General features: G+C 62.6%; 100 protein-coding genes. 21 read left to right on the forward strand and 79 right to left on the reverse strand.

From position 1 onward, the window contains the following. Positions 1–561 precede the first annotated feature (561 nt). The 8 genes from ald to ACFPB1_RS14815 all read right to left on the reverse strand — a co-directional run bounded on the left by ald (position 562) and on the right by ACFPB1_RS14815 (position 16,316). Positions 562–1,677 (reverse strand): alanine dehydrogenase, encoded by a 1,116-nt coding sequence (ald, locus tag ACFPB1_RS14780; protein ID WP_379226563.1) that lies wholly within the window; start codon positions 1,675–1,677, stop codon positions 562–564. A gap of 109 nt (positions 1,678–1,786) precedes the next feature. Then, positions 1,787–3,463 carry a PucR family transcriptional regulator gene (locus ACFPB1_RS14785; protein WP_379226565.1) on the reverse strand — a complete coding sequence of 559 codons (1,677 nt, stop codon included), beginning with the start codon at positions 3,461–3,463 and terminating at the stop codon, positions 1,787–1,789. Between the two features lie 562 nt (positions 3,464–4,025). Beyond that, complete coding sequence (locus tag ACFPB1_RS14790; RefSeq protein WP_379226567.1) at positions 4,026–5,687, reverse strand: DUF4091 domain-containing protein; 1,662 nt, start codon at positions 5,685–5,687, stop codon at positions 4,026–4,028. A gap of 6 nt (positions 5,688–5,693) precedes the next feature. Further along, complete coding sequence (locus ACFPB1_RS14795; RefSeq protein WP_379226569.1) at positions 5,694–6,341, reverse strand: carbohydrate-binding family 9-like protein; 648 nt, start codon at positions 6,339–6,341, stop codon at positions 5,694–5,696. Positions 6,342–6,669: 328 nt separating this feature from the next. Beyond that, positions 6,670–11,046: a S8 family serine peptidase gene (locus ACFPB1_RS14800; protein ID WP_379226571.1), complete on the reverse strand. Its 4,377-nt coding sequence runs from the start codon at positions 11,044–11,046 to the stop codon at positions 6,670–6,672. A gap of 33 nt (positions 11,047–11,079) precedes the next feature. Then, positions 11,080–14,460: a S8 family serine peptidase gene (locus ACFPB1_RS14805; RefSeq protein ID WP_379226573.1), complete on the reverse strand. Its 3,381-nt coding sequence runs from the start codon at positions 14,458–14,460 to the stop codon at positions 11,080–11,082. 695 nt (positions 14,461–15,155) lie between these two features. Beyond that, complete coding sequence (locus ACFPB1_RS14810; RefSeq protein ID WP_379226575.1) at positions 15,156–15,320, reverse strand: hypothetical protein; 165 nt, start codon at positions 15,318–15,320, stop codon at positions 15,156–15,158. A 123-nt stretch (positions 15,321–15,443) separates the two neighbouring features. Next, positions 15,444–16,316, reverse strand: a complete 873-nt coding sequence (locus ACFPB1_RS14815) for a sugar phosphate isomerase/epimerase family protein (protein WP_379226577.1) — start codon at positions 16,314–16,316, stop codon at positions 15,444–15,446. A gap of 234 nt (positions 16,317–16,550) precedes the next feature. Between ACFPB1_RS14815 and ACFPB1_RS14820 the strand changes: the two genes are divergently transcribed. Next, positions 16,551–17,936, forward strand: coding sequence for a mandelate racemase/muconate lactonizing enzyme family protein (locus ACFPB1_RS14820; RefSeq protein WP_379226579.1), 1,386 nt, complete (start codon positions 16,551–16,553; stop codon positions 17,934–17,936). Between the two features lie 263 nt (positions 17,937–18,199). Beyond that, complete coding sequence (locus ACFPB1_RS14825) at positions 18,200–18,490, forward strand: hypothetical protein (protein WP_379226581.1); 291 nt, start codon at positions 18,200–18,202, stop codon at positions 18,488–18,490. A 160-nt stretch (positions 18,491–18,650) separates the two neighbouring features. Here ACFPB1_RS14825 and ACFPB1_RS14830 read toward each other — a convergent pair whose 3' ends face one another. The 4 genes from ACFPB1_RS14830 to ACFPB1_RS14845 all read right to left on the reverse strand — a co-directional run bounded on the left by ACFPB1_RS14830 (position 18,651) and on the right by ACFPB1_RS14845 (position 22,802). Continuing rightward, positions 18,651–19,613: a mannonate dehydratase gene (locus tag ACFPB1_RS14830; RefSeq protein WP_379226583.1), complete on the reverse strand. Its 963-nt coding sequence runs from the start codon at positions 19,611–19,613 to the stop codon at positions 18,651–18,653. A gap of 72 nt (positions 19,614–19,685) precedes the next feature. Then, positions 19,686–21,017 (reverse strand): ABC transporter substrate-binding protein, encoded by a 1,332-nt coding sequence (locus ACFPB1_RS14835; RefSeq protein ID WP_379226585.1) that lies wholly within the window; start codon positions 21,015–21,017, stop codon positions 19,686–19,688. A 37-nt stretch (positions 21,018–21,054) separates the two neighbouring features. After that, positions 21,055–21,882, reverse strand: a complete 828-nt coding sequence (locus ACFPB1_RS14840) for a carbohydrate ABC transporter permease (protein ID WP_379226587.1) — start codon at positions 21,880–21,882, stop codon at positions 21,055–21,057. Then, positions 21,879–22,802, reverse strand: a complete 924-nt coding sequence (locus tag ACFPB1_RS14845; protein ID WP_379226752.1) for a carbohydrate ABC transporter permease — start codon at positions 22,800–22,802, stop codon at positions 21,879–21,881. Before ACFPB1_RS14845 ends, ACFPB1_RS14840 begins: the two co-directional genes overlap by 4 nt. 359 nt (positions 22,803–23,161) lie before the next feature. Between ACFPB1_RS14845 and ACFPB1_RS14850 the strand changes: the two genes are divergently transcribed. Then, positions 23,162–24,070, forward strand: coding sequence for an RraA family protein (locus ACFPB1_RS14850; protein WP_379226589.1), 909 nt, complete (start codon positions 23,162–23,164; stop codon positions 24,068–24,070). A gap of 104 nt (positions 24,071–24,174) precedes the next feature. Here ACFPB1_RS14850 and ACFPB1_RS14855 read toward each other — a convergent pair whose 3' ends face one another. The 11 genes from ACFPB1_RS14855 to ACFPB1_RS14905 all read right to left on the reverse strand — a co-directional run bounded on the left by ACFPB1_RS14855 (position 24,175) and on the right by ACFPB1_RS14905 (position 35,557). Further along, a complete protein-coding gene (locus ACFPB1_RS14855) occupies positions 24,175–25,350 on the reverse strand; it encodes a helix-turn-helix domain-containing protein (protein WP_379226591.1) in 1,176 nt (391 codons plus the stop codon). Between the two features lie 69 nt (positions 25,351–25,419). Beyond that, complete coding sequence (locus ACFPB1_RS14860; RefSeq protein WP_379226593.1) at positions 25,420–26,076, reverse strand: GntR family transcriptional regulator; 657 nt, start codon at positions 26,074–26,076, stop codon at positions 25,420–25,422. A gap of 317 nt (positions 26,077–26,393) precedes the next feature. Continuing rightward, on the reverse strand, positions 26,394–26,909 hold the full coding sequence (locus ACFPB1_RS14865) for a DinB family protein (protein WP_379226595.1): 516 nt from the start codon (positions 26,907–26,909) through the stop codon (positions 26,394–26,396). A gap of 90 nt (positions 26,910–26,999) precedes the next feature. Next, positions 27,000–28,334 (reverse strand): ABC transporter permease, encoded by a 1,335-nt coding sequence (locus ACFPB1_RS14870; protein WP_379226597.1) that lies wholly within the window; start codon positions 28,332–28,334, stop codon positions 27,000–27,002. After that, positions 28,327–29,229, reverse strand: a complete 903-nt coding sequence (locus ACFPB1_RS14875; protein WP_379226599.1) for an ABC transporter ATP-binding protein — start codon at positions 29,227–29,229, stop codon at positions 28,327–28,329. Before ACFPB1_RS14875 ends, ACFPB1_RS14870 begins: the two co-directional genes overlap by 8 nt. Beyond that, the gene (locus tag ACFPB1_RS14880; RefSeq protein ID WP_379226601.1) at positions 29,230–30,129 is read right to left on the reverse strand and encodes an ABC transporter ATP-binding protein; all 900 of its coding nucleotides are present in this window, start codon (positions 30,127–30,129) and stop codon (positions 29,230–29,232) included. It lies immediately after the preceding gene. Then, positions 30,126–30,566, reverse strand: a complete 441-nt coding sequence (locus ACFPB1_RS14885; RefSeq protein ID WP_379226603.1) for a GntR family transcriptional regulator — start codon at positions 30,564–30,566, stop codon at positions 30,126–30,128. Before ACFPB1_RS14885 ends, ACFPB1_RS14880 begins: the two co-directional genes overlap by 4 nt. Positions 30,567–30,590: 24 nt before the next feature. Beyond that, complete coding sequence (locus tag ACFPB1_RS14890; protein WP_379226605.1) at positions 30,591–31,313, reverse strand: hypothetical protein; 723 nt, start codon at positions 31,311–31,313, stop codon at positions 30,591–30,593. 569 nt (positions 31,314–31,882) lie between these two features. Continuing rightward, complete coding sequence (locus ACFPB1_RS14895) at positions 31,883–32,473, reverse strand: hypothetical protein (RefSeq protein WP_379226607.1); 591 nt, start codon at positions 32,471–32,473, stop codon at positions 31,883–31,885. Positions 32,474–32,646: 173 nt separating this feature from the next. Further along, on the reverse strand, positions 32,647–34,149 hold the full coding sequence (locus ACFPB1_RS14900) for a (Fe-S)-binding protein (protein ID WP_379226609.1): 1,503 nt from the start codon (positions 34,147–34,149) through the stop codon (positions 32,647–32,649). Then, positions 34,142–35,557, reverse strand: coding sequence for an FAD-linked oxidase C-terminal domain-containing protein (locus tag ACFPB1_RS14905; protein ID WP_379226611.1), 1,416 nt, complete (start codon positions 35,555–35,557; stop codon positions 34,142–34,144). Before ACFPB1_RS14905 ends, ACFPB1_RS14900 begins: the two co-directional genes overlap by 8 nt. A gap of 166 nt (positions 35,558–35,723) precedes the next feature. On the opposite strand from ACFPB1_RS14905, the gene ACFPB1_RS14910 reads away from it, so the two are divergent. Further along, complete coding sequence (locus ACFPB1_RS14910) at positions 35,724–36,431, forward strand: FadR/GntR family transcriptional regulator (protein ID WP_379226613.1); 708 nt, start codon at positions 35,724–35,726, stop codon at positions 36,429–36,431. Positions 36,432–36,473: 42 nt separating this feature from the next. Here ACFPB1_RS14910 and ACFPB1_RS14915 read toward each other — a convergent pair whose 3' ends face one another. From ACFPB1_RS14915 to coxB, 12 genes are all read right to left on the reverse strand, one after another. Beyond that, the gene (locus ACFPB1_RS14915; RefSeq protein ID WP_379226615.1) at positions 36,474–37,019 is read right to left on the reverse strand and encodes a D-lyxose/D-mannose family sugar isomerase; all 546 of its coding nucleotides are present in this window, start codon (positions 37,017–37,019) and stop codon (positions 36,474–36,476) included. Between the two features lie 45 nt (positions 37,020–37,064). Next, positions 37,065–38,288 (reverse strand): carbohydrate kinase family protein, encoded by a 1,224-nt coding sequence (locus ACFPB1_RS14920; RefSeq protein WP_379226617.1) that lies wholly within the window; start codon positions 38,286–38,288, stop codon positions 37,065–37,067. Further along, positions 38,285–39,451, reverse strand: coding sequence for a Gfo/Idh/MocA family protein (locus ACFPB1_RS14925; RefSeq protein WP_379226618.1), 1,167 nt, complete (start codon positions 39,449–39,451; stop codon positions 38,285–38,287). Before ACFPB1_RS14925 ends, ACFPB1_RS14920 begins: the two co-directional genes overlap by 4 nt. A 1-nt stretch (position 39,452) precedes the next feature. Then, positions 39,453–40,298, reverse strand: coding sequence for a class I fructose-bisphosphate aldolase (locus ACFPB1_RS14930; protein WP_379226620.1), 846 nt, complete (start codon positions 40,296–40,298; stop codon positions 39,453–39,455). 98 nt (positions 40,299–40,396) lie between these two features. Further along, complete coding sequence (locus tag ACFPB1_RS14935; RefSeq protein WP_379226622.1) at positions 40,397–41,158, reverse strand: DeoR/GlpR family DNA-binding transcription regulator; 762 nt, start codon at positions 41,156–41,158, stop codon at positions 40,397–40,399. A 22-nt stretch (positions 41,159–41,180) separates the two neighbouring features. Beyond that, the gene (locus tag ACFPB1_RS14940) at positions 41,181–42,218 is read right to left on the reverse strand and encodes an aldose 1-epimerase family protein (protein WP_379226624.1); all 1,038 of its coding nucleotides are present in this window, start codon (positions 42,216–42,218) and stop codon (positions 41,181–41,183) included. Positions 42,219–42,337: 119 nt separating this feature from the next. Beyond that, positions 42,338–42,802, reverse strand: a complete 465-nt coding sequence (locus ACFPB1_RS14945; RefSeq protein WP_379226626.1) for a DUF420 domain-containing protein — start codon at positions 42,800–42,802, stop codon at positions 42,338–42,340. A gap of 34 nt (positions 42,803–42,836) precedes the next feature. After that, on the reverse strand, positions 42,837–43,739 hold the full coding sequence (ctaG, locus tag ACFPB1_RS14950) for a cytochrome c oxidase assembly factor CtaG (protein WP_379226628.1): 903 nt from the start codon (positions 43,737–43,739) through the stop codon (positions 42,837–42,839). Between the two features lie 84 nt (positions 43,740–43,823). Further along, positions 43,824–44,141, reverse strand: coding sequence for a cytochrome C oxidase subunit IV family protein (locus ACFPB1_RS14955; protein WP_379226630.1), 318 nt, complete (start codon positions 44,139–44,141; stop codon positions 43,824–43,826). 3 nt (positions 44,142–44,144) lie between these two features. After that, positions 44,145–44,765 (reverse strand): cytochrome c oxidase subunit 3, encoded by a 621-nt coding sequence (locus tag ACFPB1_RS14960; RefSeq protein WP_379226632.1) that lies wholly within the window; start codon positions 44,763–44,765, stop codon positions 44,145–44,147. Beyond that, positions 44,762–46,615, reverse strand: coding sequence for a cytochrome c oxidase subunit I (ctaD, locus tag ACFPB1_RS14965; RefSeq protein ID WP_379226754.1), 1,854 nt, complete (start codon positions 46,613–46,615; stop codon positions 44,762–44,764). Before ctaD ends, ACFPB1_RS14960 begins: the two co-directional genes overlap by 4 nt. 68 nt (positions 46,616–46,683) lie before the next feature. Continuing rightward, positions 46,684–47,727 (reverse strand): cytochrome c oxidase subunit II, encoded by a 1,044-nt coding sequence (coxB, locus tag ACFPB1_RS14970; protein ID WP_379226634.1) that lies wholly within the window; start codon positions 47,725–47,727, stop codon positions 46,684–46,686. Between the two features lie 349 nt (positions 47,728–48,076). Here coxB and ACFPB1_RS14975 point away from each other — a divergent pair, with 349 nt between their 5' ends. The 4 genes from ACFPB1_RS14975 to ACFPB1_RS14990 all read left to right on the forward strand — a co-directional run bounded on the left by ACFPB1_RS14975 (position 48,077) and on the right by ACFPB1_RS14990 (position 50,951). Beyond that, the gene (locus ACFPB1_RS14975; protein WP_379226636.1) at positions 48,077–48,802 is read left to right on the forward strand and encodes a hypothetical protein; all 726 of its coding nucleotides are present in this window, start codon (positions 48,077–48,079) and stop codon (positions 48,800–48,802) included. Between the two features lie 392 nt (positions 48,803–49,194). Further along, positions 49,195–49,641 carry a MarR family winged helix-turn-helix transcriptional regulator gene (locus tag ACFPB1_RS14980; protein ID WP_379226638.1) on the forward strand — a complete coding sequence of 149 codons (447 nt, stop codon included), beginning with the start codon at positions 49,195–49,197 and terminating at the stop codon, positions 49,639–49,641. Positions 49,642–49,759: 118 nt separating this feature from the next. Then, positions 49,760–50,128: a DoxX family protein gene (locus tag ACFPB1_RS14985; protein ID WP_379226640.1), complete on the forward strand. Its 369-nt coding sequence runs from the start codon at positions 49,760–49,762 to the stop codon at positions 50,126–50,128. A gap of 58 nt (positions 50,129–50,186) precedes the next feature. Next, positions 50,187–50,951, forward strand: coding sequence for a pirin family protein (locus ACFPB1_RS14990; RefSeq protein WP_379226642.1), 765 nt, complete (start codon positions 50,187–50,189; stop codon positions 50,949–50,951). A 106-nt stretch (positions 50,952–51,057) separates the two neighbouring features. Here the strand turns inward: ACFPB1_RS14990 and ACFPB1_RS14995 are convergent, their stop codons facing one another. From ACFPB1_RS14995 to ACFPB1_RS15065, 15 genes are all read right to left on the reverse strand, one after another. Next, positions 51,058–52,566 (reverse strand): alpha-glucosidase/alpha-galactosidase, encoded by a 1,509-nt coding sequence (locus ACFPB1_RS14995; protein ID WP_379226644.1) that lies wholly within the window; start codon positions 52,564–52,566, stop codon positions 51,058–51,060. Between the two features lie 136 nt (positions 52,567–52,702). Further along, the gene (locus tag ACFPB1_RS15000; RefSeq protein ID WP_379226645.1) at positions 52,703–53,626 is read right to left on the reverse strand and encodes an AraC family transcriptional regulator; all 924 of its coding nucleotides are present in this window, start codon (positions 53,624–53,626) and stop codon (positions 52,703–52,705) included. Between the two features lie 2 nt (positions 53,627–53,628). Next, on the reverse strand, positions 53,629–54,822 hold the full coding sequence (locus tag ACFPB1_RS15005; protein WP_379226647.1) for a SulP family inorganic anion transporter: 1,194 nt from the start codon (positions 54,820–54,822) through the stop codon (positions 53,629–53,631). 248 nt (positions 54,823–55,070) lie between these two features. Continuing rightward, complete coding sequence (locus ACFPB1_RS15010) at positions 55,071–55,811, reverse strand: ABC transporter permease (RefSeq protein WP_379226650.1); 741 nt, start codon at positions 55,809–55,811, stop codon at positions 55,071–55,073. Then, positions 55,804–56,730: an ABC transporter ATP-binding protein gene (locus ACFPB1_RS15015; RefSeq protein ID WP_379226652.1), complete on the reverse strand. Its 927-nt coding sequence runs from the start codon at positions 56,728–56,730 to the stop codon at positions 55,804–55,806. The genes ACFPB1_RS15010 and ACFPB1_RS15015 overlap by 8 nt, the downstream gene beginning before the upstream one ends. 39 nt (positions 56,731–56,769) lie before the next feature. Beyond that, positions 56,770–57,621, reverse strand: a complete 852-nt coding sequence (locus tag ACFPB1_RS15020; RefSeq protein ID WP_379226654.1) for an ABC transporter permease — start codon at positions 57,619–57,621, stop codon at positions 56,770–56,772. Next, positions 57,618–58,622, reverse strand: a complete 1,005-nt coding sequence (locus ACFPB1_RS15025; RefSeq protein ID WP_379226656.1) for an ABC transporter ATP-binding protein — start codon at positions 58,620–58,622, stop codon at positions 57,618–57,620. The genes ACFPB1_RS15020 and ACFPB1_RS15025 overlap by 4 nt, the downstream gene beginning before the upstream one ends. Further along, positions 58,619–59,830: a hypothetical protein gene (locus tag ACFPB1_RS15030; RefSeq protein WP_379226659.1), complete on the reverse strand. Its 1,212-nt coding sequence runs from the start codon at positions 59,828–59,830 to the stop codon at positions 58,619–58,621. Before ACFPB1_RS15030 ends, ACFPB1_RS15025 begins: the two co-directional genes overlap by 4 nt. Further along, the gene (locus ACFPB1_RS15035) at positions 59,827–60,345 is read right to left on the reverse strand and encodes a sigma-70 family RNA polymerase sigma factor (RefSeq protein WP_379226661.1); all 519 of its coding nucleotides are present in this window, start codon (positions 60,343–60,345) and stop codon (positions 59,827–59,829) included. The genes ACFPB1_RS15030 and ACFPB1_RS15035 overlap by 4 nt, the downstream gene beginning before the upstream one ends. A 243-nt stretch (positions 60,346–60,588) precedes the next feature. After that, the gene (locus ACFPB1_RS15040) at positions 60,589–62,184 is read right to left on the reverse strand and encodes an ABC transporter substrate-binding protein (RefSeq protein WP_379226663.1); all 1,596 of its coding nucleotides are present in this window, start codon (positions 62,182–62,184) and stop codon (positions 60,589–60,591) included. A 142-nt stretch (positions 62,185–62,326) separates the two neighbouring features. Then, a complete protein-coding gene (locus ACFPB1_RS15045; RefSeq protein ID WP_379226666.1) occupies positions 62,327–63,238 on the reverse strand; it encodes a carbohydrate ABC transporter permease in 912 nt (303 codons plus the stop codon). A gap of 11 nt (positions 63,239–63,249) precedes the next feature. Beyond that, positions 63,250–64,236, reverse strand: a complete 987-nt coding sequence (locus tag ACFPB1_RS15050; protein ID WP_379226668.1) for an ABC transporter permease — start codon at positions 64,234–64,236, stop codon at positions 63,250–63,252. A gap of 3 nt (positions 64,237–64,239) precedes the next feature. Then, complete coding sequence (locus ACFPB1_RS15055) at positions 64,240–67,212, reverse strand: beta-galactosidase (RefSeq protein ID WP_379226669.1); 2,973 nt, start codon at positions 67,210–67,212, stop codon at positions 64,240–64,242. Positions 67,213–67,692: 480 nt separating this feature from the next. Further along, positions 67,693–68,748 (reverse strand): LacI family DNA-binding transcriptional regulator, encoded by a 1,056-nt coding sequence (locus tag ACFPB1_RS15060; RefSeq protein ID WP_379226756.1) that lies wholly within the window; start codon positions 68,746–68,748, stop codon positions 67,693–67,695. A 191-nt stretch (positions 68,749–68,939) separates the two neighbouring features. Next, on the reverse strand, positions 68,940–69,473 hold the full coding sequence (locus tag ACFPB1_RS15065; protein ID WP_379226671.1) for a general stress protein: 534 nt from the start codon (positions 69,471–69,473) through the stop codon (positions 68,940–68,942). A 172-nt stretch (positions 69,474–69,645) separates the two neighbouring features. Here ACFPB1_RS15065 and ACFPB1_RS15070 point away from each other — a divergent pair, with 172 nt between their 5' ends. The 4 genes from ACFPB1_RS15070 to ACFPB1_RS15085 all read left to right on the forward strand — a co-directional run bounded on the left by ACFPB1_RS15070 (position 69,646) and on the right by ACFPB1_RS15085 (position 72,648). Then, complete coding sequence (locus tag ACFPB1_RS15070; protein WP_379226673.1) at positions 69,646–69,969, forward strand: STAS domain-containing protein; 324 nt, start codon at positions 69,646–69,648, stop codon at positions 69,967–69,969. 42 nt (positions 69,970–70,011) lie between these two features. Beyond that, positions 70,012–70,488: an anti-sigma B factor RsbW gene (gene rsbW, locus ACFPB1_RS15075; RefSeq protein WP_379226676.1), complete on the forward strand. Its 477-nt coding sequence runs from the start codon at positions 70,012–70,014 to the stop codon at positions 70,486–70,488. Then, positions 70,488–71,258, forward strand: coding sequence for a sigma-70 family RNA polymerase sigma factor (locus tag ACFPB1_RS15080; protein ID WP_379226758.1), 771 nt, complete (start codon positions 70,488–70,490; stop codon positions 71,256–71,258). Before rsbW ends, ACFPB1_RS15080 begins: the two co-directional genes overlap by 1 nt. Positions 71,259–71,451: 193 nt before the next feature. Further along, complete coding sequence (locus ACFPB1_RS15085) at positions 71,452–72,648, forward strand: magnesium transporter CorA family protein (RefSeq protein ID WP_379226678.1); 1,197 nt, start codon at positions 71,452–71,454, stop codon at positions 72,646–72,648. A gap of 298 nt (positions 72,649–72,946) precedes the next feature. Here the strand turns inward: ACFPB1_RS15085 and ACFPB1_RS15090 are convergent, their stop codons facing one another. Further along, positions 72,947–74,116 carry a PP2C family protein-serine/threonine phosphatase gene (locus ACFPB1_RS15090; protein ID WP_379226760.1) on the reverse strand — a complete coding sequence of 390 codons (1,170 nt, stop codon included), beginning with the start codon at positions 74,114–74,116 and terminating at the stop codon, positions 72,947–72,949. 236 nt (positions 74,117–74,352) lie between these two features. Here ACFPB1_RS15090 and ACFPB1_RS15095 point away from each other — a divergent pair, with 236 nt between their 5' ends. Beyond that, the gene (locus ACFPB1_RS15095; protein ID WP_379226680.1) at positions 74,353–75,138 is read left to right on the forward strand and encodes a lipase family protein; all 786 of its coding nucleotides are present in this window, start codon (positions 74,353–74,355) and stop codon (positions 75,136–75,138) included. A 170-nt stretch (positions 75,139–75,308) separates the two neighbouring features. Here ACFPB1_RS15095 and ACFPB1_RS15100 read toward each other — a convergent pair whose 3' ends face one another. The 4 genes from ACFPB1_RS15100 to ACFPB1_RS15115 form a co-directional block, all read right to left on the reverse strand. After that, on the reverse strand, positions 75,309–75,659 hold the full coding sequence (locus ACFPB1_RS15100; protein WP_379226682.1) for an MmcQ/YjbR family DNA-binding protein: 351 nt from the start codon (positions 75,657–75,659) through the stop codon (positions 75,309–75,311). Between the two features lie 13 nt (positions 75,660–75,672). Continuing rightward, positions 75,673–75,870 (reverse strand): hypothetical protein, encoded by a 198-nt coding sequence (locus tag ACFPB1_RS15105; RefSeq protein ID WP_379226684.1) that lies wholly within the window; start codon positions 75,868–75,870, stop codon positions 75,673–75,675. 65 nt (positions 75,871–75,935) lie between these two features. Continuing rightward, complete coding sequence (locus tag ACFPB1_RS15110; protein ID WP_379226686.1) at positions 75,936–76,154, reverse strand: hypothetical protein; 219 nt, start codon at positions 76,152–76,154, stop codon at positions 75,936–75,938. 106 nt (positions 76,155–76,260) lie between these two features. Then, a complete protein-coding gene (locus tag ACFPB1_RS15115; RefSeq protein WP_379226688.1) occupies positions 76,261–76,455 on the reverse strand; it encodes a hypothetical protein in 195 nt (64 codons plus the stop codon). Between the two features lie 374 nt (positions 76,456–76,829). Between ACFPB1_RS15115 and ACFPB1_RS15120 the strand changes: the two genes are divergently transcribed. Continuing rightward, positions 76,830–77,720 (forward strand): M15 family metallopeptidase, encoded by an 891-nt coding sequence (locus ACFPB1_RS15120; protein ID WP_379226690.1) that lies wholly within the window; start codon positions 76,830–76,832, stop codon positions 77,718–77,720. Between the two features lie 211 nt (positions 77,721–77,931). Here the strand turns inward: ACFPB1_RS15120 and ACFPB1_RS15125 are convergent, their stop codons facing one another. The 4 genes from ACFPB1_RS15125 to ACFPB1_RS15140 all read right to left on the reverse strand — a co-directional run bounded on the left by ACFPB1_RS15125 (position 77,932) and on the right by ACFPB1_RS15140 (position 82,020). After that, a complete protein-coding gene (locus ACFPB1_RS15125) occupies positions 77,932–79,107 on the reverse strand; it encodes an MFS transporter (protein ID WP_379226761.1) in 1,176 nt (391 codons plus the stop codon). Positions 79,108–79,296: 189 nt separating this feature from the next. Further along, a complete protein-coding gene (locus ACFPB1_RS15130) occupies positions 79,297–79,824 on the reverse strand; it encodes an NAD(P)H-dependent oxidoreductase (RefSeq protein WP_379226692.1) in 528 nt (175 codons plus the stop codon). Between the two features lie 314 nt (positions 79,825–80,138). Further along, on the reverse strand, positions 80,139–80,708 hold the full coding sequence (locus tag ACFPB1_RS15135; protein WP_379226694.1) for a TetR/AcrR family transcriptional regulator: 570 nt from the start codon (positions 80,706–80,708) through the stop codon (positions 80,139–80,141). Positions 80,709–81,078: 370 nt separating this feature from the next. Continuing rightward, positions 81,079–82,020 carry a hypothetical protein gene (locus ACFPB1_RS15140; protein WP_379226696.1) on the reverse strand — a complete coding sequence of 314 codons (942 nt, stop codon included), beginning with the start codon at positions 82,018–82,020 and terminating at the stop codon, positions 81,079–81,081. A 170-nt stretch (positions 82,021–82,190) separates the two neighbouring features. Between ACFPB1_RS15140 and ACFPB1_RS15145 the strand changes: the two genes are divergently transcribed. From ACFPB1_RS15145 to ACFPB1_RS15160, 4 genes are all read left to right on the forward strand, one after another. After that, on the forward strand, positions 82,191–83,108 hold the full coding sequence (locus ACFPB1_RS15145; protein WP_379226698.1) for an AraC family transcriptional regulator: 918 nt from the start codon (positions 82,191–82,193) through the stop codon (positions 83,106–83,108). A gap of 209 nt (positions 83,109–83,317) precedes the next feature. Then, on the forward strand, positions 83,318–84,286 hold the full coding sequence (locus tag ACFPB1_RS15150) for an ABC transporter permease (RefSeq protein ID WP_379226700.1): 969 nt from the start codon (positions 83,318–83,320) through the stop codon (positions 84,284–84,286). Between the two features lie 25 nt (positions 84,287–84,311). Then, the gene (locus ACFPB1_RS15155) at positions 84,312–85,205 is read left to right on the forward strand and encodes a carbohydrate ABC transporter permease (protein WP_379226702.1); all 894 of its coding nucleotides are present in this window, start codon (positions 84,312–84,314) and stop codon (positions 85,203–85,205) included. A 101-nt stretch (positions 85,206–85,306) separates the two neighbouring features. Continuing rightward, positions 85,307–86,938, forward strand: coding sequence for an ABC transporter substrate-binding protein (locus ACFPB1_RS15160; protein WP_379226704.1), 1,632 nt, complete (start codon positions 85,307–85,309; stop codon positions 86,936–86,938). 235 nt (positions 86,939–87,173) lie between these two features. On the opposite strand, the gene ACFPB1_RS15165 is transcribed toward ACFPB1_RS15160, so the two are convergent. Then, complete coding sequence (locus ACFPB1_RS15165) at positions 87,174–88,091, reverse strand: nucleoside hydrolase (RefSeq protein WP_379226706.1); 918 nt, start codon at positions 88,089–88,091, stop codon at positions 87,174–87,176. A gap of 203 nt (positions 88,092–88,294) precedes the next feature. Between ACFPB1_RS15165 and ACFPB1_RS15170 the strand changes: the two genes are divergently transcribed. Next, positions 88,295–89,065 carry an AraC family transcriptional regulator gene (locus ACFPB1_RS15170; RefSeq protein WP_379226708.1) on the forward strand — a complete coding sequence of 257 codons (771 nt, stop codon included), beginning with the start codon at positions 88,295–88,297 and terminating at the stop codon, positions 89,063–89,065. Here ACFPB1_RS15170 and ACFPB1_RS15175 read toward each other — a convergent pair. The 6 genes from ACFPB1_RS15175 to hisJ form a co-directional block, all read right to left on the reverse strand. Next, entirely contained in the window at positions 89,037–89,393 is a 357-nt protein-coding gene (locus tag ACFPB1_RS15175) for a DUF1904 family protein (RefSeq protein WP_379226710.1), read from the reverse strand. The two genes, ACFPB1_RS15170 and ACFPB1_RS15175, sit on opposite strands and share 29 nt — an antisense overlap. A gap of 14 nt (positions 89,394–89,407) precedes the next feature. Beyond that, a complete protein-coding gene (locus ACFPB1_RS15180) occupies positions 89,408–89,965 on the reverse strand; it encodes a DUF1273 domain-containing protein (protein ID WP_379226712.1) in 558 nt (185 codons plus the stop codon). A 257-nt stretch (positions 89,966–90,222) separates the two neighbouring features. Continuing rightward, positions 90,223–90,726 carry a hypothetical protein gene (locus tag ACFPB1_RS15185; RefSeq protein ID WP_379226714.1) on the reverse strand — a complete coding sequence of 168 codons (504 nt, stop codon included), beginning with the start codon at positions 90,724–90,726 and terminating at the stop codon, positions 90,223–90,225. Between the two features lie 184 nt (positions 90,727–90,910). Next, positions 90,911–91,852, reverse strand: coding sequence for a metallophosphoesterase family protein (locus ACFPB1_RS15190; protein WP_379226716.1), 942 nt, complete (start codon positions 91,850–91,852; stop codon positions 90,911–90,913). 40 nt (positions 91,853–91,892) lie between these two features. After that, positions 91,893–92,633, reverse strand: a complete 741-nt coding sequence (locus tag ACFPB1_RS15195; RefSeq protein WP_379226718.1) for an MgtC/SapB family protein — start codon at positions 92,631–92,633, stop codon at positions 91,893–91,895. Positions 92,634–92,793: 160 nt separating this feature from the next. Continuing rightward, positions 92,794–93,627 carry a histidinol-phosphatase HisJ gene (gene hisJ / locus ACFPB1_RS15200; RefSeq protein ID WP_379226720.1) on the reverse strand — a complete coding sequence of 278 codons (834 nt, stop codon included), beginning with the start codon at positions 93,625–93,627 and terminating at the stop codon, positions 92,794–92,796. Positions 93,628–93,853: 226 nt separating this feature from the next. Here hisJ and ACFPB1_RS15205 point away from each other — a divergent pair, with 226 nt between their 5' ends. Beyond that, positions 93,854–95,671, forward strand: a complete 1,818-nt coding sequence (locus tag ACFPB1_RS15205; protein ID WP_379226722.1) for an APC family permease — start codon at positions 93,854–93,856, stop codon at positions 95,669–95,671. A 1,401-nt stretch (positions 95,672–97,072) separates the two neighbouring features. Here ACFPB1_RS15205 and def read toward each other — a convergent pair. Both def and ACFPB1_RS15215 read right to left on the reverse strand, forming a co-directional pair. Then, positions 97,073–97,585: a peptide deformylase gene (def, locus tag ACFPB1_RS15210; protein WP_379226724.1), complete on the reverse strand. Its 513-nt coding sequence runs from the start codon at positions 97,583–97,585 to the stop codon at positions 97,073–97,075. Between the two features lie 175 nt (positions 97,586–97,760). Beyond that, on the reverse strand, positions 97,761–98,000 hold the full coding sequence (locus tag ACFPB1_RS15215; RefSeq protein WP_379226726.1) for a helix-turn-helix domain-containing protein: 240 nt from the start codon (positions 97,998–98,000) through the stop codon (positions 97,761–97,763). 170 nt (positions 98,001–98,170) lie between these two features. On the opposite strand from ACFPB1_RS15215, the gene ACFPB1_RS15220 reads away from it, so the two are divergent. Further along, positions 98,171–98,554 carry a RidA family protein gene (locus ACFPB1_RS15220; RefSeq protein ID WP_379226728.1) on the forward strand — a complete coding sequence of 128 codons (384 nt, stop codon included), beginning with the start codon at positions 98,171–98,173 and terminating at the stop codon, positions 98,552–98,554. Between the two features lie 384 nt (positions 98,555–98,938). Here ACFPB1_RS15220 and ACFPB1_RS15225 read toward each other — a convergent pair whose 3' ends face one another. The 11 genes from ACFPB1_RS15225 to prpB all read right to left on the reverse strand — a co-directional run. Further along, on the reverse strand, positions 98,939–99,784 hold the full coding sequence (locus ACFPB1_RS15225) for a hypothetical protein (protein WP_379226730.1): 846 nt from the start codon (positions 99,782–99,784) through the stop codon (positions 98,939–98,941). 11 nt (positions 99,785–99,795) lie between these two features. Then, the gene (locus tag ACFPB1_RS15230) at positions 99,796–100,857 is read right to left on the reverse strand and encodes a Gfo/Idh/MocA family protein (protein ID WP_379226732.1); all 1,062 of its coding nucleotides are present in this window, start codon (positions 100,855–100,857) and stop codon (positions 99,796–99,798) included. Between the two features lie 38 nt (positions 100,858–100,895). Further along, on the reverse strand, positions 100,896–102,470 hold the full coding sequence (locus ACFPB1_RS15235) for an FAD-dependent oxidoreductase (protein ID WP_379226734.1): 1,575 nt from the start codon (positions 102,468–102,470) through the stop codon (positions 100,896–100,898). An 18-nt stretch (positions 102,471–102,488) separates the two neighbouring features. Further along, a complete protein-coding gene (locus ACFPB1_RS15240; RefSeq protein ID WP_379226736.1) occupies positions 102,489–103,556 on the reverse strand; it encodes a hypothetical protein in 1,068 nt (355 codons plus the stop codon). A gap of 32 nt (positions 103,557–103,588) precedes the next feature. Further along, complete coding sequence (locus tag ACFPB1_RS15245; RefSeq protein WP_379226738.1) at positions 103,589–104,473, reverse strand: carbohydrate ABC transporter permease; 885 nt, start codon at positions 104,471–104,473, stop codon at positions 103,589–103,591. Then, positions 104,466–105,368, reverse strand: a complete 903-nt coding sequence (locus ACFPB1_RS15250; RefSeq protein ID WP_379226740.1) for a carbohydrate ABC transporter permease — start codon at positions 105,366–105,368, stop codon at positions 104,466–104,468. The genes ACFPB1_RS15245 and ACFPB1_RS15250 overlap by 8 nt, the downstream gene beginning before the upstream one ends. A 66-nt stretch (positions 105,369–105,434) precedes the next feature. Further along, positions 105,435–106,778: an ABC transporter substrate-binding protein gene (locus ACFPB1_RS15255; protein ID WP_379226742.1), complete on the reverse strand. Its 1,344-nt coding sequence runs from the start codon at positions 106,776–106,778 to the stop codon at positions 105,435–105,437. 188 nt (positions 106,779–106,966) lie between these two features. Further along, a complete protein-coding gene (locus tag ACFPB1_RS15260; protein WP_379226744.1) occupies positions 106,967–107,884 on the reverse strand; it encodes an AraC family transcriptional regulator in 918 nt (305 codons plus the stop codon). Between the two features lie 286 nt (positions 107,885–108,170). Beyond that, positions 108,171–109,610, reverse strand: a complete 1,440-nt coding sequence (locus ACFPB1_RS15265) for a bifunctional 2-methylcitrate dehydratase/aconitate hydratase (RefSeq protein ID WP_379226746.1) — start codon at positions 109,608–109,610, stop codon at positions 108,171–108,173. Positions 109,611–109,643: 33 nt separating this feature from the next. Continuing rightward, positions 109,644–110,951, reverse strand: a complete 1,308-nt coding sequence (locus tag ACFPB1_RS15270; RefSeq protein WP_379226748.1) for a citrate/2-methylcitrate synthase — start codon at positions 110,949–110,951, stop codon at positions 109,644–109,646. A 3-nt stretch (positions 110,952–110,954) separates the two neighbouring features. Further along, the coding region (gene prpB / locus ACFPB1_RS15275) for a methylisocitrate lyase (RefSeq protein ID WP_379226750.1) at positions 110,955–111,878 on the reverse strand (924 nt) is incomplete at its 5' end.

The following is a 111,878-nucleotide window of genomic DNA, read 5'->3' on the forward strand; positions in this document are numbered from 1 at the left end:
TTTGCCGTAAGCTTCCTTCAGATTCCGCCTCGCGGCGGACACCCTTGCTTTTGGCTAACGGTAGGCGTTCGCCAGCCCCCGTTCGGGACTTTCACCCTAGAGATGACGCCCATGCTGGGCGTACACGTCAAAAAGCCTCCGACTCCATCATTGTGGAATCGGAGGCTTTTTCGGCTTGCAAGCCGCGACCGCCGCAAGCTGCATCCCGCACCGGCCCCTGGCTGCTCCGGCCGTTCCGCGCGCAACGCAGGCTGCCTCGCCTCGCCTCGCCTCACGCGAGCCAGCCGCTCCGCGAGCCGGCCTGGCGCGCTTGTTCGGCGCAGCCCTCGCATCGCAACCGCTCGGCGCGACCCTCGCGCCGCACCAGCCCCGGCCGTTCCGCGCGCAACGCAGGCTGCCTCGCCTCGCCTCACGCGAGCCAGCCGCTCCGCGAGCCGGCCTGGCGCGCTTGTTCGGCGCAGCCCTCGCATCGCGACCGTTCGGCGCGACCCTCGCGCCGCACCGGCCCCGGCCGCCCCGCGCGGCCCGCTCCGTCGCGCCTCACGCTTCGCTCGCGGCAAGCTACCGCAGCAGCGCGTACACGTCCGTGTGCGCGAGTCCGTGCGCGTCGGCCACGGCCTTATACGTCACGCGTCCGGCGGCGACGTTGACGCCGCGCGCGATCGCTTTGTCGTCCAAGGCGGCTTGCGCCCAGCCTTTGCCGGCGATCCGCAGCCCGTACGGCGTCGTCGCGTTGGCCAGCGCCAGCGTGGACGTGCGCGCCACGGCGCCCGGCATGTTCGCGACGGCGTAATGGACGACGCCGTGCTTCACGTAGGTCGGCTCGTCATGCGTCGTGATGCGGTCGATCGTTGCGATGGAGCCGCCTTGGTCGATCGCCACGTCGACGATGACGCTGCCGGGGCTCATCGCCCGGACCATCTCTTCCGTCACGAGCCGCGGCGCCCGCGCGCCGGGGATGAGCACGGCGCCGACGACGAGGTCCGCGCGGCGGACGGCTTCGGCGATGTTGTACGGATTCGACATGAGCGTCTTCACTCGGCCCTGGAACCGGTCGTCGAGCTGGCGCAGCCGGTCCGGGTTCAAGTCGAGAATCGTCACGTCGGCTCCCAGCCCGACGGCCATCTGCGCCGCGTTGGACCCGACAATGCCGCCGCCGATGATCGTCACCTTGCCCGGCTCAACGCCCGGGACGCCGCCGAGCAGCACGCCTTTGCCGCCGTTTGCCTTCTCCAGAAAACGGGCGCCGATCTGCACCGACATGCGGCCCGCCACTTCGCTCATCGGCGTCAGGAGCGGCAGGGTGCCGTTGTCCGGCTGGATCGTCTCGTAGGCGATCGCGGTCACGCCCCGTTCGACGAGCGCCTGCGTCAGGCCGGCTTCCGGCGCCAGATGCAAGTAGGTGTACAGGATCAGCCCTTCCCGGAAAAAGCCGTATTCCTCCGGCAGCGGCTCCTTCACCTTCACGACCATGTCGGCCGCCCACGCTTCCGCCGCGTCCGCCGCGATCGTCGCGCCGGCCGCGACGTAATCCTCGTCTGCGAAGCCGATGCCCGCGCCGGCCCCCGTTTCTACCTGCACTTCGTGCCCGGCCTTCACATAAGACAGCACGGCTCCCGGCGTCATGCCGACGCGGAACTCGTTATTTTTGGTTTCTTTAGGTACGCCGATCAACATGCGGCATCCGCCTCTCTCTCGTCATCGTTTCGATGCTTCCACTATAAGCCGGCGGGAGAGAGGTTCCATTAGACAAAATGTCCAACGTTTGGACCGTGATTTTTACAGCTTACACCGGCGCGTCCGGTTTCAGAAGCTGGTACGCCCGGATGCCGGCCTGCAGGGCGAGCCGTTTCTCCGGCTCCATGTAGTCCGCGCCGAGCAGCTCCTCGATCTTGTCCAGCCGGTAGTACAGCGACTGCCGGACGATGAACAGCCGCTCCGCCGCGATCCGCTTCGAGCCGTCGCAATCCAGATAGACCTTCAGCGTGCGCAGCAGGTCGCTGCCCTTCGCCTCGTCGTGGTCGAGAATCGGCCCCAGGTACGTCCGCACGAACGAAGCCAGTACACCCTTGTCCGCGATATGGAACAGCAGATGGAACACCCCGATCTCATCGAAAAACACCGGGTCCGTCCGCAAAATCGGCGCGAGCGACAGCGCCTGCAGCGCCTCCTGATAGCTCGTGTGGGCCTGCAGGAGGCCGCGGCCGTGACGGCCGACGCCCGCCGAGATCCGCACGTCCCCCGCTGCCTTCAACTGCCCGAGCGAACCGAGCGCCTGACGCAGCCGCTCTTTGACCGGCTTCTTCGGCGCCTTGTCGAACGCGATGACGACGAGCCGGCCGTTCTTCAGCGTCATGAGCGGATGGAACGTCTGCCCCTCAAACACGGTGCGCACGGCGAGCGAGAGGTGAATGCCCGCCGACTCCGTCCCGTCGTCCCCGAAGCCGGAAGCGGCGGCGGCAGGCCCGTCGCCGAACTCGATCACGACGACCCGGTACGGCAGCTCGTTCAGCTGCCGGTAGGCGCCGCCGGCGAGCAGCTTGACCTGCTCCTCGTCGCGGAGCCGGAAATGCAGCAGATCATCGACCCACAGCGTCTCCGAATAGAGCCGGCGCTCCTCGACGTAGCGCGTGCGCAGCAGGTCCTGCGCGATGGACAGCGACGCCGAATCGAGGATCAGAAATTCGTATTCCTGCGGCTTCCGGCCGAATGCGAGCAGCAAATGCGCCCACGTCTTCCCCATGGCGCCGACGGGCTGGATGACGACGCTCCGCCCGGCATGCTCCGCCACCGCCGGCGCCTCCGCGGCCTCCCCGCCGCCGATCGAGTCCGCGGCGCGGCTTCGCCAGCCGGCGAGAAAGGCGAGCCATGCCTCCGCCTCCCGCTCCGGGACGGGCGGCACGAACCTCGGCGGGCCGTCCTCCGGCACGTAGATGACCGACGCCCGCGCGCTGTCGCGCAGCAGCTCGAGCACCCGGTTCACGCCCTGCGACGCCAGCGTCATGCGGTGAAAGGCGCGGGACGTCTTCTCCAGCTCCTGCAGCGCGCGATGATGCTGATGGATGCGGTACGTATGAATGTCTTGCGTAATATCGATAAACCGCACGCTCCGCGGAAAGACGATGACCGGCAAGCCGACCGCCTCCGCCGCGCGCAGCCATTCGTCCGGCACGCTGCTGACGTGATGGCCCAATTCGATGCACAGGCAGGCCGCCTCGCACCGGACGAGCTGGTCCAAATACGTCAGGAACGCCGCGGTGTCGTTCTTGAACGCGGCTCCCGTCGTCAGAATCATCTCGCCGCCCTGCAGCAGCTGGTCGAACCGGATCACTTCGATGATATGCACCCAGCGAACGGCACGGCCGAGGCCCGCCGCGCCCGCCGCGAGGTATGCGTGCCGGAACGCCGGCCTCGCCAGCACGTCCCGCACGGTCAATTGTTCGTCTTGCTCCACGCGCGTCACTTCACTTTCTCCCAGTCATGACAATAAACATCCGTTCGCGAGGAACGGCACGGTTCTATTGTACCATTCGGCTAGCCCGGCGGCGAAGGCTTGCCGGCACGCGGCGAGCTCCGGCGCCGTTCCGGTGCCGGCGCGGGCGCCGCGCACGCTTTAAGCAAACGCGGCGCAGAATAGACGTATTCCAATCCGGTCATTCTAAAGGGAAATTAAGCCAAGGGAATCGAAGCGGGCGACGCAAGGCTGGCGGGGCAGCCCGGATGCGAACGGCGCAGGCGGCGCAAGGCTCGCCAGGTCAGCGGCCGCGAACCGCACGGGCGGCGCAAGGCTCGCCGGGCCAGCCGGACGCGAATGGCATCGGCGGCGCGCGGCTCGCCGGGCCAGCCAGACGCGAATGGCACTGGCGGCGCAAGGCTCGCCGGGCCAACACGGCCGCAAACGGCACGGCGGACGCGCGCCGCAGCCGGCCGCGGCCCCGGCGCGGCACCCGAGCCGTCCGAACCATACAACAAGCCTTGACGGCATTGGCCGCCAAGGCTTGTTTGGTCTTTCCGATCGAACGCGGCTACGGCCGCTCCTTCAGCTTCGCGTTCACCCATTCCCGTTTGGCCAGCAGCCAGGCGGCGTCCCGCGGATACCGGCTGAACGTGATGGGCTCGCCGAGCCCTTCCTCCAAGCCCGCGATGACGTAATCCCGGCCGTATGTCTCCTCCAGCAGCCCGAGCGCCCTCATATCCTGCAGCGCCTCGCGAAGCACCTCCAGCCGGATCGACTCGACCGGCCGGCCGTCGGCGCCCGGGTAGACGAGGAAGGCGTCGCCCGACGGAAACGCGAGGCTCGCGTCCGTGACCCGGTACGGGTCGATCGGGCCGACAGAATATTGCGCGTACCAGAAGTTGTAGCCCCAGTGCAGGAAGCCGGCGAGGCCGAATTTGTACAGCTGGATGCCTAAAATCCGGTTGCGCGCCGACGGCATGCTGAAGAAGCGGTTCGCGACCTCCTTGTACTGCCCGCAGCAGTAATACGTCCACAAGCCGCCGACGCCGGCCGCGAGAAACGGCTCGATATGGTTGCTCGCCGGGACCGGGTTCTTGACCAGCCCTTTCTCGTAGAACGCGAAATCCGACAGCGCGTCGATGACCGGATAACCTTCCAGCAGCTCGCCGATCAGCCGGCTCGCGCGGGCGTACGCCTCGATATCCCGGAGCGAAGGCTCGTCCGAGACGTGGAACAGGCAGCGGTCCCGCAGCCCGTTCGCTTCGATCCAAGTCCGCAGCGCGGGCACGAACTGCCGGAGGAACGCTTCGTACGCTTCGCCGCCCGCGTCCGTCTCCCAGCCGAAGATCCGCCGCTCCGTCCCGCCGGCGTCCGCGACGATCTTGGGCGCGTGCTTCGCCCCCCACTGCGTGAACAGGTGCGAGAATTCGAACCGCTCGATCCCTTCGCGCCGGCACAGCGCCACCCACTGCTCCAGTTTGGCGAAGCCGAACCGGTAGCTCCCGTCCGCTTCGGCGCGGACGTCGACGAGCTGGACGGTCGGCCGTTCCCCGCCGACCCGCGTATCGAGCGGCGGCGTGAAGATCGGCGTCAGGATCACGTTCACGCCGTGCTTGGCCGCGGTGCGCACGTACGCCGCGATGATCTCCCAATGCCGCTCGCCGAACACGTCGACGCCGTAATGGGTCGCCAGGCAATCCGCATGGAACCATTCCGTGTGCAGCAGCCGCTGCTCCGGCAGCCGCAGCGGGACGATGTCGAGCTCGAAGTCCGTCTCCCCGAGCGGTTCGCCCGCCGCCGAAGCGAAAGCCACCGCGATCGTATGCGCGCCGGGCCGCACGCCGGCGCGCGGCTCGACCGTCACCCAGACGGAGCGCCATTGGCCGGGAAGCGCCGCCGCGCCCGCCCCGCCCGGCAGCTCGAACAGCGGATCGGGATACAGGCCCGGCGCCGTTCGCAGAACGCCGTCGTCGTGATCCGCGTACGCCGGCAGCTCGGACGGAGCCAGGCCGACCGCCCGGAGCGTAATGTCGGCCTCGATGTCCGAGCGGACGGACACCCGCATGTCTTTAATCAGCGCGTCCGCGCGGTACGCGACCTGGAAGGACGCGATTTCGTTCTCGAGCGCGCTCGCCCGCCGGTAGGGCGCTTCGCGCAGGGGCTCGTCCGCGAATACTTTTGCGAGCGAGCTGATGCACCGCAGCTCGAGCTTCGATTGGGTCTCGTTCATCTTGCGTCAGGCCTCCTCATTCATGTCCGGACCGCCCGTGAACAGCAGCGTGCCGAAGCGCTCCGGAATATGGTAGTTCACGGCCCCCGTCGGGCGCCAGGCCCAATAGCGGCGCTCGCCGCTCCGGTCTTCGTCGATCCGGTAGGCGTTCCATCGCCAGGCCGTGCCGTCCGCCGGCAGGCGGCCGAAGTTCGCGAGCGGCAGCCGGATCTCGTAGATCCGTAGCGGTCCGTCTTCGCGGACGTCCGTCGTCATTCCGGCGGCATGCCATTCCAGCTCGATCATCTTCGAGCCCGCCAAATCGTTGCGGATCCGCGCGTCGAACACGACGTTCCGCGGGCTGACCTCGAGCTCGTAATACGTCGTCCCGTCGCCATCCTCATCCAGAAAGAGTTCCACGACATCCTCTTCGTAGAGCGGATCGTCATGGCCGGTCATCGTCGCGACGACATGGTCGTCCTCGCATTCGAACCGGAACCATAGGTCGCTCCCGGTCCAACAGGCCTGCACGGCCGTCCGCAGCGCCGGGGCGGCCCCCGTCGAGACGTCCGTCAGCAAGACGGACGCGATCTCTGCCCACTGAACGGAGCCGTCGGCCGAAAGCGCGGCATACCGGCAGCGATAGACGCCGTGCTCCGCATCGCTGCGGCTCATCGCCGCACCGCCTCTTTCGCCGGGCACGCCGTCCGAGCCCCGATCCCCCGCATTCGCGTTCCGGTCCGCGCTATCGGCCGGACGCCGCTTCGTGTCGTCATGGCGTTCACTCTCCCTCGCGGTAATCTTGCATCCTATCTCCTCTATTATAGAAGCCGGGAAGCGAAGGAGATATAGCAAGTCGGCCGGATTTTTTGCGCTGCGGGGACCGGCGCCGCGAACCGCCCGCCATCCCCGGGTCCAGCCGCGGCCGCGGCGCCGATACGGCAAGAAGCCCTCTATCCGCATCCCGGATAGAGGGCTTTTGCTTGGTACCTTTACGTTCCGATTAGATCAGCTTCGCAGCCGAAAGCAATTCGTACAGCACTTTCGCGGCCGCTTCGCGCGTGGTCGGCTGCGCCGGGTCGAAGAAGACGCGGCCCTGCCGTTCGCTGCCTTGCATCAAGCCTGCGGCGGTCACCGCGTCGATGCTGACTCGCGCATAAGCGCCGAACGACGCTGCGTCCGCGTACGGACGGGACGGGGCTCCGCCCGCCGGCACGACATGAAGCAGCTTCATGGCTCTCGCGAGCATCACGGTGAGGTCTTGGCGCGACACCGGATCGTTCGGACGGAACGCGCCGCCGCTGCCCGTAATCAGCCCGGCTTCATACGCCGCGGCTACATCCCCCGCGAACCATTCCGTGCCCTGGACATCGGAGAACGGCGCCTTCGGCGCTTCCTTGTCCAAGCCGGCCGCGTTGACCAGCATCGAGGCGAGCTGCGCGCGCGTGACGGCGCTCTTCGGCGAGAACGCTGCCGCGGACGTGCCGTTCAGCAGGAACTTGTCCGCGAGCGTCTGAATCGGCTCGGCCGCCCAGGACGTCTTCACATCCACGAACGAGACATGCCGTTCGGCCGCGGCATACGTCGAGAAGCCCGGGCGCGACACCGTCACGATCGTGCGGCCGTCCGCCGTCTTCTTGAACGCCGCCGGTACCGGATTAGCATGGCCGCCGTCCGCGTACAGCGCGCCGGCATGAGCGGCGTCGATGCCCGCATCCAGCGCGAACGCCTTGCGGACCAGCTGGTCCGGAGCCGGCGCCAGCGGCGTCTCCTTGCCGTCCGCGAGCGAGTATGCCGCGAAGGAATACGGTGTGCCGAGGACGGTCGCTTCCGGATAGTCGCCAGCGAACAGCGGCTTGCCGTCCGCGGCAGGCGCGATGTCGACCGCAAGGCCGGCCTCGCCCTTCAGCGCCGCAAGCGGAATCGCAGCCGACGCATCGTTCCAGGCGAACGCGACGGCGCTGCCGGCCGGCGCGGACGCGAGCAGCTTCGTCTGCGCTGCGGTGAGCGTCAGGCGGGCGCCCGTGCCGCGCTCCGATTCCGTCCCGGCGGTGATGCCGAAGACGACCGGCTTGCCTTGCGTTTGGTCCAGCGCTTTCGCGGTGGCATCGTCCGTGACGGTCACGACCGTCTTCCCGCCTTCGGATGCGGCGCTGCCCGTCAAGGCGATAACCTTCTGATCCGCCGCGGCGACTGCCGCGAGCATAAGCGGCGTCAAGGCGCCGTCCGGCTCAGGAGCACCGGTCGAAGGCGCTCCGCCGCCTTGGCCCGGATCGGACGGATTGCCCGGATTCCCTGGGTTGCCCGGGTTCCCTGGATTGCCCGGGTTGCCCGGGTTCCCTGGATTCCCTGGATTGCCCGGGTTATCCGGGTTGCCTGGATTGTCCGGGTTGCCCGGGTTGTCCGCCCCGTCGTCTCCCGCTTCTTCCTGCACGTACACCATCGAACCGATCTTTTGGACCGCGTCCGGTTCGTTTTGTTCGTTAATATGGGCGACCAACATCGAGATCAAGTATTGGCCTTCAGGCAGCTGCTTCACGACGTCGTAGCCGTATTCGTCGACTTCTCCTTCCATGTGGTAGCTGCCGTCGAGCTTCTCGAACTTGATCGGACCTTCCCCGAACGGCACCCGCTTCAGCCCGGCTTCGTCGAGGCTGTTCGTGAAGGCCAGCGTGCCCATGTAGTCTTCATCGAGGTTCAAGACATCGACCTCGGCATAGTTCATGGAACCGTCGAGCAAGGCCGCCGTCGCGTCGATCGGCGCGCCCGGTACGATCCGCTGGCTCGACAGTGCGAAATCCGCCAGCGCGAAATCGTTGTCCCCGGCGTCGTCGCCGACGTGAACGACGAACGGCAGGTGCAGCGTCGGCAGTCCTTTGGCCGTCAGCCGAACTTCGCCTTCGTATACGCCGTGGGCCGCGCCTTCCTTGGCCGTCGCCGATAACGTGAAGGATGCGCTAGCCCCGGCCTCCGCCGTCACGGTATCGCCTTCGCCGAGTCCGCCAAGCGACATGGCGAGATCGCTGACGTCCGGCGTCGGCACCGGATCGTTCGGATCCGACGTGACGCTCGGATGCAGAACGACAGAGGCCGCGTACGTCACCGGCGCGTCCGACAGGTTCTTGACGCGAAGCGGCTTGACGACCGGCTCGGCCGCCGATTCGATCGCGCCGAAGCTGACGCTGCTCGCCTCGCTTTCGATGATCTTCTCGTTCAACTTCTCGTCGTAGACCTTGATCGGGTCCATCGCTTCGACGATTGCCGGCGTCAGGACGGCGTTCGCCATGTTCGCGCGGCCGGCGCCTTGGGAATAGACGTCGTACTGCGTCCCGTCGAGGTCATGCAGCGTATCCGCCGTGTTGGCGAGCGCCGCACGCACGTCGCGCGGTGTCCAATCGGGATGCTCCTGCTTCATGAGCAGCGCGAGGCCCGCGATGTGCGGGGACGCCATGCTCGTGCCGCTGAGCCGGTAATAGGCGGTGTCGTAATCCGGCTGCGGGTCGCTGCCGTAATCGATCTCGCCGTAAGCCGGCACGGTCGAGCGAATATTCACGCCCGGCGCGGTGATGTCCGGCTTGATGCCGTAGTTGCCGTCCGAATTCGGGCCGCGGGAGCTAAACTCCGCAATCGTGTCGCCCGGCACGACGGTTTCCGGGAAGTCCGCTCCGAACGTGATCTGCAGCGGAGCGCCCGCGTTGGCTGGATCGAGTATCCGTCTGGCCAGCGCGCGGCCTTCGGTACCGGACATGTCGAAAGCAGGGATGTAATCGCCGTTCTCGCCGAGGAAGGCGGAGGAGCCGATTTTACCGTCCCGGTCCTCGACATGCTCGGACAGGTCGGCCGTCTCCGGGGCGTCCGTCAGCGCGTTGCCGTTAAAGATGATAATGGCTTTCGCCCCGTGCTTCCTGGCGATGTTGATCTTATCCACGAACGCCAGCGTGCCCCGCGAGACGAGCACGACCTTGCCCTCGGCGTCCGTCTGGTAATCCTGATCCGCCCCGAGGCCGGCATACACGGCGTCCAGCGGCTCCGTGCCCAGCTCGGCGGCAAAGTCGCTGCGGCCGTTCTGCCACGCCATGACGTCGATCGAATAGGCCGGATGCTCCGCCGTCAGCGAGTCGGTGAAGCTGCCGCTGAAATGGCTGCTCTCGCTCGTCGCTGCGGCGACGGAGATCGCCAGCTGCGCGCTTGCCGGCGAGCCCATGGAGTAATAGTACGGTCCCGTATCGGCGGCATTGCCGTTCGCCACGACGGCGGTCACGCCGGCCAGGACGGCGTTATTGACGGCGATGGAGTCCGGCGAAGCCGGGCTCTTCTCGCCATCCGTCCCCAGGGACAGATTAATGACGTCCATATGGTCCTTGACCGCATGTTCGATGCCGTCGATGACCTGCGCGGAGGAGCCGGTGACTTTGATCTCGAACGTCCGCGGGTCCATCTTGGCGCCGAGCACCTTGTACACGTACAGGTCCGCCTCGTATGCGATGCCTTTCTGTACGATCTCGGAGTTCGGGTTGGCCGCGCGGCCGGCGATCGTGCCGGAGACGTGCGTGCCGTGCTCGGAGCCCGCAAAGCCGAAGCTGATGTCCGGCACGTCTTCGTACGGATCATAATCCTTGTTGATGGAGTCGTAGCCGCCTTTGTACGCGTCCTTCAGGTCCGGATGGTCATAATCGATGCCCGTGTCGATGACGCCGACCTTCAGCCCTTTGCCCGTCAGCCCTTTCGCCCAGGCGGTGTCCGCGCCGATCTGGCGGATAGGATCGATGTCGAAACTCGGATCCGCCGCGGTTCCTTCCGCGGAGGCGGACGGCGGCAGCGGGATCGCGTGATACGTCAGGTTCTTGCTGATGGACTTCACGCCGCCCATGGCGGCCAGCTGCGGAATCCGATCCGCGGGGACGGTCACTTCCATGCCGTTCAGTACCGTGTCGTACTTGTAATTCACGTGCAGGTCGATGCCCTTGCGTGCCGCGGCGGACACGAAGGTCGACTGCTCCGCGTTCACGGTGCGCTCGGCCGATTCGGCCGAGAAGGAGGCGCGTGCCAGCTCGGAGGCGTGCCGGGCGGCGGCAACGGGCGGCTCACTCAGCTGCACGATGACGTTGATGTCCTCCTTCGAGGACGTATCGATGCCCGGATCGACGACGACGGGCTCCTCGACGGAGCCGGCCGCCGCGCGGGCGCCGCTGGCGGACGCCAGCGCGAGCAGCTGTGCCGAGTCCGGCTTGCCGGGCGTTGCGGCCGGCTGACCGGCAGGCTTAGGTTCGCCGGCGGCGGTGCCCGCCGCCTCGCCGATGCCGCCGAGCGGCGCCGTCAGCAGCATGGAGGCCGCGAGAACGGCGGCCGTGCGTTGCAGGATAAGAGTGGATTTAGCCAAGTGCGATTCCTCTTTTCGTAAAATGGTCGGCTTCTATTCGGCAGCAATTGCCACGGCATCGAGCGAAACGATCGTTCCGTCCGACTGCGGGTTCTTCTCGCCCAGGTTGACGAGCTTCAGCGTATGCTTGCCCGGAGACAGCGTCTCCGTCTCGAAGATGACGGCGCGGTAGCGGTCTGCGGCTTCGTACAGGTCGATCGCGTCCGGCGTGACCAGCTTGCCGTCGATATACACGTTCGCTTTGCCCCGGTCCTGGCCGACGTTCGCGTAGACCGTCGCCTTCGTGCCTTCGAAGGCCACCGTCGCGCTGTTTCCCGCTTGCGACGAATAAGCGGCTTCGCCGCCGAAATACTTCGCGCCATAGGTCATCGTCCATTTTCCCGTGTAGGCGATATCGTAGTCGATCTCCTGCAGCAGGCGCTTCACGTCGAAGGCGTCGACGTTAATGAACGTCGGGTCGGATTTCTTGGCCTTCGGATCGTGCTTGCCGGTCCAGGCGATCTTAATCGCGTGCCGTCCGTTCGGCAGCTGCTTCTCGAACACGGTCTGCTTGTCGAGCGGCTTCGCGGCGTAGAGGGAAGGCGATGCCGCCAGCTTGCCGTCCACGTACACGTCGGCGATGCCCTGCTTCGGATTCTTCGAGCCGATCCAGGCGAAATAGCTGCCGTCGAACGCGAATTCCACGCTGCCCGCGGCGTCGATCTGCTTCATGCTGCCGCCCGTGTAAGCCCCGCCTGTCAACTGCGTCCAATCGCCGGTGAACGCGAGCGACTTGCTCGTATCCTCGTAACCGCCGATGCCGTTATCCGTCGCGAGCGTCAGCGTATACGCGCCTTTGCCATTAAGGGCATAGACGTCGACGTAATACGTTCCGGTCCGCGTCGCTTTATAGGTGATCGACTCCTTGGACGTTTTCTTGTTCTCCGAATACGCCAGCAGATTCGCGTTCGAATCGACGGTCGCCGCCTCCGGCGCGTAGAGATAGAGGTCAAAATCGGTACCCGCGTCGCCCGTCAGCGCAAGGTTCACGTCCTCGCCCGCATGGAGCTCCACCGCGTACACGTCGTTCCGGTCGGCTTGGTCATCGAGCCGGTTGGACACGCTGCCGCCCGGGAACGGCGTGCCCGGCACGTCGTCGTCGGACAGCGCTTGATACGCGTCGATCAGCCGTCCGCTCGCCGTCTTGCCCGTCAGCGAGCTGAGGCGCGTGCCGCTGTTGACGACCCGCTGCTTCGCCGCGAGCGCGCTCAGCGATTCGTCCTGGCTCAGCACGAGCGCCGCCGCGCCTGCCGCTTGCGCCGCCGCCATGTCCGTGCCCCGCGTGTAGGTGTAGCTGCTGCCTTGGAAGTCCTTCACGACGTTCATCAAGTTGATCTTGGCGATCGCGGGATCCCGGGAAATGATCCAGTTGTAGCTGTCCTTGTCTTCGTCCAGCGGGTATTCCTTGTAGGCGTAAATCGTATCCGGCAAGCCGACCGCTTTACTGTAGAAATACTGGTTCACGAACGCCAAATGCAGCACGTCCTTGACGAACGGCGTGTCGATAATGCTCGACTCCTCTTCGCCGCTTTCTTCCGTCGGGCCGTTCAGCACGTTGGAGCCCGTCAGCATCAGATGGCCGCCGCCTTGGATGAATGCGGTCAAGCTGCTGCGGTCGTTCTCGGTCAGATTGGAGACGTAGTACCGATCGGCCATGCCCGTGAACCAGATGACCGCGTCATAGCCCTTCATCTGCTCCGCCGAAGGGCCGTCCCCGCCGTCCGGCGCCGACTGCACGATATCCACTTGCCCGGCGTAATCCTCCAGCAAGTCCTTGTATTTCGCCAGCTTGCTGGAGCTCGGAATCTCCGTGTAATTGGACAAATCGTCCTGCACGAGCAGGATCTTCTTGCCGGAGTCGTACTTGGACGCGCCGAGGTAATCCATGGCTGCGTCGAACGCGTCCTGGCGGTAATCGTAATCCGCATCCTCGTCGTCCAGGATGTTCTCGAAGGCGATGCCGTTGAAGATCACCTTGGAGCCGTTCGCGGGGTCCGCGATCTCCGCGGCGAGGCCCGGATTCGACACCGGCATGGTCGTCGCGACCGCTTCGCCCGGCGCGGCAACGTCGACGGATTTGTAGCCGATATTGGCGTCGGCCGTGAGGCGTCCTTCGTTGTCGATGCCGGTGACCGACAGGATGTTCGGGCTGTCGAAGGACGCCGGATAGGACGGGATGCCGTCCGTACTGATGCCATAATCGCCGGAGCCGGCGACGAAGAGCATCGACGAGCCGTCGATGGCGTCCTTCAGCGCTTGGCTGTAGACGTACGATTCCGCGTTCAGGTAGGCGATCTGCGCGCCGTTCGCCTCCGCGTAGGCGATCGCCTTGATCAGATCCGATACGTAGCCGCCCACCTTGCTGACGTATTTCACGGGCATGATCGTCACGTCCGGCGCGACGCCCGCCACGCCGATGCCGTTATTCGCGGCGGCCGAGATGAGGCCGGCCACGGCCGTGCCGTGGATGTCCCCGTCGATCTCGCTGTACGTCACATTGCTGCCGTCTACGAAGTTCCAGCCGTGGACGTCGTCGACGAACCCGTTGCCGTCGTCGTCCTTCCCGTTGCCGGCCCGCTCCTTCGGATTAGTCCAGATGCTGCCCGCCAAGTCCGGATGGTCAGCCTGCACGCCGGTATCGATGACGGCGACCGTGACGCGCGGGCTTCCCTTCGTCACGGTCCACGCTTCCGGTGCCTTGACGTCGAGTCCGACCAATCCGGGATGTCCTTCCAGCGCCGGGTCGTTGTAGTTGAACGGCGGGGTTTGCCCCGTGTTGCGGAGCGCCCACTGCTGCGGGAAGTACGTATCGTCGGGCGATTCGACTTCCGCCTCCTTAACCGACTTGGCCGACTTCGCTGCGTTCCCTTCTTTCGCGACCTTGGAAGCAGCCGCTTCCTTCGCCGCCGCGTCGTCCGTACGCAAACGCGAAGTGCCGATTCGAAGATCGGGCTCGGCGTACAGGACGTTCGGGTCCTTGTTCAGCGCGGCGAGCACTTGCTCCGCGTCCGCCGGGTTCGCGAGCTGAACGAGCGAAGCGCCAAGCCCCGGAAGCGAGACGCTGCTCTTCGTCTTGGCGGACGGCAGAATCGACGCCGAAGCCGCGCGGAAGCCGGGCTTGTACTTCACGATGATCCGGCCGCCGGATTCGGCCAGGCCGGCTTTGCCCGGCAGGACGGGCTTAGCGCCGTCCTTCGGTTTGCCGGTTTGCGGCGCAGCCTGCACGACGCGTTCCTTGGGGGCCGTTTCGGCGGTCCAGTCGCTCTTCCTTGCGTCCGTCCCTGCCGCGTGCACAAGCGCGGGCCCAGCCGAACCGACCAGCAGCGAGGAAAAGGCTGCGATCGCGATCGACTTCTTTACCAGTTCTTTTTTCAAGTTGTCACCCTCCAGATAAGCAGAAATTAGACCTATGTAGACATGAGCGGAGCGGTTTTCCGGCTGTGGTCCACCTGCCTCTCGCGGCAAATCTAGCATAACGTAAAATTCGAGAGAATTGTAACATAGTACAAATTCACTGACAATGAATATTTACTACTTATTGTTAAAATGCTTACATAGTGATAAGATTAAAGTACTATTGCAATTTGAAATATTTCATATACATGTAACATACACATGTAAATAGTACGATGAATTTTGCCGATCATTTTCTCTCTTAATTTTCAAAACCTTTATAATTTTAAACATTGTCCTAGTAAAGCGTTAAATTATTAAAGGATTTTCCTCATAATAATGACGTATTATGTAAGATTGTAATAGAGTAAAATCGCGTCCTGACGAAGTTCCGTTCCTTCCTCTTGTATAAATCATCCGAATCCATAGAGAGACTCCCTGTCCGAGTTTCATATAATACTATACAAATAGTGCAAATAAATCCCGTGCTTATCCCTGCCCGTCCGAGTCTCTCCTTCACCGGCGGGGTCTGCCGAAGAACGCAAAAAAGGCCCAAGCCGAGGCGTGGGCCTTCCGCCCGAGATCGGGCGGCTTGACTATGCTATGATCAGGCGACGATGCGTTGCTTCTCTTCCAGTCGGGCGCATCCCGTAAACGTTTGCAAAGGCAATGCGCGGTCAGTCGGAATAGGCGATGACCTGCACCAGTTCGTTGAGCGTATCCAGGCTTCTTCTGGAATCGTCCACGTGGTCGGCCAAGGAATCCAGCCGTTTGCTGATCATGCTCAGCTCGGATTTGATTTCTTTCAGCACGGAAATCAAGCGTTCCTCGAAGTCGGTCATGGTCATCCCCTCTTTCAGGCGGTTATACAGAAGTATATGACCGGCGGCGCGAGAGTTGCCCATAAATTCAATCGGCGCGGACTGCCGTCCGCGCCTCGCGTTCAATCGATTCGGAAACCGGGATCAGGCTTCGTTCCACAGCGCGCGGAGGTTGTCCATCGCGATGCGCGAGGCCCGCTTGCATTCCTCCATGCCCTCGAACTCGACCGTGATATTTCCGTCGTAGCCGGACTGCTTGATCAGCTTGACGATGCGGCGCAGCGGGATCTCGCCATGCCCGACGATCGCGCCGCGCAGGTAATTGCCGTTGCTCGTGCGGAACCAGTCCCCGCCGCCTGGCGGCTCGTCGAACGGCCGGAAGTAAAAATCCTTGAAGTGGACCAGCGACGCGTAAGGGAGATTCTTCATGACGCCGATGACGGGATTCTCGTCCACGCACATGAAATTGCCGACGTCGAGCGTCGTCTTGAAGTTCGGGCGGTCCACCGCCAGCAATACCCGCTGCACGCGGTCGCTCGCCTGCACGCTGAAGCCGTGGTTCTCGATCGTCGTCGTGATGCCGAACTGCGCCGCGTAGTCGGCGATGATCCGGCTGCCCTTGACGATGAGCGGCAGGCTCTCCTCGAACCAGCCGATCGTCATCTGCGCCGGCTCGATCGTGAAGGCCGTCACGTCGTGGCGCATATGCTTCATGCCGAGCCGATGCACGAGATCGACGTGCGCCTTCACGCGGGCCATCTCGGCCTCGAACGCTTCTTCGTCCGGCTGCACGAAGTTCGCCGGCATGGAATAGTTTGACAGTTCAATGCCGGCCGCCTTCGCCCGCTCGCGGACCGCGTCCGCCAATTCGGGGTTGTCGACGAGGGTGAAGCCGTACGGCACCATCTCCATATGCTCCCCGCCATTCTCGGCGATCCAGTCGATCGCGTCCAGCACCGTCATCTCCCCGGCCTTCAGCGCATTCAGGAGGCTGTACGTGCTCAATCCGATTTTCATCTGCGTTCCCGCCTTTCCTCTATCGATTCGCCTCTTATTCTAGCACGCGATCGTCCGCCGTCCCACTGCAAAATGCCGCCGCGCCGCACCGCCTGCCCCGGGCCGAGAAACGAAACGGGAAAATCAAACGAAAAATCAAACGAAATCATAACTTTACGGCATCGCCCCTTTGCCTCCGGTTCACTAAGATGAAGAGGAAAACGGGAATCCAACGACCGAAGGGGGCATCCATGCATGAACGAGCAAACGTACGAGGAAACGCTGGCGCACGTGAGCGGGCATTCGAAGCCGTCGGAGCTCCGCATCACCGATATCCGGTTCGCCGACATCGTCGGCGCGCCGTTTCACAGCAGCCTGATCAAAGTCTACACGAACCAAGGCCTGGTCGGCTTCGGCGAGGTGCGCGACGGCGCGGACAAGGTGTACGCCCAGCTGCTCAAAGGCCGGCTGCTCGGCGAAAATCCGTGCAGCGTCGACAAGCTGTTTCGCCGGATCAAGCAGTTCGGCGGCCATGCGCGCCAAGGCGGCGGCGTGAGCGGCATCGAGATCGCGCTGTGGGATCTCGCGGGCAAAGCCTACGGCGTGCCCGTCTACCAGATGCTCGGCGGCCGGTTCCGCGACCGGATCCGCATGTACTGCGACACGGACGTCGTCGATAAGGCGACGGGCACGGCGATGGGCGTGGCGCTGAAGAAGCGGATGGACGACGGCTTTACGTTTCTGAAGATGGACCTCGGCATCGGCCAGCTGATCCACGAGCCCGGCACGCTGAGCGCGCCGCTCGGCTTCCTCGAGGAGATGCGCGCGAGGTCCCGCGACCGGTACCGGAAGGATGCCGGCGGCCTGACCGACGCCGAACGCCGGCAGATCGTCAACCGCCACTACGACATCTCCAACATTCCGCATCCTTTTACCGGCATCCATGTGACGGAGAAGGGGCTGGACATGCTGGAGCAGTACGTAGCAGACGTGCGCGCGGTCATCGGCGGCCAGGTGCCGCTCGCCATCGACCATTTCGGCCATATCGGCCTGGAGGACTGCATCAAGCTCGGCCGCCGCATCGACAAGTTCAACCTGGCGTGGATGGAAGACATGATTCCGTGGCAGTACACGGAGCAGTACGCGCGACTGGCGCGCGCGGTGACGACGCCGGTCTGCACGGGCGAGGACATCTACCTCAAGGAGAACTTCCGGCCGCTGCTCGAAGCCGGCGGCGTCTCCGTCATCCATCCCGACGTGCTGACGGCGGGCGGCATTCTGGAGACGAAGAAAATCGGCGACATGGCGCAGGACTACGGCGTCGCGATGGCCATTCACATGGCGGAAAGCCCGATCGCCTGCCTCGCGGCGGCGCATGTGGCGGCGGCGACGGAAAATTTCCTCGCCCTCGAGTACCATTCCTGCGAGGTCGACTGGTGGGACGACATCGTCGTCGGGAGCCGGCTGCCGAAGAAGCTGGTGCAGGGCGGCTTCATCGAGGTCAGCGACGCGCCCGGTCTCGGCATCGACGACCTGAACGACGAGGTGCTCGCGGCGCATCTGCATCCCGACGTGCCGGGCTTGTGGGAGTCGACGGACCAGTGGAACAAGTACCATTCCAACGACCGGCTCTGGAGCTGAGCCGGCGCGCGCGCAAGGCAAGCAGGCAAGAGCAGGCAAGGACCCTCTTCCCGTTCGGAAGGGGGTTCTTGCCTTTGCCATTGGCTGCCCGCCCGCGCCGAACCGTACGGCAGCCGAGCCGGAATCCGGCTCTCCGGAGCAGCCAGGCAGCGCATGGAAGCGGCCCATACGGCCGGCGCGGATATCCGGCCATTGACCATGGTAAGTCCCATGCGTTACCATTTACAGGAACTGGAAAACAAGGAGAAAGGAGTGAATGCGTTATGACGGGTTCTCGAGCGTTGAGATGGACGACCGGGGTATGCGAGCTGCTGCTGGCGATTCCCCTATTGAGCGCCGTGATCATCATCGGAACGAGCTATGCGCCGCTCTTCATCATGTTCGTGCTGCATCTGATCGCGCTGGGGCTCTCGATCCAGAACCGCGAAGCCAAGTACGGCTCGGTCATGGGGCTGATCACGTGCGTCCTGGGCTGGATTCCGTTCCTTGGCTGGCTCCTCCATCTGGTCACCGGCATTCTGCTCCTGGTCAGCGCGGCCAAACGCGAAAGGTAGCGCGCGGACCGGGAGCCGGGAGACGATACAGCCGGGGACTCTGCTCCACGCACAGGACGATCCCCGGGTCGAGCGCGCCGTCCGCGCCGATCCGGGGATCGTCCTTCGTTCGTCTATGGCCGCATGCCGCGGCTTCCCTTCCCGCCTGCGGCCCCTCGCTTCAGCCGGCCGAAGCGGCTTCCATCAAGCCGTTGATGTACCCGATGCCGTAGAGCCGGCCGAGCAGCTCGTAGCCCGGATTGCCGTTATCCTCGCCGGCCATCGTCGGGACGTGGTCCGGCCGCGCCGGTCCGCGGTAGCCGACCTCGTAGTACGTCCGCATCGCTTCGAGCATGTTCGTCTTCCCGTTGTCGTGGAACGTCTCCTCGAACTTCTCCGCCGTGCCCTTCACGTCGCGGAAGTGGACGAAGAACAGCTTATCCTGCTTGGCGAACTCGCGGATGACCCGCGGGATGTCGTCGCCGGCCGTCGCCAGCGTGCCCTGGCACAGCGTGATGCCGTTGTACGGGCTCGGCACGAGGTCGATCGCGCGCTGCAGCGCGGCCGCGCTGCGCAAAATGCGCGACACCCCGCGAATCGGCGTGACCGGAGGATCGTCCGGGTGCAGCGCCAGCTTCACCTTCGCCTCCTCGGCGACGGGCACGATCCGCTCCATGAAGTAATGCAGGTTCTCCCACAGCCGCTCCTCCGTCACGATGCCCGCTTCCGTCAGCGGCGCGTTCTGCATCAGGCTGTGATCGTAGCTCGAGACCAGCGCCCCGCCGCGCGACACCGTCGTCGTGGACGTGCGGAACCAGTTGAACTGCGCCATGAAGTTGTAGCAGAGCACCGGGATGCCGGCCGCCCCCATATTGATCAGGAACTTCTGGAAGGTCTCGATCTCTTCGTCGCGGCCCTCCGTGCCGAGCTTGATGCAATTGCTCGGGGGCATCGATTCGATGACGAGCAGCTCCAGGCCGTGATCGGCGTACCGCTGCTTCATCCGCACGAGCGGCATCAGATCCCAAGGCTTCTCCTTCGTCTCCTCCCAGGGCAGGCCTCCGACCGCGTAATTCACGTTCATCTGCTTCGCCAGCTGCCACAGCCGGGACGGCTGCGACGAGAAAAATTCCGCAAGCTGCATAGCACACTAGCTCCCTTCGTTTAGTATCCGCCATCTTCCATCGGCCTGCCGCCGCTTCGGCCGAGGCCCGTCTTACGAGCCGGCCTTCGCCGCCAGCTCCGTGCCCATCTTGTTGATTTTATCGTACGCCGCTTCGATCGACTGCTGCCCGTACGTCACCGCCTGCATTTCCTTGTTATACGTATCCACCCATTCCGAGAAGCCCGCCGCGGCGGAATAGAACGGCAGCGCCTTCTCCACCGAGAGGTCGTAAATTTCCTTGCCGAGCTTGTCTTTCTGCGCGAGCGTCGGCTCGAGCTCCTTGTAGATCTCCGGATTGATCGGAATGCCGCGGGTCAGGCCGAGCGTCTTACCCGCCTCCTTGTCGGTAATGAACCATTTCACAAAACGCTTCGCCTCGTCCTTATTCTTGGAGTTCGCGCTGACGCTCAGGAAGATCGTCGACTGCGCCCAGCCGCCGCCGGAAGGACCCGTCGGCATGTTGACGACGCCGACCTTGCCGGGCATGAGCTGCTCCAGGGCGCTGACCGAGCCGGTCGTGGCGCCGCGGGTCATGACCACGCCGGATGCCATCGGATCGGCCTGCGGGTCGTTCTCGAGGAAGGCGGCCGCCTTCTCCGCCGGCGGCACGATCTTATTCTTGCGGAAGTCCGCGTACGTCTCGTAGAACTGCATGAACAGGTCTTTGTCGAGCGTGAACGTCTTGCCCCCGTCGGCCATGACCGGCGGCTTGCCCATCGACGTCTGGTACATATTGAACCCGTCCCAGGACGTCGTGTCGCCGATCGGGTACTTGCCCTCCGGCAGCTTCGCGCGGGCGTCCCTGGCCCATTGGAAATACTCGTCGTACGTCCAGTTCTGCTGCGGAAGCGGAATGCCGTACTGCTCCAGCTCCGTCTTGTTGAACGCGATGCCGGCGGCATTCTGGCTGAGCGGGATGCCGTACAGCTTGCCGCCGATCTTCAAGTTCTCCACGACCTTCGGATCGACGATGCCGCTTAAGTCGACGTCGGACAGATCCTCCAGCTGCCCGCGCGACACGTATTCCTGAATGTACGCCGCGTCCATCTGCAGCACGTCCGGGATCGACTTGGACGCCGCCAGCGTCGGCAGCTTCTGCCAGTACGCGTCCCAGGCCATGAACTCGGGCTTGAAGCTCACGTTCGGAAACTGCTTCGCGTACAGCTCGAGCGCGCTCTTGGTCGCCGTATGGCGCTCGTCCGGGCCCCACCACATCATGCCCAGCGTGACTTTGGCCGCGGGCTTCGTCTCCCCGCCGTTATCGTCCGCGCCGGCGTTATCGTTCCCCTCGCCGCTGTTCCCTCCTCCGCTGCCGCACGCCGTCGCCGCAAGCAGCAGCGTCAGCCCCGTTAGTAGCAGTGCCGCCGGCTTTCTTCTTCTCATCACTCGCAATCCCCTCTCTTGATCGTGTATTGGACCGTTAGCCTTTCAGCCCGGTCGTGGCGATGCCTTCGACGAAATACTTCTGCGCGAACAGGAAGATCAGGACGGAAGGCGTAATGGACAACAGCGACATCGCGAGCAGCTGCCCCCATTGAATGTCGAACTGGTCGATGAACATGCGCAGCGCGAGTCCGACGGTGAATTTGTCGACGGAGCTGATGTACAGCACTTGCGCGAAGAAGTCGTCCCAGCTCCAGATGAACGTGAAGATCGCGACCGTCACGAGCGCGGGCTTGATGAGCGGCAGCACGATCCGGAAGAAGATGCCGTACACGGACGTGCCGTCGATCTTCGCCGCCTCGTCCAGATCGCGGGGGATGCCGCGGATGAACTGCACGAGCAGGAAGATGAAGAACGCCCCGCCGCCGAAGAAATGCGGCAGCACGAGCGGCACGTAGCTGTCCACCCAGCCCAGCTTATTGAACAGGATATATTGCGGCACCACGGTCACCTGGCCGGGCAGCATCATGGTGAGCAGCAATATCGAGAACCAGAAGCCCCGCAGCTTGAACCGCAGCCGGCTGAAGCCGTAGGCGACGAGCGCGGCGGTGAAGACGCCGCCGGTGACGTTGCCGAGCTCCATCAGCAGCGTGTTGCCGAAGAAGTGCGCGAACGTGTAGTCCCCGGAGAAGTGCCAGCCCTTGCTGTAGTTCTCCCACATCGGCGTTGCCGGCCAGAGCGTCGGCAGGCTGAGCTCCGCCGTCTTCTTCAGCGACGCCCCGACCCACCAGATGACCGGATACAGCATCAGGAGGGAGAAGAGCGCCAGGAACAGATGATTGAGCTTGCTGCGAGACGCGTTCATCCGCTCTTCCCTCCCGTTCCGTCCGACTCGTAGAACACCCAATAACGCGAAGCCAAAAAATTCAGCGCCGTCAGCGCGGCCACGATGAAGAGCAGAATCCACGCCAGCGCGGAGGCGTAGCCCATCTGGTAATGCTTGAACGCCTTGTCATAGAGGTACAGCGCGTAGACGTACGTGGAATTGATCGGGCCGCCCTTCGTGATGATGAACGCCGAGGTGAAGGTTTGGAACGAGCCGATGATGCCGAGCACGAGGTTGAAGAACATGACCGGCGACAGCATGGGCAGCGTGATGGCGACGAACTTGCGGAAGCGGCCGGCGCCGTCGACCGCGGCGGACTCGTACAGCTCCTGGGGAATTTGCTTGAGGCCCGCCAGGAAGATGACCATCGTCGAGCCGAACTGCCACGTGTTGAGCAGGATCAGCGTGCCGAGCGACGTGTCGGGGTTCGAGATCCAGCCGACGCCTTGAATGCCGAACCAGGCGAGCACCTGGTTCACGTACCCGTCGAGGCCGAACATGTTGCGCCAGAGCGCGGCCACCGCGATGCTGCCCCCGATCAGCGACGGGAAGTAGATCGCCGTCCGGTAGACGTTCATGCCCCGGATGTTCTTGCTGAGCGCCATCGCCACGAGCAGCGAGAAGAACAGCTTCAGCGGGACCGAGACGAGCACGAACGTGAAGGTCACGCCGAGCGATTGGACGAAGGTCGCGTCGTTCGTGAAGATGTTCTTGTAATTGGCCGTTCCCGTCCATACAGGCGCTTCGAGCAGCGAATATTCCGTGAACGACAAATAGAAGGATTGCGCGATGGGCCAGAGCGTCAGCAGAAAAAAGCCGAGCAGCCACGGGGCTATGAACGTATAACCGGCCAAATTGGTTTCGCCCTTGTTCCTGCGGCGTTTCCCGGGCGCCGTCATCGACTCCGCGCCGGGGGCAAGGGATAACGCGTCAGAAGCCACCCCTGTATCTCCTCCTCCGATATTCGAATGAATCGCCCTGCTCCGGGCGCTCCTTAACTTTAGCGAAAGCGGTTACATTGTAAAAGGCGAAGAAATTATGAATTTGTAGGATTATTTTAGCGATTTTTTTCAACCGGCCTCCGCCTCCGCACGGTTGCCGGTTAGGGGGGAATAATTATGCGTTTCGCGCGAAATGCCGTAAGAATGCCGCATCGACAAACGCCGGGTTGTCCCTAACAATAAAGGCGAGAACCGGCGGCGCCCGCTGGCCGGCATTGCCGCATGCGCCGTCAAATCGAGGGAATGAGGTGCGCCAGATGAAATTCGACAATCCGGAAGACATCGTCCAGCTTACGCCGCTCTGGGAAGGGGAACGGTTTCCGAACGGCCGGCCGAAGGTGCCTGCGGACGTGCTGCGGCGGATGCGGAAGATTACGCTCGAGGAAGCGTGGGGTCCGCTGTGGAACCGGGGCTACGCTTTTCAATTCGAAGGGGATCTCAAAATCGTCCACCCCGATCAAATCATGGTCGGCCGGGCGGTAACGGCCGTCATGGTGCCGCAGCGCCCCGATCTGCACGAGACGCTGCTGCGCTACGGACACGAGCAGGAAGGCCGCAAGGGCTTCTTCAACCAATGGGTCATCGATTCGCTCGTCGAGGACGACGTCGCCGTCGTCGACATGTTCGACAAAGTGCATCTCGGCACGTACGTCGGGGGCAACCTGTCGACCGCGATATCGACCCGGACGAAGCGGGGCGGCGCCGTCATCTGGGGCGGCATCCGGGACAACCAACAGGTGTCCCAGATCGACAACATCAATATCTATTACCGGGGAAGCGATCCGACCGCCATCGCGGAGGTCACGATGACGGGCATGAACGTGCCGGCGCGCATCGGCAAGGCGATCTGCCTGCCCGGCGACGTCGTGCTCGGCACGCCGGCCGGCGTGATATTCATCCCGCCCCACCTGGCGGAGCTGACGGTCGTGCAGGCGGAGAAATCGCAGGTGCGCGACGTCTTCGGCTTCGTCCGGCTCCGGGAAGGCGTCTATACGACCGCCCAGATCGACGCGCCGTGGACGACCGCCTTGATGCGGGACTTCGTGACCTGGTTCGAGAGCGATCCGGCCGCGGAGGCGTACCGGCACCTGACGTGGGAGAAGGAGCTGGAGGACGCGGCGAAGCGGGACGCCGAAGGCGGCAGCCGGCACGACGTGCGCCTGTAGCGCAGCGGCCGGGCTGATCCCGGCGGCCGTGTCGGCACGAGCAAAAAAGGACTTCGGAGTTCGGCCGCCGGCCGTTCCGAAGTCCTTTTCGCCGCTGGCGGCGCTTACGCCTTGCCGGCCGACTCCCGGTACTCCGTCGGGGACAGGCCGACCTTGCGCTTGAAGATCTGGCTGAAGTAGCGCGGATCGTGGTACCCGACCAGCTCGGCGATCTCATAGTTCTTGTAATGCGTGCCGGCCAGCAGGCTCTTGGCCTTCTCGATGCGAATCCGCGTGAGATGCTCGATGAACGTCGTGCCGGTGTTCAGCTTGAACAGCAGGCTGAGGTACGTCGGCGTCATGTACACTTTCTGCGCCATCGTCTGCAGCGACGCGCCCCGGTAATCCTGCTCCATGTGCTGGATCGTCTTCTTAATAATGCTGCGGTGGCTCTCCTTCCGCTCGGACAGCAGCGCGCTTCGGACGCCGGCGAGGAAGCGCGCGACGTACGCCTTGATCTCCCGCAGCGTCCGCAGCTTGACGACGGACATGATTTCGCAGCGATTGCAAGCGCTCTCATAATTGGCGTTGGCAAGCAGCTTCTTCTCGGTGCCGACCAGGAGGCGCGCCGTCAGCTCGTACATGGCCTGGATGTCGATCGGCCCCTCCGCGAGCAGCGCGTCGTAATACGCGTCGACGGCCGCCTCGATGTCCGCGTCGGCGTCCGCCGCCTTCAAGCCCTCGAGCAGCGCCTGTTCCAGCTCCGACGTATCGTCGCGCGGCGCCGCGTACCGGGGCAGCTCGCCGTGCCGGATGACGTGGCCGGTGCCGCGGTAAAACGTGTCCTGCAGCGCCCGCGACGCCTGCCGGTACGAGTGATGCACGTCGCCGAGCAGGGCACACGGCGCGCCGACGCCCACGCTCACCGGCAGGCCGAACCGCTCCGCGACCTGCGCCTGCACGGCCTCCAGCTGGCCCGCGGACTTCCACGAGAACAGCAGCCCGATGCGGTGCCGGCCGTCCATGAACACGGCGCTTCCGCGGAATGCCCGCTGCTGCAGCTCTTCCCGCATGCGCTCCATGCGCTGCGCGTTCTCTTCCTCGTCTTCGCCGGGCGGCGGGCACGGCTCGAACAGCGCGATGGCGGGGTAGGTAAAATACGGATTCAGCCCCAGGCGGGTCAGGCCATCCTTCGCGTTCGCGCTGTTCGGCTTGCGTCCCAGCGCGAGATCCTGCAGAAACCGGTCCCGCATCCACGTCAAAATAACGTCCTCTTCATACAGCAGCCCTTCAGGAAGCATCGTCATGTCCCCTTTTACGAAAGGATGTATGCGCCCGGCCGGCTTGCCGCCGTCCCGTCTAAGATGCCTTTATTCCAATTCGATCTGCTTGTACGCGTGCATATGCTCGACGAACGCCGCCTCCGCCGCGTCCGGATCGCCCGAACGGAGGGCGTCGACGAGCAGCTGATGCCATTCGGCCAGCACGTTGGTCGTGTAATGGCGGTTGGAGAAGGCCATGAAGCGCATGACCTTGGTGCGCATGTGATGCCACAGCTCCAGAATCGCCTGGTTGCCGCACCGGTCGTAGAAGAACCCGTGGAAATCCATGTCCAGCTCGAGGATGCGCAGCAGCTCGTTTTGCCGGTGGGCGGCTTCCATATCATCGATGACGCGTTGAAGATAGCGGTAGTCCTCCTCCGTCAGCGACTTCATCGCCTGCCGGACGGCGAAGCCCTCGATAATCTCGCGCAGGACGAAAATATCCCGGATCTCCTTGGCCGTGATCGTCGAGACGACCGAGCCTTTGTTCGGCACGCCGACGATCAGACCTTCCTGCTTCAGCCGCTCCAGCGCCTCGCGCACCGGCGCCTGGCTGATTCGATGCCTGCCCGCAATGTCCATGACGATCAGGCGCGCGCCCGGCTGCAGCGTTCCGGAGAGAATGTCCCGCTTCAGGCCGGCATACACGTGCTCGCTGATCGAACTCGTCGGATAGTCCGTCCGGTCGTGGATGATAGCGTTCACGGCTCCTTTATGCATTATCGATTATCGATAATCGATAATACTGATGTAAGCTTTATTATAGGGGTTGTCCACGGGGAGGACAACCCCTAATATTGTCAATAGCTGTCGGATGCAGGCGGTTCTCTTCGCATTCGGGGCCGGATGGCGCACGCGGAAAAGGCCGGCATGCGCGCGATGCCGGCCTGCGCGCGGGTGCTCGCCGCCGGCCGCCGCTCTCTGCGCGGCTTCCCGTTACCGGCTGCCCGGCATGCACGCGGCGCAGGCCTGCGCACGCGGGCGCTCGCCGCCGGCGGCCGGTCTATGCGCGCGGCTGCGCGCTACCGGCCGCCGGTCGGGACCGTTCCCGCTCTTTCCAAATCCGTGTTCGGCGGCTCATACCCGAGCAGCCGCGCCATGGCGGCGATTTGCCCTTTGTGATGGAATTCGTGGGTCTCGGTATGAGTGAGCAGCCATAGCGGCGTCGTGCTCCACTCCGGCTGCCACTTCACCTCGTTCGTGACGCGCTCCAGCATCCGGCCGTCGTACTCGTCCAAAAACCGGTCCACCGCTTCGTCCGCCCGCTTGAACCGGTCACGAACCGCGCGCACGTCGGCTCGCGCGATGTCCTCCTTGGCCGCGAACGCGAAGTCCGCCCGCTTCTGCCCGAAGGCGAACGAGCCGAGCCAATACCGGTAACAATCCGCCACGTGAATATGCGTGCGGAGGATGCTGCCGCTGCCGAAGCCCGGCACGTCGGCCCGCAGCTTCTCGAGCGGCAGCTCCCCGAGGAACGCGAACATCGTTTCCCGCGTGATTCGAATGAGTTCGTATTGCGCTTTCAGCAGTTCCTTCATGCTTCATGCTCCCTTTCGGCCAAGAACAGCCGGGCGCCAGGCCCGGCTGTTTCTTTTAAAATATGGTTTTATGCGGAGCTCCGGCTTCCTTTACCGGTACGCCCGCATCGCCTTGAACAGCTCTTTCATCGACGGCTTCTTGCCGTACATCAGCACGCCCGCGCGGTAAATCTTCGCCGACAGCCAGCCGGACGCCAATATCGTGACGGCCAGAATGGCGATCGACAGCCATACCTGCCAGATCGGCGGGTCGGACAGCCCCAGGCGGACGACCATCGCGTACGGCGAGAAGAACGGAATGTACGACGAGACCTTGATCAGCATCGAGCCCGGCGAATTCATGCCGCCGAACATGCAGATGTAGAAGCCCGCGAGCGACAGCATCGTGATCGGCATCACCGCCTGGCCGAGGTCCTCCGTCCGGCTGACGATGGAGCCGACGGCCGCGAACAGCGTCGCGAACAGGAAGAAGCCGGTCAGGAAGAACAGAATCGCATAGACGAGCAGCACCGGGTCGATCTTGTCGAGCGAGATGCCGAGTTCGCCCAGCTTGTCGGCGTTCTGCGGCAGCGTCATGTTGACGACGATGACGGCGATGTAGATGGCCAGCTGCGCCAGCACGACGAGGAACATGCCGAGAATTTTGCCGAACATCGCCTTCAGCGGCGCCACGCTCGTAATGAGAATCTCCATGACGCGGGAGCTCTTCTCCGCCGTAATCTCGCTCGCGATCATCTGGCCGCTGATTATGATCGCCATGAACAGCATGAAGAGGATGACGTACACGGTGATCATGTCCATGCCCTGCTGCTCCTTCGTCTTGCCGCTGCCGATGGAGCCCGCGCCTTCGGCGGTGGAGATCTGGACGGTGTCGAACTGGATCGAATTGGTCAGCAGCGTCTTCAGCTCGTCGCTCAGCCCGCCGCCGTTAATGACGGCGTCCATCTTGACCGCCTGCAGCGCCGTCGTGAGCGACAGCGACACCTTCGACTCCATCAGGCGTTCCGACTTGTACGTGACGGCCGGGAAGCCGCCGCTCGCCGCATCCGGCGCGAATTCCACGTAGCCGTCGACGACGCCGTCCGCGACCGCCTGCTTCAGCGCCTTCTCGTTCGCCTCCGCCGAACCGGCGTCCGGGATCGGGACGAGCTCCAGCTCCGGCTTCGCCTGCGCCGCGTAATACTTGCCGAGCATATCGGCGATGCGCGTCGGCGTGAACAGCTCCGATTTCGCTTGGTCAGCCGCGCTTGCCGCGTAGCCGACCGCCGTCGGCTTGCCTTCGCCGCTGAACTTGGAAATAATATACGGCAAATTGATGCCGATGCTCATGATGACCGCGATAATGATCGTCGTGATGAGAAATGCCTTGCCCCGAAGCTTGTTTTTGGCCGTGAATCCGACCACCGTCCAGAAGCCGTTATTCATGGTTCTCACCTACCGTCTTAATAAAGATTTCGTTCAGCGTCGGTTCCATGATCTCGAAGCGCTGCACCCCGGTCTGCGCCATCGCCAGCTCCAGGATCTCCCGGCCCGCCGCCTCATCGTCGATGAACAGCTCATAGCCGTACTCGTGGCGCGTGACGCTCCGCACGCCGCCCGCCGCCTCCAGCCCGGTCACCTCGCCGTCCGTCGCCAGAATGACGCGCTCGCGCGGAAACTGCTTCTTAATCGCCTTCAGGTTGCCCTGCAGGACGGGATTGGATCGATGCAAAATCGTGATGTTGCGGCACAATTCCTCGACATGCTCCATCCGGTGCGTCGAGAACAGGATGCACGAGCCGGCTTCGCGCAGCTCCTTGACCGTCGACTTCAGCAGCTCGACGTTGACGGGATCGAGGCCGCTGAACGCTTCGTCCATGATGACGATACGCGGGTTATGGATGACCGCGGCGATAAACTGGATCTTCTGCTGGTTCCCCTTGGAGAGTTCCTCGACCTTCTTGCCATAATACTCCGGCACGCCGAACCGGTCGAGCCAGCGCTTGAGGTTCCGGTCGGCGTCCTGGCGGGACATGCCGCGCAGCTGCGCGAGGTACAGGATCTGATCGCATACCTTCACCTTCGGATAGAGACCGCGCTCCTCGGGCAGGTAGCCGAGCTGCTGCAGCAGCTCCTTGCCGTACGCCTTGCCGTCGTACAGAATCTTGCCGGAATCGGGATAAATGAGGCCGAGAACCATGCGCATCGTCGTCGTTTTGCCCGCGCCGTTCGCGCCGAGCAGGCCGTAAATCTCGCCGGGGGCGACGTCGAAGCTGATGCCGTTCACGGCGGTTTTGCCGCCGTACTGCTTGATGACGTGATTAACCGATAACGCGTTCATTTACATAACCCCTCTCGCATGTTCAGTGAGATGAATCAGAATATCGTCCAGCTCCAGCTTCCGCTTGCTGACGAGCGCCGCGCCGGCTTCGGCCAGCCAGCGCTCCGCCGCCTGCGCCGATTCCGTTACGATCCGGTACGTCGTGCCCCCGGCCGGCTCGCCGCCGCGGAAGCCGGGCAGCGCCTTCCAATCGAGCGCCCGCTCGCCGGCATCGACGTACATCGTTTGCCAGGAATCGAGCAGCGCGTCCTTCTCGTACATCCCCAGCACCCGGCCGTGGACGACGAAGACGATGTAATCCGCCAGCCGCCGGACCTCGTCCACGATGTGGGACGCCATCACGATCGTCCGGTCGCCCTGCTCCATGTAGCGGTGAAGGACGTCGATCATCGTTTTCCATGCGATGGGGTCGAGGCCCGAGGACGGCTCGTCGAGCAGCAGCAGCTCCGGATGATGCGCCAGCGCGAGCGACAGGTCGAACTTGCGCCGCATCCCTTTGGACATCTTGCCGAGCCTAAGCCCCGCGTCGACCTCGAAGCGCCGCAGCAGCTCGCGGTAGTAGTTGACGTCCCAGTCGGGATACCACGGCCGCACGAACGCCGCCTTCGCGTCGCCGGTAATCTTGTCCTCGAGATCGATCGCTTCCTCCGGCACGTACCCGATGCGCGCCTTGTACGCCGTCTCGTCGCCGTCGCCGACCCGCCGCCCGAGCAGGCTGACGCGTCCCGCATCCGGCCGCGCCAAGCCCAGCATCAGCCGGAACAGCGAGCTTTTGCCGGAGCCGTTCGGCCCGACGATCGCCGTCACGTACCCCGCCGGAACGGTCAGCTCGACCGGCCCCAGCTGGAAATGCGCCCGGCGCTGCACCAGCCCCTCAATCGTCACAACCGCTTCCATCATGTCGGTTCCCCCTCTTCGCCCGATGGCGTCTTGTCTAGTCCCGTCTCGTACGCCGCCCGCTTCCGCCGCAGTGCCTCGAGCAGCATCTCCGCCAGCTCGCCGTCGGTAAAGTGCGCCCGGACGCCCGCCTCCGCCGCCGCCTCGACCGCTTCCTGCACCGCGCCGCGCCGCTGGTTGTCCCGAAGCGCGTCGTCGACCTTGGCCACGAACGTGCCCGTTCCTTGGCGGGTGCGCAGCAGGCCTTCGTTCTCGAGGTCCTGGTACACGCGGCGGATCGTGATGACGCTGCATTTCGTCTGCTGCGCCAGCTCGCGGATCGAGGGCAGCAGCGTGCCCTCCGGCATCTGCCCGCTGACGATGAAAGCACGGAGCTGCCCTTCGATTTGGCGGTACAGCGGTTCCGCGCTCTGTTCATTCAGTTGAATCGGTATCCACACCGCTGCCACCCCTTTCCTGATTCCCTAGAGGAACAGATTGCGCTTCGCAATCCGCCTCCGCAACAGCCGCGCGACGAGGAACGTGGCGAGCGCGCCCGCCAGCAGCGCGACGGCCGGCCAGAGCGCCCGATGATCGCGGGCCGCTTCGATCGAGGCGTACATCAGGCTCGTGTCCGTCAGCCACAGCACGATCCCAGCCGCCGCGTAGACCCCCACGTAGCCGAAACAGACCAAGCAGTAGACCTTGCCGTGCAGCGTCTGTTCGAAAAACACGTACGTGGCGCTCGCCGCCATCGCGTAGCCGTACCATGTCAGCGCGTACAGCACGTACGAGCCGGCCGGGAGCAGCCCGCGCAGGCCGCTCATCGCGGCGTACTGCACCGTGAAGAAATACGCGGCCACGAGCGTCAATACGACAACGTGCTGCATCATCCGCGAGAGCACGATCGCATCCCAGCTGATCGGGAGCGTGCGCCAGTAGGCCAGCTTGCGGGAATACGTGTCTCGGCTCCAATAGTGCATCATGCTGCGGTTCATGACGAACGCCATGTTCGGCAGGATGGTCAGGTAGACGAAATCGCCCAGCCAGTCGAAGCGGCTCGCCGCCCCTTTCTCCCACATATCCTGGAACAACGGCATCATGACGATGGCGATATAGGTGAAGAAAACAATCGTGAAAACCAATCCGCCCCAGGAACGCCGCCCCTCGGAACGAAGCAGCGTCATCGCGCCTTGCCAAGTCGTCATTGTCGCTTCAGCTCCTTTGGTCTGTACACTGTATATATTAATATACACAGTATAATCACTGTGGAAGCTGATTGTCAACAGTTGGGAAAGGGAAATTTCGGAAGACGGCGGTTATGGCGGTTGCGGTTGACAGTTGCGCGGGAGAAATGCTGGCGTTCGGCGCCGCGAGCGGGGGCTGGGTACCGCTCGTGCGGCGAGTTCGCCGGCGTTTGGCGGATGTGCGGTACTGGGTACCGCTCTTGCGGCGAATTCGCCGGGATTGGGCGGATGTGCGGTACTGGGTACCGCTCTTGCGGCGATATCGCCGGGATTGGGCGGATGTGCGGTACTGGGTACCGCTCTTGCGGCGAATTCGCCGGGATTGGGCGGATGTGCGGTACCGGGTACCGCTCTTACGGCGAATTCGCCGGAATTGGGCGGATGTGCGGTACTAGGTACCGCTCTTGCGGCAATTCGCCGGCGCCCGGCCTTTGTGCGGTACTACGTTCCTCCCACCGCTCCGGTAGCATGCTTCGCGCCAATATAAAAACCGCCACCCCTGCGCACAGCGCAGGGGTGGCGGTTCAAGCTCAATGGATGCGATTCCGCGGCGACGGCGAGCAGCTCGCACACGTGCAGCCGGCGGCATGCCGGGCGCGAAGCGTCACGCTCGGCCCGGTGCCCGCTCCGGCGCCTGCTCCATGGCCCGCTTCGACATTTGCTCCGAGTCCCGCCCCGGCATCTGCCGCGGCGCCCGGATTGGCGGCGGGCATCCGCCGCCGTCCGCCTCCAGCCTCCGGTCCGCCGTCCATCGCTTTCAGGATGTACAGCAGCTCCTCGTCCTCCTTCATCCGGGCCGCAAGATCGAAGTAGATGTCGCTTAGCTGCGGAGGAGACGTCTCCCGGTCGTCATATTCCCCGGGAAATCGACTCAGCGCCCGGACGGAACGCCGTTTTCGGCCGAACGGACGCAGACGCCCGCGCGGGGCCGGCGGCAGGGCCGCCGCTTCCCGTTTGAGCACGAAGAGCAGCAGCAGCGCCGAGACGAGCATCACGACGCCGGATTTCCAGGAGGACGTAAAGCCGAGCACCAGGAAGGCGAGCAGCATCGCCGGATAAATGAACACGGCGGTGAATAGAAAAATCATCAGTCTGGCCAGGAGCGAAGTGAACGCGTTCATCGTGCGCAACCCCCTTGCACCGGTCGTTACTCATACTTATGCGGCGAAGGGTTATCCGTATTTTGAGCATTCCGCGGCGGGGAGCCCGCGACCGCCCTCATAGCGGCGCCGGCGCTCGCCCGCATGAGCAAAAGCCCGGAACAACGATGTTCCGGGCCGTCCGCCTCTCGCGCTTAAACGTTCCCCGCGCGCATCCGTTCATGCAGGAAATCGACCAAATGAACGGCCTTCATTTGCCCGCTCATGCCGTGCTTCTCGATGCCGTGCTTCATTTGCAGCAGGCAGCCGGGATTGCTCGTCAGCAAATAATGCGCATCGGTCCGCTTCACGTGCTCCATCTTGTGATCGAGAATCTGCCCCGCCATCCGCGGCTCCGTCAGATTGTAAATGCCGGCCGAGCCGCAGCAGCGCTCCGCTTCGAACAGCTCGACGAACTCGGCGTTCGCCACGCCGCGCATCAGCTTCCGCGGCGCCTCCGAGGAGCGCATCACGTTGCGGAGATGGCACGAGTCCTGGTACGTGATGCGAACCTTCTCGTCCGATGCGAAACCGACGCCCCCGCCGCACGAGCCGCCGCAGCCGCCTCCTCCTCCCGCGGCATGACCGCCGCCGGATGCCGATGCCGGCGCCGCTCCCGGCGCTCCGCCGCCGACAACGGAGCCGGCCCCGGCCGCGATGGCCGCCTGCGCCGCCGGCCGCAGCCGCCCGTGCTCGACGAGCAGCTTGCTCACGTCGATCGCGCGCTTCGCGAACCAAGCCGCATCGTTCGCCCACTGCGGATCGTCGTGCAGCAAGTGGCCGTACTCGACGAGCAGCGCCCCGCAGCCGCCCGCGTTGGAGACGATCCACTCCACGCCGGCCGCCTTGAACGCCGCGATGTTGCGCTTCGCGAGCGCCTTCGCGCCGTCCTGCTCGCCGCTGTGCGCGTGCAGCGCGCCACAGCAGTTTTGCGACTCGGGGATGACGACGTCGAAGCCCGCTTCGTTCAGCAGCTCGACCGTGTGCTTGTTCGTCTCCGTGAACAGCACGTCCATGATGCAGCCCCGGAACAAGCCGACCGTCGCGTTCCGCTCGCCCTTCGCCGGGTGGAACGCACCGATCTGCTCCGCGACGCCCTTATACGAGGCGTCCGGCAGGATCGATTCCATCTCCCGCATATGGCGCGGGAACAGCTTCATCAGCCCGGCGCCGCGCGCAAGCTTGCGCAGGCCGGTCCGCTGGTACAGCATCAGCGCGCCGCCGAGCAGGCGCATCCGGTTCTGATGCGGGAACAGCCCGTCGAACGCGGCCCGCCGCGCGGCCTTCACCCACCGGCGATGCGTCGTCGTATGCCGCTCGACGGAGTCGCGCGCCTGCTCCAGCAGCCGGCCGTACTTGACGTCGGCCGGGCACGCCGGCTCGCACGCGCGGCAGCCGAGGCAGTGGTTCATCTGCGTCTCGAACGCCTCGTCCGGATCCAGGATGCCGTCGGCGACCGCCTTCATGAGCGCGATGCGCCCGCGCGGCGATTCCGCCTCGATGCCCGTCTCGCGGAACGTCGGGCAGGCCGGCAGGCAGAAGCCGCAGCGCATGCAGTTCGTCAGCTGGTCGTAATCCAGCGTCCGCGTCAGCGTCGCCGCGAGCTCGCCGCGGCCGTCGGCTTCCGCCGGAATGAGATCGCTCAGCGTCTTAGCCACGTTGCAGCACCACCCTTTTGCGCGCGGACTTGGCGAACATCTTGCCCGGATTCAAAATATGATGCGGGTCGAACGCCTGCTTGATCGCCTGCATGACCTCGATGCCGGCCGAGCCCACCTTCCATTCCAGGTACGGCGCCTTCACGAGCCCGACGCCGTGCTCGCCGGTAATCGTGCCCCCGAGGCGGATGGCCGCCTCGAAGATCTCCGCGAACGCCTCCTCCACGCGGTGGATTTCGTCCGCATCCCGGGCGTCCGTCGTCGCCGTCGGGTGCAAATTGCCGTCGCCGGCGTGGCCGAACGTGCAGATCGTCACGCCGTGGCGCTTCGCGATCTCATTGATCGCGAGCACCATGTCGGCGATCTTGGAGCGGGGCACCGTCGCGTCCTCGAGGATCGTCGTCGGCCGCAGCCGCGCCAGCGCGGTGAACGCGCTGCGGCGCGCCGTCAGCAGCTTCAGCGCCTCCGCTTCGTCGGCGGCGATGCTGACGCGCTCGGCGTTCTCGCCGCGGCAGATCTCCGCGATCCGCGCGATGTCGCGCTCCACCGTCTCCGCCTCGCCGTCCTGCTCGATCAGCAGGATCGCGTCCATGTCGAGCGGCAGGCCCAGCTTCGCGAAATCGTCCACCACGCGGATCGTCGGGTTGTCGAGAAACTCCAGCGTCGCCGGGATGATGCGGCTTTCGATGATTTTGGACACGGTCCGGGCGGCGCCGTACAGATCCTTGTACATCGCGAGCATCGTCTTCTTCGTCTTCGGCGGGGGCACGAGCTTGAGCGTCGCTTCCGTGATGACGGCGAGCGTGCCCTCGGAGCCGACGAGCAGCTTCGTCAGGTCGTAGCCCGCGACGTCCTTCATCAGCTTGCCGCCGGTGCGGATGATCTCGCCATTCGCCAGCACCGCTTCGAGGCCGATGACGTAGTCTTTCGTCGTGCCGTACTTGAGGCCGCGCAGGCCGCCGGAGCATTCGGCGATATTGCCGCCGATCGTGGAGACCGCCATGCTGCCCGGATCCGGCGGGTAGAACAGGCCGAGGCCTTCCACGTGCGTAATGAACGCTTTCGTGTTCAAGCCGGGCTGGACGGTCGCGGTCAAATTCTCGAGATCGACTTCCAGGATGCGGTTCATCCGGTGCATGACCATGACGACGCCGCCCTGCACGGGAACGGTGCCGCCGCACAGGTTCGTGCCGGAGCCGCGGCTAATGAGCGGAATCCGGTGCTCCTGGAGCACCTTGACGATCTCGGACACCTGGGCGGTCGTCTCGGGATAGACGACGCCGTCCGGCAGCGATTGCAGCATCGGCGTGCCGTCGTACGAATGGGTAACGAGCGATTCCGGGTCGTCCTTGAACCACCCCGGGCCGACGATGGCGCGCAGCTTGCCGGCGACTGCTTCATGCAGCATGGATAACTCCCCTTTGAAATAGATATACTAAAAATAGATCAGGTCGTCTGATGACTTTGATTTGACCGTAGTATATCATAAGATGGGAGAATGCTAAACCCTGAAAATGCGGTTTCGACCGCCTTTTCCCCCGTCCTTCACCATCGACGCGCCAAGGAGGCCCGCTATGTCTACTCACGAACGCCCGCTCAAGAGCAACGAGTGGGTCGCCCAGCAGCTGCTGCTCAAGCTGACCTCCGGCGAGCTGTCGCCCGGCGACAAGCTGCCGTCGGTCGTCGACCTCGCCGCCGAATACGGCGTCGGCCGCTCCACGATCCGCGAAGCCCAGAGCGCGCTGAAAGCGAAAGGCCTGCTCGACATCCGCCAGGGCGGCGGCACGTACGTCAAGTCCCCGCCGGAGGAGCCCGCGTTCGCGCAGGAAGCGTGGCTGGACCGCGCGGATTCGCTGCTTCAGCTGCTCGAGGTGCGCAAGGTGCTCGAGACCGGCTGCGCCGGCCTCGCCGCGAAGCACCGCACGGACGACGACCTGGACGCTTTGCGCGCGACGCTGCGGGAGATGGAGGAGCGCCTGGGCGACGAAGCGTTCGGCGAGCAGGCCGACGTGCGGCTGCACGAGCAGCTCGCCAAGGCGACGCATAACCCGATGCTGGCGGAGCTCATGAAGTCGCTGTCGGCGCGGCTGCACGAGAGCATGCGCGACACGCGGTCGCTCTGGTTCTACGCGGAGCACCGGTCCGCGAGCCGGCTGCTCGAGGAGCACCGGTCCATCGTATCCGCCGTCGCGAGCCGCGACGAGGCGCTCGCCGCGTCCCTCATGGAGCGGCATCTCGCCAAGGTCGAGCAAGTGCTCCGCGAAAAAACCGGCATCCGCTAGGGATGCCGGTTTAATTTTTGCGGAACGCGCCTTCCGCGGGCGTCAGTCCTCCGTCACGACGGGGATGCGCACCACGTTCGGATCCGTGAAGATGTCGAATTCGTCCCGGCTCGTGCTCGAGAACTCCGAGACGATCGCGCCCGTATCCCCCGCCTGGAACCAATGCTTCGTGCCCGGCGGAATCGTGTACTGCTGCCCGGGATGCAGCTCGATCTCATGGAACACCGTATAATACGCTTCGCTTCCGGCCGGCACCTCGGCCTGGATCGTGCCGCCGTTGCCGCCTTCGACGTACAGATAGACGACGCCGTGCCGGCAGCGGAACGTTTCCGTTTTGCCGGGATCGTCTCCGACCGGCGGATGCAAATGCTCCGGGCAGGTTTGGTTCGGGAACAGCACGAGCTCCTTCGCGCAATACCGGTCCGTATTGATATACGTGACCAGCTGCAGCCCCTGCAGCGCCAAATTGCCGAGTCCGAACTCCGCCACCTCGACGTGCGCCCTCTCCTGCGGCGTCAAAATAATGCCGATCGCGTCCAACATATCCGCGGCGCGCTGCTGCGCCGCGACGACTTCGCTGCGTTTCATGCCGTCACCCTCCTGGTAGGATAGTATCCGCATAATGATTTCCAGTCATCCCTGCCGAAATCCTTTTTCTGCCGGGCCGTGCCATAGGCCCTGTTCGTCCTCCCGCCAACCCGGCAGCTGCAGCCCAACGCCGCGCCTGCGCCAGCCCGCGGCCATGCGCGCCTGCACGGCCTCCCACGACGGCACGCCGCTCGTCGCGTCCGCCTGCTCCACGTTGCAGGCCCCGACGGCGACCGCACCGCCGATGCACGCCTCCGGCCCGAGTCCCTTCAACAGGCCGGCGAGAAAGCCCGCGATCGTGCAGTCGCCGGCGCCCGTCGTGCCGGCCACGGCGACTTCGAAGCACGGCGCGAGCAGCTCGCGGCCGAGCCACGGTTCGAGCGGCGCCGCCGGCGCCCCCGCGCCCATCGCGGCCAGCCGGGCGGCGTCGTCCGTCGTCCGCAGGTAGAGCCCGTGCTCGCCGAGCTTCAGCGCGACGACGGCGGCTCCGAGCGACAGCAGCTCCTCCGCGAGCTCGCGCAGCAGCGGCCCGTCCGCCAGCGGCAGCAGGCCGCCGCCATGCGCCGCGGCCAGCGCGTCGTAACGCTCCCGCCGCAGCATGTACAGAATCTCTTCGAAGCTCGGCAGGAAGACATCGACGTACGGGAGCGCTTTCATTAAAATGCCGCGCCAGTCGGCTTCTCCCGCCGGCGACGCCGGGTCCGGCTTCGCGAGGTCGAGCGAGACCGTCAGCCCGCGTCCCTTCGCCTTGGCGAGCAGTCCGGCGAGCTCGCCGCCGCCGTCCGCGTACATCCGCCGCATGAGCGGCGGATAGCCGAAATGGAACAGCCGCGCGCCGGCCAGCGCTTCCTCCCGCAGATCGTCCGCCGCGAACGTGTCGTTCGCGCCGGTGCAGTGCAGGAAGATGCGGTCGATGTTCGGCGGGCTTACCACGAGCGTGTAAGACGTCGGCTCGCCCGGCGAGACGATCATGCCGTCCGCGAGTGCCTCCCCGTAATCCCGCAGCACGCGCCCGATCGCGCCGCCGAACAGATCGTCGCCGATCTTGCCCATCAGCTTCGCCGGCACGCCGAGCCGGTGCAGCGCGAGCCCCGTGTTGGAGACGGCGCCGCCGGCCGCGATGCGCGCCGAGCCGATATCGATCAGTTTGCCCGGGGCGAGCACCGTCCCCAGACCCTCCTTCATCTCCGGCATCGCCGGAATGACGTCCAGGCAGATATGCCCCGCGACGACAACTTGGGCCGCCCCGCGCGTACCCGTTCCGCTCACGGTCCATTCCCCCAATCGATCGCCACGGTCGCACCGCTGCGCTCCGAGGCCAGCGCCGCCGTGAAGACGCGGTGGCTGCCGAGCGCTTCCTCCGGCGTCGCGCAGCGAAACGGCTGCGATATGCCGTCCGCGCCGTGAACCAATTCGTCGCAGAACGCCGCCCACATTTGCAGGATGGAGTCGGAGAAGCCGAATTCGAAGATGCCGCCGGTGATGGTGCCGTACGCCGACTCGTACGGCGCATCGACGATGTGCCAAGCCTGCGGCCGGCCCGGCGTATACGGCATGGACGCTACCTGCTTCGGATGCTTCGTGCTGAACTCCGCCGACAGCTCCGTGCCTTGAATGCGGATGAACCACGTGTTGGCATGCCCCGGCGCGATCCGCTTGGTGGAGAGCATCATCGGGAACCGCTGGTCCTTCGTCCGGATGTCGCAGGCGAGGATGGCGTTGTCCCACGTCTCGCACGGCACGGTGCCGCCGCTGCCGTCCGGACGCTCCGGCACGATGTTGCTCAGCAGCGCGCGCACGTTCGCGGGCCGCCAGCCGAAGCGCATCGGCAGATGCAGCACGTGCATGCCGAGGTCGCCCATGCAGCCGTATTCGCCGTTCGTCGCGATGCGGCGCTTCCAATTAATCGGCTTCGCCGGGTCGAGGTCGCTCGAATGCCAGAAACCGGCCTCCACCTCGATGATGCGGCCGAACCGGCCTTCGTTCACCCACCGAATGATCTGCTGCGCGCCGGGGTAAAACGGAAATTCCGACGAGCAGCGCACGACGACGCCGGGATGGGCCGCCAGCGCGTCATTAATGCGCGCGTTCGCGTCCGCGTCGATGCCGAACGGTTTCTCGCCGAGCAGATGCTTGCCGGCCGCGATGATGTCGGCGTAGAGCTGCGCGTGCAAATGATGCGGCACCGCGCAGTAGACCGCCTCGACCGCGTCGTCCGCGAGCAGCTCCTTATAATCGCCGTAAACGCGCTCCACGCTCGGCACCTGGCGCTCGAACCATTCCGTCGCCGCGGGATTCGCGTCGCACACCGCCACGATGCGCGGCTCGAAGTCGACGCCCTCGAGGTGCAGCCACCTGGCGGCGGCGCTTGCGAATTCTTTGCCCATCAGGCCGCAGCCGATAACGCCGAAACGGATCGTCCGTTTGCCCATCCTACCGCGCCTCCCGGCCGGACAGGATCGCCAAGGCCTGCTCCGCCGACGCGCCGTGGTGCACGATCGCCATGAGCGCGTTCGTCATGCCCGCCGGGTTCGGGTGCTGGATGACGTTGCGGCCGTACACGATGCCGGAGGCGCCCTGCCGCATCAGCTCGACCGTGCGGACGGCGATTTCCTCGTCGCTTGCCCGCCCGCCCCCGCGCACGAGCACGGGTACGCCGGAGGCGACCTCGATCACGCGATGGTACTCCGACACGTCGTCGCACGGATCCGCCTTGATGACGTCGGCGCCGAGCTCGACGGCTTGGCGCACGAGCGGCATGATTTTGCGGATGTCGCCGTCAACCATGTAGCCGCCCTTCGCTTCTTTCGGCAGCATGACGAGCGGCTCCACCATGAGCGGCATGCCGTATTTCTCGCATTCGCTCTTCAGCAGCGAGACGTTGCGCACGCATTGGCGATGCAGCTCCGGCTGGTTCGGCAGCAGCAGCAGGTTGACGCACACCGCGACGGCGTCGAGCGCCACCGCCTTCTCGATCGCGCGGTCGATCAGCTCGCTGAACAGGAAGCGCGGCAGCTCCGTGCCGTAGATATTCGCCGCGTCCGTACGCAGCACGAGCCCCGGCTTTCGCTTGCCCGGCACCTCCTGCAGCCATTTCGCCTGGCCGATGGTCAGCTGGACGCAGTCCGGGTTCGCCTCCACGATCGTGCGCACGGCCTGCCGCATGTTTTCGATGCCGTTCAAGAACGTGCTTTCATTAAAAAATCCGTGGTCGACCGCTACGTCGAAGCATTTCCCCTGCTCGCTGAACATCCGGTTCAGCCTTGGTTTGACCGACATCCGCCATCCCTCTCCCTCTGTTCTGTTAGCACAAATAATGTTTGTTTATAACATTATCTTAATGCACAGGTTGGAATCTGTCTAGCGGGATGTTCGATTCAAACACGACCGCCTGCGGCTACAATATCGACGCCTTGGTCCCGGCAAGCCTGCAGCAGCTCCCCGTCCGGCGGCGCGTTCGCGATGATCCGGTTCGCCTCGCCCAGCGCGGCAAACGAGAACAGCTCCTTCGCCCCGTATTTCGTATGGTCGAGAACGACGTTCACCTCCGTCGCATGCGCGATCGCCATCCGCTTGATCTCCGCCTCGTACAGGTTGGAATTGCTGAAGCCGTGCTTGGCCGTCAGTCCCGTCGCGCCCAGAAACACGCGGTCGAACGCCATCTTGCCGATCGTCTCGACCGTTCCCGGCCCGACCAGCGTGGACGTCGCCTCGAGCGCCATGCCTCCGGTCACGACGGTCGTAATTCTCCGCTCCAGCAGCTCCATCGCAATATTGAGCGCGTTCGTCACGACCGTGACGTTCAGCTCGGCCTTCAAGTACCGCGCCATGTAGAGCGTCGTCGTCCCGCCGTCGATGAAGACGGCTTCGTTCTCCTTCACCAGCGACGCGGCGGCGCGGCCGATAGCCTGCTTCTCGCCCGTCATGACGCCCGTCCGGTCGCCGATCGCGACGTCCTTCGACGCCAGGATCGCGCCGCCGAACGTCCGTTTCACGTAGCCGGCCTGCTCCAGCTTCTCGAGGTCCCGGCGGATCGTCATCTCCGTCACGCCGAAATATTCCTTCAACCCGCCGACCTTCACTTCGCCAGCGCTTTCCAGCATGCCGAGCATCTGCTGTTGTCTATCGTTCAAGCTCATTGCGCTTCCTCCTCGCCGACCGTTATTCGATCGACAGCTTCAGTTCATACCGCACGGTTTCTCCCGGCTCCAGCATCCGCAGCGTGCCGCGTTCCCGTTCGGCCGCCATGCCTTCCACGCCGCAGTTCGCCGGCTCGATGCCGAGCGCATGCACGCCCGCCCCCAGCATCTTCCACTGCACGAGACGCGGCAGCGTATCCGTCTTCCACGCGAGCCTGACGGTCACGGGCGCCGAGTGCCCTGCGCCAAGCGGAAAATGCGGCTGATGCAGCGCGACTTCCGCCCGGCCGTCCGGCGTCTTCGGCAGCTCGTGATCGTAGACGCGTTCCTCGTATGCTGCGGAAGGCGCTTCCCACCGGTCGTACCCGTCAAGCGGAACATCCGCCTCCCGTGGCGTAACGCGGCCGCCCGGAAACGCGATCCGCGTCGCCTCCGTCAGCAGCGGATACCCAAAATTAAAATGGTACAGCATCATATGCGGACAAGGCCGGAAGCCGGCGTTCTCCACCTCGTCCCTGATCTCGATCGCGTTCTCGCCGAGACGGCTTCGAATCTCGCGCCGCAGGCGCAGGTGACCGCCGAATATCGACGTCTCCTCCACGACGCCGCGTACGCGAAGCTCTAGCTCGTCGCCGGCCCAGACGGATTCCGCTGCTATCTGCTTCGTCGGCGTATGATGCGCGCGTCCATGCTGTCCGTAGGCGATGCCGTCCACGGTGCTCGGCGATCCGACATTGATCAGGCCGCAGCTCATGAACAGCCCGCCGGCAGCCGTCCGCAGCCACCCAGTCCCCTGATCGTCGTAGTAGGACGGATGCGCGTCGCCGTTCGCCGACTGCCACGTCAAGGACGCGCCCCCGAACGAAGCCGCCGATATGTCCAGCCCCTTATCCGGCGTGACGTCGTACGCCAATCCTGCCCCGGTCCGCACCGCGAGGATGGACGTTCCCGACTCGATCCCCTCCGCCAGCGTATGCCTCCGGATGCCTCCGAGCTGCTCGATCCGTCCGACGCGCGCTTCGATTTCCCTTCTCGTATACCGCTTGCCGTGCAGCAGCATCCGTTCGCCCCTTTCTGTTCGAAATAAACAAGAGATGTTCTTAACTAACATTCATTGTACAAAAAAAACGGTAAACCTCACAAGGAGATTTACCGCTTGATCTGTTATTCTGATGTCGATTAGCCGCCGAATAAGACGTCCAGCACCGGCTTCGTATGGCCGCCCGGGTACATCAGATAGAGCAGCACATAGACGACTACGCCCGTAATGGCCGTGAAAAACCAAACGACCGAGGTTACGCGTCCCCATTTCCGGTGCTTATTGAAGCTCTTGCGGAAGGCGAGCGTTAAGGTCGTAATGCCGAAAATCGCGCCCACCGTCGCGAGGACGATATGAAAGAAGAGGAACGTCAGGTAATACGGCTTCATTTCGTCCGAGCCGCCCCAGTCGGTGTTGCCGACGAACACCGTGCGGGACATATAGATCAAGAAGAACAGCAGCGCGGAGACGGCGCCGGCAAGCATGACCTTCTTATGCGCGTCCAGTTTGCGCTTGATTGCGAGGTTCCAGCCGATCGCGACCAGAATCGCGCTGATGACGATGAAAGAGGTACTGATCGTAGGCAAAATATCGTACTTTGACAAGATTCATCCCGTCCGTTTCTGCACAAATATGCGTTTAATTCAAAGCGCCGTTGTCGGGAATTTCGTCGTCCGCCGAATCTCCGTGCTCTTTTTTATACCAGTGAAAGAAGACATAGGCCAGAATGCAGCCGTACATGACCTCTTGAACGAGCTTCATAATGACGCCGCCGAGCTGCTGATCGTCCTTCGGGGACAATAAATTGAAGAAGCTGGGGCCGGTGAACTTCGATAATAGAATCGTCGGATCGCCCGCCACGCAATAGCCCATGGCTTTCGCCCACACTTCGGGATCGTTGTACGTCGCGTACATGGACTGACCCGAGAAGATGATGAGCGCGCAGGCCGGCGTCAGCAGCAATCCGTTCGCGAAAATGTAAGCCATCTTGCGCACGTCTGTCAAGCGATGCCACTCGGGCACCGGACAAGCGATCTGCCACCACATCATAAACGAAGTGACAAGTAATACCAAATAATAGATTCGATGCACGGCAAAATGCGTCATGACATAATCATGCACCACCGGCACGTGGTAGAGCGAGAACAGCATGTTAAACAGCACAAGCGTAAAAATCGGATTCATCGTCCAGTTCAGCTTGGACCAAAAGGACGCACGGAACGCGCGGCGCCAAATAAACGCTGGAATGCCTAGCAGCAGCAGCGGCGGCGCGATCAAATACGATAACGACATGTTGACCATATGGAACGTAAACATCAAATGGCCGAGCAGCTCGAGCGGTCCGCCCTGTGCCATATAGTAGCACACCATACCCGACACGAACAACGTCTTCTGCAGGCCAGTGACTCTCGGCTCCGACGGCGCATGCTTTTCCTTCCACGGTCCAGCTAAATAGAAATAAAGGATGACTAACGCTGCCATCAAGAAGAAAAACCATGGGCTCCACAACTCTTCAAAGCTGAAATATTGCAATCCGAGCATGCTGGTACCCCTTTCCAAGGCGACACTCATTTACAACAAAAGAGGGGTCGGCAAGGACCTCCCCCTCTTCAATTTATGGACGTTTTACCACCATGCCCAGTACTCGGCCATGATGACAATCGTGAATACGACGAAGACTCCCATCAGGATCCCGATGATCGGGAACGCGTGACCGCGATCCTTCATGTGCATCCAGAACCCCATTTGGATAAACACCTGGATGCACGCCATAAGAACCAAGAACATATAGATGAACGTGGTATTGATTTCGCCTGCTGCAACCATCGCGAACGCGATGATTGTCAGAAGGATGGACATGATGAACGCGATGATGTGTTTCTTGGGACCTTCGTGTTTGTGGTGCTTGCTGTGCTCATCGACTGCGGAATGTTGTTCGGACATTCTTTAGCCCACCTTTCCCATCAAATACACGACGGTGAAGATGAATACCCACACGACGTCGATAAAGTGCCAGTAGATACCGGCTACATATATCTTTGGAGCCGTCACGACGGTCAAGCCTTTTTTGAAGATCTGCAGGATCAGCAGCAGGATCCAGAGAACCCCGAACAGGACGTGCGCGCCGTGGAAGCCGACCAGCGTATAGAAGGACGTACTAAATGCGCTCGTCGAGAACTTGTGGCCTTCTTCCACATAGTTCGCGAACTCATAAATCTCGAGGCCGAGAAACGCCGCGCCGAGCAGAATCGTCACGATTAGCCACGATAGCATCGCCTTGACTTTGTTCAAGTGCATCGCCTGAATCGAGAACACGCTCGTCAAGGAAGACGTAAGAAGGATGAACGTCGCCCAGGCCGTTATCGAAAGCTCGAACAGCTCTTGGCCACTCGGATTGCCGTCGCCGACTTGATGACGCAGGGCCAGGAACGCGGAGAAGAGCGTACCGAACAATACGGTTTCGGCGCCAAGGAACAGCCAGAAGCCAAGCACCTTGTTGCGCGCCTCGAGCGTCGCTTTCTCGGGCTCGTGCGGCAATTTGCCGTCTACGTGCGAATGTGCGCTCATGCTTTTACCCCCTTATCCCCAGTAATTTCATCCGGTTCGATATGGAAGCCATGATCGTCGTACACCGAACGCAGGAACATGCAGGCCAGCGTAATCGCCAAGCCGAGAATCGCTACGATATGGTTGTTGAACAGGAACGCTTTGAAGCCGTCGCCGTAATCGCCTTTGCCGTACATGAAGCCCAGACCGGAGATGAACAGGCCGACTGCCATGATGAGCGGCAGAATCGAAGGCGAAGGCATGTGGATCGAACCGAGCGGCTCGGCCGGCAGCATTTCCTTCTTGCCGTCCATCTTTTCTTTCCAGAATGCGTCGTAACCGCGAACCAGCGGCGTCTGCGCGAAGTTGTATTCCGGAGCCGGGGACGGAATCGACCATTCCAGCGTACGTCCGTCTTCCCACGGATCGTTCACCGCGTTGCGCGGCTTGAACGACGTGATGACGATGTTCAGCAGGAAGAAGATCGTGCCGAGGCCCATCAGGAACGCCCCGATCGTACTAATCAAGTTTAAGTTGTTGAAGCCTTGGCCGTCCAGGTACGTCCATACGCGGCGCGGCATCCCCATCAGACCGAGGAAATGCTGCACGAAGAACGTCAGGTGGAAGCCGATGAAGAAGGTCCAGAAGCAAAGCTTGCCAAGCCCTTCGTTCAGTACGCGGCCGAACATCTTCGGCCACCAGTAGAACAGGCCGGAGAACAAGCCCAGAATCAAGCCGCCCACGATAACATAGTGGAAGTGGGCAACGACGAAGTAGGAGTCGTGGTACTGGAAGTCCGCCGGCGCGGCAGCGAGCATAACGCCGGTAACGCCGCCCATGACGAACGTCGGAACGAAGCCGACGGCGAACAGGTTAGCGGTCGTGAACCGGATGGAACCGCCCCACATCGTGAACAGCCAGTTGAAGATTTTGATCCCCGTCGGTACCGCGATCAGCATCGTCGCGATGGAGAACAGCGCGTTCGCTACCGGTCCGAGACCCGTCGTGAACATATGGTGCGCCCAAACCATGAAGCCCAGGAAGCCGATCAGCACCGTTGCGAAAACCATGGAGCTGTAACCGAACAACCGTTTGCGCGAGAACGTGCTGATGACTTCGGAGATGATGCCGAAGGCCGGAAGGATCAGGATATATACCTCAGGATGTCCGAAAATCCAGAAGATATGCTCCCAGAGAACGGCGTTACCGCCGTTGGTCGGTTCGAAGAAATTGCCGCCGAAGAGCCGGTCGAACATCATCGCGACCAGACCTACCGTCAGCGCAGGGAAAGCGAACAGGATCAGCGCGGAAGTAATGAACGCTGTCCAAGTAAACATCGGCATGCGCATGAAGCTCATGCCCGGCGCGCGCATGTTGATGATCGTAGCCAAGAAGTTGATGCCGCCGACCAGCGTACCGATACCGGCGATTTGAAGACCGATGACATAGTAGTCGACGCCGTGTCCGCCACTGAATGTCGGTGTGGCGAGCGGTGCGTAAGACGTCCAGCCCGCATCCGGCGCTCCGCCGGCGAACCAGCTGACGTTCAGCAGGACGCCGCCCGCGAAGAATGTCCAGAAACCGATGGCGTTGACGAACGGGAACGCGACGTCGCGCGCGCCGATTTGAAGCGGCACGATCGCATTCATTAGCGCGAAGATGATCGGCATCGCCGCAAGGAAGATCATGGTCGTCCCGTGCATTGTCAGCAATTCGTTAAACGTATGCGCCGCAACGAAGTCGTTAAGCGGTTTCCATAATTGAATCCGGATCATCAGCGCTTCCAGACCGCCGACGAGGAAGAAGAAGCCCCCGGCGATCAAGTACAGAATGCCGATTTTTTTATGGTCAACGGTCGTTAGCCAGTCCATCAGGCCGCTATACCGTTTAACCGTATGTGCGTGAGCCAAAGTAGGTACCTCCTTCATTCCGTCACTGTTTAATAGTCTAGTTTCAATCCCGCCAAGTACTTAGCGATGGCTTTCACTTGATCTTGGGTCAAATCGACCTTCGGCATGAGTGTGCCTGGTTTGACCGCTTGCGGATCCGCGATCCATTTCTCGAGGTTCTCTTCGACCGTGCCTTCGTTTTTGTATTTCGGGTCGTCCGTGTTGACCAGGATGCCGGCTACCGTCTGACGGCCGCCGATGCCCGTCAAGTTCGGGAACGCAGGTCCGCCGTTGCCGCCGATAGCGTGGCAGGACAGACATTGTTTATTGAGCAAGTCCGCGACTTCTTGATCCTGCGGAAGCGCAACCGGATTTTTCATTGCCGCTACCCAGCGATCGAACGAAGCTTTGTCCACGACTTTCACTTTGAAATCCATCAGGGAGTGGGAAGGTCCGCAGAGCTCCGCACACTTGCCGAGGAATACGCCGGTATGATCGGCTTTGAAGTACATCGTGTTAACGTTTCCGCCCGGGTTCGTGTCGGTCTTGCCGGCCAGCGACGGAATCCAGAAGGAGTGCAGAACGTCCGCCGTCTTCGCTTCCACGGAGATGATTGTGCCTTCCGGAATCAAGAGCTCTTGGGCGGTTTTGACGCCGAGCTTCGGATATTCGAATTCCCACCAGTATTGATGTGCGGTTACGTTAATTTGAATGGCATTCGGATCTTTCGTGTAGTCTTTTGCAAGACCGAATACGGAGTTGACCGTCGGAATCCCGATAATGATCAGGAGCACAATCGGAATAACCGTCCAGATAATCTCCAGTTTGTGATTGCCTTCCACTTGAACCGGGATCGATTTGTCGCCCGGACGGCGGCGATAACGAAGGATTACGTATCCAGCGATTGCAAATACGACCAGAACGACGATAACCATGATCGTGATCGTAAGTTTCATTAGTCCGAACTGTTCTTCGGCTACCGGCCCTTGCGGTTTCAGCGTCGACAGGTCAGCTCGTCCGCAAGCTGACAGCAGCAACACCATTCCGGCCAGAAGCGGCAATAGCCGTTTTAGAACGTGCCACCGATTCATCATCAATCAACCCCACTTTTTACGTTTTGACAGCAGCCGTAGACGGTGCAAAAAGCGGCTCTGCTGCTTGCAAATCCTGATGTTTAGACAACTTCCGCAATCTAATCACTTTAATAAATATAAAGTTGCAGGTGCTTTTTGTCAATCTTCCCAGAGATGTTCACAAAATGTTCTCATAGCCTGAAAATCCATGATTTTCGGCGTTTTTTCGCTTGCCATTTTTCGGAATTGAGGCTCCATGTCTATCCTTCATTGTGTGCCTAAACCATGGTTCTTTATGTATCGCGCGCCCATGCATATTTGAAGTTTCGGCGCCCATTCTAAGGATAGGCTTACGAAAGGAGCGACCTTGATGAAGAAGCAAGCACGATCCATCACCTTATTGGCCGCCGTGGCGCTATGCCTCGCCGTCATCAGCGGCTGCAATTATCAGCGCTACGTTCAGAACAGCACGTACGACTACGGCAGTCAGAACAAAGGGGATCCGAAAATGCTGGGCAGCCGCATGTACGGCACCATGAGCGGCATGCCGGGCCAGCACGATAACGCCTGGTTCGAATACAGCTCCCTGCTGTCCAACGACGTCTCCAATATCAACGGCGTGGCGGGCGCGCTCGTCATGCTGACGGACAAAAACGCCTACGTCGGCATTACGACCGACTGGACCGCGACGCACACGCACCGTGCCGGAGGCAAGCGCGAACAGGACAATACCGGTTCGACCGAGGGCGTCTACAATAACGAAACGGGAAGTCCTTATTGGAATAATCAGCGCATCGCGACGCCTTATAACTCGTATTTTACCGTCAACGACCATAACCAGCTGTCCGGCGAGCTGAAGCAGACGATCGCAGTCCATGTCCGCCGTCTGGCGCCCAAAGTGCAGGAAGTGCATATCTCGGCGAACAAGGAATTCAACAACCACTTGGTGCAGTACGCCCAGGAAGCGTGGGCCGGCCGTTCGCTGAAGCCATGGCTCGCCTCCTTTAACCAGCTGGTGAAGCATCAATTCGCAGGGGGCAACGAAGTACCGGCTCCTCTGGACGTTCAGCAAGGCCGCGCCGCGCCGCGCAAGTAACTGCCGCGCACGGTTCGATAAAAGGCATAGGGCCGGGGTGCGCGAGAAGGACGCTCCGGTCTTCTTGTTTTACATATATATAATGAAGAAAAAAATTAGATTTCCTGCTTATGTCAGTCTCTTACTGCCGAATGAGCCCCTTCATCCTTCTCCGATTATCTGCGCTGCTGCAATGCCCGTGCATCGCGGGAGCCTTTTTGCCTGCCTCCGAGCGATAATTCCGCACTCCATCATGCTTACTTTTACCCGTTTCTTCATTATATATATCCACATAAGTTGCCCGCGAAGGATGTTGACCTCCGTCGCGTACCCGCTTGACATTTCGACCGAAACGATTTATTTTTAAATAAAGATAATGAATATTGAGAAAACAAGCAAGCGAGGTGGCAGATATGACGGCAACCGGCCGAGACGACGAGCTCCGGCTGTTTATCACGCTTTCCCGGGCGCATCAATGGGTCACCGCCCACGTGCATCAGGATATTCGCAAACGCGGGCTGAACCCGACGGAATTCGCCGTATTGGAGCTATTGTATCATAAAGGCGAGCAGCCGCTGCAGCAGATCGGCGAGAAAATCCTCATGACGAGCGGCAATATTACGTACGTAATCGATAAGCTTGCCGATAAGGGGCTCGCCAAGCGGAAAGCGTGCCCGACCGACCGGCGCGTCACGTTCGCCGAAATCACGGAGGATGGGAAACGGTTCATCGAGGAAGCATTCCCGCCTCATGCCGAGGCGATCGCGAAAGCGGTCCAGGGCTTGACGCCGGAAGAGCAGCGCCAAGCGACCGAACTGTTGAAAAAGTTGGGGATCGCCGCGCAAAACAGTTTTACGTAGCGGCTCCGCCCGTCGGCCTTGAGCAGCGCGAAACGGCCGACGCAAGAACGGACATGAATACATTCGGGATGCGCGCATCCCCTCGGAGGAGATCGCAATCGGTATCGCGCTAGGATTATTGATCATACGCCTGGCTGTCGGCTTGACGCTGGCCGGACACGGCACACAGAAGCTGTTCGGCTGGTTCGGGGGCTACGGCCTGAAGAGCACCGGCGGCTGGATGAGCTCCATCGGCCTGAAGCCAGGGCTCGCGATCGCCCTGCTCGCGGGATTGGCCGAATTGTTCGGCGGCCTGCTGTTCGCGCTCGGCCTATGGGTGGTCGTCGCCGCCGTTCTCATCGTGCTGACGATGCTCGGCGCGATCGCATCCATCCACTTCCGGCACGGCTACTGGGTCAGACAAAACGGCATGGAATACAACGTGATCCTGATCGCCGTCGCGATCGGCATTGCGCTCGTCGGCCCCGGCGAATACGCGGTTCCCTAAGACGGCAGACGATAAGCAACGACTGTAATAAAGCCACATCCAACAGGAGGCATGCACGATGCAAACACTCGTATACGGTCCGACTTTACAGGCGAAGGGCGCTTTCGACGGCGGGAACATCACCGAGCAGAAGCCGATCGGCTTCTCCGGCGAAGGCTCCGTCGTCAAACGGGTCAGCACACTGTTCTACTGGGCTTGGGCGCATGCCCAACACGACGGCTATATCCCGCTTCATCCGCATCAAGCCTTCGAAATCATGACCTACGTCGTGGCCGGCAAGGCGGAGCACGGCGATACGCTCGGCACGAAGAGCACCATCGGCGCCGGCGGGGTTCAGCTCATGCAGACCGGCTCCGGCGTCAGCCACGAGGAACGCTTCATCGGCCCGGACATGGAAGGCTTCCAGATCTGGTTCGAGCCGCCGATCCAGGACGCGCTCAAAACGATGCCGACCTACCATCAATTCGAGCATGAGGATTTCCCGGCCCGCGCGGGCGAAGGCTTCACGCAGAAAACCGTCATCGGCGAAGGGTCGCCGATCGCCATCGTCGCCGACGCCCGCATGTGGGACGTCGAGATCGCGCCGGGCGCCGTCTACCGTCATCCGGTCGAAGACGGCCGAACGCTGACGGCGCTTGCTATTCGCGGTGACGGGATATGGTCCTACGCGGGGCAGCCGGACAACCGGACCGACGTCAAGCACAAGGACTTCGTCCTCGTGCGGGCGGACCGCGCGGACGAGGTCGTCCTCTCCGCCAAGCCTGACGCGCCGCTGCGTCTCATTCTGATCGATGTGCCGACTGCGGTCGACTATGCCCTTTAGCCGAAACGTTAATCCTCCGCTAACCTGACCGTAAGAAGGCTCCGCTCGCCCGATGTTCGCCATCGCGGCTTGCGGAGCCTTTTGTCCTTCGTCGAAGCCCGTTCGATCAGTGCGCGGCCGCCGGGCGTTCCTTCGCCTTATCGGCTTCGCCGGCATTGCGGGTCGCCGCTTCGCGGTCCTGCTTCAGCTCTTCGATCGTCTTGGTCTTGAGGCGCGCCGCCCCTTGATACCCTTCGCGCGTCGGCACGAGATCGCCCGCCGCCAACCGCTGCTCCGCCGCTTCGATCGCGGCCGAATACTGCGGCAGCCATTTCGCCTGCGCGACCAGCATCTCGTCGACCATCTGCCAGATCTCCTTCGGGTTGCAGACCGCGCCCACGAGCGGGTCCATCATCATCGCCTGGCGCAGCAGCTTGTCGTCGCCGTGGACGGCGGCTTCCATGGCCAGCCGCTGCACGGAGATGCTGACGTTGCACACGGCGGCGCAGCCGAGCGGCAGATCCCCGACCACCGGCATGTTGATGCCGTTGCGGTCCACGTAACCCGGCGCTTCGATGATGGCATCGTCCGGCAGGTTCGTAATGACGCCGTTATTCACGACGTTGAAATGTCCACGATAGACGCGGCCGGTCTCCAGCCCTTCGATGATGTAGGAGCCGTGCTCTTCACCGCGCTTCTCGGCCGAGTAGACATACGGCTCGCTCTTCATCCAGTTCGGGAAGTCCGTCTCGAACCAATTGCGGCCTTCCGTACAGACGCGCAGATAGCCGCCGGTCTCGCCGTTGATCCAGCTGCCGAGATCGATCCAGTCTTTGATCTCGTCCGGACGCTTGCGGTACCACGGCACGTATTCGCTTAAGTGGCCGTTCGACTCCGTGGAATAGTAGCCGAACCGGCGCAGCATGTCGATGCGCACCTTCTCCGTCTGCTTGAATTCCGGATGCTGCTCGAACGCCTCCAGCAGGTCGCCGGTCCGGTCGACGCCGTTCGTCTTGACGGAGACGTACCACGTCTGGTGGTTGATGCCCGCGCAGATGATGTCGACGTCCTTCTTCTCAAGGCCGAGGGCGCGCGCGATCTGATGATGGCCGCCCTGCACGCCGTGGCACAGCCCGATCGTGCGGACGCCGCCGTACTTGTTGCAAGCCCACGTCAGCATAGCCATCGGATTGGCGTAGTTAAGCAGCAGCGCGTCCGGCTCGGCCACCTCGCGGATGTCCTTGCAGATCTCGAGCATCGCCGCGATGCCGCGCTGGCCGTACATGATGCCTCCGGCGCACAGCGTGTCGCCGACGCATTGGTCGACGCCGTACTTGAGCGGAATGTCGACGTCGTGCTGGAATGCTTCCAAGCCGCCGATGCGTACGACGCAGAAAATATAACGCGCGTCCTTCAGCGCCTCGCGGCGGTCCGTCGTCGCCTGAATCTCGATGGCCAAGCCGTTCTCGTTGATATCCCGCTGAACGAGCTGTGTCACCATGTCGAGATTGTGGGCGTTAATGTCAGTAAACGCAACTTGAATGTCCTTGAACTCCGGTACCGCGAGCAAATCGCGCATCAAACCGCGCGTAAACCCGATGCTGCCCGCGCCGACAAACGCTACTTTAAAAGCCATCAAAAAAGCCTCCTCTACGCCGTTTGGGGTGGTGAATTTCACTACCCTCATTGTAACAGGCGCCAAAAGAAGGCGTTTCCACATTTGCAACGGGATTGCGTCCGAGATGTCAACTATTTCAACTTCGGAAATCCATTCAGCTTCCGCCGCTCCCGGCCTCGCCGGAGAACGCTTGAATGGAGGCTTGCGACTTGCGGTACGCGGCGGGCGACAAGCCGGTCAGCTTCTTGAACAGCAGGCTGAAATATTGGCGGCTGTTCAAGCCGACGTAATCGGCGATCTCGATGATCGGCACGTCGGTGCGGGCCAGCAGCATCTTCGCCTTCTCCACGCGCAGCTCCGCTATATATTCCGTTAAGGACATGCCCATGTTCGCCTTAAATATCCGCTGCAGGTAGACCGGGTGCAGGCTGACCGCCGCCGCGACGTCCCTCGCCTGAATGTCGCAGTCGTAATGCTGATGGATGTACTCCGCCGCGATGCGGACGTAACGGTGGATCTGCCGGTCGGCGCCGTCCGCGGTCCCTTCCGCCGTCAATCGCGCGACGCGGATCAGCAGCTGGGAGATGAGCAGGTTCGTCATATTCTCCTTGCCCGCACCCGCCCCGCCGATGTCGAGCTCGAGCACGAGGCTCTTCAAAATCTGCTGTACGTCCGCGGAATCCCGCAGCACGATCGTGCCGAGCCGGCGGGCCAAGAACGCCGCGAATTCGGCGTCGCTGTCGGCCAGCTGCTTCATGGACGGGTATACGCCGTCGCATGGCTTGAACGAGAACTCGACGTTCAGCATCCGGCACGGACTGTCCTTCCCGACGATCAGCTTGTGCGGCACCCCGGCGTCCAAGAGAATGAGATCGCCCTTGCGCATCGCCATCGCGCCGCCGGGCGTCTCGACCGTGCACGTCCCGGAGAGGACGTACATGAATTCTGTCCAGTCATGCGTATGGAATGCCATGTGGAAATCGTCCCACTGCTTATAATAGTACGCGACGATCTTCGGACGGTAATCTCCATCCATCCGCCATCGCGTTTCGTAGAGGCCGCCGTCCCGCATCCGCATCCCTACCCTTCGATCGCGCGGTTCCGCTCCCGTCTCCGGGATCGGCGCAGCAGCAGCGTGAAGAGGCCGCTCGCGACGACGCCGACGATGACGCCGACCGCCAAGTCATGCGTCACGACGACCGCCGCGACGGTCAAGACCATGACCGCAGTCTCCGTTACGGGCACCTCGCGCACCTTGAAGACCGACTTCCAATCGAAGATCGCCGCGCACACCATCAGCATGATGCCGACGAGCGCGGCCATCGGCACGAGCGACAGCAGGTCGCCCAGCACGACGACGAGCAGCAGCAGGAACAGCGCGGCGACGAGCGTGGACAGCCGGTTCCGGCCGCCCATGCGCACGTTCAGCACGGATTCCGCCACGAGCGCGCAGCCGGCCATGCCGCCGAAGAAGCCCGCGACGAAGTTCGCGATGCCCTGGCCGCGCATCTCGCGGTTCTTGTCCGTCCGCTCTCCCGTCGTATCGTCGAGCAGGTTCTGAGTCAGCATCGTCTCCGTGAAGCCGACGACGGCCAGCGACAGCGAATACGGCAAAATGATGCCCAGCGTCTCCCACGTGAACGGCACGTCCGGCAGCAGGAACGACGGCAGCGACACGTCGATCGCTGCGATGTCGCCGATCCGGTTCACGTCGTGGATGCCGAACGCCCAGACGGCGATCGTCAGCAGGACGACGGCCGCGAGCGGCGACGGGACGGCCTTGAAGAAGCGCGGCAGCACGTAGATGATCAGCAGCGCCGCGGCCGCCAGCGCGTACATCGTCCAGTTCGCATGATCGAAATACCGCAGCTGCGACATGAAGATGAGAATCGCCAAGGCGTTGACGAAGCCCGTCAGCACCGGCTTCGGCACGTAGCTCACCAGCTTGCCGAGCTTGAAAACGCCCATTAAATATTGCAGCACGCCCGTCAGCACCGTCGCCGCGAACAAATACGCGATGCCGTGCTCCTTCACGAGCGTCAGCATCAGCACCGCCATCGAACCCGCGGCGGCGGAGATCATGCCGGGCCGCCCGCCGAGAAACGTAATGACGAGCAGGATGCAGATGGAAGCATAAATGCCGACCGTAGGCGGCACGCCGGCCATGAACGAGAACGCCAGCGAGTCCGGAATCAGGGCAAGCGTGGCCGTGATGCCCGCGAGCACGTTCAATTTCACGTCCGACGTCCATTGTTTGCGCCAAGTACCGTTCAAATCGTCACCTCTAACCGTGTAAGTAGTCCGAGCGCCGGCGTGGACCGGCCCATTGATTGCTCTAACGGTTAGCATAACAACGTACCAAGGGCAGGTCAACGCTCAATTTTTGCGAGCCGGCACGCGCATCCGCCCCATAACGACAGCAGAGCGCCCGGACCTCGGCCCGGACGCTCTTCTTCGTACTTATCGCTTCATGCAGCACGGAGCAGACGGCTTACCGCCTGCAAGTCTTCCGCCCGAAGCCGTTACCCGCTGTGCACGTCCGCCCTCCGGAAGAATCCGGCGATGAACAGCAGCGGCACGACGAAAGCGATCGCGATCGTCGTATATCCGATTGAGGCCGAATTCATGCTCGGCGACAGGTTCGTCGTCAAGTTCAACGTCGCGCTCCACGGATAATACATAATGTACTTGGACTGCATGATCGTCAGCTCCGAGATGACGGCGAAGATGCCGAGCCCCATCGCCGGAATGTAGCTGCGCCAGAGCAGGGCGACCGCAGCCGAGATCGGCGAGAGCGCGTACTGCAGGACCAGCAGCAGGCCGTATTTGCCCGCTTCACCCAACAACAGCTTCATCGTCAGCGACGAAGCCGCGCCCTGGAAGACGAGCCCGGAGCCGAGCACGAGCACGAACGTCAGCAGCATGACCGCGAGCAGCACCGGGAATGCGATGATGAACTTGGCCGTCAGCACGGCCAGCCGCGAATGCGGTCCCGTCAGCATGTTGTTGACCGTCCGCTCCTGGAACTCGCGGGCGAACAAGTAGCCGACGAGCAGCGAGAAGAGGGCCGGACACATGAGCATCGCCATGATTTGCAGCGGCGTCTCGAAATAGTCCTTCCACTGGAACGGCTGGCCGTTGCTCGCGGAGTTCAGCTGGACGAGGAACATCAGCAGCGCCGGCAGCAGCGCGCCCAGCAGCACGAGCCAGAGCATGCGCGACCGTTTCCATTTCAACCATTCGCAAGCGATCAAATCAAGCAAGCGCGGCACCTCCTTCGACCAGACGCACGAAGTAGTCCTCGAGCGAATCCTTCATCGCGACCAGGCTGCTGACCTCGATGCCTTCGCGAACGAGCAGCCGGTTCATCTCGGACGGCTGTTGGCCCTCGTCGTAGACGCGCAGCCAGCCGTCGTCCTCCAGCCGGCAGTCCCGGACGCCGAGTTCATCGCGCAGCAGGTCCTGCGACCTCGAGAAATCGTCGACCTGCAGGCCGATATATTGACGTTTCTTGTGCTTCAGCTCCTGCATCGTCGCTTCCTCGAGCATGACGCCGCGGTGGATGATGCCCACCTTCGTCGCCAGCTGCTCGACCTCGCTCAGGATGTGGCTGGACACGAGAATCGTAATGTTCCGCTTCTGGGCCAGCTCCTGGATGAGCTGCCGGATTTCCTTGATGCCCATCGGATCGAGGCCGTTCGTCGGTTCGTCTAAGATGAGCAGCTCCGGCCGGTGGAGGATCGCCCGGGCGATGCCGAGCCGCTGCTTCATGCCGAGCGAGAAGTTCGACGCCTTGCGGTTGCGCGCGTCCCACAGCCCCGTCGTGCGAAGCGAATCCTCCAGCGCGTCCTTGTCCTTGACGCCCATCAGCCGGCGGTGAATCTCCAGATTCTCGACCGCGGTCAGGTTCGGGTAGAAGCCGGGGTATTCGATCACGGAGCCCACCTTGCGCAGCACCGCGTTCCCGCCTTTGCCGACCTCCTCGCCGAACAGCTTGACGGAGCCCGAGGACGGCCGGATCAGCCCCATCATCATGCGGATCGTCGTCGTTTTCCCCGCGCCGTTCTGCCCCAGGAAGCCGTAGATGTCGCCGGGATTGAGCCGCATGTCGACGCCGTCGACCGCCTTGACCCCTTTATAATGTTTGTATAAGCCTTGCACGTGCAAGATCGGTTGTGCCATGATCGTTCGAACGCTCCCTCTCCCATGTCGTTGATGCGATTATGCAATGTCCTTCCGCTTGAATGCCCGGCAGCCGAGCGCCAGCAGCGCCGCCCAGTAGACGACCGAATACGCGACGAACGCCGGGCTCGGCGCGTTGGACGGCGAGAACGGCCCGAGCATGTTCAGCATGTCCGGCAGCAGCGGCAAGTCGAGCCCGCCGATGATCTCGTACGTCAGCCGGTAAAACATCGCGTTCGCCGGCATGAACATCGAGACGACGAGCGAGATGCTGCTGAGCGTCTCGTTCCCGCCGTTTAGGTTGAAGACGGACTCCGCGAAGTTCATGAACAAGCTAAGTCCGTACAGAATGGCGCAGGCCACGCCGTTGCCGAGCATCGGCAGATACGAGGAGCCGAGCAGCGACAGCGCGAGCAGCAGCAGCGGCCCCCAGCAGAACAGCAGCCACGAGCGGAGCAGGCTGCCGGCCTCGATCGGCACGTCGGCCATGAAGTGAACGGGCAGCAGAATGGCCAGGAACAGCACGGTGCAGTAAAGGAAGATCCAGAACGCCGTGCCGAAATATTTGCCGAGGTAGACCTTCCAGCGCGGAATCGGCCGCGACAATACCGCCAGCATGAGCCCGTTCTCGATCTCGCCCGATATCGTGCCCATCGTGGCGAAGAAGACGAGAAACGCGACGATCATACCCGCGAACATCAGACCGACCGCGAGCAGCACGACGCCGTCGAGCAGGTGGGCGAAGGGCGGCCGAAGCCCGCTTACTTCCGCGTGCGTCATTTTATACAGGCCGAAGTTGAACATGCCGATGAACAGCAGGGTCAATACGCCGGTGACGAGCACGATTTTTTTGCGGAACAGCTCTTTCCCCGCGAACGCGATCCACATCATCGCTCCGTGCCCCCCTTCCCGCCGCTTGCGCCGGGCGCGCCGCTGTCCGCGGCGGAACCGTTCGTGCCCGTCATCGACAGGAACCATTCCTCCAGCTTCCCTTGGACCGGCTTCACTTCGTACAGCGTCACGCCTTCTTCGATCAGCAGCCGGTTCAGGTGGCCGATCTGCTCGCGGTGTTGCGCCGTCACGCGCAGGACGGCGCTGCCGTCCGGCTCCTGCCGGACCGCCGAGAGCGACATGCCCGGCAGCAGACCGCGTCCAACCGCGTCCGCCAGCTCCGGCTGCCAGCCGCCGACCGTCGTCTCCCAGCTCGTGCCGGCGTGCAGCAGCTCCCGCATGGTGCCCACCGCCCGCAGCCTCCCGAGATGGAGGAACGCCACCTCGTCGCACACGGCTTCCACATCCTCAAGCAAGTGCGTGTTCAGAAACACCGTCTTCCCTTCGGCGCGAAGCCGCTCGAGCAGCTGACGCACCTCGTAGCGCCCGATCGGATCAAGCGCGGAGGACGGCTCGTCGAGAATGACGAGCTCCGGGTTCATAAGCAGGGCGCAGGCAAGGCCGAGCCGCTGCTGCATCCCCTTCGAATATTGGCGCACGCGGTCCTGGCCGCGCTTGCCGAGGCCGGTCATGGCCAGCACGTCGCGGATGCGCGCCGCCATCGCCGGCGAGCGGGTCTCGCCCAGCGACTTGCCGTACAAGCCGGCGTGATAGCGCAGCACCTCCTCGCCGGTCAGCCAATCCTGAAAGCGGAAAAGCTCGGGTAAATACCCAAGCCCCCGCCGCGATTCCGGATGGCCGATCGGCTTGCCGAGCAGCGTGCCGCCGCCGGCGTCCGGCCGAAGCAGGCCGATGACCATTTTCACGAACGTGCTCTTGCCGGCGCCGTTCGGACCGAGCAGACCGAAGATCTGCCCGGGTTTTATTTCCAAGGAAATATCGAGGCACCCGGTTCCGGCTGCGTACGTTTTGGTGAGTCCCCGCGTGACCAGCATCGTCATTTCATCAATCCTTTGGCTTCCTTCATAATGGCTTCCTCGGTCGGATAGGCGTCGTCGGAGCCGCCGAGCACGTACATCCAGTCGTTCTCGAGCCAGATCAGCATCCGCTCGTGGCCGTTCGTCGAGACGATGGCGTCATGGCCGGCGATGGTCACCGTGTGCAGCATATCGCCTTTGCCCTCGATCGTCGGCACCGGCAGCGTCGTCCGCCAGTCGCCGATCGCGGCCAGCTTGGTCCGCAGGTCATCCGGCAGCACCGGCAGGTCGAGCACCGCCTGGCGAATCTGATCGACGTCGACGCCGCTCGGCACGTCCAGCGAAGGGGACGGCAGCTGCATCAGACGCTTGGACGTATCGCCGGTCTTCGGATCGCGGATGTCCGTCGTGAAGCTGCCCGGTACCGTCAGCGTAATTGGCGCGTCGTCGATCGCAGCCGGGAATTCCGTCTTGCCGCCGAGCAGCGCGATCAGCTTGTTGATCTCCTTCGGATGCAGCTTGAACGTGAGCTGCTGCTGCGGCATGTATTCGATCGCCTTCAAGTCGGCTCCGGGCAATTGCTTCAGCGGGCGTCCGGCGAGCTTCTCCGCTTCCGCCGCCCCGATGTCGCGCTGCTTCCCGTCTCCGTTATGCTCGATCTCGCCGTACCGGCTCATATCGAGCTGCTGCTTGCCGATCGTCCCGTTCTCCAATGCATCACGGAACCCGTTCAGATCCTCTTGACTGAACGAAACAGTCTCGAAATGCTGCACCCGGAACGTGTTCAGCATGCCCGCCATGACGTCCTGGCCCCAGGACGTGAACAGCATCGTGCCCGCCGCGACGACGGCCGCCGCGGCCGACAGCCATCTGCGCTTGGCCTGGCGCCGCTTCCGCGCGGCTCCCGGCGCGAGCGCGGCCCGCATCCGCTCCCCTTGCGGATCTTCCAAGCCGAACGGATCCGCGATTCCCCCGCCTGCCGTCAGGCTTCCGGGCGCTTGCTCCTCCTTCATCCCCGCTCCGGCCGAACCGAATCCCTCCGTTTGCTTCATGGCCGGCTTCATAGCCGGCGTCAATTCCGGTTTCGTCCCCATCTCCGCTCTCTCCCTCCATCGATCCGGTACAGGCTCATCCTTCACGGCCTTGAACAATCGGTTCAGCGCGTCTTCGATCTGTTCGTCCGTCACGTCGAGCTCGGGACCGCGCTTGTCCGCTTGCTTCCGTTCGTTCATGACTCCATGGCCTCCTCCGTCAACAAATTTTTCTTAAGCCGCTTGGCCGCCCGCATCAGCAGCGTCCCGACGATTTTCGGGTTCACCTGCAGCGCTTCGGCGATCTCGGCGTGGCTGTAGCCTTTTTCCTTCATTAATAAGGCGTTGCGGTCGCGTTCGGACAGCTTGTTCAGCACGCTGCGCACGACGTCCCGCTCCCAATTCTGGATGACGGCCGTCTCGTTCGAAGGTACCGACCGCTCCTCGGACATCGCCTGCAGCTTCTCCGTCAAATTCGCTTCCCGGCCCGACTTGCGATAATGGTCGTACACGATGCGGGTCAGCACGCGATGCAGCCAGGCGCCGACGCGTTCCAGGTCCTCCGGCGGATTGCGGTACAGCCGCAGGAACACGTCCTGCGTCAAATCCTCGGCCGCGGCGCGGTCCCCGACGAGCAGGGTGATTTTCCGCAGCACCGACGGATAATGCTCCCGGAACAGCGCCTGGAACTTCGCCGGCCTTTCCTCTTGCGGCATACGCTTATCGCCTCCTTCACTCCTTAAGACGATGGATGTGGTGTATCTATAGCATACCTCAACCAAGAAATTTCTGGTGCGCGATCCGGGGTGCCTTCACCCCCGCCCGATACCCGCCGAAAACAAAACAAAGCCCGGCAGGGATATAACCCTGCCGGACCCGTCTTGCGCCTGCGACGGTCAGGCGCTCCTTTGCGCCGCGGCCTGCCGTGCACAGCCTCTGCTTAGCTTGCTTAACCTTGCTTAACCTTGCTCCGACGCCTTGAACGCGTCGAGCTGCTTCTGGATTTCGTCCTTCACCTTGTCGTAGCCCGCCGCCTTCAGCTTGTCGCGCAGCGCCTGGACCGCCTTCTCCGGATCGCCCGCCTTGCCGTACAGGATGGCCGGCATTTGCTCGCCGATGACTTGGGAGATGGCCGTCATTTCGGCGTCGACGTTCGTTTTGTCGAAGACGAACTTGCCGTACGGGAACGGCTTCTTGATCGCGTCGTACTTCTTGTAGATCTCGCCGATGCCGCTCCAGTCGGTGTCCGACGGAATTTCGTTCTTGTCGACGCGGCCGCCCCAGAAGTCGGTGTAGAAGCCGTCCTTCGCTTCGTCGTAGCCTGCCGGGCGCGTGCGGATGCCGTCCTTGATTTCGTACTGCACGCCTTCGATACCGTAGTTGATCAGTTTGTACAGCTCCGGATCCTGGCGGATCAAGTCATAGACCATGAGCGCCCGTTCCGGATGCTTGCTGCGCGCGCCGACGGACGTGCCGCCGTGCGTGATCGGCATGGAGATCAGGTTGCCGCGCGTGTCGGAGTAGGAGAACATTTGCAGCTCGGAGCCCGGCTGCTGCTTATCCATCTCGACGCGGCGCCCTTTGAAGGTTTGCGTATGATGCGAATCCGTGCCCGTTTGTCCCGCTTTAAGCGCCGTAGCCGTGTCGCCCTTGTAGTTCAGGACGTCTTCGCGCCAGTAACCGGCGTCGCCCCATTGCTTCATGAGCTTGGCGAAATCGATGAACTTGTCGTTGAAGATCGGGCTGTCGACGGTGTAGCGCTCGTCGTAGGACTTGCCGTAGAACACGCCCGCGTAGCCGGTCGCGATCGGCAGCTCGATATTGTCCGTGTACGCCGTCGCGTAGCCCGTGTACAGCGTGCCGTTCGTGCCGTTCGTATCCCAAGGAATGACGTCCTTCATATTATCCTTGATGCCTTGAAGGTATTTCCCCAGCGTCTCGAAATCGGTGATCGGCTGCGTGATGCCGAATTGCTTCGCCCAATCGCCGCGGTAATAGATGCCGTGGTTGACCCATTGCGTGTAGTGGTCTTCCGGAATGAGGACGATATCGTCCTTGAACTTGCTTTGGTCCCAATCCTCCTGCGGAATTTCCGCGTACGTGAGCGGCGCGTACTTCTCGAGCAGATCGTTCAGCGGCAGGAAGGCTCCGCGCTGCGCGTTGCCCCACGTGTCGAGCCAGTCGGTGCCGATCGTGATTAGGTCGAGCGGCTCGCCGGACGCGAGCAGCAGGTTGTATTTCGTCTGCCAGTCCGCCCATTCCACCCACTTGAACTGCAGCTCCGCGTTGACCTTCTGCTTCAGGATGGCGTTGACCTTCTCCATGACCTTCTCCAGCTGGCCGTTCTTCGGCTTGTCGCCGAGTACCACGTACGTGATCGTCTCGAACTTGCTTGTGTCGATGCCGCCGGCGCTGTCGCCGCCCGCATTCCCGCCGCTGCCGGCGTCCGCCGAATTCCCGGAGCCGTCGTTGCCGCTGTTGCCGCCGCATGCCGCCAAGCCGAGCACCAGGATGAGCGCCAATACGAGTCCTGCCCATTTCTTCGCGTGTCTCATTCTTTCTAGCCTCCCCATTGATTGGAATGACATGGATACTGCGCCGTCCGCGGACGTGTGCCGTTCGCGTGCCGGCTATGGAACAGGTCGGCGCGGCGCCGCGCTTCCCTGCGGCCATTCATTGCGGATCGCGCTGAGAACCTTACCCTTTCACGGCGCCGACGGTAATCCCTTGGATGAAGTACCGCTGCACGAATGGATAGAACAGGATGACCGGCCCGGTGGCGACGACGGCGGTGGCCATCTTCATCGACTCCAGCGGCATGTCGCGCAGGGGCACGTTGGACGCCGCGGAGGAGTTGCGGATGAAGTCCGCGCTCGTGATGACGTTGTACAGGAACAGCTGCAGCGGCCGGTACTTCATGTCCGGCGACAGGAATAGCATCGCGTTGTACCATTCGTTCCAGTAGCCGAGGGCGATGAACAGGCCGATCGTCGCCAGCGCCGGGGTCGCCATCGGCAGGATGAGGCGCAGGAAGATCGTGAAATCGCCGGCGCCGTCGATCTTGGCGGATTCTGTGATCGCGTGCGGGATCGACTTCGTGAAGCTCTTCATCATGATGATGAGGAACGGGCTCATGAGCCCCGGCAGCAGCACGGCCAAGTAATTGTCCCCGAGGCCGAGGTACTGCTTGACGAGCAGGTAGAACGGAACGATGCCGCCGGAGAAGAGCGTCGTGAAATAGATGAAGAACGAGATCGCGTTGCGCTGCTGGAAGTCCGGCCGCTGCAGGGCATAACCGGTCATCGCGACCAGGAACAGGCCGGCCGCCGTGCCGACGACCGTGATGAAGATCGTCACGCCGTAGGCGCCGAGGATGAGATCGGGATTCTCGAAGACGATCTTGTACGCGAACACCGAGAATTCCCGCGGCCATATATTGAAGCCGTGCTTCGCGATCGTGCCTTCGTTCGTGAAGGACGTGCCGAGCACGAGCAGGAACGGCAGCAGGCAGCATAGGGCGAATAACCCGATGAAAGCGTAACCAAAAGCTCTGACGAACAAGGACGCCGCATCGCTTCGGATGCGTCCGCGGGCAGCTTCAGCTTGCATGGTTCTCCCTCCTAGAACAGTGAATTATCCGGCGACGTCTTCTTCACCAGCCAATTGGCCGTGATGACGACGACAAACCCGAAGACGGACTGATACAGGCTGACCGCGCTGCCCATGGAGAAGTTGAAATTGTTCATGAGCGAGCGGAAGACGTACGTCTCGATAATATCCGTCGTCGAGTAGAGCGACGTGTTGTTCGCGCCGACCAGATTGTAGAAGAGGCCGAAGTTGCCGCGCAGCACGCCGCCGAGCGAGAACAGCAGCAGGATTATGAAGGTCGGCTTCAGCCACGGCAGCACGATGTACCGGATGCGCTGCAGCGCGTTGGCGCCGTCGATCTCGGCGGCTTCGACTACCTCGGAGTCGAGGCCCATGATCGCCGCGAAGTAGACGATGGAGCCGTACCCCGTGGACTGCCACAAAAACGTGACGATGATGATGACCGGCCAAATGTGCGGATTGGAGTACGTCTTCACGGGATCGGCGCCGAGCGACTTCAGGATCACGTTCAGGAGGCCGTAATCGTAGCTCAAAATGTTGTACGCGATGAGGCCGACGATGACGAACGAAATGAAGAACGGCAGAAACATGATCGTCTGCGACACTTTCTTGAACCATTTCTTGCGCAGCTCGTTCAATAGAATGGCCACGAAGATCTGCAGGAGATTGCCGAGCACGATGAACGCCAGGTTGTAGGCGATCGTGTTGACCGTCAGCCTCCACAGATCGCCCGTCATGACCAGAAACCGGAAGTTCTCGAAGGCCACGAACGGGCTCTTGAAGATCCCGTCCGTGTAGTTGTATTTAATGAAGGCCAAGTACAGGCCCGGCATCGGCAGGTACGCGAATATCGCGAAGAACAGCACCGCCGGGGCGCACATCAGGAGCAGCATCCGGTTGTTCCAAAACCGTTTCCAGCCGGCGCGGTCCGCCCGCGGGCGGACCGCCGCTTCGGACGCCGCTTCGGCCGCCGCCCTTGGCTGCGTGATCGTTTTCATCGCTTATCCCTCCTCGGTACGCTTCTTCGGCTCGCCGGCCGGCACGAACGTCAGCCGTTCCAACCTGCCCGGCTCGCCGGTCTCGACCGCTTCGAGCAGCAGCGTCAGGCGCGCGCCGCCCTCCCGCTCCCGCAGCCACGGTCCCGGCAAGTAGAACGACGTCTGGTCGCCGCCGCTGAATATCGGCCTGGGCGACGACGCGCCCCCGGCCGTCCACAGCCGGCCGACGATCGTCTCGCCGAGGAACGCCGTCAGCTTCAGTCCGCTGCCTGCGGCCCGCACCCGCCAGCCGCCCGGGACGCCGCCGGCTTCCTCCGGAAGCGCCCCGTACAGCCAGGCGACGCCGCCCGGCGCCAGCTCGACCGGGAGCTCCGCCGCCGCGGCGCCGGCCGCGAGCCGCTCCGCGTGCTCGAGCAGTCCCGCTTCCTCGCAGGAGGACAGCGTCCAGTCCCGCGACGCGTTCCCTTCATATAAGATCACGTCGCCGGCCGGCAGGCCCAGCACCCGTTCGAGGAAGACGGCGATGAGATTGTCTTCCCCGGGCCGCACGAATGCGGAGATGTCGACATACGGATCGAACGGATGCACCTGGCCGGCCGCAGCTCCATTGACATAGACATGGGCGATCGACCGTATTCCCTGGAAGTGCAGCGTGAACGCATCCGCCGTCCCATCCGCGGCGAAGCGCCGGCGGTAATATTCGAAGGCTGGATGGTCCGGCGACAGCCAGCCGCCGAAAGCGATGACCGGCCACGCGGCATCGTCGCAATCCGGGCCGAGCAGCTCCGGCAGCAGCGCGCGGTCCCCCATCCTGCGCACGCGCCAGTTGGACGTCAGGCGCCGCTTCGCGGTCACGGCCGTCAGGCCGCCCAGCCCTTTCAGGCTGTTCAGCCGCAGCCCGGGCAGCCGCGGATCGTCGAAATTGGTATGGCCCCAAATTTCGACCCGGGCCGTCAAGCGCTCACCGGTGCCGATGCGGACGGTCCCGCCAGCCGGGAGATACCGGCTGCCGCCGCCCGGCGCGCACGTGCCGACGTAGCCGGCCCCCGCGTAGAGCGAGACGACGTCGGCGCCGTGCCGCAGCAGCAAGCCCTCGGCGCGCCGGCCCTCGGGCACGCCGCTCGCGGCGCGGTACCAGGCGAAGCCGCGGTACACGCCATGGGCCTCGAGCGGCTCGGCCGCCGGCAGCGGCACCGCCGGCTCCGCGGCGAGCGGCTGCGCGGGCTCCGCATCGCGCCGCGTCCAGCCGACGCGCAGGTCGCGCGGCGCGTCGTCGTAATCGGCCGGCGGCTGGAAGCGCAAGCCGCCGTCGTCGCCGATGCCGGCCAGCAGCAGCGCGTCCTCGCGCGCCAGGCCGACCAGCGTCAGCCGGCGACCGCCGGCGAGGCCGAGCGTCGCCGACGCGGCTTGGCCGGGGACGGCCTCGAAGCGGAATACGAGCTCGCCGTCCATCGCCTGCACCGTCATGCAGGACGCCGACGCCGATGCCGCGGCTTCGGCCGCGAGCGCGTCCGCGGTGCTCGCCGCATCGGCAGCCGCGCCGCCCACCGCGCCGTTCGCGTCCGCCGCCGGCCCGGCTGCCCCGAGCGCCAGCGCGATCTCGCCCTCGTGTTCCGCGTGGAACACGAGCACGGTGCCGTCGGCGGAGCGGTGCGCGTCCGACAGCTCTGCCGTCGCGTAGCGGAGCGTGCCCGCCGGCACGCCCCAGCGCGCGAGCGGCACGCCGGCCGGCAGCATCGCGCAGCGCATCGGCGCGCTCCGGAGCCGCGACGCCCGCGGGATGCTCCGCGCGCCGCCGGCCGCGTCCGCCAGCCGGAGCGAGACGGCTTCCGCCTCGCCGCCGACGTTGGCGAGGAACAGCAGCGCCCCGCCGCCGGCCAGCCGCAGCGTCCGCTCCAGCAGCGCGCCGCCCGCCGGTTCGCCGGCGCGCCGCTCCAGGCCGGCAATCTCCGCCGCCGGCGCCGAAGCCGCTTCCGCGATCGCGTCGCCGTACGTCCGGATCACCCGGCGCAGCAGCCGGCCTTCCAGCGCTTCCGGGCGCAGATGACCCTCCGGCGAGATCATGCCGTGAAAATCGTAATCGGACGTCATGAACGCCAGCGGGTCTCCCCAATTGTTCGTGCCGTTCGTGAAGCCGAAGTTCGTGCCGGACGCCTGCAGGTACGGCCCGAGCAGCTTCGCGCCGCAGGAGAGCAGCCGCCGGAGCAGGAAGTGCGAGCGGTTGGTCTCCGTCACGAGCAGCGGCAGGTTCAGCCCGGCGAGCCGCCGTTCGTAGGACGCCGCCTTATTCTCGAACGTCGGGTCGCGGTCGTTCGGGTAGAAGTTGCATGTCGGCACGACGCCGTCGACCAGCCCCGACGCTTCGTACAGCCCGCCCTGTCCGGCGCACGCGATGAGCGGCACCGTGATGCCGCCGCCGAGAGCCAGGTTGCGAAGCGCCGCGATATAGGCTGCCGGATCCGGGCAGTCGTAGAAGTCGAGCTCGTTCTCGAGCTGCACGCAGAGGACTGTGCCGCCGCGGTTCGCCTCGTACCGGGCGAGCAGCGGGAGAATGCGGTCGTACCAGCGCTTGACGGCTTCCATGTACGCAGGGTCGGCGCTGCGGATGACCAGACCGGGCTTCGCGAACAGGTACGCGGGCAAGCCGCCGCCGTCCCATTCGGAGCAGATGTACGGGCCCGGCCGGGCGACGACCCAGAGGCCGGCTTCCGCGGCCTGCCGCAGGAAGTACTCCGCATCGCGCTCGCCGGCGAAGTCCCAGCGTCCTTCTTCAAGCTCGTGGTAGTTCCACGGGAAATACACGTCGATCGCGTTGTAGCCGCAGGCTTTGACCTGCTCCATCCGTTCGCGCCACTGCGCGCGGGGAAGGCGGAAATAAAAGAGCGATGCACAAAGCACAATTTCGGCCTGGCCGCCGATGCGCAGAGATGAAGCGCCGAGCTGCAGCGCCGTGTCGTGCGTCGTGTCCATGTTCATGCGGAATCCTCCCGAGGTTCGGCTTGAATGGCGTTTATGAAACCCGTTTCATAAATAGGAAAAAAAATACACGTCGACATACGGGATTAAACGAGAAGCGAACTTGCTCAATTCCGGTCATGCGCGTGTATCGGTGCGGTCGGCTGCGTGCGAGCCGTATGGTTGCTATGCGGTTAAGCCATGTTCCGGCGTTGAAGGAATGCTGCCGCGGCGGACGGATGACCGGCCGGGCCGGCGAGTCCGCAGCGTGATGGACGATGGTTGGTAAGATAAATGCGTGCTGCCGTGGATGGCGGTTGGATGCGGAAATTCGAAGCCGGGTCGGACGTTCGATGCGGCTGCGGCCCGTCTTCGACAAGAATGAAACCCATTTCATTCCGGGTCAAAAATGAAACCCGTTTCATCAGGGCCGCCTTGATTTGAAGTTTACCCGCAACATGACAGCGCTGTCAATGGGGCTGCCAGAAAAATTTACTGCCCTTATCGAGGCGCCGATGCCGTGCTCTCCCGCACGATGAGCTCCGGCTGAAGCGTCGTCAAGAGCTCGACGCTATCGGATTTGGAGATCAGCTTGTGCAGCACGCGGGCTGCCGTGCGGCCCAGCTCCACGCATCGAAGCGACAGCGTCGTCAGCTCGGGAATGAGGTTCGCCGCCATCGGCACGTCGTCGACGCCGGTGATGGACACGTCGCGCGGCACCTCGAGCCCGGCCTTCACCGCGGCTTTGATCGCGCCGATGCCGACCAGGTCGTTCGCGCAGACGACGGCGGTGGGGCGCCGGCCTTCGAGTCCGAGCAGCCGGTCCATCATCTCCTTCCCGCGGTTCACGGAGAAGCCGCCGTGGCTGATCCACTCCTCGCGCACAGGCAGACCCGCCCGTTCCATCGCCGTGCGGAACCCTTCCAGCCGGCGCGCCGTGTTGGACATTTGCGGATAGCCGCCGATGAAGGCGATGTCGCGATGGCCGAGGCCGATGAGATGCTCCGTCGCCCGCTCGACGCCGGCGATTTCGTCGACGACGACGCGATGGAACGCCGCGCCCGGCAGGTTGCCGTTGATCAGGACGATCGGCACGCGCTTGTTGATCTCGGCTACCTCCTTGGCCATCTCCTTGCCGCAGTGCAGCAGGTCGATGCGCCCGCCGATCATGATGATGCCGTCCACCTGCTTCTCGGTCAGGATGCCGAGGTACTGCGACTCGCGCCGATACTGGTCCTTGATGTCCTGGTTGGAGGAGCCGGTGTCGCAGAGGAAGAACGTATAGCCTGCCTTACGCGCCTCCTGCTCGAGCCCCGCGAGCACCTCGGGGAAGAACGGGTTCGTGATGTCGGGCAGGATGATGCCGATCATCCCGGTCGCCTTCTTGATCAGGCTGCGGGCGAGGGCGTTCGGCTGGAACTGGTACTTGTCGATGAGGCTCTGAATGCGCTGGCGGGTGGAGGCTTTTACGGGAGCGGTGTTGTTCAGCACGCGCGAAACCGTCGCGACGGAGACGTTGGCTTCTTTGGCGATGTCGTATACGGTTACCGTTTTCATCATGGTTTCTCCCTCTTGGCCTCCAAATGGAAAATCCGTCCTAAGCGGACGGTTTTCCACTAGCATAGCAGAGAGATTTCGCCGTTGTAAATGGCCGTTTGCGCACGCCGAAGAGGCCGTGCCCGCGAGCGATGCGCTCTGCCTGGCACGGCCGGGTTCGACCGGATTCGCGTTATTTCGCGGCCGGCGTTCTACAATATCCGCGTTGCGCCAGTGCTGCGGAAGACCGCCTCCGCCTCGCCGCCGCGGGTCAAGTCCGGCCCGCCGTTCGACGCGTCGCTGCCGATCTCGGCCGCGACGATGATCCCGCCGCGCGCGATCGCTTCCCGGCACGGCTCGACGTCGCCGCCCGGCACGCCGAGATCGTGCAGCGCGCTGTCCATGCTGTCGTCGTCGTCCAGGAACGCGGCGGCCGCCACGAACGAATTGCCGGGGTACGCCATGCCGCCGGTGAATGGGCCCGTCATCGTCAGCCCCGGCGAAGCCGCGATCGGCGCCACGACCCGCGGATCGTCCAACCCATGCTGATCCGCCGCTTGCCTCGTGTCCGTCAGGTCCTGCAGCTCGTCCGCGTCGACGTCCGTCTCGTTCTCGATCCGGCGCGTATTCTCCCGGTTCTTCGCGATGACCGTCAGGTCCGTCTTGACGAAGCCCGCCTGCTCCAGCGCCTGAATGGCCAGGATGGCGTCGTTCGGGGTATCGTAAATCGCGATTTTGTAGCTCATGTCCATCGCCTCCAATATTTGATCGGGTAAGCTTGGTATACCCTGTTTGCGCAGGATTCAATCGGTTACACTAGAACATATTTCTACCCGGCCGCTTCTTGTTTCAGCGGCGGTCCGCCAGGGTAATCATCCCATAACGAGAGGCAAATCCATGTACAGGAGCGTCGTGACGATGAAGCAAACCGATAAACTGTTCGTACGAACCGAAAACCAAACAGACAGGTGTACCGTCTATATTGGCGGCGAGCTCGATTTGGAATCCGCCGTGCACATGAGAGCCGTCATGTCGCGGCTGATCGAGCTGGACGACCGCGAGCTCGTGCTGAATTTGCGCGAGCTCCGCTACGTCGACAGCACCGGCATCGGCATCCTGGTCTCCGTCCTGAAGGCACGCCACGCGAAGGACGCGCCGTTCGCCGTGGAAGCCGTGCCGCCGCATATCCGTAAGCTGTTCGACATGACCGGCATTACGCCGTTCCTTCTCAAACAAGCCTAATTCGCCCTCGGAGGCGAACCAGCAGAAAGGAAAGAGACCAACATGAACGTAAAGGAAGAGGTCATTACTTTACAGGTGCCCGCATCCGCGGAATATATCGATTTGGTGCGGCTGACCCTGTACGGACTAGCGGTCAAAATGGGGTTCTCCTACGAGGAGATCGAGGACATGAAGGTCGCCGTGTCGGAGGCCTGCAACAACGCGGTGCTGTACGCGTACGGCGACTTGAGCGCGGGCGAGGCGGCCCAGGCGCCGATGCCAGCGCCGCGGATCGAGGTGAGGCTCGTGAAGCGCGACGATGCGCTGTCGATCGTCGTGAAGGACGACGGGCGGAGCTTCGACGCGGCCGCCGCGGCGCGCCGGGCGCAGCCGGTGAACGGCAAGTCGATCGACGAACTGCAAGCCGGGGGATTGGGACTGTATCTGATGCAAGCGCTGATGGACGACGTCGAAGTGAACAGCAACATGGGAACGGAAGTGGTACTGACCAAGCGATTAGTCAAGAGCGGTGAACTGTGATGAGCCCGCAGCCGGCCAAGCAATCGACCGTCACCGGCGCCGAACTCATCATCGCTTATCAGGACAGCCCCACCAACGAAATCGCCGCACAGCTGATCGAGCATTATGAGCCCATGGTTCGGATGGCGGCCGGTAAAATCTCCCGCAACCGCCCCGACCTATACGAGGACCTCATGCAAGTGGGCCAAATCGCGCTGCTGCGTCTGTTCGGCCAATTCGACAGCTCGCTCGGCGTGCAGTTCGAGCCCTATGCCATGAAGAGCATCATCGGCCACATGAAAAATTATTTGCGCGACAAGTCCTGGTACGTCCAGGTGCCGCGCCGGATCAAGGAGAAGGGCATCGCCGTGCAGCAGGCCATCGACGAGCTGACCGTCAAGCTGGAACGCTCGCCGAAGGTCGAGGAAATCGCCGCGCAGATGGCCCTGTCCGTCGAGGAAACGACGGAGATCCTCGCCGGACGCGACCTGTACCACTACGTGTCGCTCGATACGCCGATCTCCGAGGAAGACAACGCGACGTCGCTCGGCGACCTGCTCGGCTCCCCGGACGACGACTTCGAGAACGTCGACCGGCGGCTCGATCTGCAGGCCGCCATGGCCCAGCTGAAGCCCCAGGAGCAGCGGGTGCTGATGCTCGCCTACTCCGAAGGGCTGCCGCAGCGCCATATCGCGGATCAGCTCGGCATCTCGCAGATGAGCATCTCCCGCATCCAGCGGCGCGCCATCGACAAGCTGAAGGCGCTGCTGGGCGAGCAGCGCGAGGATTGACGGCCGCCCGCCGCGAAGCACGCCGCCCCCGGCAACGCCGGGGCCGGACGTGCTTCTTTTGCGTCCCGGCGAATGCGCCCCATGCGGCCGAATGGTCGCATTTTGCCGCCTGCGAGTTGTGCTTGCCGGCGAATTCGCGTTATGATGGAACTAATCGGTTCGAGCACGTACGGACAAGCAGGAGGCCCCGACCATGATGCATCGGTTGCTGCAATTTCCATATGAATGGGAATGGCACATGCTGCACGCCAAACGACCGGCCGTCTCCGGTCTGAGCCGCAGGAAGAAAGACGGCGCCCGCCATGCCGAGGCGCAGCGGGAAGATCGCGCCGCCTTCGCGGACGAGGCCGAGCTGGACGTCCGGCAGGCGCACCCGGAGTACGCTTCTTGGCTGCAGGACGTGGAAGGCTGCGAGCACAATCAAATATCGGTATCCGAGCTGCCGGGGGGCGAGCCCGTCCTGCAGGGCACGCTCATGTTCCAGGCGTCGGAGGATAACGGCGACATCCAGCCCCTCCACTTCCGGGTCACGCGCGGCAAGCTGGTGACGTACCAGCACGACATGCGCCTGTCCCTTCGGCTGCAGCTCGATCCGTGGAACGAGAAGCTGCACCGCTGCCGGACCGCCCCGGAAGCGCTGTTCGTCATGCTCGGCAGCATTCTGGAGACGTTCCACGCCGGCCTCGACCGGTTCGAGACGCGGCTCGGCGAGCTGGAGCTCCGCATGAGCCGCCATAACAAGACGGGCCTCATGAACGTCATTTTCGAGCGCCGCTACGAGCTGCTGCACTGGAGCCACCTGTTCATTCCGATGAAGGAGATTCAAGGCGCCGCCAAGGAAGCGTTCCTGGAGGAGCTGACGGATCAGGAGGAATTCAAGCGGATGGAGCTCCGAATGGATCGGGTGCAGAACCTGCTCAACCACTACGCGATGGAGATCGACACGCTGCTCATGATGGACGACGCCATCTCGAACTTCCGGGGCAACGATATCATGAAGACGCTCACGATCTTCACCGCCCTGTTCATGCCCGCCACGGTCATCGGCGCCGTCTGGGGGATGAATTTCGACCAAATCCCGTGGGCTCAGGAACGCTGGGGCTTCATCACCGTCAGCGGCGTCATCGTCGTCACCACGCTGCTCATCTACTGGTGGCTGTGGCGCAAAGGCTGGACGGGCGACCTGCTGAACGGCCGATCGCGGGGCGACATCGTCAGCGCGTCGCGGCTCGAACCTTCCGAGGCCGACCGGATCGAACGGGCGGCCGGCGGAGACGAGCCGATGCTGCCGCGCCGAAGCCGGGCGCCGGTCCGGACGAAGACGACCGTGACGACGCCGGATGGAGGCGGCGAGGATCCCCCGCCGCTCCCGTCGCGATCAAGCCGTTAGCCCGAGCCCGAGCCGCGCTGCCCGCAGGCCGCTACCGGCGCGGCCGACCAGGCAGGTCCCTCACCGCGCTGCCGATCTGGCCGGCTGCCTCGCCGGAGACGATGAATCACATACACAAATCAAACAGGGAGCTTCCCGGTCCAATCCGTTTCTACGGTTGGCCTTGGAAGCTCCCTCTTTGTGATGCCGATTGCTGTCGGTGCATCCGCCCCGCCCCGCCCCGTCTCGCGAAGATGTCAGGCATAGCCGGCATTTACATGCTTCCGGCACACCTTTGCTAGACGCTCATGCCAAGCGTCTATTTGATGTCCACCACGACCAGACAGCGGTCGTCGGACGCCGCTTCCCGCTGCTCGCCGCCGAACAGCGCTTCCTCCAGCGCCTGGACCGGCGTTCCGCCGCCGAACGGCCGCAGCAGCTCCGTCAAGCTCGCCTCGCGTTCTTCCTCGTAATCGCTGCCGACCAGATCGTACAGGCCGTCCGTGAACAGCAGGATCCGGTCGCCGGGCCGAATCTCCAGCGCGTGCTTCTCCGTCGCGATCTCGTCGAACAAGCCGATCGCCGCCCCGCCCAGCTTGAAATGCTCGATGCTGCCGTCGGCCCGGATGACCAGCCCCGGGGGATGGCCCCCGTTGACGTACTCCAGCACGCCCCTGCTCAAGTCCACGACCATGTACAGCCCCGTAAAATAATATTGGATCAGCTGGTCCGCGAACTGCAGCTGCTGCGAGCGGCGGTTCAGCTCGCGCACGACCCGCTTCGGCTCCACCTGCTTCGTCATCGCGTCCTTCAGCACGGACGCGATGAACATGCTCGCGAGCGACGAGCTGATCCCGTGGCCCATCGCGTCGATGACGGCGATGCCGTACCGGCTGTCGTCGATCCGGTGCCAGGCGTACAGGTCGCCGGACAGCTCCTCCGACGGCCGATAGACCGCGTCGATCGCCACACCCTCGTCGTCCACCGGCTGCGGCAGCGCCGCGTACTGCACCTCCCGCGCCAGCTGCAGCTCTTCTCTCACCCGGCGGTCGCGCTCGCGGTGCCAGTCCTTCTCTTCCTTCAAGCGCAGCGCGACGCGAATGCGCGCCAGCAGCTCGATCCGGTTGATCGGCTTCGTCACGTAGTCGATCGCGCCGGCGTCGAGCGCCTCGGCCAGCTTCTTGGAATCGCCGATCGCCGTGACCATGATGATCGGAATATCCTTCAGCCGCGGCGACTCCTGGATGCGCGCGCAAACCGCGATGCCGTCCACGCCGGGCATCATGAGATCGAGCAAGATCAAATCGATGCCGTGGTTATCGTCCCCCGGCTTGCCCTCGGGCTCCTTGCCGCCCGCGTCCAAGCCGAGCATGCCGAACAGCTCCATGCCGCTTGCCGCCGTCCGAATGTCGGAATAGCCCGCCCGCTTCAGCATCTCCTTGACCACCGTGATGTTCATCGGATTATCGTCCACGACGGCAATGCGCATGTTCCACCGCCTTGCGCCGCCGTCCCGTCCCGTCAATTTGTTCATGACTTCAGCAATGCCCCCACGCTATGAAATTCCGTGCACGCCTCGTTCCTGCCGTACCTCGCCGAGCGTTCTTCTTCATTACCCCCGTTCCCGGGCCTTGAAACGGGAATTCGCCTACGAAGGGCGAGCGCCTAAGCACGCCGGCCCAGCTCCTCATACAATGTGATATACGATGAAGGGGGAGCAGATCCATGACCACCAAGAGCACGATGGACTTGCGAACGGCCATCTACCTGGCAGCGGTGTGCAATCAAACGTACGTACAGTACGACAACGATGGACCGTTCCTGACGCCGAATGGCTATTCCCTCGTCGGATCGTTCAGTGCGGCCTCGTACACCGGAAACGAAGAGCCGTTCGGTTTCGTGCTGGAATCCGACCGAGCCGTCATCCTGGCTTTTCGCGGCACCCGATCGCCGACGGACTGGATTACGGATATGATCGCGCAGCAAGTGGCCTTCAAGCTGGTCGGCAAAAGCTGCATGACGCACCGCGGGTTCACCGAGGTTTACCTGTCGGCGCGGGACGCGATCTTCAAGCTGCTCGACCAAACCGGCAAACATAAGCCGTTGTTCGTGACCGGTCACAGCCTCGGAGGCGCGCTGGCCACGCTGGCGTCGGCCGATATCGCCGTCAACCGCAAACCGGCCAGCCTGATTACCTACACGTTCGGCGCGCCCAGGGTCGGCGACCCGAGCTTCGTGCGTCGATACAACGCCTCCGTGCCCGTCTCGTACCGGATCCAGAACGAATTCGACGTCGTGCCGCACCTGCCGCCGCTGGTCTATACGTCGCCGAAGACGGATAAGACCTATTATTACCTGCATCTCAAAGAGGAAGTAAAACGGAGCTTCCGGAACGGATCCATCGGCAACAATCACATCATCGGCAGCTATTTCGCCGATTTGGCCAAGGACGCGCCAGACTTTGCGGCCACGATCTGCTCGGGACCGCCGGGCTGGTGTCCGCTGAAGTAGCGCCGGACGAGAGAGAGACGCAGGCTCGCGCCGCGAGCCGGTTTGCAGCCTTCGCGTCTTAAGGGCGGCGCAGCGAAGGCGCGCAGCGTGGCGCCTTGCGGTGTTCCGCGCCGTTAGCCGTTCCAAGAAGCGGTCGTTCCCGCGAACGGTCCTCAGCGTTAGCGGACATGCTACGGCTGGCGCAGCAGCATGTCGATCCGCTGGCGTTCGGCCTTCGGCAGCCCCTTGAAGACGAGCTCGTAGGAGTGCCGGATCATCGCGAACACGTCATCGAGCGGGAGGGAGCCGTCGACTGTGATGGAATTCCAGTGCTTCTTGTTCAAGTGGTAGCCCGGCTTCACCGCCGCGTGCTGCTCGCGCAGATTTTCGGCAATGACGGGATCGCATTTCAGCGACACGACGTTGTCCGCGATGATCGCGAACATTTTGCCGCCGACCTTCATGACGAGCGGCTCCGGGCCGAACGGGTAGTCCTTCTCCGCGCATTTCAGGGACAAGCAGTAATCGACGATTGGCTGCATCCGCGCCACCCCCTTACAGCTGGGTATAGCCAGCGAATGCCGCGGCTTGTCCGTAATAGGCGCGAGAATCGTCGCGCGGATTCCAGAAGGCCGCCCGCTCGATGCGGCCCTCCGTCTCCAATAGCGGTTTGCCCGTCAGCCGGCGATAACTGTCCAGCACAATCCGCGCATGGCGTTCGCCGACGCCGATACCCATACTACTTCGCATCATGTCCGTTTCCCCCTTATCGATAAAAAAACTGAAGGCGGCGATCGCCCTCAGTTTTCGGTGACTCGTTATACGCCCATTTTCTTGCGCTGGTTGTTGACCTTCTTCGTGTTCTGGCTCTTCATCGTCTGCTGGTTGCCGCCGGGACCGAATTTTTGCTTGCCGCCGTTCGCCTGCTCCTGCTTCTTCTGCGCGAGCTTCTGCTTCACGGCATCCGCCAGGGAAATCTTCTTCGGTTGATCCAACGATTGCTCCTGCGATTCCGGCGTCGTTTGGTTGTCGGACATTGAAATCACCTCGCCTGATTGTACTACTCGTATTGTATCGCGTTTTCGCCTTGCTTTCCAGTATCCAGGCGCAGATTCGCACCCGTTTCCCGCAGCCCCTCGCCGCTTATTCGCGCAGCGCCTCGTTCAGCCGCGTGGAGCGCAGCTCCTTGTCGCCGCCGCGAAGCAGCCCGCGCAGCCGGACGACCTCCCGCTGCAGCCGCCGCTTGTCTTCGCGCAGCGCCTCGATCTCCGCGAGTGCGGCCGCGAGCCGCTCCTCCGCCGAAGCGGCCGGCCCCGCCGGCCCGTTTGGTTCCGTCATCGCCCGCACCTCCCTTTCGTTCGCCCGCGCACGGTTCGTCCTCCCATTGTAGCGCGAAGGACGGCGCTTTGTAAAAGAAGCTGGGACAAGGGGGACGGCGACGAAAGGGAGTCGAGGGGAAACGAGGGGCGGAGCACCCTTGCCGGCTCATCCCGATTTGTCGAATTGGATGCCGTTTATCCTCGGGCGTCCTGCCGCCGATCGACAAATTCTCGCACCATTTGCAGCTATTCGACCCGCATCCAAAGCATAGCGGCCGTCCCCGCGTTGTACAAGCGTAACAAATCCCCCTATAATATTCGTTAGATAAACTAGAAACGCCCGCATGCCGCGGCAAGCAGGGCTGTAGCAAAACCTGGGAGGCAAGGAACCCCTTGAGAAAAACCGTACTGATTCCCGTCGTCGTTCTCGGCCTCGCGCTCGGGACAGCCGTCATCGCAACCCGAACGACCTACTTGCAACCTGCGTACGACCGCTTCTTCGGGGACGCCACGGCCGGCAGCGCCGGCGAAGCCGCGTCCGGCTCCGGCACGAAGCCGAACGGAGGCGCAGGGCAAACGGCCGGCGCACCGGCGAACGGAAACCCGCCCACGCAGCCTGCGTCGATCGCCGGCCGTTCGGAATTCCAGCAGTTCCTGTACGACAACGCGGCCTCGCGCACGACGGTGACGCGAGGCGGCACCGCCTTCGTCACGAACCCGACCAGCGTGCTCGTGCTCGTCAACAAGAAGCGCGAGCTCGATCCCGGCTACGTGCCGCCCGATCTCGTGAAAGCGCCGGTCGAGTTCTCCTTCTCCGGCGACAACCCGAAGCAGCAGATGCGCAAAGTCGCCGCCGAAGCGCTCGGCAAGCTGTTCGCCGGCGCGAAGCAGGACGGTGTCGAGCTGAAGGCCGTGTCCGGCTACCGTTCGTACGCCTCGCAGAAGTCCATCTTCAACGCCTACGCGAAGACGCACGGCGAAGAAGAGGCCAACACCTTCAGCGCCCATCCCGGCCAAAGCGAGCATCAGACCGGCCTCGCCATGGACGTCTCCAGCGCAAGCGTCCATTACGGCCTCGAGGAGAGCTACGGCGAGACCAAGGAGGGCAAGTGGCTGAAGGAACATGCCGCGGAGTACGGCTTTATCATCCGCTTCGAGCAAGGCAAGGAGCAGGAGACCGGCTATATGTACGAGCCCTGGCACGTCCGGTACGTCGGTGTCTCCGTCGCGAAGGACATTCACAAGCTCGGGCTGACGCTGGAAGCCTACCTGGCCCGGTTCTAAGCGGCGGCCGGCGGGCGTCATACCCCAAAAAGACTGTCCTGCTTGGTCATATTCCCGTAAGTAGACATTCTTGAAAGCGGTGGATGTTGTCATCATAGATGTACTCCTCCACCGCTTGCGTTTATTTATACACGGCTTCCTTCGTGTCTTTATTGAGCTGCCGTGACCCGTTAGAGCAATGAAACGCCGTGAACGCCTTAAAACGTGCGCCCTACTCTGTTCGACTGACCAGTGAACGGTTATTGACCGTTGAGGTAAACGTAAGAAGGATCAGTACCAATGCAAAAGAGAACGTTCCCAGCCACATCGCGCCGGTTACATTGGTCGTATCGACCACCAAACCGCCTATCAAAGCTCCCAAACTGACAGACAATTGATAAATCCCCACATAGATCGGACTCATGGCTTCTATCGCATTCCCAGCGGTTGAATAAACCAATAGTTGCAGACCTAAGGGAGCCATTCCCCAGGCGATCGCCCAAATAATGAAAGCAATGATTGAAATTACAACGTTATCTTCAAACAGTGAAATGCCCAGTAGTGAAATAAGGAAAATAATAACGGTCCCCACCAGCAATCCCTTGAGGCTGCGTCCGGCTATGAAACCAGCGGCAAAATTGCTTAGGAAAGAAACAAGCCCGTAGACTAGCAGTATCGCACTGAGCAGATCCGGGCCGATTTCAGTCGCTTTTTGGAAAAACGGCGTTACATACGTGTAGGCTGCAAATTGACCACCCACAGTGAGAATCGCAATAACAAAGACCGTTAGTACTTTCCTTATTTTCATAAGCTCTAAGAAGTCTTTTCCACGAACTCCCTGATCCATCGGAATTCTTGGAAGTAAAATGAGTTGGATGATGAAAACAGCAATCGCAAGTAAGCATCCTACAACGAAAACGATTCTCAAATCAAAATGTGTGGCCATAAAAGACGCTAATGGAACACTTATGACCGTTCCGATCCCAAATCCTCCGAGAACAATCGAGGTAGCTTTTGCGATCTTCTCTTGCGGAACTAACTTTGCTTGAGCAGTCATAGCCACAGCCCAGAATCCTCCAACGCTTATTCCTAGGATAATTCGCGCAATGACTAGCACAAAGAAATGGGTTGCAATCATTGAAAACACATTCGATACAATAAGAAGCAACGACAAGCCGAGCACCACTACCCGCCGATCCAGGCGTCCGATAGCTATCGTAAGAATCGGTCCCGCAATGGCCGCCAGTATCGAAGTGGACGTTACCGTAATACCAGCAGTACCCTCCGATACATCAAAACTTAGGCTGATTTCATAAAGAAGACCGACTGGCAAAAACTCCGCAAGAGAAATAGAGAACGCACCTAACGCAATTGCAATAATAGCAAGCCATGGATTCCTATTCTTCATCCCCAATATCAAGCATCTCCCAATTATATATATTTTGCATGATGGAAACCGGGGCTTACCGACCCCGGTCGTCACCTTCCGGCGGTCTTCGTCTATTGGACGGATGCCGGGGTTCAAGTGAACCTCGGCATCCGCTCCATCCGGCAACAGGGACAAACCATATCCATGAAGGCATCAATACTTACGTATTCATACGACAAAAGGCTTAACCGTCGTGATATGCCGTACATAATCTTTGCTGCTTTGCGCCAAGCGCGATAAGTCCAACGTGTTGTACGCAAAGTGAGGCAGGTACACGGCGCTGATATAATTGGCAAGTGCTCGGACGGGAACCAATATTTCTTCCAGCGTGAAGCGATTGGAACCGGTCGGTTGATACGCATCCTCAGGCGCGCCATACGAGAACGCGACCCCGATTTCTTTGCCGGCCGTTTTCGTTCCCTCGGGCCCGTATGCCCAGTTGTACAGCAGCACGGCTTCGAACCATTTTTTCAGCAGCGGCGGCGCGCTGTACCAGTATAGCGGATATTGGAAAATAATCCGGTCATGCGCTAGGACTAACTGTTGCTCCCGATTAACGTCGATAATCTCGTTCGGATATTCTTTATACAATTCATGAATCGTGATCTCATCATGTTTTTTCAATTCGTTCACCCATGCCTGATTCCAAACAGACGATTCGATATTCGGGTGGGTAACAATGACGAGTAATTTCATGTGATCGCTCCATTCATCTAGTAAGTTTGAGTGTTAGAACTTCTATATCGTTCATCTTCGACGTTCCCGTCGTTAACGTGCAGCCCGTTTAAGCCGTGCGTCGCGGCGGAGCACCTTCCAGGCGCGAACAAATCGCTTCAGCCGCTTGAACTTACGCTGCAAATTCTGTACCTACCGATAGGTACGGAATGGCGCCGATAACTCTCCATTCCTCCCTTCATGATCATTTATTTTGTACCTACCGTTCGGTACAGAATGATCATAACAAACACGCTTCATACGCGCAATGGAAATAAACGGAAGCAATGAGGCTCTCATGAGAGCCTATATTGCGCGCGAATGCACGCGATGGCGTTGGTGAGAAAGCCGACCTCTTTTTGACTCTTCTTAAGCAAAATGGCGCCTTCGATCATCGATACGATGGCTCGCGCATGCTGTTTGGCATCGATGTCCGACGTTAAATGTCCCCGTTCTTTCAGCTCACTCAGCGCGCCTTCAATCGATGAAATCCAACGATCAAATATATAGTGGACCTTTAGCCTGAAGGTCTCGTCGTGTTCGCTCATCTCGATGGCAAGATTACCCGCGGGACAACCCGACTCTTCGTCCGTATGGATGGTCAATGTCCTGTCCAGCATTTTATTCAGTTTCACGACGGGATCAAGATCGGCTGCGAATATGCCTTCAAATACATCCCTTTCCCATTCCTTGACCAGATCATCGACGACGGCCAGACCGAGGTCGCGCTTGGATGAAAAGTAGTGATAGAACTGGCCTTTTCCGATGTGAGCCCCGTCCAAGATGTCGCTGATCGACGTAGCTTGGTAGCCCTTATAATAAATGATGCTTCTGGAAACCTTAATAATCTCTTGGAGTTTCAACATTTCGACACGCCCCTTGCGTTTACTTTTGCCCGTGCTCAATATCGCTCAATATCCGCCTAACCAGTTGAGTTGGAACGGTGACAACATGAATTTTATCACAGATTGCATAAAACGGATAATGGTAGAGGCGAGTCATTCCAGGGTAGTATTCCCAACGGTGGCTATGTTTATGACGAGCGGACGGGGAAGGACAGACTAGCTTCTTGTCTTGGCGGAGTCCTTACGTTTGTCGCCTGGCCGTGCCGCGATGACATCAGAAATCAGCATTGCCGCAACCCAGTCCTGGCAAGGAAAACGGGGCCTTATGGCCCCGTTAAAATGTTATCTCACGGCGGCGCTCAGCCGCGGGAGCGGCGCTGCCTCGCGGCCGCTACGGCCGCTGCGCTTCGATCCAGGCGACGCGCTTCGCCTGGGCGTTCTGCAGCGCGGCATCCGCGACCGCGAATTCCGACTGCAGCCGGTTTACGACGGCGCGGACCTCGCTGATCGCCCGCAGCGTCTGGTTCTGCGCCTCCTGGATCCGCTTCTGTACGATCCAGTCCGTAATGAGGCCGTCGAACCAATAATCCCCGAACTTGAGCAAGCCGCTGATGTCGATCCCGGCGTCCACGGTCCGGTCCAGGTCCGCCAGCTCGTCGCGGAAGCTCCGCATCAGATGGTTGGCGTTATTCATGGACACCTTCGCGGCGTCGACGTGCTCGTGCTTCATGTGCGTGCTGATGATTCCGCCGCCGCCCCACAGGTCCCAATTGCCCCAGCCCTCGGCTTTATCCAGGCTGTGCGAGGCATCCTCCAGCGACGTCATCACGCGCCGTCCGGCCGTGAGCGCCTCCTTCAGCTCCTTCGCCGCGATCGACCGGTCGGCAATATCTGCCTCCATCTCGGCCAGCTCGGCGGCGTATGCCGATGTCCGCAGCAGCGCTTCCTTCTCGGCCAGCAGCCGGGCGTACTCGACCTCAGCGTTCGCGCAGGCCGCGAGCTCGTCGCCGGTGTCCACGATGCCGGCCTTCAGCTGCGCCTCCGCCTGTCTGGCCTCCTGCAGGTTCAGCGCGGCGGCCAGCGCCTGCTGGCGTTCCAGCTCCAGCTGCTCTTCTTTGCTTCGCAGCAGCGTGTGGAACAGGTTCGCGAGCGACATCCGCGTCAGCTTCTCCACGTCCGCCTGCTCCGCCTCCAGCTTCATTTCCAGCTCAATGATCTGCTTCTCCTTTTCCCGCAGCCGGCTGCGCAGCTGTTCCTGCCGCCGCTGCGCCTTCTCCAGCCGGTGCATCCGTTCCTTCGCCTCCGCCAATCGGTCCGGTCCGTATTCCACCATCGCCCATCGCTCCTCTCGTATCGCTCGCTGTATATACGCGGGAGCGGCCGCGCGGATGCGGCTCCGGTTAAAAAATATATCGACCGTCTGTTCTTACGAATTAAAGGAGAAATTTGAATCATGGCGAAGCATCATTTACCTAATTGGGAAATGAAGGGAGAAGATCGGGAATGGGAGGAACCAACCGAAAAACCGCGCATCAAGCGGGCCTGAGAACGGTGTGCAGGGAGTCGGAATGGGAGCTTCGCTACGACATGGAGTCCAGGGTTTGGCGGGGAAACCTGAACTATATCGGCATCGTTTTGCATGAATCGTGGCGCGTCGAGTACCACAGTCACGATCATTTCGAACTCTGCTATGTCGCCTCCGGCAGCGGATGGTTCTCGATCGACGGGTCCTTTTTCCGCGTAAGCAAGGGTGATTTGTTCCTGACGAAGCCCGGTGAATGCCATCAAGGCGCGGCATCGAGGGATACGGCATTTCGGCTTTACTTCCTCGGTTTTAACTTCGACCAGCTGTCGGGATTGGTGTTCGATTATTACAGGCTGGACATGAATAGAGCGAAGAAGGACGAGCACCAGATCGTGAAGCAGGCCGGCGACCGCATTATGCAGGAGCTGCGTAGCGCGGAGCCGCGCTGGGAGGAGATGGTGCACGGCATCATGGTGCAGCTGCTCGTCTCCGTACTGCGCATCTTTCAATCCGACCAGCAGACCAGAGAAGTCGGGGCGCAGAGGGATCAGCCATTATGGAATATGCTGGACGTGCTGGACTACTTGCATGCCGAAGTGCATGCAGGCCATACGATCGAGGGGATTGCGGAGAAGTTCCATATCAGCCGCACCCACCTGGCACGGGAATTTAAACGCCGTATCGGCATTCCGCTTGGAGAATACGTGCGCAACCAGTGCTTGGACAAAGCGAAGCATGATCTTAAGGAAACGAACGAAACGGTCTCGACCATCGCGGAAAAGCTGCGCTTCCCTTCGATCCATTCCTTCAGCTTATTTTTTAAACGGCATACGGGACTGTCCCCGCAAGCCTTTCGCACGATAGCGACCGCTTCCCGACATGGAGCGAAACGTTAAATTTATGGACCGGAAGTTAAAAGACAATGTTAAATGACAAGCTTTATAATGACAACTGTAACAGCATACAACACGGTATATAGCAGACCATTGCGAACCGTAGGGCAAGTTTAAGGTGTGACTCATTTTCAATGGAACCGCTTCCAATTAAAATGTTCCATCTCATCCGCAACATCTATCCGTATGCCGAAACCGAAAGGAGAGCCGATATGCCAAGCACTAACGCCGCAGCAACCTCCGTGCCTGAGCGCGCGCCTAAGCGCCTGACACGCTTCGCGGACGTGAAGAAAAAGCTGAAGAAGAGCGCCGTCCTTTATATCATCATTGCGCCCGTCGTCATCTATTTTGCCATCTGGGCTTACTGGCCCATGTACGGCGTGCAGATCGCGTTCAAGAACTTTTTGCCCGGCGTCGGCATCTGGAGCAGCCCATGGGTCGGCATCAATCATTTCGAACGGTTGTTTAACTCTTATTACTTCGGCCCTATCGTACGCAATACGATCGCCATCTCGCTATATAGCATTTTGATCGGTATTCCGACCCCTATTATTCTAGCGCTTATGTTTAACGAATTGCGCAGCAAACGGTTCAAGACGATCGCTCAGACGATCTCGTATGCGCCCCATTTCATATCGGTCGTCGTGGCCGTCGGTATGCTCTTGTTCTTCCTTTCACCGACAAACGGCGTCATTAACGGCATAATCGAGCTATTCGGGGGAACGCCGAAGAACTTCCTTGCGCAGCCCGGCAGCTTCTGGAGCATCTTCGTATGGTCCGGCACCTGGCAGGGGATCGGCTGGGCGTCGCTGATATATACCGCGGCCATGTCGGGTATCTCGCCCGACCAATATGAGGCCGCTTATATCGACGGTGCGAGCAAGTTCCGCCGGATCTGGCACATCACGCTGCCAGGCATAGCACCAACAATCGTCATTTTGTCCATCCTGAGCGTAGGCGGCATTATGAGCGTCGGCCACGAGAAGATTTTGCTGCTGCAGAACGGCTTGAACCTGGAAACGTCCGAGGTTATTTCCACCTACGTGTACAAATCCGGTATCCAGAACGCGCAGTACAGCTTCTCGGCAGCGATCGGGCTGTTCAACAACGTCATCAATTTCGCAATCCTGCTGCTTGTCAATTCGGTTGCCCGCAGAATTAACGAGACGAGCCTTTGGTAAAGGCGCTTAAAAGGAGGACTGCGGCATGAACGCCATTCGGAGAACGGCATCGGAAAAGCTATTTGATTTTATCAACGTCTTCTTAGTGCTCTTCATTCTGCTCGTGATCCTGTACCCGCTGCTGTTCGTCATCTTTGCCTCGGTCAGCGATCCGAGGCTGATGTTCGAGCATCCGCTGCTGCTGTGGCCAAAAGGCTTCAATTTAAACAGCTACGCGAAGGTATTCGAGAATAAAGACATTTGGATGTCCTATAAGAACACGATTCTGTATACGTTCGTCGGTACGACCGTCAATATCATCATGACGATGATCGGCGCATACCCGTTGTCGCGCAGACACTTTTACGGCAAAGGCATCTTTACGTTCCTATTCACCTTCACGATGTTCTTTAGCGGCGGTCTGATTCCGTCCTACTTGGTCAACAAGCAGCTTGGTATCGTCAATACGATGTGGGTTCTGGTACTGCCAGGCGCGGTTAGCGTGTTCAACCTCATCATCATGCGGACGTATTTCCAGACGCGGATTCCCGTCGAGCTCGAAGAGAGCGCCTATGTTGACGGTGCGAACGATTTCCATCTGCTGTACAAAGTCGTGCTGCCGCTATCCACCCCGATCATTGCGGTAATGCTGCTGTTCTATGGGGTCGGGCATTGGAACTCCTATTTCGAAGCGATGATCTATCTGTCGGATCGCTCCTTATTCACGCTGCAGCTAATTCTCAGGGAAATTCTCGTGCAGAATCAGATGGACAGCATGCTGTCCGTATCCGTCGACGAACAGTACGCCGAACGGATGATCGTCAAGGAAGGGCTGAAGTACGCGGTTGTCGTTGTTTCGTCGCTTCCGCTGCTCATTATCTATCCGATGCTGTCCAAGTTTTTTGAGAAAGGCATTCTTGTCGGTGCCATTAAAGGCTAATCAAGCACTGATCTCGGCAAGGCGTAACTATCGGCCATTCTGGCGGGGGCGCCTTATCAGATACAGCACCAGCTAAAATAGAGGCAGAGGGGATGCTTTCGATGAGAAAGATGTTTACGCTGCTAGTGACATCAGCATTCACGGCATCAGTGCTTTTGACAAGCTGCAGCAGCAATAACGGCGATGGAGGCAACAACGGTACTTCGACTACCGGCAACGAGGGAACAGCATCGGAGTTAAAAACAGGCATTACGCTCAAATTGACCCGCCCCGGCTTTAACGATGTCCACCCGGCCTCCAAGGACCTGTGGATGTGGAAGAAATACGAGGAAATGTCCGGCGTCAAAGTGAACTGGGAGGAGATTCCGGGTGCGAGCGTAACCGAACGCAAGAACATCATCATGGCCTCGAGCGATCTGCCGGATGCGTTCTACCAGTTGGGCTTCTCGCAGGGCGAGATCGCGAAGTACGGACAGCAGGGCATCTTCGTTCCGCTGGACGATTTGATCGACAAGTATGCGCCGAATATTAAGCAGCTGTTCGAGGAGCATCCGGAAATTAAGCAAGCTGTAACGGCCCCGGACGGCAAGGTATATTCGCTTCCATACGTCGATACGTCCAAGGCATTCGCGTCGCTGCGTATTTATATTAATAAGAACTGGCTCAACAAGGTCGGCTTGGAGCAGCCGCAAACGATCGACGAATTTTATACTGCCTTGAAAGCGTTCAAAGAGCAGGATGCGAACGGCAACGGCAAAGCCGATGAAACCGGCTGGTACATGCCTGCCGGCTCGCTGAGTTGGACGCTGGAGCGCCAATTGCTCGGCAGCTTCGGCATGGGCAACGGCGGCCTGAAGGCAGCTGAGAGCTGGATCTACTTGGATGATCAGGGCGAAGTGCAAACGGTGTTCAACGATCCGAAGTATAAAGAAGTTTGGCTTTATCTGAAGAAGCTGTACACCGAAGGCTTGCTTCACCCGCAAACATTCACCGGCGTCGAGTATGCCCAGTGGGTAGCGGACGGCGCGAAGGATTTGGTCGGCGCCTACTCATGGGTAGGTCCGAACTATCTCGGAGACAAAGTGCAGGACAATTTCGTCGGCATCAACGCGCTGGAAGGCCCGAACGGCGACCGCATCATGAACTGGCTGGATAATCCGGCGCGCGGCATCTCCTCCTTCGAAATTACGAAGGCGAACAAGTACCCTGCCGAAACGATCCGTTGGATTGACTACTTCTACGGCGAGGAAGGCTCCAAATTCGGTACGCTCGGCCTTGAAGGCGAAACCTTCAATATGGTGGACGGCAAACCGCAATATATCGATGCGATCAAAAACTACGAAGGCGGTATGCAGCTTGGTGCATTCCAATACGTCGACAATGTTTACGGCGGTTACTATCCATACGTCGAGCCCTCCGAAGAATTGCGTATGGGCGTAAAAGGCACGACGGTTGCCGAAGAAATTAACACGGATATTTCCGAGCTGGATAAGTTCGCGCCGGCAGAAATTTGGCCGAACTTTGCTCCGACCGAAGAAGAGTCGATGGAAATCGATCCGATTATGACCGACATCGGCAAATACATCGACGAAATGCGCGTGAAATTCATTACCGGCAAAGCGGATATCGAAGCGGAGTGGGATAACTACGTGAAAACGCTGGACAAAATGGGTGCGAAACGTTATCTCGATATCAAACGCGCGCAGTACGACCGGTTTAAAGGCGGCAAGTAAACGTCAGGCAGATCTATAAAGGAGCCGGAGTGGAAATACGCCCGGCTTCTTTTGTTGTTCTTTCGGCACCGCGCTTCCCATTCGCGACGAAATCGAGCTGGAAAAACGCCTTTCATCCCGATAACCGGACTCGCTGCCGCCAGCGCGATCATAAGCCGAAAAGACCGTTTTGGCCGGACAGCCTCCGGCCAAAACGGTCTTTTTCGCGCTGCGTTCCCGCCTATGCGGTTCTGCGTCAGCCTTCCAGCTTGCGGAACAGATCCCGGAACACGCCGTCGCGCTCGACGTAATCCACGTACCGGATCAGATGCCGCGTCTTGTCCACGCTCCAGCGGCCGTCGTCCGACAGCACGGGGCTGTGGACGAGCGAACTCGGCAAGTAGTCGTCGTTCACCAGGTACGCTACCGTCGTCATGTCCCAGATCACGCGGGAATAGCCGACGTGATCCGGGCTGCAGTTCCGGTAGGTCTCGTACAAATAGCGGCCGATCGGTCCTTTGTCCTTCACGTACGCTTCGATCTCGGCCAGCGTCGTCCGCAGGTGGGTGGTCACGCCCATGCACGGGATGAGCACGAGCGGCACGCCGCTGTCCAGCACGACGCGGGCGGCCGGCACGTCCTGGTACAGGTTGAATTCCCGCGTGTCCGGCCAATGCAGCGCATGGCCGCCCAGCCAGATGACGACGATCCGCTCGATGATCCGCGGCTCCATCAGAATGGCGGAGGCGACGTTCGTGATCGCGCCGATCGCGAGCACGTAGAGCGGATCGTCCTCGGGCGACGCCATTGCCCGCGCCACGAGGTCGCGCGCGGCTTCGCTCTCGACCGGCGTATCCGCGCCGGGCAGGTAGCCTTCGGAGCCGCGGTGAATCGGGATGCCGGCCATTTCCGGCACGATGCCGGCGATGCGGCGCAGCTCGTTGTAGCTTTTCTCCATGCCGTCCTGCGGACCGGTCGACAGCTCGTTGAAGAACGGCGCGGCGTAGAACGCCTCGACCTCGACGGCTTCCGGTGACTTCAGCGCGTAGATGACGGCGAACTGGTCGTCGATTTCATTGAACGTGTCCGTGTCGAGCACCATGCGGACCTTGCGCCGCGGGTGCGCGAGTCGCTGCACCCGCTTCTGTTCGGAGATTGCCGGGTAGTGAACCATGATGGGCCGTTCATCCTCTCGGTCGTTATTGGGCAGCGGCCCTCCGTGCTTGCCGGTCCGCCGCCAATCTTATATGATTTGGTTATGCTATGTGGGTCTTGCCATGGTATCACGGTTATTCTACACCGAACACGGGCGTCCGCGGTTTTACGAAATGGCTGATTGTTTGCACGATGTGGCTGTAACGAAGGAGGCGGCGTCCGATGCGCGCGCAGATGGAGTTTATGTTTCAGGCGGTTCGGCAGGCGGGGAGCTACATGCCGATGCACGCGCATTCGTGCTGCGAGCTCGTCTATTACGGCATGGGCGGCGGCACGACCCGGATCCTCAGCGATACGCATGCCTATGCGCCAGGCACCTACGCCGTCATGGCCGCGGGGATGCTGCACGACGAGCGGCGGCTCGCGGATACCGAGGTCGTCTGCGTCGGCTTCCGGCTGGACGAGGCCGGCGGCGCGCTGCGGGAAGGCTTGCACGAGGACGGGCCCGGCCGGCCCGTGGAGAAGCTGCTGCGCGCCATGCTGCAAGAGATGCAGGAGCAGCGGCCGTACTATCCGGACAAGCTCAATTACTTGTTCGGCCTCATCGTCATCGAGCATAAGCGCACAGCCGGCGTCGCCGCCCCCCAAGAAGCGGACAGCCATCTGCAGTACGCGCGCGCGTTCATCGACGAGCATTACAACGAAAAAATCACCGTCGAGGAGCTCGCGGCGATGTCGGGGTACAGCTATCATCATTTCCGTCATTTGTTCAAGCGAAAATACGGCCGCTCGCCGATCGCTTACCTGCTGAACCGGCGCATCCAGCGGGCAAGCCATCTGCTGCGGCACAGCGCGCTATCCGTCGCCGCCATCGCGGAAGCCTGCGGCTTCTCGAGCGACGCGCAGTTCAGCACGCTGTTCAAGCGGGAGCAGGGCGTATCGCCCCGCCTCTACCGCCGTCAGGTCAATCGAATACCGGAGGGCCGGCCTTGACCATGAACGGCTGGCCGTTGGCGTAGTAATGCGTCTCCCGGTACACCTTGAAGCCGACCTCGACCTCCGGAATGCCCGTCGTCAAGAGATGGTTCGTGATCGCGGTCGCGACGGCGTCCTGGACCTCCCGGCCGCGGTCGAACCAGGCCACCTCGACGAACGGAAAGGTCGGCACGATCGCGCCTTCCGAGATCGACGTCGCGTTCAGGACGTCGATCGTGAAATTGTCCTTGCCGCACCGGCATAGCTGCGCCAATTCCTCGACGAGCGCCGTGCTGATTTTCATGATTTCGGCGATGTCGACGCCTCGCATGATCAGTTGGGGCATAGCTGCACGCTCCTTTATTCGTAATCGTAGAACCGCTCTTCCTCGGCGGCGTTCTGCAGGTCCTCCCCGGTAAGCACGATGATGCCGTAATCCGGGGTCACCTCGGCATGCTTGCGCGCGAGCTCGAGCAGAAACCGCGGCGAGCCTTCCTGCTCCTCGTCGTAGATGAGCAGCAGTCCTTCCGTGTTGTCCAGCAGAAACCGGTCGCGCGCCCTGAATTGCCATGGCCCCGCGTACTTCTGCTTGGACACGCTGTTCACGTAGTCCGCTTGCGCCAGAATGGCGGCATAGGCCGTCTTCTTCGGATCGCTCCACTTCTCGTCCTGCTCCAAGAATGGCGTAATGACGGCGAGGCGCAACGATTCATACTCAGCTCTAAGCTCCAGCGCAACCTCTGCAGCCCACAGCTCAACACCCCATTGCCCGCTCACGATCACCCATTCCAGCCCTTCCTCGGCGAGCGCCCGCAGCCGCTGCTTGAGCGCTTTCTTAATGATGCCCACGCCGGGGTGCTTATCGGAGAATATGCCCAGCTCGGAGGCTTTGTACCCGGTAACCAATACCTGTTTCATGCCCATGCTCCTTGTTCGCGCGTCCTTATAAGCGTAGCATAAACGAAGAGCGCCGGACAACCTTGCCTCCGTGGAGACGGTCGTCCGGCGCTCTTCGTTCGTGCCGGTCTTGCTTCGGTCGGCGTGCGCGCCGCCGGTTCGCGCGGGCTTCGCATCGCCGGCACGTCCGCGTCGTGCCTGCGTCGTTCCCGTCCGCGTCGTTGCCCGTCCAGCAGGGCCCGCGCTCGGCTTGCATCGCCCAAGAGACGGTCGAAGGGCTAAGGCGCCATGGCCAAAAACGTATCGACGAACGGCTTGGTGACGTACGTCCTGCCCATGATCACGACGGGGGCATAGTCGGCCGTCTTTGCGGCCATGCCGGCCATGACGCGCGTGCTGCCCGGCATCAGCGTCACCATGTACGGCTGCGGCTTCATCGCCGAACTATCGGACATGCCGGACGTCATGTCCTTCATATCCTTCATCTCTTTCATGTCCTTCATGTCGTTCATGTCCGCATTCTGCATGCCCGCCCCCGTCATGCCGGTTCGCGTCAGCACGACGGCTTGCTTCGTCCAATTCACGCCGTACCCGAGCGACATGGCGATTTGCCGAAGCGGCACGAGCTCATGCCCGTCCTTCTTCATCACGGTTACCTGGCTGTAATCGACCTTCGCCGTCATGCCCGCCTCCCCGTTCATGTCCGCCGCATACGCCATGGCCGGTACCATGACCGCCAGCGCCAGCGCGGGCGCGATTGCCCGTTTCAAGCTTCTGCTCATCCGTCATCTCTCCTCGTCATTGTGTCCTGCAACTACGAGGATACGATACCGGTCTTACGGCGGCCTATCGAAATGGTTAACAATTCCTTACGGTTCGATAACGAAAGCATGCGGCGTCCGCTCCGGCGCCAGCTACGGCTCCGCACCGGCCAGTGCCGGGCTTCCCGCCGTAATTCCCGTTTCGCTAGGCATCCATGCCTTTCGGATAATGCTCCTTCGGTTCGCTGATCACGGACCCGTCATCCAGACGCACGTACGTCGCGAAATCCCGCTCGCCCCGCTGCAGCTTGATGACGCGCGCGCCGCGCGGGAAGCCTTCGCGGCCGTACGTCTGGTAGCCCGTGGCCCGGCCGTAGCAGAGCCGCACGTCGTTCAGCGCGCCCCAGTAATCGTTCACGTGGTCATGCCCGCAGAACGTGCCGACGACGTCGCCCATCTCCAGCATGGCCGCGTACAAGCCGGAATTGATCGGCGGGCAGGCGACGCCTTCGTGCTTGCTGCCGAAGCACAGCTCCTTCTTCCAGACCTGCTTGTACTCCGGCAGCGGTATATGGAAGAACGCCAGCGACGGCAGCGGCTCGCCGCCGTTCGCCGCGGTAATCGCCGCGGACCGCGCGGCGTACCACGCGATCTGGTCACGCTGGATCCACTGATAGCCCGTGACATGCGGCAATTCGGAATAGCTGCCGCTGTCGAACAGGTACAGCGCGTTAACCGCCCGGCCCGTCTCGGGGTCGTGCACGAACAGCACGGCGTTGCCCTCTCCGCTCAGCTCCTGCGGTCCAGCCTCGGCGATGCAGTGCTCATGCTCGAGCTGCACGTTCATGAGCTCGCCGCGCGTGACGAGATGCTCCGTGTCGTGGTTGCCGAACACCGCCGCCCACGGGATGCCGCGGCGGTCGACGGTCCGGACGGCGTCGCGGAACGACTGCCGCGGATCGACGCAGTCCTTGCTGTAGATGACGTCGCCGGTAAAGACGACCAGATCGGGCGCCTCCGCGTCGAGCACCCGTTCCATGAGCATGCGCGTCAGCATGTCGTCCGGTTCGCCGTTTTGCCAATGCAGATCCGTGAATTGCACGATCGTGAACGTGCCGTCCCCGCGATAATATAACGATTTCTTCATTCGCTTCCCCTCTCCCCCGCCCGCCGCTCCCGGCAAGCCGTTATAACGATTCCACGCCCGCTTCGAGCCCGAAGACGCCTTCGATGGCCGCCAGCGCTACGATGACTTCTTCGAAATGCTTCGTTTGGCCGAGCTTCAGCTGCAGCCGGACGATCAGCATCTCGTCGCGGCCGGATGTATCCGCTTCCTCGTTTTCGACCACGATCTTGTTGATGCCGATGCCTTGCCGGTGCAGTTCCGTGACGACCGTGCTCAGGCTGGCGGAATCCTTGTTCACGCGCAGCACCACGTCCCGTTTCCGCTTGGTCCGCGAGAACTTCTTCTCCAGCTTGTTCAAGACGAACAGGCTGACGACCACGAGCACGGTCAGCACCGCGGAGCCGTAGTAGAACCCCGCGCCGACCGTCAGGCCGATGGCCGCAACGACCCACAGCGACGCCGCCGTCGTCAGCCCCGACACGGTCAGGCCCGTGCGCAGGATCGTCCCCGCCCCGAGAAAGCCGATGCCGCTGATGACCTGCGCCGCCAGCCGCGCCGGATCGAGCCGCACATTGGGATCCGTCGAAAATTCCGCAAACCCGTAAATGGATAAGAGCACGATCGCGGCGGAACCGACGCAGACCAGAATATGCGTCCGAAACCCCGCGGAATGTCCGCCGAGCTCGCGCTCCAATCCGACCAGCCCGCCCAGCGCGAGCGCGGCGACCAGCCGGATCGTCAATTCCCAATAGCTGATATGCCAGATGCTTGGATCGTACACTTGCTGTACGGTTGTCGCCATGCCGCCTCATTCCTTCTGTAGTAGTCGGTCCCGGAACGCCGCCTCCGCCTCCGCTGGCGCCCTTGGTCTTATCTATACGCGCGGGGCGCCCGGCATGCACCCCGCACGCGAAAATAATGCGGACGGAGGGAGCGAACGCGGCTTCGCGGACCGCGGGACGCTATCGTTCGCCCGGCAAGTTCGCCGCGAACCAGTCGTAACCGGCTCCGACGTGCTCCGGCTTGTGCGAATCGGAGCCGTAGACGAGCGGGATGCCCCGCTCCGCGCAGGCGCGCATGAACCAGGCCGGCACGTAGGCCTTGCCGCAGGTCGGCACCCGCAGCCCCGCGGTGTTGACATCGATGCCGACGCCGCTCGCCGCGAGCTTCGGCAGAATCGCGGTCAGCCTGCGCTCGAGCTGCGCCTCGTCGATCGGCGGCAGCTCCCGCGCGAATTTCTCGATCAGGTTGATATGCCCGATCCGCTTGCGCATCGGCAGCTTCGCCGCCCAATCGATCGCGGCTTCCACATGGTCGTAATATTCGTCGACGACCTTCTCCATCGTGCCGTAGTACGACAGCAGGTTCGCGGCGAAATCGTCCGGCGTGAAGTCGATGCAGCGCATGCCGCCCCGGCCCGGCAGATAGTGCACGGAGTAAACGACGTCCTCGAGCTTGTCCAGGTACCGGTCGACGATCGCCTCCGTGAACGGCAGCGCCCCTTGCAAATAATCCAGCTCGAGGCCGACCGCGACGTCGATTCGCCCTTCGTATTTCTGTTTAATGGACGTTACGTAGGCCATGTAAGCCGGCAGCTCCTCGGCCGGCATGGCCAGCTCCTTCATCAGCCGCGGATCCGGGATCCATTCCGCGGGCAGCGGCGGGTGCTCGCTGATCGTGTACCGGTCGAAGCCGAGCGCGAGCGCGCGGTCGACGTACGCCTCCGACTCGCCGGGGCTTCCGTGGTAACAAAATTTCGTATGCGTGTGGCCGTCCCATTTGATCGCCGTCTGCATGGTTCTCCTCCTGTGTTCGCTGGCGCAAGCCGCGGCTGCGGCGGCCGTTTTCTTCCCAGTATACCATCCGGGCGGGCCCGTTCAAGCGCTGTCTTTTAATTCCGGTTGACATCTTTTAACCGGTTCTATTTCTGCTATAATGAATTCTGGCCATTGCGGTTACCCTAATAGTGATTATTCACGCAGCCAGTGTTTACCTTATGAGGAGAGAAAAGAGGTCCCATCCATGATTAGCCGATTCAAACGATTATTGATTGGCCGGCCGATGAAGAGCGCCGAACTCGAGGGAGAGAAGCTGAGCAAGCTGAAGGCGCTTGCCGTGCTCTCCTCCGACGCGCTCTCGTCGGTCGCCTATGGCACGGAGCAGATCCTGCTCGTGCTGGTGGCCGCGGGCTTCGCGGCGGTCTGGTATTCGATTCCGATTTCCATCGCCGTCCTAGGGCTCCTGCTCATCCTCATTCTCTCATATCGCCAAACCATCTACGCGTATCCCAGGGGCGGCGGCGCCTACATCGTGGCCAAGGACAACCTCGGAATCTCGACCGGCTTGCTCGCCGGCGGCTCGCTGCTGGTCGACTATATTCTGACCGTCGCGGTCAGCTCGTCGGCCGGCACGGACGCGATCACGTCGGCGTTCCCGGCGCTGCACGATTACCGGGTCGTCATCGCCCTCATCATGATCGCGTTCCTGACGGTCATGAACCTGCGCGGCATCGGGGAATCCGCGTCCGTGCTCGCTTATCCCGTCTATCTGTTCGTCGCCGCCGTCTTCGTGCTCATTATCGCGGGCGTCATTAAAGTCATCGTCCACGGCGCGAGCGGCAATATTCCGGAACTCGGGACCGCGGTATCCAACATCAGCTTGTTCATGCTGCTGAAGGCATTCAGCTCCGGCTGTTCCGCGCTGACGGGCGTCGAAGCCGTGTCCAACGCCATTCCGAACTTCAAGAAGCCGGCGGAGCGCAACGCCGCGGTCACGCTCATGATGATGGGTACGATCCTCGGCGCGATGTTCATCGGCATCAGCCTGCTCGCCTATTGGAACGGCATCGTGCCGAATCCGAAGGAAACCGTCGTCTCGCAAATCGCCAACGCCACCTTCGGCCGCGGCATCCTGTATTACGCGATTCAGGGCATCACGGCGCTGATCCTGTTCCTGGCCGCGAATACCGCGTACTCCGCCTTCCCGCTGCTCGCCTTCATGCTGGCGAAGGACAAGTACATGCCGAACGCGTTCATGGTGCGCGGCGACCGGCTGGGCTTCTCGAACGGCATCATTTTTCTCGGCGTCTTCTCGGCGGTGCTCGTCATCGTATTCCACGGAGATACGGAGAATCTGATCCCGCTGTACGCGGTCGGCGTGTTCATTCCGTTCACCCTGTCGCAGCTCGGCATGATGGTCCGCTGGATCCGGCTGAAGCCGGCGGGCTGGGTCTTCGGCCTCGTCGTCAATACGATCGGGATGCTCACGACGCTCGGCATCACGCTGATTTTCATCTTCACGAAATTCTCGCAGATCTGGATGGTCTTCATCTTCCTGCCGATCGTCATCTTCGTCTTCTTCAAGATCCACCGGCATTACATGAATACCGCCGACGAGCTGCGGGTCGACATTAAGATGGAGAAGCCCGTGATCAAGGGCAGCACCATCGTCGTGCCCGTCGCCGGCATCACGAAGGTCGTGCTGCAGTCCATCAGCTACGCGAAGTCGCTGACGGACAACGTCGTGGCCGTCTACGTCGGCTTCGACGAGGACGAGATCGAGCGGATGGAGCGGAAGTGGGAGGAATGGAACCCCGGCGTGCGCCTGATCGTCCTGCGGTCGAGCTACCGCAGCTTCATCCGGCCGCTGATCCGGTTCATCGAGACCGTCGAGTGGAAGTCGCAGGAGTCGGACCACATCACGGTGCTCATCCCGCAGTTCATCACGAAGCAGTGGTGGCACAACTTCCTGCATAACCAATCGAGCCTGCTGCTGCGCGCCTACCTGTTCAACCAAAAGGACGTCGTCGTCGCGACAGTGCCGTATCACCTGCTGCGCTAGCGGCGCGGATACGGGAAAACGCATCCCCCGGGGGTCCCTGGGGGATGCGTTTTTTTGCGGCGGGAGCGCGGGGGCCGAGGTTGTGCGGCGAAGCCCGCGAGTCGCGGACATTCGGCCGCACGGGGCGGCGGCCGGCGGCGGGCGGAGCCCGGGGGTCGCGGCCATTCGCGCATGCGAGTTGGCGGTTGGCGCCCTAGAGTAAGCGGCAAAGCCCGCGGGTCGCGGCCATTCAGCCGCACGGGGCGGCGGGCGGAGCCCGGGGGTCGCGGCCATTCAAGCCGCACGGGGCGCCGGGCGGCGGCGGGCGGAACCAGGGGGTCGCGGCCATTCGCGCATGCGAGTTGGCGGTTGGCGCCCTAGAGCAAGCGGCAAAGCCCGCGGGTCGCGGCCATTCAGCCGCACGGGGCGGCGGGCGGCGGCGGGCGGAACCCGGGACGGGACGCGCTCGTGGCGCCGGACGCGGGCAAAGCCTAGGCTAGGCGGAGAAGCCCGCAAGTGGCGGCCGTTCGCGCACGCGAGTTGGCGGTTGGCGCCCTAGAGCAAGTGGCAAAGCCCGCGGGTCGCGGCCATTCAGCCGCACGGGCGGCGGGCGGCGGCGGGCGGAACCAGGGACGGGACGCGCTCGTGGCGACGGACGCGGGCAAAGCCTAGGCTAGGCGGAGAAGCCCGCGAGTGGCGGCCGTTCGCGCACGCGAGTTGGCGGTTGGCGCCCTAGAGCAAGTGGCAAAGCCCGCGGGTCGCGGCCATTCAGCCGCACGGGCGGCGTGCGGCGGCGGGCGGAACCAGGGACGGGACGCGCTCGTGGCGCCGGACGCGGGCAAAGCCTAGGCTAGGCGGAGAAGCCCGCGAGTGGCGGCCGTTCGCGCACGCGAGTTGGCGGTTGGCGCCCTAGAGCAAGCGACAAAGCCCGCGGGTCGCGGCCATTCAGCCGCACGGGCGGCGGCGGGCGGAGCCCGGGTCGTCGGCCGCACTAGGCGGCCGGGGCGGCGTGGGTCCGGGCATCGGCAGACTAGCTTCGTTCCTCCAATTGTGCGGACACAGGAGCCGTTATTTAGGCGATTCGGTGTGTTTTCCGCGTTTGGCGGACACAGGAGCCGTTATGAGGCACAAAACACGCGGATAATGCCCCCTTTTCGGCGAATAGCCGCTCCTGTGGCCGCTTAACCGCCAAATCGGCGGCTCCAACACGAATAGCGGCTCCAGTGGCCGCCGAAATGTTGAAACTAGCGAATCGGCCAGTCGGGAGACGGGATGAGCGCGAGGGGCGCCTTGGACCTAACACGATACTTTCCGAAACCTTTCGCAGCTCCAGCTCGCTCTATCGCCTCCCGCTGCCGCCGTTCGGCTTCTGACCGTTCAGCCAGCCTCGGCGATGTTCAGCAATCCCTTGACATACCTCCGCTAACCGCGCGTCAAGCGCTGCACGTCCAGCACGCGAACCCGGTGCCCCGTCGTCTCGTGCACCAGAAACGGCTCGTGCACATGGTCGATGAACAGCACGCCGTTCAGATGGTCGATCTCGTGCTGCATGCATACCGCGGGGTAACCGGCCGCCTCCAGCACGACCGTCTCGCCCGTCCGGGTCAGCATGCGGACCTTCACCGTGGACGCCCGCTTCACAAGCCCGCGGTAGCCGGGATACGACAGACACGCTTCCGCGCCCGTCTGCTCGCCCGACGCCTCGAGAATCTCCGGGTTGATGAGCTCGATCAGCCCGTTCCCGCAATCCATGACGGCGACCCTCCGCAAAATGCCGATCTGCGGCGCGGCCAGTCCGGCACGGCCCTCCGCGGCGTAGAGCGTATCCCGCATGTCGTCCAGCAGCTTGAAGACGCGTGGGCCAAGCACGTCGACCGGCCGCGCGATCTTGCGCAGCACGGGATCGCCGAATGGGAGAATCGTTTTTACCGCCATCGTCTCGCTTCCTTTCCTTGCGCTCTCTTTGGTTCGTTCCCGTGCAAATTACATTCTGCATTCGTTGTGTTGTGTTTCGTTCCGCTCCGCCTCATTCTACTTTTGTTTTGCTTTCGTTCTGCTTTCGTTCAGCGTTCGTATTGCTCCATACGGCGGCTTACGGCAAACCTGGCCGTCAGGCGCCCTTCTTATGCGGCGGCGTGTGGACCCACAAGTCCCCGGGCGTGCAGGACAGCGCCGTGCACAAGGCGTCCATCGTCTCCGCCTTCATCTGCTTTGGCGGCGCGTTCAAGAGCGCGCTGATCGACGGCGCGGACAGTTCGTAGCCGGCCTTTTCCTTCAACAGCCGGGCCAGCGCGGCGCCGGACCATATGCCCCGCTCCGCCATGATTGGGCGCAGCATCCATGCGAGCATGGCAGCGAACCTCCTTTCTTCGTCGGACAAGTTATTAGGCAGCACTTAACTATATTAGTTAACACCTAAGTTACCAGATCGCGGCGAACGAAGCAAGGGGTTCAAAAACGCAAGCCCGCCCCGTATAATAAGCACCAAACCCAAGCACCGAACAGAATGGAGTGAATCGCATGCACAAACGTCAAGTATTCACCGGCTCGCCCTGGGAACCGGTCGTCGGCTACTGCCGCGCCGTCCGCGTCGGCGGGCGCATCGAAGTGGCGGGCACGACCGCGATGAAGGATGGCGACGTCGTCGGCGAAGGCAGCCCGTACGAGCAGGCGAAGTTCGCCCTGCAGACGATCGAGCGGGCGCTCCGCGAGCTCGGCGCCGACATGAGCCATGTCGTGCGCACGCGCATGTACGTGACGGATATCTCGCAATGGGAGGAGATCGGCCGCGCGCACGGGGAGTTTTTCCGGGACATCCGCCCGGCGGCGACGATGGTGGAGGTACGGGCGCTAATCGACCCGCGGCTGCTCGTGGAGATCGAGGCGGAAGCGATCGTGGAGTAGAAGCCGGAACGCCGCCTCCGCATGGCAAAAAGCTCCCCCGGCGGGGGAGCTTCATGCGTATATGTCGTCCGCGTCCGCGACCTATGTCATCCGCGCCCGCGATCCCGTCGCCTTCAAGCTCCGCCCCGGGCGGCCGCGACCCCGTTGCCTGCGAGCGCCGTCCCGGGCGGCCGCGATCCCGTCGCCTTCGAGCGCCGTCCCGGGCGGCCGCGCCCCCGCCGCCTTCGAACGCCGTCCCGGACGTTCGCACCCCCGCCGCCTTCAAGCGCCGTTACGGGCTCCGCGGCCCCGCGCCGGCCCCGAGCCCGCGCTGGACCCGCGGCGAGCCGCAAGCCGCCGGTGTCCACGTCGCCGCGAGGCCGCAGCGCCGCCGGTCCGCGGGAGCTACCCCGGCGCCGGCAGCTCGATCCATTCATACGGCATCCGGGCGGCGATCCGGCCGTATTCGAGCAGGGTCACGATCGCGATCGTGTCGGCCGGCTCCACAGCCGGCACGCCCGTCTCGAAGAATGCGACCAGCTGCCGAATGAAAGCTTGAAAGTAATCCGACTCGGGCTTCAATACCGTCGTGCCGCCCGTCGCGCGCTTCACCGCGATGCCGAACGGACAGTCCCGCCCGAGCAGGTGGACCGTGGCTTGCCTCCCGTCCGCGAAGCGGATGAGCAGCGCCGGCGCATCCGGCGTGCCGATGTACATGAGGCGCTTCGCGCGGCGGCCCATGAGCGCGACGACCGGCTCGAGCTGATGAACCGCGTAATTGCCGTAGTCCCCGGGCCCGACGCTGCACAGGACTTCGATGTCCGTCTTGTCGGCTTCCGCATATTCCGCCGCGTAGCGGAGCGCGGACGCCGAGTAGAGGGGCGTCCCGTGCGCGCGGGCCGCTTCGAACAGCGCCTCCGCCGTCCGGCGGTCGGGGGCGAAGGTCTTGTCGACGTACGTCGGCTTGCCCGAGCGCAGGCACGGCAGGGCCAGCCGCTCGTGAAGTTCCGGATGGTCCGGCGCGAGCACGACCAACCCGTCGCTTCGATCTACCACTTCTTCGATGGAGGCCAGCGGCTTGATGCCGTTCCGCTCGCACCATGCGGCGTTGGAGAGGCCGCCGTCCGCATCCTTCATACCGTATGCGTACGCGACCTTCAGCCGGCCGCCGGAGGCTTGCCCGATCCACGCCGGGTAGCGATTGGCATGCCACTCGTCCAAATAATAGTCGATCAACCCGATTGTTCTCATGCTCGTATCCGTTACAGCCGGATCTCCTCTCCCTTCTCGGCGGATTCATAGATGCCGCACAGAATCTTCATCATCTCCACGCCGTCCTCGACCGGGCTTAACGTCGGCTTGACGCCGCGGCATGCCTCGACGAAATGATCGATCTCGTCCCGAAAACCGGCGGCGAAGTCGAATGTCAGCCGGTCGATCTGGGGCGTCATGTTCAAGATGGTATCGCAGCGCTCCGTGACGAACGTCAGCTCCGGCTCCAGCTCGACGCCGCCCTTCTCCCCGTACAGCTTCACCGACAGCTCGTCTTCCTTCGCATGCAGCGCGAAGCTGACGTCGACGAGCAGCGAGGCGCCGTTATCGAATCGGATGAGCGCGTTGGCCAGGTCTTCCACCGTGTTCAGCGCCGGGTCGTAGTCCGACGACTTGTAGTAGGCGAGGTTTTGCACATTGGCGCGGTTGCCCAGCTTCGCGTACGTATTGCCGCTGACCGATATCGTCTTGGGACGGCCCATCAAATACCAGCACAGATCGATGACGTGAACGCCCACGTCGATCAGCGGGCCGCCGCCGGAGCGCTCCTTGTCCGCGAACCAGCCGCCGGGATTGCCCAGGCGCCGGATACACGAGGCCTTGGCGTAATACAGCTCGCCGAATTCCCCGCGGTCCGCCATGGCCTTCACGATCCGCGTGTTGGCGCCGTAGCGCCGGACGAAGCCGACCTGCAGCGTCTTCCCGCTGCGCTTCGCCGCTTGCTCAACGCGCAGCGCTTCTTCGACCGTCGTGCACAGCGGCTTCTCGCACAGGACGTGCTTGCCCGCTTCCAGCGCGGCGATGCTGATCTCCGCGTGGGAATCGTTCCAGGTACAGACGCTGACCGCGTCGATCCCGGGATCCGCCAGCAGGTCGCGGTAATCAGCGTACGTATGCGGGACGCCATGCTTCTCCGCCTTGGCCTTCGCCCGGTCCTCGTTCTTGTCGCACACTGCGGCGAGCTCCGCGCGCGGGTTGCGCCGGTAGGCGTTCAGATGCTGATCCGAGATGGATCCGGCGCCGATGACGCCGATCCGAAGCTTGCTTGTCATAGCCGACTCCTCCTCGATTCGCGTAATTTACGGCGCGCTCACACCGGGCGCGACTCCGGCCAGGCGAGCTCGATGCCCTCCCGTACGAGCAGCTGCTGGAACTCCCCGAGCAGCTCCGGGCGGCTCCGCACCTCCCGGGGACGCTTGCCGCGCCGCAGGCAGAACGCCGCCAGATAACCCGCCGCCTCGCCGATGTTCCATTCGACCGGATGCAGCCGGTAGCAGCCGTTCGTAATATGGGTGACGCCGATGTTTTTGCAAGCGGGCAGCAGATTGCCGACGCGCACGGGAATGAGGCTGCCGAGCGGAATCTGGAACGGCAGGCTGGAGATGTCGATATACGAGCGCAGCCCCGTGCTCGGATGAAGATCGATCCGGTAGCAGCCGAGGCCGACCGAATCGAGGAAGGGCTCGGCTTCCTCCGTGCCGCGGCATTCCGTGCTCAGATGCTGCTCCACGACCGTGAATTCGGCCCGGATGCGGCGCGATTCCCGGATGTACGGCGCCATCGCGAGCCCGTCCGCGGTGCCGACGACGTCCTTCCGCAGGCGAAGGCCCGGGTAACCTTGCTTGCCGTCCGGCCGCGGCGCTTCCGTCTGCATCCAATAGAGCAGCGACAAGCTCAGCTGCTTGGCGGCTTCCAGATGGCGCGCCCGCTCGTCTTCGCCGACGTCGATGACGGAGCCGAGCCAGTAATCGTTCTGCGGCCAGTTCACGAGCGTGACGTCGCTGCGGTAGGTGCCGGGGGCGAAATGGCTCTTGTCGACGATTCGCCGGTAGCCGAACAGCGACATCCAGTCCTTATCCGGAAACAGGTCGTAGCGGACGGGCTCCAGCGTCGCGGGCTTGACCCCGGTCCAGCTGAGCTGCCGGTCCGGCCAGAAGTCCGCGCGGTAGTCCCGCCAGAATGCATACTGGCCGGGTCTCGCGATCGTGTGGTCTTCCCCCACGAGATAGTCCATGGCGAAGCAGTACGTGAACGCCTGCATGTCCGCCGGCTGCGGATCGCCTTCCAAGGCGTGGGGTTCGCCGGTCTCGCGCTGCGATTCCGCGCCCGTCACGTATTCGACGCCGGCCAGCGGCAGCAGATCGCCGCATTCGGTCGCGTCGAGGAAGTACGGCGCGGTCAGCTCGGCGCGGCCCTGCCGGCCGCTGCATCGCACCGTGACGGACAGGACGTCGTCGCCGCGGGTCCGGGCCGACTCGGCGCGGCAGCGGTCCAGAATCGTCACGCGGCCGCTGTGGACGTAAGGGGCCAGCAGGTGGTTCAGCACGGCGAGCGCCGCCCGGGGCTCATGGCACAGCCGGCTCACCCAGCCGCTGCCCGGATTGAGCTGCACGTTCGCCCGGGCCTCGGGCGTGAGCGGAAAATAATCGCGGTAATACTGCCGCACGCCGTCGCGAAACCGGCGGTAGCTCCTCGTGCAGCCGAACTGCTCGATCCACGGGTGTTCGTCGGGCGGAACGGCCTGGCTCGTCAATTGGCCGCCGATCCATGGCGTCTCTTCCGTCATGATCACCGTCAAACCCATTTTGGCGGCGGCCAGCGCGGCCGCGCAGCCGCCGGTCCCGCCGCCGATAATGACGAGATCGGCATGCAGCTCTTCGGTCATCGGGCAAGCCTCCTAGCTTCATTTCGCCTGGTTCGTGAAATAAATGACCTGCGGCCCGGCCGCTCCGCCGGTCAAGCTCATCTCGGCCTTATACGTGCTGCCGTTCGGGTTCAGCTTGAAGTTCGCGACGTTCCAGGCGTTCTCGTACGAGAGGTACTCGGACTGGTAGATCGTCTTGTTCCATTTGATCGCGTAATGGCCGTAACCGCCCGACGGATTGAGGTATAAGCTAACATTGCGGGGATGATGGAAGCTGTTGGCGACCTCGGCGGACAGGCGGTAAAATACGCCGTAGTTGCCGTTGTTGATGACCGTCTTGCCGCCGTCCACCGCGTCGTAGCCGTCCTCGTATTCGCCGGGAAGCGCGTCGCTCCATTGCCCATAGGCAGCGGAATCGATACGCAGGTAGGCGTTGCCGAGCGATGTGTCGTAGCGGATCGTGCCGGTCCGGTCGAAATGCGGAAACGTCCCCCGCGTATGCGAATCCGCGGGAAGGACCGCGACCTCCTCCGGATGGACGGGCCGCTCGGCGAAGCTCAGCACGGTCGCCGTGACCTGCGCGGGCGCGCCGCCGGCCGCCGAAGCCGCGACGAATTGAACGATGCCGCTGTTCGTGATGCCGGGCTCCGTCGGTGCCGTCAAATAATAGCTCTCGCCCGGCGCGAGCGTCGCCGCCGGCTTCAGCGCGTTCTGCGTCCGCATGAAGCCGACCAGCGCGTCCTGACCGGCGACGTCCACGTACACGTTCGCGGCGATGCCGAGACCTTTGGTCGACAGCTTCACCGGCGCATCGGACGTGTTCGTGATCGCGACCCCGACCTCCACAGGCTGCGCCGACGCGTTCTGGTGATGCCAGAAAACGCGGAATTCGCCTTGGGCCGCGTCCCGGTAGAACGCCCCGGCCGCCGTGAACGTTTCCGGCGAATCGCTGAGCAGGAGCTTGCCGCCCGTCGCCGTCAGCTGCGGCTTCTCGAGATGCACGGCCGGCTGCAGCGAAGCGACCGGAACCGTCGTCTGCGCCGCATGGGCGGTGCTTGCGCCGAGCAGCCCGGCCGTTATCGCCAGCAAGAGTTTGCGCTTCGTCATGGATATCCCTCGTTTCGTTCGAATAGGATTCGCTAACCTTTGACCGCTCCGACCATGCCGTTGATGAACTGCTTCTGCAGGATCAGGAAGATGATCAGGATCGGAATGACGGAGATGATCGTGCCGGCCGCGATATACGGGAAATTATAGGATAGGTTGCCCTGCAAATATTGCAGCGCCGCGGCGAGCGGGTATTTCTCCTTGTGGTCGAGGACGATGATTGGCCAGATCATGCTGTTCCAGAACGCCATGAAATCAAAGATGACGACCGTCGCGACCGCGGAGCGGACCATTGGGACCATCAGGTTCCAGAAAATGCGGAATTCGCTCGCGCCGTCGATGCGGCCGGAATGCTCGATGTCGTTCGGAACGGTAATGAACGCCTGCCGCAGCAGGAAAATATTGAACACGCTGACCGCCGACGGGAGCACGACGCCGAGGAGCGTATTATACAGATGCAGCTTCTGGATGATGATGAAATTAACGATCATGCCGGCCGCGTTCGGGAGGATCATCGTGCTGACGATGGCGTAGAACACGGCGCTTCGCGCCGGGAAGGCGATGCGCGCGAGCGGGTAGGCGGTCATCGTGCAGATAACGACGTTCAGCCCGACGCCGAGCACGGTCATGAACACAGTGTTCTTGATGTACGTCCAGAGCGGCATGATGCGGAACACGTCGGCGAAATTCTGAAAATTGACCGGCCGCGGAATCAGCTGGGGCGGGAAGGCGTACACGTTCGCGTTCACCTTGAGCGAGGTCGACAGCAGCCACAGGAACGGACCGAGGCAGACGAGCGCGACGGCGATCAGCATCCCGTACAGGACGACCGCGGACGCGGCCTTCTTGAGCCCGGTGACGGCCGGCCGCCGCGAGCGAGCGCTTGCGCCGCCGCGCCCCGAAGCGCCGTTACTCATAATAGGTCAAGCCTCCCTTCCGCGTGTAACGGAACAGGACCAAGGAGAACGCCAAGATGATCACGGCGACGACGAGCCCGATCGCCGCGGCGTAGCCGAAGTCGAAATCCTGGAACGCCACCTTGTACGTGTACACGCTCGCGACCAGCGTGGAATTGACCGGATCTCCCTTCGGCCCGTGCATGACGAAGATTTCGTCGAATACCCGGATCGCGCCCATGACGGAGAGCAGCGAGCAGAGCAGTACGAACGGCATGAGCAGCGGGATCGTGATCCGGCGGACGACCTGCCAGCGGTTCGCCCCGTCGATACGGGCCGCCTCCTGCAGCTCGCCCGGTATGGACTGCAGACCGGCCAGGTAGATCATCATGTAATAGCCGAGGCCCTTCCAGATCGTCACGAGCATGACGCCGGCGAGCGCCAGCTTCGGCTCCACCATGAACGCGATGCCGTGGCGGATGAGCCCGAGGCTGCGCAGGATATAATTCAGAATGCCCTGCTCCTCGTACATCCACTTCCACGCGATCGCCGCCGCGACCATGGACGTGACGACCGGCACGAAATACGCCACCCGGAACAACCCGACGAATCGCAGCTTCGTGTTGACCAGCACGGCCATCAGAATCGCGAGCAGCTGGATCACCGGCACGACGACGACGTAGAGCAGCGAATTGCGGAGCGCCGTGTAGAAGTCCGGATCGGCGAACGCGCGCCGGAAGTTGCTGAGCCCGATCCACTTCGTCGCGTCGAGCGCCGAATAATTCGTGAACGCGAGCGGCAGGCCGTACACGATCGGGTAGAAGGTAAAGACGACGAGCAGCAGGACGCCGGGCGCGATCATCAAATAAGCGAACCCGGCCCGCCGCCGCTGCTGCTTGGATAACGACGATGCCACGATGAATCCTCCTTATCGCCGGACGGCCGGGGAGAAGCGCGCTCCTTCCCCCGCGGCGCCGCCGCCTCAATTGTCCGCGTTCACGGCGTCGAGCTGCTTCTGCATCTCCTGCTCAGCCAGCTTCAGCATGTCCTCCGGCGACTGCTGGCCCAGCATCATCTTGGTCCAGCCCTTCCACAGCGGATCGAGCACCTTCGACTCGTCCTTGATGCCGAGCGTGAAGTCCTTCGCCTGCCCGACCATCGAAGCGGCGATCACCTTCGCCTTGGACTCCGGATCGTCGCCGCCCTGCGTGAAGAACGGATCGGCGGCCGCCTTCTTCGTGGACGGCAGAATATTGACGATCTTGCAGAAGGCCAGCTGCGATTCGTCGTTCGTGATGTAGTTGGCGAAGTCGATCGCTTCCTTGTGATGCCCGCTCATCGTCGGCACGACGACGTCCATCAGGCTGGCCTGGTAATTGCCGCCTTCCTTCTTGGCCGGCATCTTGGCCACGAGCGTGTTGTCGAAGACGTCCTTCGCGTTTTGCTTGACGCGGTTCAGGAAGTTCGCGCCGGTCGTCAGCGTCGCGATTTGGCCGGCCTGGTACTTGTCGGTCGCGTAGTTGGCGTCGGCCCCGACGCTGTCCTTCGGAATGACGCCTTCGTCGTAAAGCGCCTTGTTCCACTTCGCCCAGACCAGCGCTTCGGGCGTGTTCAGGATGATCGTCTTCTTGTCTTCGCTGATAATCGGCACGCCCGCGAAGTACAGGTCCGCCGGCGGATTGGAGACGAGCGTGAAGCCGTATTTGCCGGTCTTCTGCTTGATCTGCACGGCTTGCTGCTTCAATTCGTCGAGCGTGACGGGCGGCTTGTTCGGGTCGAGTCCCGCTTCCTCGTAGATTTGCTTGTTGTACATGAACACGGATAAGCCGAAGTACCATGGGAACGCGTACGCGCTGTCGCCGAGCTTGGTGGAATTGTACAGGTCGGGGAAGTAGATCGCGCGCTGCTCCTCCGTCGCTTCCTTGTTCAGATCGACGAGCGCGTTCTTCGCGGCGAGCGTCAGCGTCATGCCGGTGTTCAGATTGACGACGTCCGGGGAGTTGCCGCCGGCGATGGAGGTCAGCAGCTTGTTCTCCATGGAGCCGTAGGGCAGGTCGGTCCATTTGACGGTAATGCCCGGATGCTCGTCCTGGTACTTCGCGATCCGCTCGTGGATGTAGTCGTCGAAGTTCGGACTGAGCGAGATGGTCCAGAAATTCAAGGTGACGGCTTTCGGCGGTGCGTCCGTCCCTCCGGCGTTCCCGTTCGCCGGCGCTTGGCCGGGACCGGACGCGCCGTCCGTTCCGCCGCCGCCGCTGCAGGCCGCCAATGCGGCGGCCAAGCTTCCCGCCGCCGCGATCGAGGCCAATCGTTTACCGGTTGTCATACGTCATCCCCTCTCCCACGCTTAACTTGCGCTGCTAAGGCGATTGTACCTGAACGGGGGCAGGCTGTATTTAACCATACATGCTTAAAACTGTTGTCTCTTTTTTAGATCGCCGCATCGAGCTGGAACGGGACATCCGGCAGCAAAACCCCCTTCGCGTCCGCGAAAGGGGTGAAGGCGCTCCGTCGTCAAGCTTGATCCCGGTCGTCCTTGACGTAGAGGCGGATGTATTCGGTGGGGGAGAGGCCGACCGCTTTCTTGAACGCCCGGCTGAAGGAGTGGATGGATTGGTACTGCATGGTCGACGCGATCTCGGTAATGCTGCATGTCCGCGATTTCAGCAGCTCGATGATTTTTTGCAGCCGTTTCTGCGAATAAAAGTTGCGCAGGCTGATGCCCGTCTCCTCGGTGAACAGATGGGACAGATAGGAATAGCTGTACCCGAGCTCCCGCGACACTTCGGCCAGGTCCTTCATCGTCAGCATATGCGTATCGATGTAGCTGATGGCGTCGTACACGATGCCGCTCGTCGCGCCGTCTCCCGGTTCGACGTGGTAGGCGCTGTCCCAGTCGGAGAAGAAGTTGCGGTACATGAGCACGATCAACTGGTTCAAATACGTTTGCGTCATCACCTGCGAATAGTGCGAGAGATTGCGGAATTCCTTGAGCGCGCCCAGGAAGGTATGCCGCATGTCCAAGCGGTCCTTCGCGAGCGGCGTCTCCCGCTTGTCCATCATTTTCTGAATATGGATGAAGGGACTCTCGACATTCTCCCGATAGCCGTCCTCCGGCCGCAGATTGAACAGGAACCCCAAGTAGAAGTAACGGAACGGCTCCTTGGCGTCGGCGCCTCCCGCGTGCACCTCGCCGGGAATGTTGATGTACACGTCCCCGGCCTCCACGTCGCTCCGCCTGCCGTCGGTCGAGAACCACCCCTTCCCCGACATGACGTAGCTGATCTCGTAGCACACCTGCGTATGCTCCCGCAGCAGATAGCCCGAGTCGCAGCAGAGGTCGCCGATTTGATACAGGGTGAAGAACTCGTACTGCTTCGGATTCAGAAAGTACAGATTGTCGAAATGAAACCGTTTCCGTTCGTGCAGCAAGATAAAACCTCCCGAATAGCGGACGGCGCGCCATCATCGCCCGGGCGCCGCCCGGAATGATCTTCGTCAGGTCTTCTCCGGATGCGCAGGCCATCGACGTCATCGACGAATGAACTATATTAAAACACAAAAACCCGCAAGGCGGCACCCTCTACCCGAGGGTCCGTCTTGCGGGCTTAGCGGGAGGCCGTTCGGCCGGCGCCGATGGCTCACCCTTCGGAATTGCGGCGATGCGCGCCAGCTCCTTCGCCGCCGGATGCAGCGGCGCCCGCGCCCGGGAACGCCGTCAATCCGCGAGCAGGTCCATGAACCGGTGAACGGGCATGGCATCCAGCTCCCGCGCGTCGCCGCACAGCTTCGCGATGCGCCGCGTCCGCTCCTCGTCGTACCGGGTCGCCAGATTGGCTTCGAATTTGCGCTTCAGCAGCGGGATGGCCTCTTCCCTGCGGCGCTTGTGGCCGACCGGATATTCGGTGACCGCCTGCTCCGTCATGCTGCCGTCGCGGAAGAACACCTGCACGGCGTTCGCGATGGACCGCTTGTCGGGATCCAGGTAATCGCGGGAGAACTGCGCGTTCTCCGTCACCTTCATGAGGCCGCGCAGCCGGTCGAGGCGGGGATCCGCTGCCGCTTTGTCCTCGTAGTCGTCGGCGGTCAGCCGGCCGTGCAGCAGCCCGACGGCGGTCATGTATTGGAGGCAGTGGTCGCGGTCGGCCGGATTGTGCAGCGGACCGGTCTTATCAATGATGCGGATGGCCGACTCGTGCGTCGAAATGACGATGCGCGCAATGTCGTCCAGCCGGCCGGCCACCAGCGGGTGGAGCCGGATGGCGCTTTCCACCGCGGTCTGGGCGTGGAATTCGGCGGGGAACGCGACCTTGAACAAGACGTTCTCCATCACGTACGAGCCGAACGGGCGCTCGAGCGTGACCGGGTTCCCCCGGAACAGCGCGTCGCTGAAGCCCCAGCCTTTGGCCGTGACCGCGGAGGGATAGCCCATCTCGCCGCGCAGCGTGAGCAGCGCGAGCTGCACGGCGCGGCCGGCCGCGTCGCCGGCGGCCCATGATTTGCGCGAGCCCGTGTTCGGGGCGTGGCGGTAGGCGCGCAGCGGATGCCCGTCGAGCCACGCTTGCGACAGCGCGCCCACGATGTCGTCACGGGTGCCGCCGAGCAGGCCGGTGACGACGGCGGCCGAAGCGACCTTGACGAGGATGACGTGGTCCAGCCCGACCCGGTTGAAGCTGTTGCTCAAAGCCAGCACGCCTTGGATCTCGTGCGCCTTGATCATAGCCGTCAGCACGTCGCGCATCGTCAGCGGCGGCTTGCCCGCGGCGTCGTTGCGCCGGCTGACATAATCGGCGGCGGCGAGCACGGCGCCGAGATTGTCGGACGGGTGTCCCCATTCCGCCGCCAGCCACGTATCGTTGTAATCCAGCCAGCGAATCATCGCGCCGATGTTGAACGCGGCCGTCACGGGATCGAGGCTGTAGGATGTTCCCGGCACCCGCACGCCGCCCTCCAGCTCCGCGCCGGGCACGACGGGACCGAGCAGCTTCGTGCAGGCCGGGTATTTCAAGGCCAATATGCCGCAGCCCAGCGTATCCGTCAGGCACAAGCGCGCCGTCTCGTAGGCCGCCTCGCTGCGGACGCGGTAGTTCGCCGCGTAATCGGCGATGTCGACGAGCAGCTGGTCCGGCTCGGGCCTGACGTTCGTTTCGTAAGACATGATCGGATCGCCTCGCTTTCGTTCGCATGCGTGCTAGCGCCGGTCGTGCAGGTCCAGCCATGGCCGCGGTTCCGGCCCGATGTAGGCGGCCGTCGGCCGGATGATCCGGTTGTTCCGGCGCTGCTCGAGAATATGGGCGGTCCAGCCGGCGAGCCGCGCGATGACGAAGATCGGCGTGAACATCGCGGTCGGAATGCCCATGAAGTGGTACGCGGTCGCGCTATAGAAATCCAGATTCGGAAACAGCGCCTTCTTCCCCCGCATTACGGCTTCGACCGCCTCGGATACGGCATAGAGATAACCGTCCGGCGACCAGAAGGAGAGCGTCTCCGACCATTTCTTGATAATGTCGGAGCGCGGGTCGGACACGCTGTACACCCGGTGGCCGAAGCCCATGATCAGCTGCTTCTCCGCCAGCCTCGCCCTGGTCGCCTCGGCCGCTTCCTCCGGCGTCTTGAACCGCGCGATCAGCTCCATGACAGCTTCGTTGGCGCCGCCGTGCAGGTTGCCGCGCAGCGTGCCGATGCCCGTCGCGATGCACGCGTGGAAGTTCGACAGCGTCGATGCCGTCACCCGCGCGGCGAACGTGGACGCGTTGAATTCGTGCTCCGCGTACAGCGTGAGCGAGACGTCGAGCACGCGCCGGTCGCGCATGGAGGCGTGCCTGCCGCGCAGCAGGCGGAGAAAATCGCCCGCGACGGTGTAGTCTTCGTCGGCGATAGCGGCCGCGCCTCCGCCGGGCTCCGGTGCGCCGCGCCCGTCGCCGCCTGGCGGCGGGCCGCCGAAGGGCGCGCCGGCTTCCGCGGCGGCGCCGCCGTCCGGCAGGCCGTCGGCCGTGTCCGCCGTCAGCAGCGTCCCCGGCGCGGCTTCCGGAGCCGGCGCGGTCTCCGGAGCCGGCACGTCCGCGCCGACCGGGGAAGCGCCCCCATGATAATGGTGCCAATGCAGCAGCATCGGCCCCGTCAGCGCGATCAGCCGGTCCGCCAGCTCCTCCGGCGGGCGGTCCGGCGACTCCGGCTCCAGCGTGCCGAGCGCGACGCAGCCGAGCTGCAGCACCTCCATCGGATGCGCGTCCGCCGGCACCAGCTCCAGCATTCGCTTCAGCGTCTCCGGCAGCCGGCTCGCCGCGTCCAGCTTGCGCCGGTAGTCCGTCAATTCGTCCACGTTTGGCAGCTTCCCGCGGATCAGCAGGTACGCCGTCTCCTCGAAGCTGCCGTGCTCCGCCAAGTCCGCGATCCCGTAGCCGCGGTACGTCAAGCCGCAGCCGTCCTTGCCCACCGTGCTGATCGCCGTTGCGCCCGCCTCCACGCCCGCCAGGCCGCCGGGCTTCTTCACCGCCATCGGTCATCCCTCCTTCGGTTCGTCGTCCTGCGCGAACAGGGCGTCCAGCTTGCGCTCGTAGTCGTAATAGCCGAGCACCCGGTACAGCTCCTCCCGCGTCTGCATGCGCCCGGTCAGCTCCGCCTGCGTCCCCCGCGCGCGGATCGTCCGGTACGTCTCGAGCGCGGCCGCGCTCATCGCGCGGAACGCCGACAGCGGATACAGCGCCATCGCCACGCCCGCGCCGGCCAATTCCTCCGCCGTGAACAGCGGCGTCCGCCCGAACTCCGTCACGTTTGCGAGCACCGGCACCTTCACCTGCGCCGCGAACATCCGGTAGTCCTCGAGGCTCGCCGCCGCCTCGAGGAACACCATGTCCGCCCCCGCCTCCACGTACGCGAGCGCGCGGGCGACCGCGCCTTCCATGCCTTCCGACGCCAGCGCGTCGGTCCGGGCCATCAGCACGAAGTCCGCGTCGGTGCGCGCGTCCGCCGCGCTGGCGATCCGGTCCGCCATCTCGCGCGGCGGCACGAGCGCCTTGTTCGGCCGGTGGCCGCACCGCTTCGCGGCCACCTGGTCCTCGATATGGATGCCCGCAGCGCCGGCGCGGACCATCTCCCGCACCGTGCGGGCGATGTTGAACGCGGAGCCGAAGCCGGTGTCAGCGTCGACCAAGAGCGGCAGGTCGACCGCGCCGGCGATGCGGCGCACGTCCTCCGTCACGTCGTTCAGCGTCGTGATCGCCAGATCCGGCAGCCCGAACGACGCGTTCGCGACCCCGGCGCCGGAGACGTACAGCGCGCGGAAGCCCGCGGCCTGCGCCAGCATCGCGGCGTAGGCGTTCACGGCGCCGGCGATCTGCAGCGGCCGCTCCGCGCGCAGCGCCTCGCGGAAGCGCCGGCCCGGCGACGCGGCGGCGGCAGGCTGCGCCGCGGGGCCGGCGCCGGC

Origin of the sequence: Paenibacillus sp. GCM10023250, from assembly GCF_042653205.1 — a bacterium.
Taxonomy (GTDB): domain Bacteria; phylum Bacillota; class Bacilli; order Paenibacillales; family Paenibacillaceae; genus Paenibacillus_Z.

What these genes read in the sequence shown, in the direction of transcription:
- ACFPB1_RS15135 (WP_379226694.1), bottom strand. Translation starts at nt 80,708, where the DNA reads ATGTTGAAACTCCAAGAGATTATTAAGGTTTCCAGAAGCATCATTTAT.
- ACFPB1_RS15225 (WP_379226730.1), bottom strand. Translation starts at nt 99,784, where the DNA reads ATGAGAACAATCGGGTTGATCGACTATTATTTGGACGAGTGGCATGCC.
- ACFPB1_RS15145 (WP_379226698.1), top strand. Translation starts at nt 82,191, where the DNA reads ATGGGAGGAACCAACCGAAAAACCGCGCATCAAGCGGGCCTGAGAACG.
- ACFPB1_RS14810 (WP_379226575.1), bottom strand. Translation starts at nt 15,320, where the DNA reads ATGACCGACTTCGAGGAACGCTTGATTTCCGTGCTGAAAGAAATCAAA.
- ACFPB1_RS14960 (WP_379226632.1), bottom strand. Translation starts at nt 44,765, where the DNA reads ATGAGCGCACATTCGCACGTAGACGGCAAATTGCCGCACGAGCCCGAG.
- ACFPB1_RS15215 (WP_379226726.1), bottom strand. Translation starts at nt 98,000, where the DNA reads ATGCTCGCATGGATGCTGCGCCCAATCATGGCGGAGCGGGGCATATGG.
- ACFPB1_RS14815 (WP_379226577.1), bottom strand. Translation starts at nt 16,316, where the DNA reads ATGAAAATCGGATTGAGCACGTACAGCCTCCTGAATGCGCTGAAGGCC.
- ACFPB1_RS14935 (WP_379226622.1), bottom strand. Translation starts at nt 41,158, where the DNA reads ATGAGCTTGAACGATAGACAACAGCAGATGCTCGGCATGCTGGAAAGC.
- ACFPB1_RS15100 (WP_379226682.1), bottom strand. Translation starts at nt 75,659, where the DNA reads ATGCAGCCAATCGTCGATTACTGCTTGTCCCTGAAATGCGCGGAGAAG.
- ACFPB1_RS15095 (WP_379226680.1), top strand. Translation starts at nt 74,353, where the DNA reads ATGACCACCAAGAGCACGATGGACTTGCGAACGGCCATCTACCTGGCA.
- ACFPB1_RS15130 (WP_379226692.1), bottom strand. Translation starts at nt 79,824, where the DNA reads ATGAAATTACTCGTCATTGTTACCCACCCGAATATCGAATCGTCTGTT.
- ACFPB1_RS14835 (WP_379226585.1), bottom strand. Translation starts at nt 21,017, where the DNA reads ATGAGAAGAAGAAAGCCGGCGGCACTGCTACTAACGGGGCTGACGCTG.
- ACFPB1_RS14870 (WP_379226597.1), bottom strand. Translation starts at nt 28,334, where the DNA reads ATGAATAACGGCTTCTGGACGGTGGTCGGATTCACGGCCAAAAACAAG.
- ACFPB1_RS14905 (WP_379226611.1), bottom strand. Translation starts at nt 35,557, where the DNA reads ATGCTGCATGAAGCAGTCGCCGGCAAGCTGCGCGCCATCGTCGGCCCG.
- ACFPB1_RS14875 (WP_379226599.1), bottom strand. Translation starts at nt 29,229, where the DNA reads ATGAACGCGTTATCGGTTAATCACGTCATCAAGCAGTACGGCGGCAAA.
- ACFPB1_RS15255 (WP_379226742.1), bottom strand. Translation starts at nt 106,778, where the DNA reads ATGACAACCGGTAAACGATTGGCCTCGATCGCGGCGGCGGGAAGCTTG.
- ACFPB1_RS15040 (WP_379226663.1), bottom strand. Translation starts at nt 62,184, where the DNA reads ATGAGACACGCGAAGAAATGGGCAGGACTCGTATTGGCGCTCATCCTG.
- ACFPB1_RS15020 (WP_379226654.1), bottom strand. Translation starts at nt 57,621, where the DNA reads ATGATGTGGATCGCGTTCGCGGGGAAAGAGCTGTTCCGCAAAAAAATC.
- ACFPB1_RS15015 (WP_379226652.1), bottom strand. Translation starts at nt 56,730, where the DNA reads ATGGCACAACCGATCTTGCACGTGCAAGGCTTATACAAACATTATAAA.
- ACFPB1_RS15070 (WP_379226673.1), top strand. Translation starts at nt 69,646, where the DNA reads ATGAAGCAAACCGATAAACTGTTCGTACGAACCGAAAACCAAACAGAC.
- ACFPB1_RS14930 (WP_379226620.1), bottom strand. Translation starts at nt 40,298, where the DNA reads ATGTCGGTCAAACCAAGGCTGAACCGGATGTTCAGCGAGCAGGGGAAA.
- ACFPB1_RS15180 (WP_379226712.1), bottom strand. Translation starts at nt 89,965, where the DNA reads ATGAAACAGGTATTGGTTACCGGGTACAAAGCCTCCGAGCTGGGCATA.
- ACFPB1_RS15150 (WP_379226700.1), top strand. Translation starts at nt 83,318, where the DNA reads ATGCCAAGCACTAACGCCGCAGCAACCTCCGTGCCTGAGCGCGCGCCT.
- ACFPB1_RS15085 (WP_379226678.1), top strand. Translation starts at nt 71,452, where the DNA reads ATGATGCATCGGTTGCTGCAATTTCCATATGAATGGGAATGGCACATG.
- ACFPB1_RS15050 (WP_379226668.1), bottom strand. Translation starts at nt 64,236, where the DNA reads ATGAAAACGATCACGCAGCCAAGGGCGGCGGCCGAAGCGGCGTCCGAA.
- ACFPB1_RS14820 (WP_379226579.1), top strand. Translation starts at nt 16,551, where the DNA reads ATGAACGAGCAAACGTACGAGGAAACGCTGGCGCACGTGAGCGGGCAT.
- ctaG (WP_379226628.1), bottom strand. Translation starts at nt 43,739, where the DNA reads ATGCTCGGATTGCAATATTTCAGCTTTGAAGAGTTGTGGAGCCCATGG.
- ACFPB1_RS15125 (WP_379226761.1), bottom strand. Translation starts at nt 79,107, where the DNA reads ATGAAGAATAGGAATCCATGGCTTGCTATTATTGCAATTGCGTTAGGT.
- ACFPB1_RS15055 (WP_379226669.1), bottom strand. Translation starts at nt 67,212, where the DNA reads ATGAACATGGACACGACGCACGACACGGCGCTGCAGCTCGGCGCTTCA.
- ACFPB1_RS15165 (WP_379226706.1), bottom strand. Translation starts at nt 88,091, where the DNA reads ATGGTTCACTACCCGGCAATCTCCGAACAGAAGCGGGTGCAGCGACTC.
- ACFPB1_RS15110 (WP_379226686.1), bottom strand. Translation starts at nt 76,154, where the DNA reads ATGTCCGACAACCAAACGACGCCGGAATCGCAGGAGCAATCGTTGGAT.
- ACFPB1_RS15030 (WP_379226659.1), bottom strand. Translation starts at nt 59,830, where the DNA reads ATGAACGAACGGAAGCAAGCGGACAAGCGCGGTCCCGAGCTCGACGTG.
- ACFPB1_RS15065 (WP_379226671.1), bottom strand. Translation starts at nt 69,473, where the DNA reads ATGAGCTACAAAATCGCGATTTACGATACCCCGAACGACGCCATCCTG.
- ACFPB1_RS15090 (WP_379226760.1), bottom strand. Translation starts at nt 74,116, where the DNA reads ATGCGCATTGCCGTCGTGGACGATAATCCGATGAACATCACGGTGGTC.
- ACFPB1_RS14850 (WP_379226589.1), top strand. Translation starts at nt 23,162, where the DNA reads ATGAAATTCGACAATCCGGAAGACATCGTCCAGCTTACGCCGCTCTGG.
- ACFPB1_RS14975 (WP_379226636.1), top strand. Translation starts at nt 48,077, where the DNA reads ATGAAGAAGCAAGCACGATCCATCACCTTATTGGCCGCCGTGGCGCTA.
- ald (WP_379226563.1), bottom strand. Translation starts at nt 1,677, where the DNA reads ATGTTGATCGGCGTACCTAAAGAAACCAAAAATAACGAGTTCCGCGTC.
- ACFPB1_RS15105 (WP_379226684.1), bottom strand. Translation starts at nt 75,870, where the DNA reads ATGATGCGAAGTAGTATGGGTATCGGCGTCGGCGAACGCCATGCGCGG.
- ACFPB1_RS14795 (WP_379226569.1), bottom strand. Translation starts at nt 6,341, where the DNA reads ATGAGCCGCAGCGATGCGGAGCACGGCGTCTATCGCTGCCGGTATGCC.
- ACFPB1_RS14895 (WP_379226607.1), bottom strand. Translation starts at nt 32,473, where the DNA reads ATGAACGCGTTCACTTCGCTCCTGGCCAGACTGATGATTTTTCTATTC.
- ACFPB1_RS15000 (WP_379226645.1), bottom strand. Translation starts at nt 53,626, where the DNA reads ATGCGGATGCGGGACGGCGGCCTCTACGAAACGCGATGGCGGATGGAT.
- ACFPB1_RS15155 (WP_379226702.1), top strand. Translation starts at nt 84,312, where the DNA reads ATGAACGCCATTCGGAGAACGGCATCGGAAAAGCTATTTGATTTTATC.
- ACFPB1_RS14915 (WP_379226615.1), bottom strand. Translation starts at nt 37,019, where the DNA reads ATGAAACGCAGCGAAGTCGTCGCGGCGCAGCAGCGCGCCGCGGATATG.
- ACFPB1_RS15230 (WP_379226732.1), bottom strand. Translation starts at nt 100,857, where the DNA reads ATGACAAGCAAGCTTCGGATCGGCGTCATCGGCGCCGGATCCATCTCG.
- ctaD (WP_379226754.1), bottom strand. Translation starts at nt 46,615, where the DNA reads ATGGACTGGCTAACGACCGTTGACCATAAAAAAATCGGCATTCTGTAC.
- ACFPB1_RS14865 (WP_379226595.1), bottom strand. Translation starts at nt 26,909, where the DNA reads ATGAAGGAACTGCTGAAAGCGCAATACGAACTCATTCGAATCACGCGG.
- ACFPB1_RS14910 (WP_379226613.1), top strand. Translation starts at nt 35,724, where the DNA reads ATGTCTACTCACGAACGCCCGCTCAAGAGCAACGAGTGGGTCGCCCAG.
- ACFPB1_RS15060 (WP_379226756.1), bottom strand. Translation starts at nt 68,748, where the DNA reads ATGAAAACGGTAACCGTATACGACATCGCCAAAGAAGCCAACGTCTCC.
- ACFPB1_RS14925 (WP_379226618.1), bottom strand. Translation starts at nt 39,451, where the DNA reads ATGGGCAAACGGACGATCCGTTTCGGCGTTATCGGCTGCGGCCTGATG.
- ACFPB1_RS14995 (WP_379226644.1), bottom strand. Translation starts at nt 52,566, where the DNA reads ATGGCTTTTAAAGTAGCGTTTGTCGGCGCGGGCAGCATCGGGTTTACG.
- ACFPB1_RS14830 (WP_379226583.1), bottom strand. Translation starts at nt 19,613, where the DNA reads ATGCAGCTTGCGGAATTTTTCTCGTCGCAGCCGTCCCGGCTGTGGCAG.
- def (WP_379226724.1), bottom strand. Translation starts at nt 97,585, where the DNA reads ATGGCGGTAAAAACGATTCTCCCATTCGGCGATCCCGTGCTGCGCAAG.
- ACFPB1_RS15220 (WP_379226728.1), top strand. Translation starts at nt 98,171, where the DNA reads ATGCACAAACGTCAAGTATTCACCGGCTCGCCCTGGGAACCGGTCGTC.
- ACFPB1_RS15115 (WP_379226688.1), bottom strand. Translation starts at nt 76,455, where the DNA reads ATGACGGAACCAAACGGGCCGGCGGGGCCGGCCGCTTCGGCGGAGGAG.
- ACFPB1_RS14940 (WP_379226624.1), bottom strand. Translation starts at nt 42,218, where the DNA reads ATGCTGCTGCACGGCAAGCGGTATACGAGAAGGGAAATCGAAGCGCGC.
- hisJ (WP_379226720.1), bottom strand. Translation starts at nt 93,627, where the DNA reads ATGCAGACGGCGATCAAATGGGACGGCCACACGCATACGAAATTTTGT.
- ACFPB1_RS14880 (WP_379226601.1), bottom strand. Translation starts at nt 30,129, where the DNA reads ATGATGGAAGCGGTTGTGACGATTGAGGGGCTGGTGCAGCGCCGGGCG.
- ACFPB1_RS15160 (WP_379226704.1), top strand. Translation starts at nt 85,307, where the DNA reads ATGAGAAAGATGTTTACGCTGCTAGTGACATCAGCATTCACGGCATCA.
- ACFPB1_RS14980 (WP_379226638.1), top strand. Translation starts at nt 49,195, where the DNA reads ATGACGGCAACCGGCCGAGACGACGAGCTCCGGCTGTTTATCACGCTT.
- ACFPB1_RS15190 (WP_379226716.1), bottom strand. Translation starts at nt 91,852, where the DNA reads ATGAAGAAATCGTTATATTATCGCGGGGACGGCACGTTCACGATCGTG.
- ACFPB1_RS15270 (WP_379226748.1), bottom strand. Translation starts at nt 110,951, where the DNA reads ATGGCGGTGAAGAAGCCCGGCGGCCTGGCGGGCGTGGAGGCGGGCGCA.
- ACFPB1_RS14855 (WP_379226591.1), bottom strand. Translation starts at nt 25,350, where the DNA reads ATGCTTCCTGAAGGGCTGCTGTATGAAGAGGACGTTATTTTGACGTGG.
- ACFPB1_RS15240 (WP_379226736.1), bottom strand. Translation starts at nt 103,556, where the DNA reads ATGACGAAGCGCAAACTCTTGCTGGCGATAACGGCCGGGCTGCTCGGC.
- ACFPB1_RS15195 (WP_379226718.1), bottom strand. Translation starts at nt 92,633, where the DNA reads ATGGCGACAACCGTACAGCAAGTGTACGATCCAAGCATCTGGCATATC.
- ACFPB1_RS14890 (WP_379226605.1), bottom strand. Translation starts at nt 31,313, where the DNA reads ATGACGACTTGGCAAGGCGCGATGACGCTGCTTCGTTCCGAGGGGCGG.
- ACFPB1_RS15170 (WP_379226708.1), top strand. Translation starts at nt 88,295, where the DNA reads ATGCGCGCGCAGATGGAGTTTATGTTTCAGGCGGTTCGGCAGGCGGGG.
- ACFPB1_RS14840 (WP_379226587.1), bottom strand. Translation starts at nt 21,882, where the DNA reads ATGAACGCGTCTCGCAGCAAGCTCAATCATCTGTTCCTGGCGCTCTTC.
- ACFPB1_RS15080 (WP_379226758.1), top strand. Translation starts at nt 70,488, where the DNA reads ATGAGCCCGCAGCCGGCCAAGCAATCGACCGTCACCGGCGCCGAACTC.
- ACFPB1_RS15025 (WP_379226656.1), bottom strand. Translation starts at nt 58,622, where the DNA reads ATGACGATGCTGGTCACGCGGGGACTCACCAAAACGTACGCAGCCGGA.
- ACFPB1_RS15245 (WP_379226738.1), bottom strand. Translation starts at nt 104,473, where the DNA reads ATGAGTAACGGCGCTTCGGGGCGCGGCGGCGCAAGCGCTCGCTCGCGG.
- rsbW (WP_379226676.1), top strand. Translation starts at nt 70,012, where the DNA reads ATGAACGTAAAGGAAGAGGTCATTACTTTACAGGTGCCCGCATCCGCG.
- ACFPB1_RS14790 (WP_379226567.1), bottom strand. Translation starts at nt 5,687, where the DNA reads ATGAACGAGACCCAATCGAAGCTCGAGCTGCGGTGCATCAGCTCGCTC.
- coxB (WP_379226634.1), bottom strand. Translation starts at nt 47,727, where the DNA reads ATGATGAATCGGTGGCACGTTCTAAAACGGCTATTGCCGCTTCTGGCC.
- ACFPB1_RS14990 (WP_379226642.1), top strand. Translation starts at nt 50,187, where the DNA reads ATGCAAACACTCGTATACGGTCCGACTTTACAGGCGAAGGGCGCTTTC.
- ACFPB1_RS15140 (WP_379226696.1), bottom strand. Translation starts at nt 82,020, where the DNA reads ATGGTGGAATACGGACCGGACCGATTGGCGGAGGCGAAGGAACGGATG.
- ACFPB1_RS15045 (WP_379226666.1), bottom strand. Translation starts at nt 63,238, where the DNA reads ATGCAAGCTGAAGCTGCCCGCGGACGCATCCGAAGCGATGCGGCGTCC.
- ACFPB1_RS15235 (WP_379226734.1), bottom strand. Translation starts at nt 102,470, where the DNA reads ATGACCGAAGAGCTGCATGCCGATCTCGTCATTATCGGCGGCGGGACC.
- ACFPB1_RS15035 (WP_379226661.1), bottom strand. Translation starts at nt 60,345, where the DNA reads ATGCCGCAAGAGGAAAGGCCGGCGAAGTTCCAGGCGCTGTTCCGGGAG.
- ACFPB1_RS14825 (WP_379226581.1), top strand. Translation starts at nt 18,200, where the DNA reads ATGACGGGTTCTCGAGCGTTGAGATGGACGACCGGGGTATGCGAGCTG.
- ACFPB1_RS15175 (WP_379226710.1), bottom strand. Translation starts at nt 89,393, where the DNA reads ATGCCCCAACTGATCATGCGAGGCGTCGACATCGCCGAAATCATGAAA.
- ACFPB1_RS14955 (WP_379226630.1), bottom strand. Translation starts at nt 44,141, where the DNA reads ATGTCCGAACAACATTCCGCAGTCGATGAGCACAGCAAGCACCACAAA.
- ACFPB1_RS15265 (WP_379226746.1), bottom strand. Translation starts at nt 109,610, where the DNA reads ATGTCTTACGAAACGAACGTCAGGCCCGAGCCGGACCAGCTGCTCGTC.
- ACFPB1_RS14845 (WP_379226752.1), bottom strand. Translation starts at nt 22,802, where the DNA reads ATGACGGCGCCCGGGAAACGCCGCAGGAACAAGGGCGAAACCAATTTG.
- ACFPB1_RS15205 (WP_379226722.1), top strand. Translation starts at nt 93,854, where the DNA reads ATGATTAGCCGATTCAAACGATTATTGATTGGCCGGCCGATGAAGAGC.
- ACFPB1_RS15185 (WP_379226714.1), bottom strand. Translation starts at nt 90,726, where the DNA reads ATGAGCAGAAGCTTGAAACGGGCAATCGCGCCCGCGCTGGCGCTGGCG.